103 protein-coding genes, 2 tRNA genes and 1 pseudogene (2 of these 106 running past the window's edge) are annotated in these 114,103 nt (G+C 65.7%); 58 read left to right on the plus strand and 48 right to left on the minus strand.

Features of this window, described 5'->3' with window-relative positions; genetic code table 11:
* The 3 genes from ACXYMN_RS02055 to ACXYMN_RS02065 form a co-directional block, all read right to left on the minus strand.
* Positions 1-851: the 5' portion of a carbohydrate ABC transporter permease gene (locus tag ACXYMN_RS02055; RefSeq protein WP_459011731.1), read on the minus strand. 421 nt of this gene lie to the left of the window's left edge; only the first 851 of its 1,272 coding nucleotides appear in the window; the start codon lies at positions 849-851; its stop codon lies beyond the left edge, outside the window.
* Positions 852-865: 14 nt separating this feature from the next.
* A complete protein-coding gene (locus ACXYMN_RS02060; protein WP_459011732.1) occupies positions 866-1,843 on the minus strand; it encodes a carbohydrate ABC transporter permease in 978 nt (325 codons plus the stop codon).
* Positions 1,844-2,020: 177 nt separating this feature from the next.
* Positions 2,021-3,376: an ABC transporter substrate-binding protein gene (locus tag ACXYMN_RS02065; protein ID WP_459011733.1), complete on the minus strand. Its 1,356-nt coding sequence runs from the start codon at positions 3,374-3,376 to the stop codon at positions 2,021-2,023.
* Between the two features lie 279 nt (positions 3,377-3,655).
* Between ACXYMN_RS02065 and ACXYMN_RS02070 the strand changes: the two genes are divergently transcribed.
* From ACXYMN_RS02070 to gghA, 9 genes are all read left to right on the plus strand, one after another.
* Entirely contained in the window at positions 3,656-4,681 is a 1,026-nt protein-coding gene (locus ACXYMN_RS02070; protein WP_459011734.1) for a LacI family DNA-binding transcriptional regulator, read from the plus strand.
* Positions 4,682-4,819: 138 nt separating this feature from the next.
* Positions 4,820-5,791: a glucokinase gene (locus ACXYMN_RS02075; RefSeq protein ID WP_459011735.1), complete on the plus strand. Its 972-nt coding sequence runs from the start codon at positions 4,820-4,822 to the stop codon at positions 5,789-5,791.
* A gap of 124 nt (positions 5,792-5,915) precedes the next feature.
* Positions 5,916-8,324 carry a glycogen/starch/alpha-glucan phosphorylase gene (locus tag ACXYMN_RS02080; protein ID WP_459011736.1) on the plus strand — a complete coding sequence of 803 codons (2,409 nt, stop codon included), beginning with the start codon at positions 5,916-5,918 and terminating at the stop codon, positions 8,322-8,324.
* 48 nt (positions 8,325-8,372) lie between these two features.
* Complete coding sequence (gene glgB / locus ACXYMN_RS02085; protein WP_459011737.1) at positions 8,373-10,556, plus strand: 1,4-alpha-glucan branching protein GlgB; 2,184 nt, start codon at positions 8,373-8,375, stop codon at positions 10,554-10,556.
* Positions 10,557-10,818: 262 nt separating this feature from the next.
* Positions 10,819-12,084: a glucose-1-phosphate adenylyltransferase gene (glgC, locus tag ACXYMN_RS02090; protein WP_459011739.1), complete on the plus strand. Its 1,266-nt coding sequence runs from the start codon at positions 10,819-10,821 to the stop codon at positions 12,082-12,084.
* A complete protein-coding gene (gene glgA, locus ACXYMN_RS02095; protein ID WP_459011740.1) occupies positions 12,081-13,487 on the plus strand; it encodes a glycogen synthase GlgA in 1,407 nt (468 codons plus the stop codon). The genes glgC and glgA overlap by 4 nt, the downstream gene beginning before the upstream one ends.
* Positions 13,484-15,574: a glycogen debranching protein GlgX gene (gene glgX, locus ACXYMN_RS02100; RefSeq protein ID WP_459011741.1), complete on the plus strand. Its 2,091-nt coding sequence runs from the start codon at positions 13,484-13,486 to the stop codon at positions 15,572-15,574. The genes glgA and glgX overlap by 4 nt, the downstream gene beginning before the upstream one ends.
* A gap of 100 nt (positions 15,575-15,674) precedes the next feature.
* A complete protein-coding gene (locus ACXYMN_RS02105) occupies positions 15,675-17,306 on the plus strand; it encodes an alpha-D-glucose phosphate-specific phosphoglucomutase (RefSeq protein ID WP_459011742.1) in 1,632 nt (543 codons plus the stop codon).
* A 21-nt stretch (positions 17,307-17,327) separates the two neighbouring features.
* The gene (gghA, locus tag ACXYMN_RS02110; protein WP_459011743.1) at positions 17,328-19,697 is read left to right on the plus strand and encodes a glucosylglycerol hydrolase; all 2,370 of its coding nucleotides are present in this window, start codon (positions 17,328-17,330) and stop codon (positions 19,695-19,697) included.
* A gap of 10 nt (positions 19,698-19,707) precedes the next feature.
* Here gghA and ACXYMN_RS02115 read toward each other — a convergent pair whose 3' ends face one another.
* Positions 19,708-20,547, minus strand: a complete 840-nt coding sequence (locus ACXYMN_RS02115; RefSeq protein WP_459011744.1) for an SMP-30/gluconolactonase/LRE family protein — start codon at positions 20,545-20,547, stop codon at positions 19,708-19,710.
* A 142-nt stretch (positions 20,548-20,689) separates the two neighbouring features.
* On the opposite strand from ACXYMN_RS02115, the gene ACXYMN_RS02120 reads away from it, so the two are divergent.
* Together ACXYMN_RS02120 and ACXYMN_RS02125 are read left to right on the plus strand one after the other, a co-directional pair.
* Positions 20,690-22,117, plus strand: a complete 1,428-nt coding sequence (locus tag ACXYMN_RS02120) for a cache domain-containing protein (RefSeq protein ID WP_459011745.1) — start codon at positions 20,690-20,692, stop codon at positions 22,115-22,117.
* On the plus strand, positions 22,114-22,758 hold the full coding sequence (locus ACXYMN_RS02125; protein WP_459011747.1) for a response regulator transcription factor: 645 nt from the start codon (positions 22,114-22,116) through the stop codon (positions 22,756-22,758). The genes ACXYMN_RS02120 and ACXYMN_RS02125 overlap by 4 nt, the downstream gene beginning before the upstream one ends.
* 42 nt (positions 22,759-22,800) lie before the next feature.
* Here ACXYMN_RS02125 and ACXYMN_RS02130 read toward each other — a convergent pair whose 3' ends face one another.
* Positions 22,801-23,010: a hypothetical protein gene (locus ACXYMN_RS02130; protein WP_459011748.1), complete on the minus strand. Its 210-nt coding sequence runs from the start codon at positions 23,008-23,010 to the stop codon at positions 22,801-22,803.
* 171 nt (positions 23,011-23,181) lie between these two features.
* On the opposite strand from ACXYMN_RS02130, the gene ACXYMN_RS02135 reads away from it, so the two are divergent.
* Positions 23,182-23,255, plus strand: a tRNA-Gly gene (locus ACXYMN_RS02135).
* Positions 23,256-23,271: 16 nt separating this feature from the next.
* Here ACXYMN_RS02135 and ACXYMN_RS02140 read toward each other — a convergent pair.
* The 4 genes from ACXYMN_RS02140 to ACXYMN_RS02155 form a co-directional block, all read right to left on the minus strand.
* A complete protein-coding gene (locus ACXYMN_RS02140; protein WP_459011749.1) occupies positions 23,272-24,372 on the minus strand; it encodes an acetoin utilization protein AcuC in 1,101 nt (366 codons plus the stop codon).
* 104 nt (positions 24,373-24,476) lie between these two features.
* The gene (locus tag ACXYMN_RS02145) at positions 24,477-26,291 is read right to left on the minus strand and encodes an ABC-F family ATP-binding cassette domain-containing protein (RefSeq protein ID WP_459011750.1); all 1,815 of its coding nucleotides are present in this window, start codon (positions 26,289-26,291) and stop codon (positions 24,477-24,479) included.
* A 57-nt stretch (positions 26,292-26,348) separates the two neighbouring features.
* Positions 26,349-27,149 (minus strand): GNAT family N-acetyltransferase, encoded by an 801-nt coding sequence (locus ACXYMN_RS02150; RefSeq protein ID WP_459011751.1) that lies wholly within the window; start codon positions 27,147-27,149, stop codon positions 26,349-26,351.
* A gap of 4 nt (positions 27,150-27,153) precedes the next feature.
* Entirely contained in the window at positions 27,154-27,621 is a 468-nt protein-coding gene (locus ACXYMN_RS02155; RefSeq protein ID WP_459011752.1) for an outer membrane protein assembly factor BamE, read from the minus strand.
* A gap of 121 nt (positions 27,622-27,742) precedes the next feature.
* Here ACXYMN_RS02155 and ACXYMN_RS02160 point away from each other — a divergent pair, with 121 nt between their 5' ends.
* From ACXYMN_RS02160 to ACXYMN_RS02190, 7 genes are all read left to right on the plus strand, one after another.
* Positions 27,743-28,315: a YceD family protein gene (locus ACXYMN_RS02160; protein WP_459011753.1), complete on the plus strand. Its 573-nt coding sequence runs from the start codon at positions 27,743-27,745 to the stop codon at positions 28,313-28,315.
* Between the two features lie 166 nt (positions 28,316-28,481).
* Positions 28,482-28,688, plus strand: coding sequence for a 50S ribosomal protein L32 (gene rpmF, locus ACXYMN_RS02165; protein ID WP_459011754.1), 207 nt, complete (start codon positions 28,482-28,484; stop codon positions 28,686-28,688).
* A gap of 28 nt (positions 28,689-28,716) precedes the next feature.
* The gene (gene plsX, locus ACXYMN_RS02170) at positions 28,717-29,823 is read left to right on the plus strand and encodes a phosphate acyltransferase PlsX (protein WP_459011755.1); all 1,107 of its coding nucleotides are present in this window, start codon (positions 28,717-28,719) and stop codon (positions 29,821-29,823) included.
* On the plus strand, positions 29,820-30,791 hold the full coding sequence (locus ACXYMN_RS02175) for a beta-ketoacyl-ACP synthase III (protein WP_459011757.1): 972 nt from the start codon (positions 29,820-29,822) through the stop codon (positions 30,789-30,791). The genes plsX and ACXYMN_RS02175 overlap by 4 nt, the downstream gene beginning before the upstream one ends.
* Positions 30,792-30,886: 95 nt before the next feature.
* Positions 30,887-31,189, plus strand: a complete 303-nt coding sequence (gene ihfA, locus ACXYMN_RS02180) for an integration host factor subunit alpha (protein ID WP_459012345.1) — start codon at positions 30,887-30,889, stop codon at positions 31,187-31,189.
* A 7-nt stretch (positions 31,190-31,196) separates the two neighbouring features.
* Positions 31,197-32,567 (plus strand): MerR family transcriptional regulator, encoded by a 1,371-nt coding sequence (locus ACXYMN_RS02185; RefSeq protein WP_459011758.1) that lies wholly within the window; start codon positions 31,197-31,199, stop codon positions 32,565-32,567.
* Positions 32,568-32,653: 86 nt separating this feature from the next.
* Positions 32,654-32,730 (plus strand) — tRNA-Pro (locus ACXYMN_RS02190).
* Positions 32,731-32,801: 71 nt separating this feature from the next.
* Here the strand turns inward: ACXYMN_RS02190 and ACXYMN_RS02195 are convergent.
* Complete coding sequence (locus tag ACXYMN_RS02195; RefSeq protein ID WP_459011760.1) at positions 32,802-33,641, minus strand: DUF6544 family protein; 840 nt, start codon at positions 33,639-33,641, stop codon at positions 32,802-32,804.
* Positions 33,642-33,834: 193 nt separating this feature from the next.
* Here ACXYMN_RS02195 and ACXYMN_RS02200 point away from each other — a divergent pair, with 193 nt between their 5' ends.
* Entirely contained in the window at positions 33,835-34,914 is a 1,080-nt protein-coding gene (locus ACXYMN_RS02200; RefSeq protein ID WP_459011761.1) for a 2'-deoxycytidine 5'-triphosphate deaminase, read from the plus strand.
* A 181-nt stretch (positions 34,915-35,095) separates the two neighbouring features.
* Positions 35,096-35,446 carry an SH3 domain-containing protein gene (locus ACXYMN_RS02205; protein ID WP_459011762.1) on the plus strand — a complete coding sequence of 117 codons (351 nt, stop codon included), beginning with the start codon at positions 35,096-35,098 and terminating at the stop codon, positions 35,444-35,446.
* A 128-nt stretch (positions 35,447-35,574) separates the two neighbouring features.
* Here the strand turns inward: ACXYMN_RS02205 and ACXYMN_RS02210 are convergent, their stop codons facing one another.
* The 8 genes from ACXYMN_RS02210 to ACXYMN_RS02245 all read right to left on the minus strand — a co-directional run bounded on the left by ACXYMN_RS02210 (position 35,575) and on the right by ACXYMN_RS02245 (position 44,539).
* The gene (locus ACXYMN_RS02210) at positions 35,575-35,883 is read right to left on the minus strand and encodes a hypothetical protein (protein ID WP_459011763.1); all 309 of its coding nucleotides are present in this window, start codon (positions 35,881-35,883) and stop codon (positions 35,575-35,577) included.
* Positions 35,884-35,999: 116 nt separating this feature from the next.
* Positions 36,000-36,695 (minus strand): SMC-Scp complex subunit ScpB, encoded by a 696-nt coding sequence (gene scpB, locus ACXYMN_RS02215; protein WP_459011765.1) that lies wholly within the window; start codon positions 36,693-36,695, stop codon positions 36,000-36,002.
* Positions 36,692-37,489, minus strand: coding sequence for a segregation and condensation protein A (locus ACXYMN_RS02220; RefSeq protein WP_459011766.1), 798 nt, complete (start codon positions 37,487-37,489; stop codon positions 36,692-36,694). Before ACXYMN_RS02220 ends, scpB begins: the two co-directional genes overlap by 4 nt.
* Positions 37,486-38,490: a glycoside hydrolase family 3 N-terminal domain-containing protein gene (locus ACXYMN_RS02225; RefSeq protein WP_459011768.1), complete on the minus strand. Its 1,005-nt coding sequence runs from the start codon at positions 38,488-38,490 to the stop codon at positions 37,486-37,488. Before ACXYMN_RS02225 ends, ACXYMN_RS02220 begins: the two co-directional genes overlap by 4 nt.
* Positions 38,487-39,464: an SPOR domain-containing protein gene (locus ACXYMN_RS02230; RefSeq protein ID WP_459011770.1), complete on the minus strand. Its 978-nt coding sequence runs from the start codon at positions 39,462-39,464 to the stop codon at positions 38,487-38,489. The genes ACXYMN_RS02225 and ACXYMN_RS02230 overlap by 4 nt, the downstream gene beginning before the upstream one ends.
* Before the next feature lie 72 nt (positions 39,465-39,536).
* Positions 39,537-41,282: an arginine--tRNA ligase gene (argS, locus tag ACXYMN_RS02235; RefSeq protein ID WP_459011771.1), complete on the minus strand. Its 1,746-nt coding sequence runs from the start codon at positions 41,280-41,282 to the stop codon at positions 39,537-39,539.
* Positions 41,283-41,468: 186 nt separating this feature from the next.
* Positions 41,469-43,301: a cation:proton antiporter gene (locus ACXYMN_RS02240; protein ID WP_459011772.1), complete on the minus strand. Its 1,833-nt coding sequence runs from the start codon at positions 43,299-43,301 to the stop codon at positions 41,469-41,471.
* A gap of 77 nt (positions 43,302-43,378) precedes the next feature.
* Positions 43,379-44,539 (minus strand): deoxyguanosinetriphosphate triphosphohydrolase, encoded by a 1,161-nt coding sequence (locus tag ACXYMN_RS02245; RefSeq protein WP_459011773.1) that lies wholly within the window; start codon positions 44,537-44,539, stop codon positions 43,379-43,381.
* A 176-nt stretch (positions 44,540-44,715) separates the two neighbouring features.
* Between ACXYMN_RS02245 and ACXYMN_RS02250 the strand changes: the two genes are divergently transcribed.
* On the plus strand, positions 44,716-45,039 hold the full coding sequence (locus tag ACXYMN_RS02250) for a HesB/IscA family protein (protein WP_459012346.1): 324 nt from the start codon (positions 44,716-44,718) through the stop codon (positions 45,037-45,039).
* Between the two features lie 21 nt (positions 45,040-45,060).
* Here the strand turns inward: ACXYMN_RS02250 and ACXYMN_RS02255 are convergent, their stop codons facing one another.
* From ACXYMN_RS02255 to ACXYMN_RS02265, 3 genes are read right to left on the minus strand one after another with little or no spacing between them, the layout of a single operon-like run.
* The gene (locus tag ACXYMN_RS02255; protein ID WP_459011774.1) at positions 45,061-45,957 is read right to left on the minus strand and encodes a DMT family transporter; all 897 of its coding nucleotides are present in this window, start codon (positions 45,955-45,957) and stop codon (positions 45,061-45,063) included.
* Positions 45,954-47,042 (minus strand): DUF6902 family protein, encoded by a 1,089-nt coding sequence (locus tag ACXYMN_RS02260; protein ID WP_459011775.1) that lies wholly within the window; start codon positions 47,040-47,042, stop codon positions 45,954-45,956. Before ACXYMN_RS02260 ends, ACXYMN_RS02255 begins: the two co-directional genes overlap by 4 nt.
* Positions 47,043-47,082: 40 nt before the next feature.
* On the minus strand, positions 47,083-47,580 hold the full coding sequence (locus ACXYMN_RS02265; protein ID WP_459011776.1) for a hypothetical protein: 498 nt from the start codon (positions 47,578-47,580) through the stop codon (positions 47,083-47,085).
* A gap of 334 nt (positions 47,581-47,914) precedes the next feature.
* On the opposite strand from ACXYMN_RS02265, the gene xth reads away from it, so the two are divergent.
* The 4 genes from xth (at position 47,915) to grxD (ending at position 49,543) form a co-directional block, all read left to right on the plus strand.
* Complete coding sequence (gene xth, locus ACXYMN_RS02270; RefSeq protein ID WP_459011777.1) at positions 47,915-48,724, plus strand: exodeoxyribonuclease III; 810 nt, start codon at positions 47,915-47,917, stop codon at positions 48,722-48,724.
* Between the two features lie 70 nt (positions 48,725-48,794).
* Positions 48,795-49,037, plus strand: coding sequence for a BolA/IbaG family iron-sulfur metabolism protein (locus tag ACXYMN_RS02275; RefSeq protein WP_459011779.1), 243 nt, complete (start codon positions 48,795-48,797; stop codon positions 49,035-49,037).
* A gap of 1 nt (position 49,038) precedes the next feature.
* Positions 49,039-49,188, plus strand: a complete 150-nt coding sequence (locus tag ACXYMN_RS02280) for a hypothetical protein (RefSeq protein ID WP_459011780.1) — start codon at positions 49,039-49,041, stop codon at positions 49,186-49,188.
* On the plus strand, positions 49,181-49,543 hold the full coding sequence (gene grxD, locus ACXYMN_RS02285) for a Grx4 family monothiol glutaredoxin (RefSeq protein WP_459011781.1): 363 nt from the start codon (positions 49,181-49,183) through the stop codon (positions 49,541-49,543). Before ACXYMN_RS02280 ends, grxD begins: the two co-directional genes overlap by 8 nt.
* A 55-nt stretch (positions 49,544-49,598) precedes the next feature.
* On the opposite strand, the gene ACXYMN_RS02290 is transcribed toward grxD, so the two are convergent.
* On the minus strand, positions 49,599-49,994 hold the full coding sequence (locus tag ACXYMN_RS02290; protein WP_459011783.1) for a cell division protein ZapA: 396 nt from the start codon (positions 49,992-49,994) through the stop codon (positions 49,599-49,601).
* Entirely contained in the window at positions 49,994-50,515 is a 522-nt protein-coding gene (locus ACXYMN_RS02295; protein ID WP_459011784.1) for a hypothetical protein, read from the minus strand. The genes ACXYMN_RS02290 and ACXYMN_RS02295 overlap by 1 nt, the downstream gene beginning before the upstream one ends.
* A 217-nt stretch (positions 50,516-50,732) precedes the next feature.
* Between ACXYMN_RS02295 and tkt the strand changes: the two genes are divergently transcribed.
* Both tkt and ACXYMN_RS02305 read left to right on the plus strand, forming a co-directional pair.
* On the plus strand, positions 50,733-52,757 hold the full coding sequence (gene tkt / locus ACXYMN_RS02300) for a transketolase (protein WP_459011785.1): 2,025 nt from the start codon (positions 50,733-50,735) through the stop codon (positions 52,755-52,757).
* Between the two features lie 176 nt (positions 52,758-52,933).
* Complete coding sequence (locus tag ACXYMN_RS02305; protein WP_459011786.1) at positions 52,934-54,136, plus strand: PQQ-dependent sugar dehydrogenase; 1,203 nt, start codon at positions 52,934-52,936, stop codon at positions 54,134-54,136.
* Positions 54,137-54,328: 192 nt separating this feature from the next.
* Here the strand turns inward: ACXYMN_RS02305 and ACXYMN_RS02310 are convergent, their stop codons facing one another.
* Together ACXYMN_RS02310 and ACXYMN_RS02315 are read right to left on the minus strand one after the other, a co-directional pair.
* Entirely contained in the window at positions 54,329-55,306 is a 978-nt protein-coding gene (locus ACXYMN_RS02310) for a DUF808 domain-containing protein (RefSeq protein ID WP_459011788.1), read from the minus strand.
* A 48-nt stretch (positions 55,307-55,354) separates the two neighbouring features.
* Positions 55,355-55,723, minus strand: a complete 369-nt coding sequence (locus tag ACXYMN_RS02315; RefSeq protein ID WP_459011789.1) for a DoxX family protein — start codon at positions 55,721-55,723, stop codon at positions 55,355-55,357.
* A 183-nt stretch (positions 55,724-55,906) separates the two neighbouring features.
* Here ACXYMN_RS02315 and gap (ACXYMN_RS02320) point away from each other — a divergent pair, with 183 nt between their 5' ends.
* The 3 genes from gap (ACXYMN_RS02320) to gap (ACXYMN_RS02330) all read left to right on the plus strand — a co-directional run bounded on the left by gap (ACXYMN_RS02320) (position 55,907) and on the right by gap (ACXYMN_RS02330) (position 58,478).
* On the plus strand, positions 55,907-56,911 hold the full coding sequence (gap, locus tag ACXYMN_RS02320; RefSeq protein WP_459011790.1) for a type I glyceraldehyde-3-phosphate dehydrogenase: 1,005 nt from the start codon (positions 55,907-55,909) through the stop codon (positions 56,909-56,911).
* Positions 56,912-57,231: 320 nt separating this feature from the next.
* Positions 57,232-57,375 carry a hypothetical protein gene (locus ACXYMN_RS02325; protein WP_459011791.1) on the plus strand — a complete coding sequence of 48 codons (144 nt, stop codon included), beginning with the start codon at positions 57,232-57,234 and terminating at the stop codon, positions 57,373-57,375.
* 101 nt (positions 57,376-57,476) lie between these two features.
* Positions 57,477-58,478: a type I glyceraldehyde-3-phosphate dehydrogenase gene (gap, locus tag ACXYMN_RS02330; RefSeq protein WP_459011792.1), complete on the plus strand. Its 1,002-nt coding sequence runs from the start codon at positions 57,477-57,479 to the stop codon at positions 58,476-58,478.
* Between the two features lie 516 nt (positions 58,479-58,994).
* Here gap (ACXYMN_RS02330) and ACXYMN_RS02335 read toward each other — a convergent pair.
* Positions 58,995-59,198 carry a hypothetical protein gene (locus ACXYMN_RS02335; RefSeq protein WP_459011793.1) on the minus strand — a complete coding sequence of 68 codons (204 nt, stop codon included), beginning with the start codon at positions 59,196-59,198 and terminating at the stop codon, positions 58,995-58,997.
* Positions 59,199-59,383: 185 nt separating this feature from the next.
* Here ACXYMN_RS02335 and ACXYMN_RS02340 point away from each other — a divergent pair, with 185 nt between their 5' ends.
* Positions 59,384-59,539: a hypothetical protein gene (locus ACXYMN_RS02340; RefSeq protein ID WP_459011794.1), complete on the plus strand. Its 156-nt coding sequence runs from the start codon at positions 59,384-59,386 to the stop codon at positions 59,537-59,539.
* Here the strand turns inward: ACXYMN_RS02340 and coaD are convergent.
* The 3 genes from coaD to ACXYMN_RS02355 form a co-directional block, all read right to left on the minus strand.
* Positions 59,530-60,033, minus strand: coding sequence for a pantetheine-phosphate adenylyltransferase (gene coaD, locus ACXYMN_RS02345; RefSeq protein WP_459012347.1), 504 nt, complete (start codon positions 60,031-60,033; stop codon positions 59,530-59,532). The two genes, ACXYMN_RS02340 and coaD, sit on opposite strands and share 10 nt — an antisense overlap.
* 91 nt (positions 60,034-60,124) lie before the next feature.
* On the minus strand, positions 60,125-60,559 hold the full coding sequence (locus ACXYMN_RS02350) for a CBS domain-containing protein (RefSeq protein WP_459011795.1): 435 nt from the start codon (positions 60,557-60,559) through the stop codon (positions 60,125-60,127).
* A gap of 60 nt (positions 60,560-60,619) precedes the next feature.
* Complete coding sequence (locus tag ACXYMN_RS02355) at positions 60,620-61,513, minus strand: LysR family transcriptional regulator (RefSeq protein WP_459011796.1); 894 nt, start codon at positions 61,511-61,513, stop codon at positions 60,620-60,622.
* A 108-nt stretch (positions 61,514-61,621) separates the two neighbouring features.
* Here ACXYMN_RS02355 and ACXYMN_RS02360 point away from each other — a divergent pair, with 108 nt between their 5' ends.
* The 6 genes and pseudogenes from ACXYMN_RS02360 (at position 61,622) to ACXYMN_RS02385 (ending at position 67,851) form a co-directional block, all read left to right on the plus strand.
* Entirely contained in the window at positions 61,622-63,124 is a 1,503-nt protein-coding gene (locus tag ACXYMN_RS02360) for a CoA-acylating methylmalonate-semialdehyde dehydrogenase (RefSeq protein ID WP_459011797.1), read from the plus strand.
* Between the two features lie 217 nt (positions 63,125-63,341).
* Positions 63,342-64,487, plus strand: a complete 1,146-nt coding sequence (locus ACXYMN_RS02365) for an acyl-CoA dehydrogenase family protein (protein ID WP_459011798.1) — start codon at positions 63,342-63,344, stop codon at positions 64,485-64,487.
* A pseudogene (locus tag ACXYMN_RS02370) lies at positions 64,484-65,458 on the plus strand (enoyl-CoA hydratase/isomerase family protein); the annotation flags it as partial. The gene ACXYMN_RS02365 and the pseudogene ACXYMN_RS02370, both read left to right, overlap by 4 nt.
* 18 nt (positions 65,459-65,476) lie before the next feature.
* Complete coding sequence (gene mmsB / locus ACXYMN_RS02375; RefSeq protein WP_459012349.1) at positions 65,477-66,415, plus strand: 3-hydroxyisobutyrate dehydrogenase; 939 nt, start codon at positions 65,477-65,479, stop codon at positions 66,413-66,415.
* A 93-nt stretch (positions 66,416-66,508) separates the two neighbouring features.
* Positions 66,509-66,961 (plus strand): c-type cytochrome, encoded by a 453-nt coding sequence (locus ACXYMN_RS02380; protein WP_459011799.1) that lies wholly within the window; start codon positions 66,509-66,511, stop codon positions 66,959-66,961.
* On the plus strand, positions 66,961-67,851 hold the full coding sequence (locus ACXYMN_RS02385) for a c-type cytochrome (protein WP_459011801.1): 891 nt from the start codon (positions 66,961-66,963) through the stop codon (positions 67,849-67,851). Before ACXYMN_RS02380 ends, ACXYMN_RS02385 begins: the two co-directional genes overlap by 1 nt.
* Before the next feature lie 208 nt (positions 67,852-68,059).
* Here the strand turns inward: ACXYMN_RS02385 and lipA are convergent, their stop codons facing one another.
* Both lipA and ACXYMN_RS02395 read right to left on the minus strand, forming a co-directional pair.
* Positions 68,060-69,010, minus strand: coding sequence for a lipoyl synthase (lipA, locus tag ACXYMN_RS02390; protein ID WP_459011802.1), 951 nt, complete (start codon positions 69,008-69,010; stop codon positions 68,060-68,062).
* A gap of 137 nt (positions 69,011-69,147) precedes the next feature.
* Positions 69,148-69,966 (minus strand): DUF6456 domain-containing protein, encoded by an 819-nt coding sequence (locus ACXYMN_RS02395; RefSeq protein ID WP_459011803.1) that lies wholly within the window; start codon positions 69,964-69,966, stop codon positions 69,148-69,150.
* 468 nt (positions 69,967-70,434) lie between these two features.
* Between ACXYMN_RS02395 and ACXYMN_RS02400 the strand changes: the two genes are divergently transcribed.
* On the plus strand, positions 70,435-70,953 hold the full coding sequence (locus ACXYMN_RS02400; protein ID WP_459011804.1) for a DUF6477 family protein: 519 nt from the start codon (positions 70,435-70,437) through the stop codon (positions 70,951-70,953).
* On the opposite strand, the gene ACXYMN_RS02405 is transcribed toward ACXYMN_RS02400, so the two are convergent.
* Positions 70,860-72,407, minus strand: coding sequence for a trimethylamine methyltransferase family protein (locus ACXYMN_RS02405; protein ID WP_459011805.1), 1,548 nt, complete (start codon positions 72,405-72,407; stop codon positions 70,860-70,862). The genes ACXYMN_RS02400 and ACXYMN_RS02405 overlap by 94 nt on opposite strands.
* Before the next feature lie 235 nt (positions 72,408-72,642).
* Here ACXYMN_RS02405 and guaA point away from each other — a divergent pair, with 235 nt between their 5' ends.
* The 10 genes from guaA to ACXYMN_RS02455 all read left to right on the plus strand — a co-directional run bounded on the left by guaA (position 72,643) and on the right by ACXYMN_RS02455 (position 82,679).
* Positions 72,643-74,208, plus strand: a complete 1,566-nt coding sequence (gene guaA, locus ACXYMN_RS02410) for a glutamine-hydrolyzing GMP synthase (RefSeq protein WP_459011807.1) — start codon at positions 72,643-72,645, stop codon at positions 74,206-74,208.
* A gap of 6 nt (positions 74,209-74,214) precedes the next feature.
* Entirely contained in the window at positions 74,215-74,862 is a 648-nt protein-coding gene (locus ACXYMN_RS02415; protein WP_459011808.1) for a YrbL family protein, read from the plus strand.
* A 95-nt stretch (positions 74,863-74,957) separates the two neighbouring features.
* Positions 74,958-75,827 (plus strand): DMT family transporter, encoded by an 870-nt coding sequence (locus ACXYMN_RS02420; RefSeq protein ID WP_459011809.1) that lies wholly within the window; start codon positions 74,958-74,960, stop codon positions 75,825-75,827.
* Positions 75,828-75,930: 103 nt separating this feature from the next.
* Positions 75,931-77,115 (plus strand): OmpP1/FadL family transporter, encoded by a 1,185-nt coding sequence (locus ACXYMN_RS02425; RefSeq protein ID WP_459011810.1) that lies wholly within the window; start codon positions 75,931-75,933, stop codon positions 77,113-77,115.
* Between the two features lie 160 nt (positions 77,116-77,275).
* Positions 77,276-78,199 carry a DMT family transporter gene (locus ACXYMN_RS02430; protein ID WP_459011811.1) on the plus strand — a complete coding sequence of 308 codons (924 nt, stop codon included), beginning with the start codon at positions 77,276-77,278 and terminating at the stop codon, positions 78,197-78,199.
* 60 nt (positions 78,200-78,259) lie between these two features.
* A complete protein-coding gene (locus ACXYMN_RS02435) occupies positions 78,260-79,120 on the plus strand; it encodes an ATPase (protein ID WP_459011812.1) in 861 nt (286 codons plus the stop codon).
* A gap of 88 nt (positions 79,121-79,208) precedes the next feature.
* On the plus strand, positions 79,209-80,150 hold the full coding sequence (locus ACXYMN_RS02440; RefSeq protein ID WP_459011813.1) for a homoserine O-succinyltransferase: 942 nt from the start codon (positions 79,209-79,211) through the stop codon (positions 80,148-80,150).
* Between the two features lie 16 nt (positions 80,151-80,166).
* Entirely contained in the window at positions 80,167-81,138 is a 972-nt protein-coding gene (locus tag ACXYMN_RS02445) for an alpha/beta fold hydrolase (RefSeq protein WP_459012350.1), read from the plus strand.
* Positions 81,139-81,199: 61 nt separating this feature from the next.
* Positions 81,200-82,069 carry a polyphosphate kinase 2 gene (gene ppk2, locus ACXYMN_RS02450; protein WP_459011814.1) on the plus strand — a complete coding sequence of 290 codons (870 nt, stop codon included), beginning with the start codon at positions 81,200-81,202 and terminating at the stop codon, positions 82,067-82,069.
* Positions 82,062-82,679 carry a TetR/AcrR family transcriptional regulator gene (locus ACXYMN_RS02455; RefSeq protein ID WP_459011815.1) on the plus strand — a complete coding sequence of 206 codons (618 nt, stop codon included), beginning with the start codon at positions 82,062-82,064 and terminating at the stop codon, positions 82,677-82,679. Before ppk2 ends, ACXYMN_RS02455 begins: the two co-directional genes overlap by 8 nt.
* A gap of 60 nt (positions 82,680-82,739) precedes the next feature.
* Here ACXYMN_RS02455 and der read toward each other — a convergent pair whose 3' ends face one another.
* The 3 genes from der to ACXYMN_RS02470 all read right to left on the minus strand — a co-directional run bounded on the left by der (position 82,740) and on the right by ACXYMN_RS02470 (position 86,420).
* Positions 82,740-84,200 (minus strand): ribosome biogenesis GTPase Der, encoded by a 1,461-nt coding sequence (gene der, locus ACXYMN_RS02460; protein WP_459011816.1) that lies wholly within the window; start codon positions 84,198-84,200, stop codon positions 82,740-82,742.
* Between the two features lie 174 nt (positions 84,201-84,374).
* The gene (locus tag ACXYMN_RS02465) at positions 84,375-85,712 is read right to left on the minus strand and encodes an outer membrane protein assembly factor BamB family protein (RefSeq protein ID WP_459011817.1); all 1,338 of its coding nucleotides are present in this window, start codon (positions 85,710-85,712) and stop codon (positions 84,375-84,377) included.
* A gap of 51 nt (positions 85,713-85,763) precedes the next feature.
* Positions 85,764-86,420, minus strand: coding sequence for a tetratricopeptide repeat protein (locus tag ACXYMN_RS02470; RefSeq protein ID WP_459011818.1), 657 nt, complete (start codon positions 86,418-86,420; stop codon positions 85,764-85,766).
* Between the two features lie 301 nt (positions 86,421-86,721).
* On the opposite strand from ACXYMN_RS02470, the gene ACXYMN_RS02475 reads away from it, so the two are divergent.
* From ACXYMN_RS02475 to ACXYMN_RS02490, 4 genes are all read left to right on the plus strand, one after another.
* Positions 86,722-88,053 carry an efflux RND transporter periplasmic adaptor subunit gene (locus ACXYMN_RS02475; protein WP_459011819.1) on the plus strand — a complete coding sequence of 444 codons (1,332 nt, stop codon included), beginning with the start codon at positions 86,722-86,724 and terminating at the stop codon, positions 88,051-88,053.
* A complete protein-coding gene (locus ACXYMN_RS02480; protein ID WP_459011820.1) occupies positions 88,050-91,778 on the plus strand; it encodes an efflux RND transporter permease subunit in 3,729 nt (1,242 codons plus the stop codon). The genes ACXYMN_RS02475 and ACXYMN_RS02480 overlap by 4 nt, the downstream gene beginning before the upstream one ends.
* 67 nt (positions 91,779-91,845) lie before the next feature.
* On the plus strand, positions 91,846-93,693 hold the full coding sequence (locus ACXYMN_RS02485) for an ABCB family ABC transporter ATP-binding protein/permease (protein WP_459011821.1): 1,848 nt from the start codon (positions 91,846-91,848) through the stop codon (positions 93,691-93,693).
* Positions 93,693-94,031 carry a hypothetical protein gene (locus ACXYMN_RS02490; RefSeq protein ID WP_459011822.1) on the plus strand — a complete coding sequence of 113 codons (339 nt, stop codon included), beginning with the start codon at positions 93,693-93,695 and terminating at the stop codon, positions 94,029-94,031. The genes ACXYMN_RS02485 and ACXYMN_RS02490 overlap by 1 nt, the downstream gene beginning before the upstream one ends.
* 380 nt (positions 94,032-94,411) lie before the next feature.
* On the opposite strand, the gene ACXYMN_RS02495 is transcribed toward ACXYMN_RS02490, so the two are convergent.
* Positions 94,412-95,185: a 3-hydroxybutyrate dehydrogenase gene (locus tag ACXYMN_RS02495; RefSeq protein WP_459011823.1), complete on the minus strand. Its 774-nt coding sequence runs from the start codon at positions 95,183-95,185 to the stop codon at positions 94,412-94,414.
* Between the two features lie 298 nt (positions 95,186-95,483).
* Between ACXYMN_RS02495 and ACXYMN_RS02500 the strand changes: the two genes are divergently transcribed.
* The 4 genes from ACXYMN_RS02500 (at position 95,484) to ACXYMN_RS02515 (ending at position 101,300) form a co-directional block, all read left to right on the plus strand.
* On the plus strand, positions 95,484-97,301 hold the full coding sequence (locus ACXYMN_RS02500) for an extracellular solute-binding protein (protein ID WP_459011824.1): 1,818 nt from the start codon (positions 95,484-95,486) through the stop codon (positions 97,299-97,301).
* Between the two features lie 264 nt (positions 97,302-97,565).
* Entirely contained in the window at positions 97,566-99,113 is a 1,548-nt protein-coding gene (locus ACXYMN_RS02505) for a class I adenylate-forming enzyme family protein (protein WP_459011825.1), read from the plus strand.
* Between the two features lie 45 nt (positions 99,114-99,158).
* Positions 99,159-99,803, plus strand: a complete 645-nt coding sequence (locus tag ACXYMN_RS02510; RefSeq protein WP_459011827.1) for a DsbA family oxidoreductase — start codon at positions 99,159-99,161, stop codon at positions 99,801-99,803.
* 288 nt (positions 99,804-100,091) lie between these two features.
* The gene (locus ACXYMN_RS02515) at positions 100,092-101,300 is read left to right on the plus strand and encodes an NADP-dependent isocitrate dehydrogenase (protein WP_459011828.1); all 1,209 of its coding nucleotides are present in this window, start codon (positions 100,092-100,094) and stop codon (positions 101,298-101,300) included.
* A gap of 32 nt (positions 101,301-101,332) precedes the next feature.
* Here the strand turns inward: ACXYMN_RS02515 and ccoS are convergent, their stop codons facing one another.
* From ccoS to fnrL, 11 genes are all read right to left on the minus strand, one after another.
* Positions 101,333-101,491 (minus strand): cbb3-type cytochrome oxidase assembly protein CcoS, encoded by a 159-nt coding sequence (gene ccoS, locus ACXYMN_RS02520; protein ID WP_459011830.1) that lies wholly within the window; start codon positions 101,489-101,491, stop codon positions 101,333-101,335.
* Entirely contained in the window at positions 101,488-103,623 is a 2,136-nt protein-coding gene (locus ACXYMN_RS02525; protein WP_459011831.1) for a heavy metal translocating P-type ATPase, read from the minus strand. The genes ccoS and ACXYMN_RS02525 overlap by 4 nt, the downstream gene beginning before the upstream one ends.
* Positions 103,620-104,072: a FixH family protein gene (locus ACXYMN_RS02530; protein ID WP_459011832.1), complete on the minus strand. Its 453-nt coding sequence runs from the start codon at positions 104,070-104,072 to the stop codon at positions 103,620-103,622. Before ACXYMN_RS02530 ends, ACXYMN_RS02525 begins: the two co-directional genes overlap by 4 nt.
* Positions 104,069-105,631 (minus strand): cytochrome c oxidase accessory protein CcoG, encoded by a 1,563-nt coding sequence (gene ccoG, locus ACXYMN_RS02535; protein WP_459011833.1) that lies wholly within the window; start codon positions 105,629-105,631, stop codon positions 104,069-104,071. Before ccoG ends, ACXYMN_RS02530 begins: the two co-directional genes overlap by 4 nt.
* Positions 105,632-105,746: 115 nt before the next feature.
* On the minus strand, positions 105,747-106,937 hold the full coding sequence (locus ACXYMN_RS02540) for a glycosyltransferase (protein WP_459011834.1): 1,191 nt from the start codon (positions 106,935-106,937) through the stop codon (positions 105,747-105,749).
* Between the two features lie 311 nt (positions 106,938-107,248).
* Complete coding sequence (gene ccoP, locus ACXYMN_RS02545) at positions 107,249-108,124, minus strand: cytochrome-c oxidase, cbb3-type subunit III (protein WP_459011835.1); 876 nt, start codon at positions 108,122-108,124, stop codon at positions 107,249-107,251.
* Positions 108,121-108,357, minus strand: coding sequence for a cbb3-type cytochrome c oxidase subunit 3 (locus ACXYMN_RS02550; protein WP_459011836.1), 237 nt, complete (start codon positions 108,355-108,357; stop codon positions 108,121-108,123). Before ACXYMN_RS02550 ends, ccoP begins: the two co-directional genes overlap by 4 nt.
* 15 nt (positions 108,358-108,372) lie before the next feature.
* The gene (gene ccoO, locus ACXYMN_RS02555) at positions 108,373-109,194 is read right to left on the minus strand and encodes a cytochrome-c oxidase, cbb3-type subunit II (RefSeq protein WP_459011837.1); all 822 of its coding nucleotides are present in this window, start codon (positions 109,192-109,194) and stop codon (positions 108,373-108,375) included.
* 5 nt (positions 109,195-109,199) lie between these two features.
* Positions 109,200-110,801 (minus strand): cytochrome-c oxidase, cbb3-type subunit I, encoded by a 1,602-nt coding sequence (gene ccoN / locus ACXYMN_RS02560; RefSeq protein ID WP_459011838.1) that lies wholly within the window; start codon positions 110,799-110,801, stop codon positions 109,200-109,202.
* 203 nt (positions 110,802-111,004) lie between these two features.
* Entirely contained in the window at positions 111,005-111,460 is a 456-nt protein-coding gene (locus tag ACXYMN_RS02565; RefSeq protein ID WP_459011839.1) for a hypothetical protein, read from the minus strand.
* 180 nt (positions 111,461-111,640) lie between these two features.
* Positions 111,641-112,381 carry a transcriptional regulator FnrL gene (gene fnrL, locus ACXYMN_RS02570; protein ID WP_459011840.1) on the minus strand — a complete coding sequence of 247 codons (741 nt, stop codon included), beginning with the start codon at positions 112,379-112,381 and terminating at the stop codon, positions 111,641-111,643.
* 70 nt (positions 112,382-112,451) lie between these two features.
* Between fnrL and hemN the strand changes: the two genes are divergently transcribed.
* On the plus strand, positions 112,452-113,798 hold the full coding sequence (hemN, locus tag ACXYMN_RS02575) for an oxygen-independent coproporphyrinogen III oxidase (protein ID WP_459011842.1): 1,347 nt from the start codon (positions 112,452-112,454) through the stop codon (positions 113,796-113,798).
* Between the two features lie 184 nt (positions 113,799-113,982).
* On the opposite strand, the gene ACXYMN_RS02580 is transcribed toward hemN, so the two are convergent.
* Positions 113,983-114,103: the final stretch of a hypothetical protein gene (locus ACXYMN_RS02580; protein ID WP_459011843.1), read on the minus strand. It continues 284 nt past the right edge of the window; only the last 121 of its 405 coding nucleotides appear in the window; its start codon lies off the right edge, out of view — the gene reads right to left on this strand; its stop codon occupies positions 113,983-113,985.

Genomic DNA, 114,103 nt, shown 5'->3' on the forward strand with positions numbered 1-114,103 from the left:
AAGGACTGCCCGATGCCGACCTTGTTGTGCAGCTGCAAAAGCGGCACCAGCGCCAGTTGCAGTGGCACCACCAGCAACCCCACCACCATCGCGATCAGGAACCCCCTGCCCTTGAAGTCCATCCAGGCCAGCGCATAGGCCGCGAAGGCCGCGATCAGGATCGGGATGATGGTCGCCGGGATCGTCACCGTCAGCGTGTTGATGAAGGCCCGGTCCATGTTGTCCGAGGTCAGGATCTGGCGGTAGTTGTCGAGCCCGAAATCTGGTGGTGAGGCGGCGGTGATGTAGATCGTCGGCGCGCGGTCGATCTCTCCGTCGGCCATCCAGGTGAAGTCGCCATTGGCCTGCACGGTCACGGCCCGGTCGATGGTAAAGCCCTGCACCGGGCGACCGTCCTCGTCGGTGTCGGGCGCTTCGGGGGTGCCGCCGGCCTCCCAGGCGGTTTCGTAGTTTTCCGTATCGGTGGTGCCGTCGGGTTCCGTCACGATCAGCTTGAGACGACCGTATGTCTGCCCCGGCTCGGCGGCGCTCGGGTCGCGCCCGGTGATGCCGAAACCCGACACGTCGCCGGACCCTTCCGCCGACACTTCGTCGGATGCGGTAAACAGGTTGCCCGAGAACATGTAGAGACCGCCGTCGCGGATCACGTCCACAGGTTCGGGCGAGACGCGGTAAGCCTGCGAGACCGAGAACATCGAGGCCCACCAGCCGGTCTCCGAGATCTGTTCGCGGTCGCGAAAGCTCGACACCAGAAGCCCGACCGTCGGAATGAGCCAGATCAGCACCAGCAAGATCACCGACACATTGGTGACGATGGAGAGAGAGGTCTTCTGTCCTGCCATTTGATCCATTTGGATGTCCCCTCTCAGTTCATTTCTTTGCGCGCTTGGCGGATGTTCCAGACCATCACCGGCAGCACGATGACCATGATCACGAAGGCCACGGCGGTCGCGCGCCCGTCATCGCGGAACATGTAGTCCATCATGTAACTTGGCAGGATCTCGGTTTTGAAATTGCCGCCCGTCATGGCGTAGACGATGTCGAAGACCTTGAGCACGAGGATGGTAATCGTGGTCCAGACCACGACGATGGTGCCCATGATCTGCGGCACCTTGATCTTGAAGAAGATCTGGAACGGGTTGGCCCCGTCGATGATGGCGGCCTCGATGGTTTCCTCGGGGATGCCGCGCAGGGCCGCCGACAGGATCACCATGGCAAAGCCGGTCTGGATCCACACCAGAATGACCATCAGGAAGAAGTTGTTCCAGAACGGCACCTGCAAGGGGTCGATCGGGGCCGCCCCGAAAAACACGCGCAGCGCGTTGATGATGCCGATATCGGGGTCGTTGGCATAGACGAACTTCCAGATCAGCGACGCACCGACGAACGAGATCGCCATCGGCATGAAGATCAGCGACTTGGCGATATTGCCCCATCTCAGCTTGTCGGTCAGCTGTGCCACCAGCAGGCCCAGGAAGGTCGCGGCGGCGGGCACGAAGATCGCCCAGAGAATGTTGTTGAACACCGCGGTGCGGAAGCCCTCTTCGCCGAACATGGTGGTGTAGTTGCCCAAGCCGATAAATTCTTCGCCAGAGCGATTGAAAAGCGACCGCCAGAAGCTGCCGATCACCGGATAGACAAGGTAAAGCCCCAGCGCGAACATCGCGGGAAACAGGAACAGCCAGGGACGGACCATGGTGGCGCGGTTGATGTTGCGCCCGTGATCGTCCGTCCGGGGCGGAAAGATCACCTTGTCGAGGACCCAGTTGGAGGCGAAGAAATACCCGACGCAGCCGCCGACACCGACGATGATCGTGATCAGACCCTGAAGGATCGGAGACATTGTGGTTCCTCCCGTTTTTCTGACACCGCGGACCGCACGGCCCGGCGTTCAGGCTTGGCCCCGCGTTCGGGCGCGGCCCCGCTTTTGCGGCGGGGTCCGACGTTGCGTACCCGCGCGGCGGCGGGTGCGCCTCCTCCGCCCCGCATGACCGGGACGGAGGTGTCTTGGCTCAGTGCATCACTGGATCGAGTCCCAGCGCGACTGGATGCCCGCCGCCACATCGGCAGCCGACGTGCCGGTGGTGTAGTCGACCATGCCCGACCAGAATGCCCCGGCACCGATTTCCGACGGCATCAGGTCCGACCCGTCGAAGCGGAAGGTGGTGGCGTCGCGCAGGATCTGGCCCTGTGCGCGCAGGCTGTCATCGGCATAGGCATCGAGGTTGACGCCCGCATGCGCGGTCAGAAAGCCGCCCTGCGCCATCCACAGCTCATGCGCGATCGGGGTCTTGAGGAACTCGATCATCGCATTGGTGGCGTCCGACGGCTTGGTGATGGCGAAAAGCGCGCCCGCCCCCAGAACCGGCTTGCCGAGATCCTTGCCCTCGTAGGCCGGGAAGTAGAAGAAATCGACGTCCTCACCGGCCACCACGTCTTCGGGGAAAAAGGCCGGGATGAACGATGCCTGACGGTGCATGTAGCATTCCGCCGGGATCGTGAAGAGGCCCGCCGGGCTGTCCCGGAAGTCCGTCGTCGCCACGTTCGAGGCACCGCCCTGCACGTAGTCGTCGTTCAGCGCGAAGTAGCCGAACTCCTCGATGGCGGCGATCACCGCGGGATCGTCGAACTTGAGCTCGTTGGTGACCCAGGCGTCATAAACCTCGGGCGGCTGGGTGCGCAGCATCATCTCTTCGACCCAGTCGGTCGCGGGCCAGCCGGTCGCGGCGCCCGAGCCAAGGCCGATACACCAAGGCGTGCCGCCATCATCGACGATCTGGTCGGTCAGCTCTTTCAGTTCTTCCATGGTTTCGGGGATGTCGTAGCCCGCCTCGTCGAAGGCGATCGGGTTGTACCAGACCAGCGATTTCACATCGACGCGGTAGAACAGCCCGTAGAGGTCGTCGGTGCCGTCCTTGCCCGCATAGGTGCCCAGATCGACCCAGGATTGCCCGGCGGCATAGTTTTCGGCGACCCATTCGGCGGTCCCGTCCGCCAGCGGCGTCAGCAGTCCCTGGCTGGCAAGATCCGCCGCCAGACCCGGCTGCGGAAACGCGGCGAGGTTCGGGGCAGAGCCCGCGCGGGTCGAGATCACGATATCCTGCTCGAAACTGTCCGAGCCGGAATAGTTGACCGAGGCGCCGGTGGCTTCCTCGAAGTAGTCGAAGACCTTGTCGACCTTCTCTTTCTCGTTGCCGGTCCAGGCACCGGTGATCTCGACCGTCTGGCCGCTCAGATCGTATTTTTCGGCAAACGCGGTGTAGCTGTCCCAGGTGAAGGCTCCCTCACCGGGGTTGAATGGCAGATGCCCGGCCGCATGGGCACTTCCGGCAGACAAGGCAAGCGCAGCCGCGCTCGCATAAAGCGACGTTTTCATTTTCACAGTCCTCCCTTGGATCATGTGAGCAATCTCGTTCGGTCCGGCGCAAGGAAAAAATTTTCCAAAGCGCTTTGGCCCGCGCAGGCTTACTGACATGTTAGCGCCTGTCAATCCGGTTTCGGGGCCCATCCCGTCACAAAGACATCATAAAAATGCTGCGCTGCGGCTAGGTCGTGCCGTTTTTTGCAGGCTTCACAGGGCACCCGGAACATGGCTAGAATGGCAAAATCCAAAGCGCTTTGAACGCGCTAATGCCTTCAAATGGCGGATTTGCCGATGAACCTCAGAGAACTGTCCGAGCACCTCAACCTGTCGCAGACCACCGTCAGCCGGGCGCTGAACGGCTATCCCGAAGTGCGCGAGGCCACCCGCCAGCGGGTTTTGCAAGCCGCGCTGAAATTCAACTACAGCCCCAGCGCGCGCGCCAAGGGGTTGGCGACCGGGCGCGCGATGGCCATCGGTCACGTGATTCCCCTGTCAAGCAAGCACGAGATCCTGAACCCTGTCTTCGGCGATTTCATCTCGGGCGCGTCCGAGGCCTACATGGCAGCCGGATACGAGCTTGTGCTGACGCTGGTGCCCGACCGCGAACAGGCCGAGCGCTACAGCGCCATCCGCGCCAAGGGCAACGTCGATGGCATCATCCTGCACGCGCCGCAGCTGCGCGATCCGCGCATCGCGCTGCTGACCGAGATCGGCGTACCGTTCCTGGTCCATGGCCGATCGGATGGGATGCCCGAGGACTACGCCTATGTGGATGTCGACAACCGGCATGCCTTTGCGCGCGCCACGCGGCACCTGATCGGGCTGGGTCACCGCCGCATTGCCCTGATCAACGGCATCGAGTCGATGGATTTCGCCCATCGTCGGCGGCAGGGCTATGCGGATGCGCTGCGCGAGGCGGGGCTGGGCGTCGACAGGTCGCTGATCGAAAGCGGCAGCATGACCGAAAGCCTCGGATTGTGCAGCGCGACCGACATGCTGGCCAGGCCCAATCCGCCGACGGCTTTCCTGTGCGCATCGATCCTGATCGCGCTCGGAGTGGAGCGGGCGATCTTCAGCCGAGGCCTCGCGATGGGCCGCGACGTGTCGGTCATCACCCATGACGACGTGCTGAGCTACCTGCCCAATGGCGCGGACGAGCCGCTGTTCACCGCGACGCGCGCGCCGATCGGCGCGGCGGGGCGATTGTGCGCAGAGCGGCTGCTGGCGATGATCGCCGCCCCCGACGCGCCAAGACCGCAGGACCTTCTGGCGGCGGATCTCATCCTCGGCCGGTCGACCGGTCCTGCCCCCGCATGATGCCCGCCGCACCCCGCCTGCGCAGGCGCGATCGCAGGCCCGACAGCCCGCCCCTTGCCCGCAGCGCGGCGCGGCCCGGCCTTGATTGCAGCGGCAAAGCCTCCTACCACCCGCACCGAACCGAACCGAGGTAAGTCCATGGCAGCGCTTTCCCCCCAACTGGCCGTCGTGGCCGACATCGGCGGCACCAACACCCGCGTCGCGCTGGCCCGCGGCGGCACCGTGGCGGCAGACAGCATCCGCCGGTATCGCAACGCCGAGAATGCCAGCCTTGAGGCGGTCTTGAGTCATTACCTCGCCGAGCAGCAGGCGCGCCCCGATGCGGCCTGCGTCGCCATGGCAGGCCCGGTCCGCGACGGCGTCGGCAAGCTGACCAATCTGGACTGGCAGGTCGACAAGACCTCGGTCGCGGCGGCCACCGGGGCAACCACCGTGGCGGTTCTGAACGATCTGCAGGCCCAGGGCCACGCGCTCGATGCGTTGTCGCCGGACGTGCTGATCCCGGTGCTGCCCGGCAAGCCCGCAAGCCCGCAGGCCGCCAAGCTGGTGATCGGGGTCGGCACCGGGCTGAACGCGGCGCCGGTCTACCGGTTGGGCGGGCAGACCCTGGTCCCCCCCTCCGAGAGCGGGCATGTGTCGCTCAAGGCGCGGTCGGCGGACGAATTGCGGCTGCGCGACTGGGTGGCCCGCAAACACGAGATGCCGGGTTTCGAGGATGTGCTGTCCGGGCGTGGGCTCGAACGCCTGCACGCCTTTCTTTGCGAAGAGGATGGCGCAGGCACGCCACTCTCGGCGGCACAGATCGTGGACGCGGCGGGTCAGGATGACCGCGCCGACCGGACCATCGCGCTTTTTACCCGTCTGCTCGGGGCCTATGTCGGCGATTTGTCGCTGATCACCCTGCCCTTCGGCGGCATCTATCTGTGTGGCGGCGTCACGCAGCACGTCGCGCCGCATTTGACGACCGCGCTCTTTTCGGATGCGTTTTGCGAAAAGGGGCGGTTTTCCAGCTTCATGCGGCAGTTCCCGATGTTCATCGTTACCGATGATTACGCCGCCCTGACCGGATGCGCCTGCCATCTGGCCGAGCTTGGCCAGCTTGGGGCATGACAACTTCCGGTGCTTCCGGGTTGCAACCTTGGGGACACGACTGAACAATCGACGAGTGACGGGCCTTGCCAATCCGGGTTCAACGCGGTTTTACGAATGTGAGCGTTAACAGGATCGTCCAGACATGAACATCGCGCCCCCCTCCGCGACCCAGACTTCGACCAGCACATTGCGCAACGCGATCGTGCAGCACCTCTGCTATTCCTTTGGCCGCGAGCCGGATTTCGCGGGCATCGAGGATTGGCGCATGGCGCTGTCCTTTGCCATCCGCGACCACATCGCCGACAGCTGGTTCAAGGCGGCGGGCGTGACGCGCGACAACGGGGCCAAGCGGGTCTACTACCTGTCGATGGAGTTTCTGATCGGGCGGCTTCTGGAAGACGGCATCGTCAACCTCGGCCTTGTCGAACAGTCGCGCGAGGCGCTGGCGTCGCTCGGTCAGGACTATGACACCGTGCTGGCCGATGAGCCGGACGCGGCGCTTGGCAATGGCGGCCTTGGCCGTCTCGCGGCATGCTTTCTCGAAAGCCTGTCGACGCTGGGCTGTCCGGCCTATGGCTATGGCATCCGCTACGAGCACGGATTGTTCCGGCAAAGCTTTCAGGACGGCAAGCAGGTCGAGTCCCCCGAGACATGGCTGCTGCAGCGCCACGCCTGGGAATTCGAACGCCCCGATGCCCGCTTCCACATCGGGTTCGGTGGCGAGGTCACGGAGGTCGACAACCGCAGCGTCTGGCAACCGGCGGAATTCATCGACGCCGAGGCCTACGACACCCCGATCGTCGGCTGGAAGGGACGCTGGGCCAACACCTTGCGGCTCTGGTCGGCCAAGGCGTCGGATCCGTTCGACCTGCCCGCCTTCAACCGCGGCGATTTCGCCGGGGCCGCCGCCCCCGAGGCGCTGGCCCGCACCATCAGCCGGGTGCTCTATCCCGACGACACCACCGAACAGGGCAAGGAGCTGCGCCTGAAGCAAGAGTTTTTCCTGGTCGCCGCCGCGCTCCGCGACATCCTCGCGCGGTTCGACAAGGAACATTCGGACATCCGCAAACTGCCCGACGCGGTTGCGATCCAGCTCAACGACACGCATCCCGCCGTTGCCGCCCCCGAACTGGTGCGGATCCTGCACGACGAACGCGGCCTGCCCTTCAACGAGGCAACGCAGATCGCGCGCGCCTGCCTGTCCTACACCAATCACACGCTGCTGCCCGAGGCGCTGGAAAGCTGGGACGAGGGCCTGTTCGGCCGCCTGCTGCCGCGTCACCTTCAGATCGTCGACCGCATCGACAACGACCACTACCAAGCCAACCCGTCCCGCACCCAATCCATGCGCGCCGATGGTCAGGTCAAGATGGGACAGCTGTCCTTTGTCATGGCCCACAAGGTCAACGGCGTCTCGGCGCTGCACACCGGGCTGATGAAAGAGACCGTGTTCGAGGAGTTGCACCGCTTGCATCCCGATCGCATCGTCAACCAGACCAATGGCGTGACCCCGCGCCGCTGGCTGTTGTCGTGCAACCCGCGCCTGTCGGGGCTGATCACAGACACCATCGGCGAGGCCTGGGTCGACGACCTGGAGCAGTTGCGCAAGCTTGAACCCGCCATCGAGGATGCCGGCTGGCGCGATCGCTTCGCCGCCGCCAAGCGCGCCAACAAGGCGGAGCTGTCGCAATGGATGGCCGAGACGCAGGGTGCGTCGGTCGATCCCGATGCGATGTTCGACGTCCAGATCAAGCGCCTGCATGAATACAAGCGCCAGCACCTCAACATCCTCGAGACCATCGCCCTCTGGCAGGAGATCAAGGACAACCCGCAGGGCAACTGGACGCCGCGCGTGACGCTGTTTGCCGGAAAGGCCGCGCCGGGATACACGTTCGCCAAGGATATCATCCACCTTATCAACGATGTAGCGGTCGCTCTTAATGCTGACAAGCAGACCCGCGATCTGTTGCAGGTGCATTTCCTCCCCAACTACAACGTCACCCTCGCCGAGCGTCTGGTGCCCGCCGCCGATCTGTCCGAGCAGATCTCGACCGCGGGCAAGGAAGCCTCGGGCACCGGCAACATGAAATTCGCCCTCAACGGCGCGCTGACCGTCGGCACGCTCGACGGGGCCAATGTCGAAATCCGCGAACATGTGGGCGCCGACAACTTCTTCCTGTTCGGCATGACCGCCGCCGAGGTGATGGAGCGTCGCAAGATCGCGGGTCACGCGGCAAAGGCCATCGCCGCCGATCCGCGCCTTGCCCGTGCCCTCGAGGCGGTGCGCTCGGGCGTGTTCTCGCCCGACGAGCCGGACCGCTACGGACATATCGCCGACAACCTGTCGGGGCCGGACTACTTCCTCGTGTCTTCGGATTTCAGCGACTACTGGCGCGCCAGCCGCGAGGCCGACGCAACTTTCGCGGATCAGGCCACATGGCAGCGCAAGGCCGCGCTGAATACCGCGCGGTCCGGCTGGTTTTCGTCCGATCGCACGATCCGCGGCTACATGCAGGATATCTGGGCGACACGGTCCTACCTCGAAGAGTGATCGAACACGCGCATTGAAGCGTTTGCACAGGAAGGTAAGCTACATTTCATGGTCAGTCACACGCATTTGCCCCGCCCCGCCCTCGCCCGTATCCTCGATGCGACCAGCGACGATCCCTTCGCGGTCCTGGGGCCGCATGATGTCGAGGGCACCCGTCACGTCACGGTGTGCGACCCGCATGCCGCTGAAATGGCTGCGGTGATTGGCAAGAAGACCTATCCGCTGGACGCCGTTGCCGACCTTCCGGGCATCTTCTGCGGCCCGGTGCCGGGCGACGACGCCTACGGGCTGCGCGGCAGCGATGGCGCGGGCAAGACCTGGGACATGGAGGACGCCTACCGGTTCGGCCCGGTGCTGGGCGAGATCGACGAATACCTGCTTGGCGAGGGCACGCATCGCGCGCTGTGGAAGGCGCTCGGTGCGCATGTGATGACCCATGATGGTGTCCATGGCACGCATTTCGCGGTCTGGGCCCCGAATGCCCGGCGCGTCTCGATCGTGGCGGATTTCAACGGCTGGGACGGACGGCGCCACCTGATGCGGCGGCGCGGTGCCACCGGCGTGTGGGAACATTTCGTGCCCGGCGTCGGCGAAGGGGCCGCCTACAAGTACGAACTGATCGGCGCGCAGGGCGACATCATGCCGCTGAAGTCCGACCCCTTGGGCTTCGGATCGCAGCACCCGCCCGAGAATGCATCGGTGGTGCGCGACATCGCGGGCTATGGCTGGTCGGATGACACATGGATGACGGACCGTGCCGCGCGCAACAGCCGCGATGCGCCGATCTCGGTCTACGAGGTGCATCTGGGGTCGTGGAAGCGCAAGGCCGACAATCGCCGCATCTCCTATATCGAGGCGGCGACGGAACTGGTCGATTACGTCACCGACATGGGCTTTACCCATATCGAGCTGATGCCGATCTCGGAATATCCCTTTGACGGCTCCTGGGGCTATCAGCCGGTGGGCCTGTTCGCGCCCACGGTGCGCCACGGGCCGCCGCACGAGTTTCGCGATCTGGTCAATGCCGCGCACAAGGCGGGCGTGGGCATCATTCTCGACTGGGTGCCGGGCCATTTTCCGACCGACAAGCACGGGCTGGGCCAGTTCGACGGCACGGCGCTTTATGAACACGCCGACCCGCGCGAGGGCTTTCATCAGGACTGGAACACCCTGATCTACAATTACGGTCGCCGCGAGGTGAAGAACTTCCTGACGTCCAACGCTTTGTATTGGCTTGAGGAATATCACGTCGACGGGCTGCGCGTCGATGCCGTGGCCTCGATGCTCTACCGCGACTATTCCCGCGACGCGGGCGAATGGGTGCCCAACAAGGATGGCGGGCGCGAAAACTACGAAGCCATCGACGTGCTGCGGACGATGAATACCGAAACCTACGGAGCGCATCCCGGCATCATGACCGTGGCCGAGGAATCCACCTCGTTTCCCAAGGTTTCGCAACCGGTCCATGACGGCGGGCTCGGCTTCGGGTTCAAGTGGAACATGGGCTGGATGAACGACACGCTCGACTACATCCAGAAAGACCCGATCTACCGCCAGCATCACCACAGCCAGATGACCTTCGGGCTGGTCTACGCCTTTTCGGAGAACTTCGTGCTGCCGATCAGCCATGACGAGGTGGTGCATGGCAAGGGGTCGATGCTGGGGCGGATGCCCGGCAATGACTGGGAACGGTTCGCCAACCTGCGCGCCTATTACGGCTTCATGTGGGGCCACCCGGGCAAGAAGCTGCTGTTCATGGGTCAGGAATTTGCCCAGCCTTCGGAATGGAACCATGACACGTCGCTGCCCTGGCACCTGCTGGAAACCCCGTCCCACGGCGGAATACAGGCGCTGGTGCGCGATCTGAACGCGCTTTATGCCGCGACACCGGCGCTGCACGTCAAGGATTGCGACCCCGAGGGCTTCCAGTGGATCGAAGAGAACGACGCCTCGCGGTCGGTCTTCGCATGGCGGCGCAAGGGCAATGCAGGCGACGCCGAGGTTGTGGTGCTGTGCAACTTCACCCCGGTCGAACAGAGCCATTACAGGATCGGCTTGCCGTCGGAAGGGCGCTGGCGAGAGGCGCTCAACACCGATGCCGCGCTATACGGCGGTGCGGATCGTGGCAACATGGGCGGCGTGACGGCAACGGATGCCCCGAGCCACGGGCTGCCCGCATCGGCCGAGGTCTACCTGCCGCCGCTGTCGGCGGTGTTCCTGATCAAGGACTGAGCTGCCCGAAACCGGTCGCCCCGCACCCGGTCCCGCCACAAGCCACCGGATGCCACCGGATGCCGCCCCGCGCCGGTCGGCCCGGCGGTTCCGGAGTCGTTTCGGCGGTTCGCGGTCCCGGGATCTTGCCGCGCGGGACAAATAATCCGTTAGCGCAATCACAATTTTTCGCGCGGCCACTAGCCAGACCGGTGTCCAGTCTGCAAAGTGTGTCCTCGTGACGGCGCGACAGACGTCGGACCGGACAGTCAGGGAGGACGACATGGCAGACACTTCAAAGCGACTATCGAGCCGATCGATGGCCTTTGTGCTTGCGGGCGGGCGCGGCTCTCGGCTCAAGGAACTGACCGACAGGCGGGTGAAACCGGCGGTCTATTTCGGCGGCAAGACGCGGATCGTGGATTTCGCCCTGTCGAACGCGCTCAATTCCGGCATCCGGAAAATGGCGATCGCGACGCAGTACAAGGCGCATTCCCTGATCCGCCATTGCCAGCGCGGCTGGAGCTTCTTTCGCGCCGAGCGCAACGAATTTCTCGACATCCTTCCGGCGTCGCAGCGCGTGGCGGAATCGATGTGGTATCGCGGCACCGCCGACGCGGTGGCCCAGAACGTCGATATCGTCGACAGCTATGACGTCGATTACGTGGTGATCCTGGCCGGTGACCACATCTACAAGATGGATTACGAGCTGATGCTGCGCCAGCACGTCGATGCCAAGGCGGACGTGACCATCGGCTGCCTGACGGTGCCGCGCGAAGAGGCCTCGGCCTTCGGGGTCATGGCGATCGACGAAAACGACGTCATCACCTCGTTCCTGGAAAAGCCCGCGGACCCGCCGGGCACGCCGGACGACCCGACCGTGACGCTGGCCTCGATGGGGATCTACGTCTTCAACTGGAAATTCCTGCGCGAGCTGCTGCTCAAGGATGCCGAGGACGAAAACTCCAGCCACGATTTCGGCAACGACCTGATCCCCGAGATCGTCAAGGGCGGCAAGGCGCAGGCGCATCGCTTTACCGACAGCTGCGTGCGCGCCAACGACGACGCCCCGGCCTATTGGCGCGACGTGGGCACGGTGGACGCCTTCTGGAAGGCCAACCTGGACCTCACGACCTTTTCGCCGGACCTCGACCTCTGGGACACGTCCTGGCCGATCTGGACCTATTCGGAATCGGTGCCGCCCGCGAAGTTCATCCATGACGAGGCCGACCGCCGCGGCTTGGCGATCTCGTCGCTGATTTCGGGCGGGTGCATCATCTCGGGGTCCGAGATCCGCGAGTCGCTGCTGCACACGCAGGTGCACACCAATTCCTATTCCTCGCTGGTGCGGGCGGTGGTGCTGCCTTACGTCTATGTGTCGCGCAAGGCACGGCTGAAGAACGTGGTGATCGATCGCGGCGTGCATATTCCCGAAGGGCTGGTGGTCGGCGAGGACCCGGTCGAGGATGCCAAGTGGTTCCGCGTGTCCGACGGCGGCGTGACACTGATCACGCAGGACATGCTGGACGCGCGCGCTGCGGAGTCATGACACGGGTCCTGTCTGTCGCCTCGGAATGCGTACCGCTGGTCAAGACCGGCGGGCTCGCGGATGTCGCCGGCGCCCTGCCCGGGGCGCTGGCCCCGCTTGGCGTCGAGATGCGCACGCTGATCCCGGCCTATCCGGCGGTCAAGGCCGCCCTTTCGGGCGGCAAGACCCATGCGCTGGGCCCTCTCTTCGGCGCTGACGCGCGCCTCATCGAGGGCAGCCTGGGCGAGACGGTTCTTTACGCGCTCGATGCACCGCATCTTTTCGACCGCGACGGCAGCCCGTATCTCGATGCGAACGGCATCGACTGGCCCGACAACCCTGTGCGGTTTGCCGCCCTGTCCTACGCCGCGGCGCTGATCGCGGCCAAGGGGGTCGCGGGCTGGCGGCCGCAGGTGCTGCACCTGCATGACTGGCAGGCCGGGCTCGCACCGGTCTACCTGCGCGACATGACCGGAACCGACGCCGTCGGGACGCTGCTGTCGATCCACAATATCGCGTTCCAGGGCATGGCCCCGGCGGCGATGCTGCCGATGCTGGCGCTGCCACAAAGCGGCTTTACCGAGGACGGGTTCGAATACTGGGGCCAGATCTCGGCGCTCAAGGCCGGTCTGACAACCGCCGATCGCATCGCGACGGTCAGCCCGACCTATGCGCAGGAACTGCTTACGCCCGAGTTCGGCATGGGCATGGAGGGTATCCTGAACGCGCGCCGCGGCGATCTGTCGGGTATTCTCAACGGGGTCGACACCGATGCCTGGACCCCGCCCTACAAGACCGCGCGCGGCAAGGTGCGGCACAAGACGGCGCTGCGCCGTGAGTTCGGCCTGCCCGACTGGTCCGGTCCGCTTTGCGTCGTGATCTCGCGGTTGAGCCAGCAGAAGGGGCTTGACGTGTTGCTCGAGGCATTGCCTGCCCTGTGCGATCATGGCGGGCAACTGGCGCTTCTGGGCTCGGGCGATCCCGGTCTGGAAGCCGCGTTCCGCGACGCCGCCGCGCATGAGGGCATCGGCGTCAGGATCGGCTACGACGAGGCGCTGTCGCGACGCATGATCGCCGGGGCCGACGCGATTCTGGTGCCGTCCCGGTTCGAACCCTGCGGGCTGACCCAGCTTTACGGGCTGCGCCACGGCACCCTGCCGCTGGTCGCGCGCACCGGCGGTCTGAACGATACGGTGATCGATGCCAACCCCGCCGCAGTGGCCGCAGGGGTGGCCACCGGCGTGCAGTTCCATCCCGTTACGTCATCCGCATTGGCAGGGGCCTTTGCGCGCCTACATGACCTGTGGCAGACACAGAAGGTCTGGCAACGCATGATGAAGAATGCGATGGCACAGGATGTGGGTTGGGATGTCTCGGCCCGGGCCTATGCCGCGCTCTATCAGGATATCGTCCAATCCAAATGACACCGACCACTCCGCCCGCTCCGGGCCATGCCGCGCCGCTCGGTGCGCGGTTCGACGGCGATGGCACCAATTTCGCCGTCTTCTCGCAGAACGCGACGGCGATGTATGTCTGCCTGTTTTCCGAGGATGGCAGCGAAGAGATCCAGCGCGTCGCCCTGGCCGAGCGGAACGGCGATGTCTGGCACGGCTACCTGCCCGGCATCCGGCCCGGGCAGCTTTACGGTCTGCGCGCCGATGGCCCCTACGACCCCGAGGAGGGGCACCGCTTCAACGTCAACAAGCTGCTGATGGACCCCTATGCCAAGCGTCTGACCGGCCATCCGGACTGGAACGACTCGCTTTATGGCTTTACCCGCGGGCATGACGATGAAGACCTGTCCTTCGACACCCGCGACAGCGCCCCGCACATGCCGCGCTGCGTCGTCGAGGACCCGAGCTTCGCATGGGGCGACACCTGTGCCCCCGCCACGGCGATGCAGGACACCATCGTCTACGAGGCGCATCTCAAGGGCCTGACGCAGGAATTTCCCGAAGCGACCCCCAAGGGCGGCGCGCTGGCGCTGGCCTCGGGTGCGATGATCAACTACCTGACCGACCTGGGCATCACCGCGGTCGAGCTGTTGCCGGTGCATGCCTTCATCAACGACCGCTTTCTCGTCGACAAGGACCTGACCAACTACTGGGGCTACCAGAGCATCGGGTTTTTCGCCCCCGATCCGCGCTACCTGAGCGATGGCGGTCTGAAGGACCTGCAGCACGCGGTGGCGCGCCTGCACGCGGCGGGAATCGAGGTCTGGCTCGATGTCGTCTACAACCACACCGGCGAGGGCGACCAGCTTGGCCCGACGCTGTGTTTCCGGGGTCTCGACAATGCCGCCTATTACCGGCTGGCCGAGAACCGGCGGCACTACATCAACGACACCGGCACCGGCAACACCATCAATATCGAGCATCCGATGGTGATGCGGATGGTGATGGACAGCCTGCGCTACTGGGTCGAGACCTTCCGGATCGACGGGTTCCGCTTTGACCTCTGCGCCACGCTGGGGCGCACCGCCGACGGTTTCGACCCCAGTGCCGCCTTTTTCGACGCAGTGCGGCAGGACCCGACGCTGGCGCATGTCAAGCTGGTGGCCGAGCCCTGGGATATCGGCCCCGGCGGTTACCAGGTGGGGGCGTTTCCGGCACCCTTCTCGGAATGGAACGACAAGTATCGCGACGGGGTGCGGCGCTTCTGGCGCGGCGATGCGGGCATGGTGGCGGAACTGGCCGCGCGGATCACCGGATCGGCGCTGCAATTCGACCATTCGGGGCGTCCCGCCACCGCCAGCGTCAACCTGATCACCGCCCATGACGGCTACACGCTGGCCGACACAACCGCCTATGTCGAGCGTCACAACGAGGCCAACGGCGAGAACAACCGCGACGGACACGGCGACAACCACTCGGACAACTTCGGCGTCGAGGGTCCTTCCGACGATCCCGACATCACCGCTGCCCGCGCGCTCCGGCAGCGCAACATGCTGGCCACCCTGATGCTGAGCCAGGGCACGCCGATGCTGCTGGCAGGCGACGAGTTCGGCAATTCGCAAGGCGGCAACAACAACGCCTATTGCCAGGACAACGCGACCGGTTGGCTCAACTGGGGGTCGTGCGATCCGGACCTGCACGCCTTCACCAAGCGCCTCATCGCGTTCCGCAAGGCGCGCCCGATCCTGCGTCAGAAGCTGTTCCTGCACGCGCGCGAACGGGTGCTCGACGGCATCCCCGATCTGTTCTGGTGGCGCGAGGACAGCACCGAGATGCAGGATGCCGACTGGGAAGACCCCGACCGGTCCCTGGTCTGCGCCGAAATGCGTATGGCCAGCGGCACACCGCCCTATGCCCAGCGTGAGGACGCGCTGTACCTGGCGTTCAACGCCGGTGGACCGATCACCCTGACCCTGCCCAAGGCCCCCAGGGGCAAGGTCTGGGTGCGCCACATCGACACCACCCGCCCCGAGGCCGCGCCGACGCCGGTCAAGGGCGACCTCGACCTCGTCGGACCGTCGGTTCTGGCCTGCGTTCTCGAGGCGATCGACGCCTAGGGACAGACCGGTTCCGACGGCCCCTTGTCATTCCGCGCCCAGCCTTCATGCTTGGCGCAACGCCATTGACCGAAACATTGAACTCTGAGGAGGAGCCGAGATGGACATCGTTACAGTCGAAACCCGCCCGATCGACGGGCAGAAACCGGGCACTTCGGGGTTGCGCAAGAAAACCCGCACCTTCATGGGCGCGCACTTCCTCGAGAATTTCATCCAGTGCATCTGGGACGGCATCGGCGGCGTCGATGGCAAGACCATCGTGCTGGGCGGCGACGGGCGCTATTTCAACGACCGCGCGGCGCAGGTCGTCCTGCGCATGGCGGCGGCCTCCGGCGCGGCCAAGGTCATCGTCGGCACCGGCGCGATCCTGTCCACGCCGGCCGCGTCGAACCTCATTCGCACGCGCGGTGCCGATGGCGGCATCATCCTGTCCGCATCGCATAACCCCGGCGGCCCCGAGGGCGACTTCGGCGTCAAGTACAACACCGCCAACGGTGGCCCCGCGCCCGAAGGCGTCACCGCCAAGATCCACGCCGCCACGCAAAGCTGCATTCGCTACTTCATCGCCGAGAGCCAGGATATCGACCTGTCCGCGCCGGGCACCACGATGCTGGGCAAGACCGAGATCGAGGTGGTCGACCCGGTCGCCGATTACAGCGCCATGATGGAACGCATCTTCGATTTCGACGCGATCCGCGCGCTTTTCGCAGGCGGCTTCCGGATGCGCTTTGACGCCATGCACGCGGTCACCGGCCCCTATGCGCACGCCATTCTGGAAGACACGCTGGGCGCGGAAAAAGGCACCGTCATCAACGGCGTTCCGCTGCCCGACTTCGGCGAAGGCCACCCCGATCCCAATCCGATCTGGGCGAAGGCGCTGATGGACGAGATGTACGGCGACAATGCCCCCGATTTCGGGGCCGCGTCCGATGGCGACGGCGACCGCAACATGGTCGTGGGGGCCAATGCCTATGTGACACCGTCCGACAGCGTCGCGGTGCTGGCGGCGAATGCCACCCTGGTGCCGGCCTACAAGGACGGGCTCAAGGGCGTCGCACGGTCGATGCCCACGTCCCGCGCGCTGGACCGGGTGGCCGACGCGCTGGGGATCCGGTGCTACGAGACGCCGACCGGCTGGAAGTTCTTCGGCAACCTGCTGGATGCGGGCCGCGTCACCATCTGCGGCGAGGAGAGCGCCGGCACCGGATCGGACCATGTGCGCGAAAAGGACGGGCTTTGGGCGGTGCTGTTCTGGCTCAACATCCTCGCGGTCAAGAAGACCTCGGTCGCCGATCTGATGGCGGCACACTGGAAGCAATACGGGCGCAACTACTATTCGCGCCACGATTACGAAGATGTCGACGCCAAGGCCGCCGAAGGGTTGATGGCGCATCTGCGCGACAATCTGGCCACCCTGCCCGGCACCAGCGCCGGTGATCTGACCGTCGAGGCGGCGGACGAATTTGCCTATGACGATCCGGTGGACAACAGCCGCTCGGAGGGACAGGGAATCCGCATCACCTTGTCGGACGCCGGCCGCATGGTATTCCGCCTGTCGGGCACCGGCACCGAGGGCGCGACCCTGCGGGTCTATCTCGAACGTGCCGAGACCGATCCCGCCAAGCTCGACCTTGCCCCCGAAGAGGCGCTGGCCCCGGTCATCGCCGCCGCGGAGGCCCTGGCCGAGATCAAGTCGCGGACCGGCCGGGACGCCCCCGATGTGACGACCTGATCCTGACCCCACGGAGGCACAATGGCCCTCAACGACCGTATCGTTTTCGACGCCCCGGCCTCGGAAGCCATGGCGCGCGCCTGCGAAGAGACGCTGATGACGGCGCAGACCCGGTTCATGGCCGAGACCGCCATCGCGCGCGATCTCGGGGGGCAGGTAGGTGCGGACGGCGTGGCCAGGTTCGGCTTCTGGGTGCCGGAATTGCAGGATGCCCGCGTGCCCTCGGGGGACATCTTCCTCGAGGTGCTGGCCCCGACCGCACCGCTCGATCTGACCCGCGCGCATCAAGAGGTGGCCTTCGAACGGGTCTACCTGCCGGTGATCCGCACCGAGGCGCATTGTTTTGCGGTTGTGCGCGGAATGAATGCGGGCAGCCGCGACGCTCTGGGCGATTTCTACGCGCTCTGCTGGCGCGATGCCGAGGATACCTGGCACCGCATCCTCGACCCGCTGGCGATGTCCCTGCCCTTCGGCGCGATGGCCCCGGCCGAGCTTTACGACGTAGAGGCGATGCAGGCGGCGCGCACCGACCGGGCCTATTGGGACGCGCTCAGGGGCGACACGCCGCACAAGTTCGGTCCCGTCTCGAACATCCTGCAGATCCATGTGCCCACCGCCACCGCGGGCGGCACCCTTGCCGATCTGACGCGCCAGTTCGAACGGCTGGCCGCAAGGGTCGCGGCGGGTCTGCCGCTTGAGCCTGCGGACCAGCTTTTCATGGGATACGACAGCGTGCAGTTGCTGCCGGTGGAGCCGACCACCGTCTACGAAACCGGGCCGGACTTCTGGCAGGAACGCGCGGGCCCGGACGATCAGGTGACCGTGTCGCTCTTGCGTCCCGACACGACGAACTGGGGATATGACACCGTCATCGCGGGCATGGCGACGGTCAATCCCTGCCTGCTCGAAACCGGACGCCCGGATGAACTGGTCGATCTGGCCTGCGTTCTGCACAGCTTTCCCGACCGCCCCAAGAAGCTGGTGCTTGACGTGGTCTACGGCCATTCCGACAACCAGGGTTTGCGCGTTCTGGGCGGACATTTCTTTGCCGGACCAAACATGTACGGGCAGAACCTCGACTACCAGAACCCCTCTGTCCGGGCCATTCTGCTTGAAATGCAGCGCCGCAAGGTGAACTTCGGCGCCGATGGCGTGCGGGTCGATGGCGCGCAGGATTTCAAGTACTGGGATGCCACATCGCAGGAACTGCGCCACGACGATGACTACCTGCAAAGCATGTCGGACATCGTGCAGACCGTCGCGGGCACCGACTACCGCCCCTGGTTCATCTTCGAGGACGGCCGCCCCTGGCCCGAGGAGGACTGGGAGCTGTCATCGACCTACCGATCCGTGATCGAGCGTCAGCGCGACGATGACGTCTTCCAGTGGGGTCCCTTAACGTTTGCCCATAACACCCCGTTTCTGTACACTTTCTGGCTGGGCAAATACTGGCGCATCAAAGAATGCCTGAGCGTCGGCGCGAACTGGATATCGGGCACCTCGAACCATGACACGCTGCGGCGCGGCACCCAGGTCAGCCCGAAGATGAACATCAATACGCGCCTCGGCCAAACCCGGATGGAGATTCTCGACAAGGCCTATGACAACCCCGCCGTGCATACGATGACCTATGTCACGCTGCCCGGCGTGCCGATGGATTTCCTGAATGCCATGGCGCGGGCATCCTGGGGATTCGTGCGCAACCAGGACGACCGCTACGGTGTTAAGGTTGTGGCTGAAGAAGCCATCTCACTGCGTTGGCAAATCGACGAATATGCCTTTTCGATACCGGGCAATTTCAACCGCTTGAAAGCCCTCGGATACGAGACGCGCGAGGACCTGGCGCGCTTTCTGACCTTCCTGCCCGCACTGGTCGAGGTCACCGATTACGACCTCGAGGATATCGCGCGGCTGCTGAACACCACCGAGCCGAAGCTGGCCGGGCCGGTCTATTCCGTCGAAAGCCTGAAGAAGATCGCACGGGCCTGGATGGATGACATGCACGAATACTGCAACATCACCCATTCGCTGGGCAGTCTCGATCCGGTGCAATGCGCCTACACGCTGGCGCTGCGGGAATTTCGTGCCGCGCGGCCCTGGCTGCGCCAGAACTACGGCCCCGGCGACCACTTTGGCTACCTCGAGCCGCTAAACGGACGCACCGTCTTCACGTCGCTGCGCCATGGCCCGCACGGTGAACAGATCTACGCGGTGATCCACATGGAGGGCAAACCGACGGCAGATCTTGACCCGCTGGAGCTGGGCGTGCCGGGCACCGATGGCGCGGGCTGGACCTGTGCGCTGCGCAGCCCGGGCATCGCCGCGGACTATACATCCGGCCCCATCGCGCTCGGGGATTCCATGGCGCTGGTCTTTACCCGGACGCCATAGGGCCTTGTCGCTACGGCAGGATCACCTGGCTTGCCCGCTGCCCCTTGAACCCGGTCGGCACCGCAAAGGTCACCCCGGTCAGGCGGTCGTTGTCGGGCGCGCCATGCGCCGCCGAGGTGATGTAGAGCGTTGACAGGTCCGCCCCGCCGAAGGCCGGGCAGGTCACCTGCCCCGCCGGAACGCCGATCGCCGTCATGAACGCGCCCTCGGGGCTGTAGCAGGCCACCCGACCGGCCCCCCATTGCGCGTTCCAGAGGTTGCCCTGGCTGTCCACCACCGCGCCGTCGGGGTTCAATTCGTCGTCGCGAAGATCGACGAAGACCGTCGGCTCCTCGGCGGGCCAGCCCGCGTCATCCAGCGCCACGCGCATGATCTGCCGTGCGCGGGTGTCGCAGAAATAGGCATGACCCGCCGGCGCGAAAGAAATCGCGTTGGGGATCGCAAGGCCTTTGTAAAGCTGGCGCAATTCGCCACGGTAAAACCGGTAGATGGCCCCGTCGCTGCCGCCCTCGTCCTTGCGCATGGTGCCGATCCAGAACCCGCCCCAGGGGTCGGTGCGGCCATCGTTCGATCGCATCTCGTCGCGGTCCGCCTCAAGCTCGACCACATCTTCGCGGGTCTCGGCTTCGGTGTCGAAGACGAACAGCGCGCGCTCGTCCGCGATCAGCAAACGGGTGCCGTCGACCCAGCCCGCCGCCGAGACATGGGTGTCGAACCGCCAGTCGCGCTGGCGCTGGCCGTCATGCTCGAACAGTCGCTTGCCGAGAATATCGAACCAGTAAAGCGCCGCTTTCTTCGGGTGCCAGAGCGCGCCCTCGCCCAACGCACAGACCGTATCGCTCAGGATCATGGTGCCTCCATCCCGTGGTGGCATCATCCTGATGGAATGCGTCCCGCTTTGCCACCCCTGCCGCGCCCCATTGCCCGGACCGGGGTCGCGCCTCACGAAGATGCCACTTTTCAAGCCCCCGGCTTCCGCGCTAGGCACGCATATGTCGGCGATCCTCAACCGGTTGAAACTGCGCTACAGCCAGAAGTTCTTTCTTCTGGCTGCCCTGCCGCTCATCCTCGCAGTGTCGGCGATTGCCTATCTCGTGGCGCATCAGGCCCGCGCGCTGGCCGACCGCGAAATCCGCAGCCTCGAGACGCAGTTGATCGAGGCCAAGAAGGCGGAACTCAAGAACTACGTCACCCAGGCGCGCAACGGCTTCTATTTCGTCTATGGCTCTGCCGCCCCCAACGACCAGGCCGCGCGCGAACAGGTCAAGCAGATCCTGGCGGCCATGATCTATGGCGATGAGGGGTTTTTCTTCGTCTACGACTATGACGGCACCAACCTTGTCAGCCCGCGACGCACCGACATGATCAACCGCAACTGGACCGGCCTCACCGACAGCGACGGCACGCCGATCACCGACGAATTGATCCGCATCGCGCGGCAGGGGGCGGGCTATCACGAATACCTCTGGCCCAAATCCGCCACCGGGGAAGAGGCGCGCATGATCAGCTACGTCACCTCGTTCCCGTCCTGGCAATGGGCGGTGGGCACCGGCGTCTTCATCGATGACGTCGTCGAAAGCGTCGCCGCCACCCGCGCCGAGGTCGAACGCAGGGTCGAGCGCACGTTTTTCTACATCGGTCTGATCACGCTGATCGCATTGCTCGGCGTGTTCCTGTCGGGGCTGATCATGAACCTGCGCGAACGGCGGCAGGCCGATGCCCGCCTGCGCGAGTTGACGCAAAGGGTGCTCGACACCCAGGAAGAGGAACGCGGCCGCGTCGCGCGCGAATTGCACGACGGCATCAGCCAGATCCTTGTGGGGGTGAAATACGCCCTCGATATCGCGCGGCGGCGGCTGCAGACCGGCGATGCGCGCGCCGCCGACACGCTGGACCAGGGCGTCGAGCATCTGGCCGGCGCGATCCAGGAGGTGCGCCGGATCAGCCGCGATCTGCGCCCCGGCGTGCTGGACGATCTCGGCCTTGGTCCCGCGCTCAAGGCCCTGTGCGAGGATTTCCGCGCCCGCACCGGCATCGCCGTGCACTTCGAGACCGTGGTCTTCCGCAACCGCCTTGACGACGAGGCCAAGATCGCGCTCTACCGCATCGCCCAGGAGGCGCTGACCAATATCGAGCGCCATTCCGAAGCGACCCGCGTCGAGGTCGACCTGCGCGGCCACAAGCACGGCGCGACCCTGCGGCTGTCGGACAATGGCAAGGGCCTGCGCGACGACACCTTGGCGCGCACCCGTCGGGGCATCGGCCTGCGCAACATGCAGGAACGGATGGACCACCTCGGCGGCACGCTGCGGGTGCTGTCGGCGCGGTCCGGCACCGTGATCGAGGCCGAGGTGCCGCTGACCCACATGCTGCCCCCCGAAGGGACGCAGCCCCAGACCGAACACAGGAAACGCGCATGACCCAGCCAACCCGCGTCGTCGTGGTCGATGATCATCCGATGATCGCCGAGGGCATCACGGCCATCCTCGAGTCCTACGACGACATCTCTGTCATCGCCACGCTGTCGGACGCCCAGCAGATGATCGACCGGCTTGGCGACCTCGGTCCCGATGTGATCCTGATGGATCTGAACATGCCCGGGCTGTCCGGTCTGTCCGCGACCGAGATCATCCTCGAGCAACGCCCGGAAACGCGCATCCTGATCCTGTCGATGCATGACAGTCCGGAATATATCCGCACGGCGCTGGGGCACGGCGCGATGGGCTACGTGCTCAAGGATGTGCCAAGCGACGAGATCAAGATCGCCATCGACCGCGTCCATGCCGGAGAACGTTATCTCTGCGTAGGGGCCGAAGGGGCCATCGCGCCTTCGGAAGGCACCGAGCGCGAGCAACTTACCAACCGCGAACAGACGATCCTTCTGCAACTGGCGCAGGGCAAGACCAACAAGGACGTGGCGGCGGCGCTCGATATCTCGATCCGCACGGTCGAGACGCATCGCAAGAACATCAAGCGCAAGCTTGGCATCAGCTCGACCGCCGGGCTGACACGCTATGCGATGGCCCATGGCGTGCTGCAGGGCACGGGGGTCAATCTGTAACGGGAACCGCCGCTTGCCGAAGCCGCAGGACGCGCCTTCGGCTCAGACCTGGCGGTCGTCCGCAACCGGGGCGATGCTGTCGCATGAGGCCGCGCGCCAGACCGGGCCGTGCCCGTCGTCGCCCGCCTTTACATGCGAGGCCCATTGCCCCAGCGCGATCAGGCCCACCAGAAGTGCGGCCTTGCACAGCGTGAACTCCCGCGTCGACAGGCGCGGAACGGCGCGGTCGGTAAAGCTTGCGATCATCGACATTCTCGGCCTCCTCCGGCCCTTCGCCGGAACTGAACTGTCCTGTTCAGATCATGCGCCAAGGCCGGGTTCCGGGCAAGTCACGAAGCCGCGTCCGTCTGTTACAAAGGCGCACACACGGCGTGCGTTGGCGCTTGAACCCGGCGGGCGGGCGATGCTAGATGGATGGGCCTCGCGGGTGTAGCTCAATGGTAGAGCAGCAGCTTCCCAAGCTGACGACGAGGGTTCGATTCCCTTCACCCGCTCCAGCCCCCTCCCCGCCACTCAGATCCGCGCCTTCAGATGCGCCACCCGCGCCCGCACCGCGTCCGAGACCGGGCCCTCGCGCGGCGCATCGCGCAGGGTGGTCAGCAGTGCCGCGCCCGGACGGGCCTTGCGCGCCCAGTCAAGGTTGCGCAGCGTCTGTTCGGCGGTCCGGGGCAGCTGCGCCGGGATGACCTGCCCCGACAGCGTCGCCCAGACACAGGTCCAGAGCCGCGCCACACTCCAGGGATTGTAGCCGCCGCCACCCGACACGATCAGCCGCGGCGCCATCCCCATCAGGGCCGCCACCGTGCGGATATGGGCGTTGTTCGACAGCGCCAGCCGCGACAGCGGATCCTCGGTCACCGCGTCGGCCCCGCATTGCAGGAAGATCGCGTCCGGCGCGAAGGCCTGCGTCGCGGGCAGCATCACCTCGTCCAGAAACAGCGCAAAATCGCTGTCATTGGCCCCGCGCGGCAGCGGCAGGTTGAACGCCGCGCCCCCGGCGGTGTCCTCGAGCCTGCCGGTGAACGGCCAGCGGTTCTCCTCGTGGCACGAAATCATCCGCACCTTGGTCGATCCCGCGAAGGCAGGCTCGACCCCATCCGAATGATGCGCGTCGATGTCGATATAGACGATGCGCCCGAGGCCCTGGGCCAGCAGCCGCTGGATCGTCAGCACAGGCTCGTTGATGTAGCAAAAGCCGTGGGCGCGGTCGGGATGGCCGTGATGGGTGCCACCGCCCGGGTTGTAGACGATACCGCCCCCGGCCACGAGGTCCGCCGCCAGCATGCCGCCGCCCGCCGCAGTGGCCGGACGGCGGTACATTTCGGGAAAGACCGGGTTCGACAGGGTGCCAAGGCCGTGGCGGTCGCGCACCGACGCATCCACCGCCTGCGCCGCCTCGGCGGCGACCAGCGCATCGATATAGTCTGGCGTGTGAAAGCCCAGCAACGAGGCTGGCTTGGCGCGCGGGCTGGTCCTGTAGCGCGCGGGCGGCAACCATCCGAGGCCGCGCGCGAGGTCGATCACCGTCGGCACCCGCGGGATCGACAGCGGATGCAGCGCCCCGTAGCTCGAGCCGCGATAGATGGTCGATCCGATGAAAAGCGCGGCTGTCATGGCGGCCAAGGTAACCCGGCTTCGCACGCTGCCAACCCCGCGAACGACTGCGGCTGCCGCGGCGGCCGACCGATGGTGCGGATCTGCGCGCCGACCATACGCGCCTAGCCCGCCTCGGCCTTTTCTTCCAGCGCCAGCCATTCCTCTTCGGCGGCGGACAGGCGGTCCTGGCGTTCGGCCAGCGCCTCGGTTGCCTTGCGGAACTTGACCGGCTCGCGGGTGAACAGCTGCGGGTCGGACAGCAGATCGTTCAACTTGCCGATCTCGGCCTCGATCCGGGCGATCACGGCGGGCAATTCCTCAAGGCGATGCTTCTCGGAGAAGCTGAGGCCCGCCGGTTTCGGTTTGGGCTTGGGATTGGCGGCGCGGGCGGCATCGGCCCCCCTGGCACGCTGCACCGCGTCCGCCGAGGGGCCGCGCTGGAACTGGTAGTCCGACCAGCCACCGGCATAGACCACCGCGCGCCCGTCGCCCTCCATCGCGACGGTCGTGGTCGCCACCCGGTCGAGGAAATCGCGGTCGTGGCTGACCAGCAGCACCGTGCCCGCATAATCACCCAGCAGATCCTGCAACAGATCGAGCGTTTCGACATCGAGATCGTTGGTCGGTTCGTCCAGCACCAGCAGATTGGATTCCCGCGCCATGATCTTAGCCAGCAGGAGCCGCGCCTTTTCGCCGCCCGACAGCGACCGCACCGGCGCACGCACCCGGCGTTCATCGAACAGGAACTCCTTGAGGTAGCCGACGACATGCTTGGGCTGGCCGCGCACGAGGATCTGGTCGGCCTTGCCCGAGACGCCCATTTCCGGATCGCCTGTCAGGTTTTCCCACAGCGACATGTCGCCATCGAGCCGCGCGCGGGCCTGGTCGAAGACCGCAGGCACCAGCTTGGTGCCCAGCTTGACGGTGCCCGCATCGGGGGCTTCCTCGCCCATCAGCATGCGGATCAGGGTGGTCTTGCCGACGCCGTTCGGGCCGACAAAGGCCACCCGGTCGCCGCGTTCGATCTTGATCGAGAAATCCTTCAGGATCAGCTTGCCGCCGAAGGTCTTGGACAGGCCCTCGGCCTCGATCACCTTCTTGCCCGAGCTTGGCCCCGCCGCCAGGTCCATCGCCGCGGCCCCCTGCCGGCGGATCATGCCCGAGCGTTCCGCGCGCAGGGCCTGCAACGCCCGCACCCGGCCCTGGTTGCGCGTGCGCCGGGCCGAGATACCCTCGACCGCCCAACGCGCCTCGGCCTTGATCTTGCGGTCCATCTTGTGGCGCTGCATGTCCTCGTCTTCCCAGACCTTGTCGCGCCAGGCCTCGAAGGCGGTAAAGCCCTCCTCGCGGCGGCGCACCGCCCCCCGGTCGATCCACAGCGTGGCGCGCGTCAGCTCGGCCAGGAAGCGGCGGTCGTGGCTGATCAGCACGAAGGCCTTGCGGGTCGATTTCAACTCGGTCTCGAGCCAGCGGATCGCCTCGATATCGAGGTGGTTGGTGGGTTCGTCCAGCAGCAGAAGGTCGGGATCCTCTGCCATCAGCTTGGCCAGTGCCGCGCGCCGACGTTCGCCGCCCGACGCCGTCTCGACCGGGCGCGCGGGGTCGAATTTCAAACCCTCGGATGCCGCCTCGACGCGGTACATCTCGCCCGGTTCCAGCTCGGAGGCGGCGAAATCGCCCAGCGTCGCGAAGCCCGAAAAGTCCGGATCCTGCTCCATGTAGCCGACCGAGGTGCCCGGCGGCACGACACGGGTGCCGGTGTCGGCCTCGACCAGCCCTGCCATGACCTTCATCAGGGTCGACTTGCCCGACCCGTTCCGACCCACCAGCGCCACCCGGTCGCCCGGTTGCACAACGAGGCTCAGATCGGCGAAGACCGGCTCGCCGCCGAAGGTGAGCGAGATATCCGAAAGCTGTAAAAGGGGTGCCTGTGCCATGGCCGGGCATATGGCAGCGGCGGCGCGCGCCCGCAAGTGCGCACGGCGCGGACCGGGTCATCCCGGCTCGGCGATGCGCCGCAGAAGCCGCGCCCGGGCCGGTGGAATGCGCGCGGTCTCGACCCCGGTGAACACGTGCAGGGTCTGCATGTCGCGGTCGATCACCGCGTGATCGCTGACCCAACCGCCAAGCGCGAGGTAGGTCTTGAGTAGCGTCGGCAGCGCCCTCGGTCCGCGCCGGGCATCCGCGCGCCGGGTGGTGTCCGCCGTGTAGCGATAGACCTCGGCCGCCTTCTCGGCGGGTTGCCAGCGCGGCGGGGCCTGATGCCGGTCGCGCAGCCAGGCGAAGGCGTCGCCGTAAGGCGCCGGATCGGTGCCCGCAAAGGATGCGCAGCCAAACAGCAGCGCCACCGCATGACGGTCGACATAGCGCGTCAGAAACCCCCAGGCGATGCGCGGGATATCCGGGTCGATCCGCCCGGGGGCGATACAGAAGCGCCCGATCTCGACCATGTGGCCGGGATAGTCTGCAAGCCGCGCGAGGTCATAGAACTCCGCGGCATAGGATTGACCGAGGCTGGTGCCCCGGTGGACCGCGAGAAGCCGGAAACAGGCGACCATCTCGCCGCTTGTCGCATCCTCGACCAGAACCTGAACGGCGCGCGCGTCGATCGCATCGGCCTCGGCGCGGGCCGCGTCGCCCGGAAAGGCCCGTGCCCGCAAGGTCCGGACCGCCGCCCGGTCGCCGGGGGTATCGGCGATGCGGGCGCGGTATCGTCCCTTCGCAAGCGCAAGGTCGTGCGACGTCGCCGCATCGCAAGCGCCGCCGTCACGTCCCGGCAGGCCCGCGGCGGTCACGTCCCTATTCCCCGATCAGACCGGCTGGGTTCAACGAGCCGATATTGCCGAAGAGCTTGCGGATGAAGCTGATATCGCCGCCTGCGTTGTCGGTGACCCGACGCGAGATCGGCACCACGCGCCCGTCCTGCAAACCGTACCGTTCGATATTCTCGACCACGCCATCGTCGGTAAAGGTGATCGCCACCACCTCGCGGCGGGTGACCTCCGGTTTCTGCCAGGCGAAGTGGCGTATGGTCGAGCCGACCCAGTAATACGCCCCCTCGGAAAGCACGCCCGATGCGGTGGGCACGCCGACCGTTTCCTCGACCGTGGCGCGGGTATCGATGCCGGGCACGATGGATTGCAGGTCCTCGTCCGGCGGCACATAGCCATGATTGCGGAAATCGGCCGTGCAGGCGGCAAGCGACAAGGCGGCTGCAATGATCAGGGCGAAAGATGCGCCTCCGGCCCGTGTTCGACTGCCCGACATTCCAACCCTCTTGCTTTTGGCCGCGTTCGGCTTTTATCCCGCTTACAGAAGGACGCAGCGGCGATCAAGTCGTGGGCGTTCGCCGGTAAATCCGCCGCATGCAACGAAAGGTGCCGATCCCATGTCAGAAGCGCCCCACACGCCCGGTCCGTTCCGGACCGCCGATCTGCCCAATACGCAGCCGACGCGCTTTCGCGTGACGCCCGACGAGGCCACGCGTGCCGAGATTGCCGCGACGCTCGACTTCACCGCGCTGCGCAAGGTGGTGTTTGACGGCGCCATCAAACCCCTGGGCAAGCGCGGCTGGCGGCTTGAGGGGCATCTCGGGGCGACGGTGGTGCAGCCCTGTATCGTCACTCTGGCGCCGGTCACCACCCGGATCGAGACCGACGTGGTGCGCAGCTACCTGCCCGAGGCGCTGCTGGGCGATCCCGAACCCGGCTCCGAAATCGAGATGCCCGAGGACGACACCACCGAACCGCTGGGGTCGGTGATCGACCCCTCGGTGGTCTTGATCGAGGCGCTGTCGCTGGCCGCGCCCGACTATCCCCGCGCCGAGACCGCCGCCGAGATCGCCGCCGAATCCCGACCCCCGGGCGCCGCCCCCATCCGGGACGAGGACACCAAGCCCTTTGCCGGGCTTGCCGGACTGATGCAGGCGCGGGAAAAGGATGACGAAAGCGGTGCCGAATAGACCCAGAATCCGCTTGCGTTCCGGCCTGCCCCCACTATGTTCGCGCCTTCACAGGAATTCAGGGTTGCCAGCGGTGCGCGATAGGGACTATCAGCCCGCCAGATTCCCGACACCGGGCACCGCGACGACGCAAGGCGCGCCCATCACACGAGATTGAGGTTGAGACATGGCCGTCCAACAGAACAAAGTATCCAAATCGCGCCGCAACAATCGTCGCGCGCACGATTCGCTGACTGCGGCGAACCCCAACGAATGCGACAACTGCGGCGAACTGAAGCGCCCGCACCACGTCTGCCCCTCCTGCGGGCACTACGCAACGCGTGAAGTCGTGGCGGTCGCCGACGAGATCGACCTGGACGAAGACGCAGCCTGAATAGCGCATCCCCGCGAGGCCCATCTTCATGACCTCATCGCAGGATCAACAGGAGACGGGCAAGGGCGCGGTCGTGCTGTCCATCGATGCGATGGGCGGCGACCAGGGACCGGCGGCGGTTGTCGCCGGTGTTGCCGTGTTCGCGAAGACCAATTCCGACGTCCGCTTTATCCTTCACGGCCACAAGCCCGAGCTTGAGCGCCTCGTCGCGAGGACGCCCGATCTGGACCCCCGGGTCGAGATCCGGCACGCGGACGACGTCGTCTCGATGGATGACAAGCCCAGCCAGGTGATGCGCAACGGCAAGGGCACCTCGATGTGGTCCACGCTCGAGGCGGTGCGCGCGGGCGAGGCCACCGTGGCGGTGTCCTGCGGCAATACCGGTGCGCTCATGGCGCTGTCGATGGTGCGTCTGCGCAAGCTGCCGGGTATCAGCCGCCCGGCCATCGCGATCCTCTGGCCGTCCCGATCCGAGCGGGGCTTCAACGTCATGCTCGATGTGGGCGCGGATATCCGCGCCGATGCGCGCGACCTGTTGCAATATGCCCTGATGGGGGTGTCCTACGCCCGCAACGGCCTGGCGTTGAAGCGGCCCCGGGTCGGTCTGCTGAACGTGGGCACCGAAGAGCACAAGGGCCGCGCCGAACTGCACGAGGCGCATGAGCTGATCGCCCAATCCGCCGACAGCGCAGAGTTCGACTTCGTGGGCTTCGTCGAGGGCGGCGACATTCCCGGCGATGTGGCCGACGTGATCGTCACCGACGGCTTCACCGGCAACGTCGCGCTCAAGACCGGCGAAGGCACGGCGGGACTGATCCGCGATCTGCTGCAGGATGCCTTTGCCTATTCCTTCATCTCGCGCATTGCCTCCTTGCTGGCCTATCCGTCGCTCAAACGGCTTTCCAGGCGCATCGATCCGCGCCGGGTCAATGGCGGTGTCTTCCTCGGGCTCAACGGCACCGTGGTGAAGTCGCATGGGGCCGCCGACGCGACCGGCGTCGCTGCTGCGGTCAACCTTGCCTGTCGACTGGCCGAATCGGGATTTACCGACAAGCTCAAGGCACGGGTTGCATCCACCGCAGAGCTTGCTCAGGATGCCGCCACTTCAGCAGACGACGGAGAGACCACCACATGACGTTGCGCGCCGTGATTGCTGGATGTGGCCATTACCTTCCTGATCGCATTGTCGAAAACGCCGAATTCGAGGCGTGTATCGACACCACCGATGAATGGATCCGGTCGCGTTCGGGTATCGAGCGACGTCATTTCGCGGCCGAGGGCCAGCCCACCTCCGACCTTGCCAAACGCGCCGCCGACGCGGCGCTTGCGGATGCCGGATTGGCCGTTGACGATATCGACGCCATCATCGTCGCCACCTCGACCGCCGATCTGACCTTTCCGTCGGCGGCCACCATGGTGCAGGCCGCGCTGGGCATGACCCGTGGCTTTGCCTTCGACGTGCAGGCGGTCTGCGCGGGATTCATCTACGCGCTGGCCAATGCCAATGCGCTGATCGTCTCCGGCCAGGCCGAGCGGGTGCTGGTGATCGGTGCCGAAACCTTCAGCCGGATCATGGACTGGACCGACCGGGGCACCTGCGTGCTGTTCGGCGACGGGGCCGGTGCGCTGATCCTCGAAGCGCAGACCGGCACCGGCACGAACGAGGATCGCGGCATCCTGTCTATCGACCTGAATTCCGACGGGCGCTTCAAGGACATCCTCTATGTCGATGGCGGTGTATCGACGCAGTCGACCGGTTTTTTGCGCATGCAGGGCAAGGAAGTGTTCCGCCACGCCGTCGAGAAGCTGGCCTCGACCGCCACCACCGCGCTGCAGAAGATCGGGCTCGAGGGCAAGGACGTGGACTGGGTCGTGCCGCATCAGGCCAATATCCGCATCATCACCGGCACCGCAAAGAAGCTTGGCCTGTCGATGGACAACGTCATCGTGACGGTGCAGGACCACGGCAATACCTCTGCCGCGTCGATCCCGCTGGCGCTCTCGGTGGGCAAGCAGCAGGGCAAGATCAAACGCGGCGATCTGATCGTCACCGAAGCCATCGGCGGCGGCCTTGCCTGGGGTTCTGTCGTCCTGCGCTGGTGACGTTTTTCGGTCAGATCAACGCCCTCCGCCAAGCCCTTGATATTGACTCGGAAATTGCTCCGCGCCTACACTCCGACAAAATCAGGGAGGAAGCGATGGGGGAAAAAACTCTCACGCGCATGGATCTTAGCGAAGCCGTCTTTCGAGAGGTGGGATTGTCGCGCAACGAAAGCGCCGATTTGGTCGAAGCGATATTGCAACACATGTCCGACGCGCTGGTCGCGGGCGAACAGGTCAAGATCTCATCCTTCGGGACGTTTTCGGTCCGCGACAAGGCCGCGCGCGTCGGTCGGAATCCCAAGACCGGCGAAGAGGTTCCGATCCAGCCGCGCCGGGTGCTGACCTTTCGACCGTCGCATCTGATGAAAGACCGCGTGGCGACTGGCAACAAGGGCTGAAACCGACATGAGCAAATCTCCCGATGCGTTCCGCACCATCAGCGAGGTGGCGGACTGGCTTGAGACGCCCGCCCACGTCCTGCGGTTCTGGGAGAGCAAGTTTCCGCAGGTCAAGCCGGTCAAGCGCGCGGGCGGGCGGCGGTATTACCGCCCCTCCGACATGATGCTTCTCGGGGGCATCAAGAAGCTGCTTCACGACGATGGCATGACCATCAAGGGTGTTCAGAAAATTCTTTCCGAACAGGGCGTTAAGTCCGTATCTGACATGGCCCCTCCAATTGACGACAACGACGCGGAGGACGTGCTCGACGCGGTCGAGACCCCCGATCGGGACGTGCCCGCGCGCATCGACGACGAGATCGAGGATGCGCCGTTCATCGAGGCCGAGCCCCCCGCCTCGACGGTCGTTCCCTTCACCGGCGGCACCCTTGCCGAGACGCCTGCACCCCCGGCCAATGCTGAGACCGACAGCGCCGAGGCGCCGGTCGCCCCCTTGCCCGAGGGCACGCCCGACGCGCCTGCGGTAGAGGACGTCGCGCCAGAGCCCGAGCCGGAGGTGCTGCAGGATGCAGCGGCTGCGCAACAGCCCGACCCGCCCGAGGTCGCCGGGGATACCGCCGCCAAACCGGATGACGCGGAAGGCGACAGCGTCGATGCCACCGACCGCGCCGAACCGGTAATCGCGGGCGATGCGCCGGACGCGCCCGATGAGGCGAAACGTCCCGAGGACGCCGAAGCGGCCTCCGCGCCGGATCTTACGCCAGAGGACAGTGCCGCGGACACGCCGTCGGTTGCGACCGATTCTCCGGACGATGCCGATGCGGCGGTGGAAATATCCGCCCGCGCCGCATCCGACGAAGCCGAGGCTCAGCCCAGTCTGTTCGGCCCGACCCCTGAATTCCTGTCCAAGCCTTTCAGTGACCGCGCCGCACGCGACGGGGACGCCGCGCGAACCGCCGACGCCGACCCGGTCGTGACCCCGGTCGACGACGACGACACGCCGCGCGAAGACAACCTGGCAGAGGGCGCGACGGCAGCAGCGGATCGCCCGAAGGCCGCCCCATCCGAGCCCGCGTCCGAGACCGAGATCGCCGAGGCCGCAGACCCGGTCCCCCCCCCGAACACGGACGCCGCGTCGCGCCCCGGTCATCCCGACAACCCGCCCGAGGCCGATCCCGAAGAGGCCGCAGCCGAAGACGCGCCCGCAGTCGCGCCGCCATCGCCCGGCGCGAACGGAACCGATCGGATCGAGTCGCCATCCGCGCCGCCTGAACCGGGTCCGCTGCACCATCTGGCCAAGCTCGACCGCCTGTCGCCCGAAGATGCCGCGCGACTTGCGCCCGTTCTCGAGAAGCTGCGCGCGCATGTCGGCGCATAGCCTCGGGATCGTAGGCGCGCGGGGCTGAAAATTCCCTGTTCAAGGGGTTGCGACGGCGCTTATTTCCAGTATGACACATCCCAAGTCGGGCTATGGCGCAGTCTGGTAGCGCGTCCGTCTGGGGGACGGAAGGTCGCAGGTTCGAGTCCTGCTAGCCCGACCAGCTATCTTTCCTTTTTGAAATTCCCCCTGCGGTGTTGGTGCCCGCGTCCTTTGCGTGCGGCATTGGACCGATCAGTCCCCTGCCCCTTCCGGAAACTTAAAGGTCGTGATTTCAGCGACATAGAACGGATAATACGCGTCTGTGCCGAAAAAGTTGCCCGCCACGGCGCGCATCGGCACGCAAAACCCCTGCACCTTGCGAAACTCCGACAGCTCGGCACCGAACGGCTGAAGCCGGTAGGTCTTGTCCGGGTTGGCATCGCTCCACCTCTGGAACCACACCTTCAGCGGCTGACCGTCTGGCCCGACCGCCAGGTCGACCGCCTGCGTCATCCCGGCATGGCGCACCGTGACCCGCGCTGTGTCGGGATCGACGGCCTCCCAAACCACATCCGGCCCGGGCAAGAGCGCGGCCGGCGTCCAGATCAGGGCTTCGGCGATGCAGCGTCCGAAGGCCGCCCTGCGGTGATCTTCGGTTCCGCCGATCCGCGCCACGGGCAGCAGCCCCGCGACCCAGAACCGCGTCCAGTCCCCCGTATCCGACCCGGACAGGCGCATGCGCCTGGACCTTGCGGACATGGCCCAGACGAACCCTTCCGGGGCGGCCAGCGTCTGGGTCGCGGTCATCTGCAGCACATTCGGGGCCGCCTTGGTCACGAGGTTGAACTGACCCCGCATCGCGAACCGGGCGACCGTGTAAAGCGGCGTGCCCTCGGCGATTGCGTAGGTGAAAAACCGAACCGCGGGCGCTGGCAGCCCGTCAAGCATGGACGCATCGAACCGCGGCGGGGTCCGGGGCTGGCACGTCAGCAGGCGCGCTGCCTCGCGGGCGTCGGCGCGGTGGTCGCGCGCGCGCATCGCAAAAAGGCCCGACAGGGTCAGACCGATGCCGCCACCAAGCAGAAGCGCCACACCCATTGTCACCCGTGTTCCCGTTACTGCAAAAACCACCGCCAGTCTGGCTTGGCACCCTGCACCGCGCCTTGACCGGGATCATGCCGGGCGCGGTTCGATGCATTTTAACCCTCGTCTGCACGCATTGGCGTTCACAAGCGCCGCGTGTCCTTGTTAGACAGGACCTGCGCAGCGGAAGGAAACCGGCGACATGACAGGCGTGCTTGCAAGCCAGCAGATCGAAACGCTGATCGACACGGGTGCCATCGGGCTCGATGCGGCTCTGGTCGCGGGTCAGATCCAGCCGGCCAGCCTCGATCTGCGGCTCGGTCGGCAGGCGATCCGGGTCCGGGCCTCGTTTTTGTCCGGCAAGGGACAAAGCGTCGAACAGCGCCTGGCCGAATTCGAGATGCACCGCGTCGATCTGGAACAGGGTGCCGTGCTCGAGAAAGGCTGCGTCTACCTGATCCCGCTGCTGGAAAGCCTCGCGCTGCCGCAGGACATCACCGCGATCGCCAATGCCAAGAGCTCGACCGGCAGGCTCGATCTGCTGACCCGAACGATCACCGATGACGGCACCGAGTTCGACCGCATCGCGCCGGGCTATACCGGCCCTCTCTACGCCGAGATCTGCCCCCGGTCCTTTTCGGTCCTGGTGCGCACCGGCATGCGGCTCAACCAGATCCGGTTCCGCCGCGGGCAGTCCATCCTTGACGACGCGGCGCTGACGGCGTTGCATGCCTCGGATACGCTGGTCAGCGGCGGCCCGCCGCTGATCCGCGACGGGCTTGGCTTTTCGGTCGATCTTGAGCCTGCCGCGGGCGACGACCTTGTGGGCTATCGGGCCAAGCCGCATACCGGGGTGATCGACCTGGACCGGATCGGCCATTACGACGCGGCGGAATACTGGGAAGAGATCCGCACCCGCGACCGCCGCATCATCCTCGACCCGGACGCCTTTTACATCCTTGTCAGCCGCGAGGCCGTGCATATCCCGCCCGCCTATGCCGCCGAGATGGCGCCCTACCTGGCAATGGTCGGGGAGTTCCGCGTGCATTATGCGGGTTTCTTCGATCCGGGCTTCGGCCACGCGGCGGCGGGCGGCACCGGTTCGCGCGGCGTGCTGGAAGTGCGCTGCCACGAAGCACCCTTCGTGCTGGAGCATGGGCAGATCGTCGGACGGCTGGTCTACGAGCGGATGGATGCGGTCCCAAGACAACTCTACGGCGCTGATATCGCGTCGAATTATCAGGGTCAGGGCCTGAAGCTTTCCAAGCATTTCCGGACCTGAGATCGCGCAGGACGGGGGAATGCACCCGGATTTCGGCCTATTTCCGGTCGTTTCAGCAAGAAACCGCCATGCAGCGCCACATCGCGCCGGTGCGTTGCGCAGGATCGGGAACGAAACGTCGCGCCGGTTGTTGTTATCCCAATGCCCGTCGGGCTTGTATAACAGGAATTGGAGACATCCGATGACACGCAAGATCACATCGCTTTTCGCCGCCACCCTCGTCGCGGGCATCGCGACAATGCCCGCATATGCCATGACCCAGACCGTGGCCCCTGACAGCATGCTGACCGTGCTTGAAGGTCCCGGCCTGAGCAACGACACGATCGCGACGCTGCCCGCCGAGGCGAACTATGAGCTCAAGGGCTGCCTCGAAGACGGCACCTGGTGCGCCATCACCTTTGACGCCACCCAGGGCTGGATCGCGGGTGACGCTGTCGACGTCGATTTCGCCGAAGTGCCCACGATCACCTTCGACTGGACCGATCCGCTGATCATCGAGGTTGACGAGGTCGTCGTGCCCGCGTCCGAATAACGGTCGAACGATTTTACAACGCCACAAGAGGCGCCGGGTCTGGCCCGGCGCCTTTTCCATGTCCGACCGGTCGCTATCCGGCGGACCGGATTGTCACAAAGCCCGGTTAGTCAGAACCGACCGGGGTCTCAGAAGCGACCGGCGCGACGGGCCATGCGCATGGCCTTCTGCGCGTTTCCTGCGTGTTTCTTGGCACCATCGGCGCGCTGACGCTCCTCGGGGGTCATGTCGTCGCGCGCCTTGCCCTTGCCGAAGGCCTTGTCGATTCCGACATTCACGCCCTTGTTGATCACGTTACGCATCACTGTGCGCATGATCATGTTGATAATCTGGTTCGCGTTCATCTCTGCCTCGCTGTGCCTCTTGCTGCCGCACGTCTGGCGGTCTGTGCCGATACGCGGAAAGATAGACATCAATTGTGCCGATTTCAGGGCCAATCTGCCGTCAATTGCACGAATGTGTCGCGTTGCGCGGCACCGGTGCAGCCCGTCGCGATCACAGCCCGCGACACAGCCCCCGCCCCACTGCCGCGTGTCCACTTGTCCGTCCCGCCTCAATCCTCGAACAGCTCGCTCTGCCCTTCCGGGGTTTCTTCCTCGGCATCGACATCGCCTTCGCCCGGTCCCGGCATCGCGCCCAGCGGCGGGCGGTTTTCGAGCAGTCCCGCGGCACGCAATTCCTTCAGCCCCGGCAGATCGCGGGCATTCTCGAGCCCGAAATGATCGAGAAAGCCCTGCGTGACCACGAAAGTCACGGGTCGCCCGGGCGTCATCTTGCGGCGTCCGAAGCGGATCCACTCCATCTCGATCAACTGATCGACAGTGCCCCGGCTGACCGACACGCCCCGGATCTCCTCGATCTCGGCGCGGGTGACCGGCTGGTGGTAGGCGATGATCGCCAGCGTCTCGATCGCGGCACGGCTGAGCTTGCGCGTCTCGACGGTTTCCTTCTGCATCAGGAAGCCCAGATCGGGCGCGGTGCGGATCGCCCAGGCATCGCCGACCCGCATGACCCGGACGCCGCGCCCCTGATAGCGCTTTTCAAGATGCACCAGCGCCTCGGCCGCGTCGCAGCCGAACGGCATCCGGTCGTTCAGGTCCTTGACGGTCTGCGCCTCGGCGGTGGCGAACAGCAGGGCCTCGACCATGCGTTCCTGCTCGCCCATGGGCGGGGCCTCGAACAGGCTCTCGCGGGGGTCGTCTTCCGCGTCGGGCGCACCCGGCGCAGGGTCCACGGCGTCCTCGCTCATGTCTCGCGCCCATCCCTGCGTCGCAATTCGATGGGCGCGAACAGTCCGGACTGGCGCAGCTCGGCGCGGCCTTCCTTGACCAGCTCCAGCGAGGCCGCGAAGGTCGAGGCCGTGGCCGATCGACGCTTGACCGGATCGTCGCTCCAGCCGTCGGGCAGATAGGTGGCGATGTCGGTCCAGGTGCCCGCGAAGCCGATCATGCCGCGCATCCGGTCCAGCGCCATCTCCATGGTGAAGACCCGGTCGCGGTCCATCACGAAAGGCCGGAATTCGTCGCGGGTGCGGATCCGCGCATAGGCCTGCATCAGATCGAGGATCGACGCGGTATAGCGGACATGGCGCACCCGCTCCATCTTTTCGGGCAGGCCGCGGGCAAAGAAATCCCGCCCCTTCTGGTCGCGCGCCATCAGCCGGGCGGCGACGTCGCGCATGGCCTGCAGGCGTTCCAGCTGAAATGCCAGATGCGCCGCCAGCTCTTCGCCCGAGGGGCCGTCTTCGGTGGGGTCTGGCGGCAGCAGAAGCCGGGATTTCAGAAACGCGAGCCAGGCCGCCATCACCAGGTAATCGGCGGCCAGTTCGATCCGCAGTGCGCGGGCCTCTTCCACGAAGGCCAGGTATTGCCGCGCGAGATCCAGCACCGAAATGCGCCGCAGATCGACCTTCTGGGTCCGCGACAGGGTCAGCAGCAGATCGAGCGGACCTTCATAGCCATCCACATCGACGATCAGCGCCTCCGCCTCGAGGCGGTCCGCAACGGAGATCGGCTGGAGGTCGAAATGGCTGTCGTCGGTCATCCTGCGCGCCCGGTTGGAAGCGCCTCCAGCTTGGCCTGCAGCGCGCCGATGTCAACCTCGCCCGGGTCCGTTCGGGCGGTCAGCGCCGCCACGGCCCGCACATAGGCCTCGGGGGTCATGTCGCCCACCGCGTCCATCAGCGCCTGCATCTCGGCCATCTCGCCGTTGCAATGCAGGATCACGTCGCACCCCGCCGCAATGGCCGCCGCCGCGCGGTCCGCCACCGTTCCCGACAGCGCCTCCATCGAGATGTCGTCGGTCATCAACAGGCCGCCAAAGCCGATCTCGTCGCGGATCAGCCGGATCATGCGCGGCGACACGGTCGCGGGCGCGGTGTCGTACTCCGAAAACACCAGATGCGCGGTCATGCCCAGCGGCAGGTCCGCGAACGGCTTGAAGGCGGCGAAATCCGTCTCCATCAGCACCTCCGCGCGCGTCTCGATGCGCGGCAGGTCAAGATGACTGTCAAGCTTCGCCAGACCATGCCCCGGCAGGTGCTTCATCACCGGCAGGACGCCACCGTCGAGATGCGCCCGCGCCACCGCGCGACCAAGATCGAGAACGCGCTTCAAGTCCCTGCCATAACAGCGGTTTTTCAGAAAGGGATGGGTGTCGGGCCGGGCCACGTCCAGCATCGGCGCGCAGTTTCCGTCGATGCCGTAGCCGCGCAACTCGGCCACCGTGATGCGGTAGCGCAGGTACATCGCCTCGGTCGCTCTTGCGCCGTAGAGGTCCGCGAAGTCCAGAGGCGCGGTCCATTCGGTGGCCAGTGGCGGGCGCAGGCGCTGCACGCGGCCGCCCTCCTGATCGATGAAGATCGGCGCGTTGTGCCCGACCGTGTCGCGCAGGGCCGCCGTCAGCGCCCGGATCTGCTCCGCGTCCTCGAGGTTGCGGGCGAACAGGATGAAGCCATAGGGATTCGCCCGGGCAAAGAACCGCCGTTCCGGTTCGGTGAGACGCGTCCCCGAAGGGGCAAGGATCGCCGCACCGAAGCGGTTCACCGCGTCACCACCGGGATACAATCGGCGTTGCCGGCCACCAGCGCTGCGCAGAACCGCCGCGCGTCCGACAGGTCCGCAAAGCCATGCGCGCGCAGGCGGTAGAAGGTCTTGCCACCCGACGCCGCCTGTTCGATCACCCGGTCCTTGCCGGTCAGGTAATCCTCGAACCGGGTTTCGAAGCGGGTCCATTCGGCGCGCGCCGTCTCGGGGCTGTCATAGGCCCCCAATTGCACCAGCCGGGTGCCGGCCGGGATGCTTGCCGGTGCGATTTCCTTGATGCCGGGCGCTGTCGTCGGCGGCGTCGCCCCGACCGATGCGCGCCGAAGCCCCTGCGGGCGCGTCTTCGGGCGCAACGACCGGGCGATGCCGCCATCGGCCTCCAGCGCCATCTCGATGGTGGCGTCGATCGCCGCGCGCACCGGGTCATCGTCCAGCATGCTCGGGGGGGCGGCCATCTCGACGTCCTCGGCTGGCGGTGCCTCCATATCCGCGACCGCGTCGGGACTGACGGGCGCCGGGACGGCGGGGTCCGGCGGGATCGTCTCGGCCAGCGTCGGTGCGGGTGTGCCTTTCGGTGTCGGATCCACCGTCGGCCGCGGCTGTCGTGGCGCGGGGCGGGACGCAAGGCGGCCCAACGGCACATCGTCATCCGTCAGGCTGACCGACTGCGGTGCCAGACGGATCTCCGCGGGCGGCGGCGACGCCATGCCCTGCCCGGCTACATCGTTGACCGCGAGGCCCTGATGATCCGCCGGGCGGCCACCGGGATTGACGGGTTGCACCCGCATCGGCCCTTCGGTCGCCTGCACCACGGGGATGCCCGAGACGTCGCGCATGATCAGCTTGGTGCCCCAGACGCCGATCCCGACGATCAGCGCCAGCGACATCGCCGCCCCTGTCAGATGGGTGAGCGTTGCAATTGTGCCCTGTCCTGCGACCCCGGAATCGGAGCCGGAACGATAGATATCCGCCATGCCTGCCTCATCTTCGGCAGCCGTGGCCACCGGTCATTCTGCTCTGCCTGACCGGTGGGGCGCTTGATTTGGTCAGCGCATTTCCTCGACCGGTGTGACGCCCAAGATACCCAAACCCGCCGCGATGACAACCGACACGGCCCGCGCGAGGGCGATTTTCGCCTGACTTGTGGCCGCATCGCCGTCCTGCAGGAAGCGCAGGCCCGGCACATCGTTGCCCTTGTTCCACAGCGCGTGCAGTTCACTGGCCAGATCATAGAGATAGAAGGCGACCCGATGCGGCTCGTGGGTACGCGCCGCGATCTCGACGAGGCGCGGCCATTCGGCCAGTTTCCGCGCCACCGCCTGTTCGGAAGGATGCGTCAGGCCGGACAGGTCGGCGGCGGCAAGCGCCGTGTCCGAGACGTCGATCCCGGCCTCGACCGCCTTGCGCATCACCGACCGCACCCGGGCATGGGCGTATTGCACGTAAAAGACCGGGTTGTCCTTGGACTGCTCCATCACCTTGGCGAAATCGAAGTCGAGCGGCGCGTCGTTCTTGCGCGTCAGCATGACAAAGCGGGTGACATCCGCGCCGACCTCCTCGACCACGTCGCGCAGGGTCACGAAGGTGCCCGCGCGCTTGGACATCTTGAAAGGTTCGCCGTTCTTGTAAAGCTTCACCAGCTGCGTCAGCTTGATGTCGAGCGGCGTCTTTTCCGCCGACAGCGCCGCCACGGCCGCCTTCATGCGCTTGACGTAACCGCCGTGATCCGCGCCGAAGACGTCGATCAGCGCATCATAGCCGCGCTGCACCTTGTCGTAGTGATAGGCGATATCGGGGGCAAAATAGGTCCAGGACCCGTCCGACTTCATGATCGGACGGTCGACATCGTCGCCATAGCGTGTGGACATGAACAGCGTTTGCTCGCGCGGCTCCCAATCCTCGGGCGTCTTGCCCTTGGGCGGCTCCAGCGTGCCCTTGTAGATCAGCCCCTTGCCGCGCAGATCCTCGATCGCCGCCTCGATCTTTCCGGTGCCATAGAGCGACTTTTCCGAAAAGAAGTGGTCCATCTCGACGCCGAGCTGCTTCAGATCGGCCCGGATGAGGTCCATCATCGCGGCGGTGGCGAAGGTGCGCACTTCGTCCAGCCAGACCGCTTCGGGCTGGTCGATATAGGCGTCGCCCACCTTGCCCTTCAGATCGGCCCCGACCGGCACGAGATAGTCGCCGGGATAGGTGCCGTCCTCGAACTCGACCTTGCGTCCGTGCGCCTCGAGATAGCGCAGGTAGACCGACCGCGCCAGCACGTCGACCTGCGCGCCACCGTCGTTGATGTAATATTCCCGCGTGACCGCGTAGCCCGCGTAATCCAGCAGCGACGCCAGCGCATCGCCGAACACGGCGCCCCGGGTATGGCCCACATGCAACGGCCCGGTGGGGTTGGCCGAGACGTATTCGACATTGACCGAACATCCCTGCCCCAGTCCCGACCGGCCATAGGTTCCGTCAGACGTCAGGATCGCGGCGGGCAAGGCCTGCCAGACGCTGTCGGCCAGCCGCAGGTTGATGAATCCCGGCCCGGCGACAGTGGCCTCGGCGACGCGCGCGTCGGCCGCCAGAAGCGGGACCAGCGCCTCGGCGATGTCGCGCGGTTTCATCCGGGCGGGCTTGGCCAGCACCATCGCGGCATTGGTGGCCATGTCGCCATGGGCGGCATCGCGCGGCGGCTCGACCGCGACGGGGCCGAGGTTGAGGCCCGCAGGCAGCGTGCCCGCGTCGACAAGTGCGCCGATGGCGTCGGTGACCAGCGCGCCGATCTCGGAAAAGAGGTTCATGGGAATTGGGCTCCTCGGGTTTGCCTGTGCTCTACCATGCGGACCGCGCGCGTCAATCAGGGTGGCCCGCAAGAGACCGGACGCCGTGGCGCGCACCCCCTCTGCCCCGGACCTGATGCGGGGCCTCGCCGACGCGCCCGCTGACTGCCCGGGCGGCGGCCCCGCACCCTCCCCCGCAAGTGCGGATCAGCCGGTCGGCACGCGCTCTTCCGACCGTTCTTCGCGCTTGGGGGCCAGCATCAGGATACGCACATCGGCACCGTCGCGCGGCGTGCTGTCGGGACCGAGAAAGCGCAAGCTGCCGTCGGTCGCGAAATCCGCGACGATGATCGCGTCGGGGTTCTTCGCGTACCAATCCTCGAGCGTGAACTCCTCGGACAGCCGCGTGGTGCGAAATTCCCACCCCTCGCGCATCCGCGCTTCGGATTCGTAGAACGTCTCGTCCGATCCGATGGGGCGACCGCCCAGCGTCGCGGGCAGCGCATGGCGCGTCGATCCTTCGCGGGCGCGGCGCAGCTGGAAAACCTTTTCGCGCCCGAACTCGGGGCCGAGGTCGGTAGTCACCAGCGTGTTGTAGGCATCGTTGTCGGTGGCCGCGATCACCTGCTCGTACCGCACCAGGTCCAGCTTGTGCTCCGCATCCTCGGACAGAAGATCGCCGAAATAGGTCTCGATCCCGGCCTCGCGCGCGGCGCGCAGATGCGAATGGTTGGGATCGACGATGATGACCGGCAGATCCAGCGCCTTCAGCGCCTGCGCCAGTGCCAGCGACCAGGTGGAGCCACCGACGATCATCACGCCGGGGCGGTCCGCCGCGGTCAGCCCCAGCATCCGCGCCAGCGGCGACAGGGTAAAGCCGTGCAGCACCACCGTCGCCGCCACCAGCGCAAAGGCCAGGGGGGCCATACGGCTGCCGTCCTCGATGCCGATCCCGGCCAGCCGTTCGCCGAACAGGCCCGCCACCGCGACCAGTACGACGCCGCGCGGCCCGGTGAAGGCAACCAGCAGACGCTCGGCCCTGGGCACGCCGGAAAACGCCAGCGCGATCAGCACCGCAACCGGGCGCGCGACCAGAACGACCACCAGCACGAAGGCCAGCGCGCGCAGGTCCAGCGAGGCCAGCGTCGCCCGGTCCATGTTGGCCGCGAGCAGGATGAACACACCCGACACCAGCATCACCGTCGCCTGTTCCTTGAAGCGGCGGATCTCGGTGTAGGATGGCAATTCGACATTGGCGATCCACAGCCCCATGAGCGTGACCGCCAGCAGCCCGGCCTCGTGCAGGACCCAGTCCGAGACCCCGAAGACGACCAGGACCAGCACGAAAAGTGCGGGCACCTTCATGTATTCCGGCACCCAGCCGCGGGCAAAGGCCCGCGACGTGGCCCAGCCCGCGGCCAGGCCCAGCACCGTCGCCACGGTGATGCCGATCACCAGATCCACGACCGCATCGCCGGGACCGCTGGCGGTCTGCAACACCACGACGACCTCGAAGGCCAGCACAGCCGCCAGCGCCCCGACCGGGTCGTTGACGATGGCTTCCCATCGCAACAGCGCCGCCGGCCGACGCCTCAGCCGCGCCTGACGCAACAGCGGCGCGATCACCGTGGGCCCGGTGACGATCATGATGCCGCCAAACACCGCCGAGGTCTGCCAGCTGAGCCCCGCCACGTAATAAAGCGCCGCCGCCGAGGCCGCCCAGCCCAGCGGCGCACCGATGAAGACCAGCCGTCTGACCCCGACCGCCGCATCCCTGAGCGCCGAGAAATGCAGCGACAGCCCGCCCTCGAACAGGATGATCGCCACCGCAATGGCCACCATCGGTTGCAGGATGCTGCCAAAGTCCCGCGACGGATCGAGCAGGCCAAGCCCCGGCCCGACGATCAGCCCCGCCAGCAGCATCAGCACGATGGCGGGCATGCGCAATCGCCAGGCCAGCCATTGCGACCCGACACCCAATGCGCCCACGAGCGCAAACCCCATCACCGGGTCGAGGCCGGCCTCTGCGGGCGTTGCCATGATTGTCACCTCTTTCTATCGGGCGGTCGGATCGCCATTTGCCTGCATATCGCGTTGATTCGGCGCGCGGCGCAAGGTCAGGTCTGGTCGTTCAGCACATCGACACCGGTCAGGCGCGCATGTTCCTGCAGCGCGAAGCGGTCCGTCATGCCGGCAATATAGTCGGCCACCGATCGCGCGATCGCCGTCTGGTCTTCCTCCGCGGTCATGTCGCTTTGCCAACGTCGGGGCAACTGGCCCGGATCGCCGAGATAGATCGGGAACAGCGCATTGACCGCCTGGGTCACCCGTTCGCGCTGCGCCATGACCGAGGGCGCGCGGTACATGTGGGTAAACAGAAAACCGCGGATGGCCTTCAGATCGGCCCGCAGCGCGTCCGAAAACGCAATCACCGGGCGACCGAGATCGCGAATGTCCTGTGCGCATGTGGCCCCCGACGCCGCGAGCCGCGCCCGCGAGGTGTCGATCAGATCGGCCACCATGGTGCCGAAGACGCGCCGCAGCGCCTCGTGGCGGCGGCGGTACGGCTCAAGCCCGGGATATAGCGCGTCGACCTGCGCATAGGCGTCGCGCACGATGGGCAGCGTGGCGATGTCGTCTTCCGAAAACAGCCCCGCGCGCAGACCGTCGTGCAGGTCGTGGTTGTTGTAGGCCACATCGTCCGAAAGCGCCGCAACCTGCGCTTCGGCGCTGGCATGGGTGTGCAGTTCAAGATCGTGATGCGCATCGTATTCGGCCAGCGCATAGGGCAGCGTGCCGGTCACCGGACCGTTGTGCTTGGCGATGCCTTCCAGCGTGTCCCAGGTCAGGTTCAGCCCGTCGAACTCGGCGTAATGCCGCTCCAGCGTGGTCACGATCCGCAGCGTCTGGGCGTTGTGATCGAAGCCGCCATAGGGCGTCATCAGCGCATCGAGCGCGTCTTCCCCGGTATGGCCGAACGGCGTATGGCCCAGATCATGCGCCAGCGCCACCGCCTCGGTCAGATCGACGTTGAGCCCCAGCGCATTCGAGATCGTGCGCGCCACCTGGGCCACCTCGATGGAGTGGGTCAGCCGGGTGCGGTAGAAGTCGCCCTCGTGTTCGACGAAGACCTGGGTCTTGTGTTTCAGCCGCCGGAACGCCGAGGCGTGGATGATGCGGTCGCGATCCCGCTGAAAACAGGACCGGAACGCGCTTTCCTCTTCCGGGTGACGACGCCCGCGCGAGGCCGCGGGTGTGCAGGCATAGAGGGCTGGCATTGCGGCAGAGGTCCTTGTCGGCTATCCCGTGACTTCATATATTCCTTGCGCGACCGGAAGCAACGCGCCTGCGCATGCAGGGCCGTGCCGGACGCGACCGTTTTTGTCGCCGCGACGATCCCGACCGCGACCCGAGACAGCGACCCATGACCCGCAACGAAAGCCCGAGGTGCCCCATGCAATTGCCCCCGAAAGTGACAGAGCGCGCCTTTGCCCGCCTAGCCGAGATCGGCGCGGGCGATCAGGGCCAGGCGTTGCGGGTGGCGGTCGAGGGCGGCGGCTGCTCGGGATTTCAGTACGAGATCAAGCTCGACGCGCCCGAGGATGACGATCTGATCCTCGAAAGCCAGGGGCAGAAGGTGGTGGTCGATCGCGTGTCGCTGCCGTTTCTCGAAAATGCCGTGATCGACTTTTCGGACGAGTTGATCGGCGCGCGGTTCGTGATCGAGAACCCCAACGCCGCAAGTTCCTGCGGCTGCGGCACCAGCTTCTCGATGTAGCGGGTTGGCGGCGTCCGGGCCTCAGGCGGTCAGCGATGTCCGCCGCCAACCGGGACGTGCGTCGTCGATCACCAGCCACAGGCCCGACCCGATCACCAGGCTGACGCCCAGCATGGTGCCAAGGCTCGGCACCTCGCCAAACGCGAAAAAGCCGATGGCCACCATCCAGACGAATTGCAGATTCATCAGCGGCGTCGCGACATAGGCCGGCAGAAGCCGCATCGCCACCGTCACGATCCAACGCGCGACAAACAGGAACAGCGCATAGGCCGTCACCCAGCCCAGATCGGCGAGGGGCATCGGTTGCCAGACAAAGGGCAGCGCGACCGCCATCACGACGAACAGGGCGAGGTTGGGGTAAAACACCTGCGCCAGCGCATTGTGTTCGCGCCGTCCGATCAGACGCGCCGCGATCAGCGAGCCGGTGCCGGACAGAACCGCCAGCCCCGCCCAGAGATGCCCGATGGTCAGGGCCGAGACCCCGCCGGGCATCAGACAAAGTACGCCCGCAACCCCGAAGATCAGCGCGATCCAGGCACTCGGACGGATGGATTCCCGCAGGATCGGCCCGCTCAGAAGCGCCGCGATGATCGGCACCAGCGCCATGAAAAGAAAGACATCCGCGAAAGGCAGATGGCGGAAGGCGTTGAAGAACGCGATCGAGGCCACAACGGTCAGGATCGATCGGATGACCATCGCGCACCTGCAGCCGGTGACCAGCGCCGCCCGAACGCCGGCCGGCGTCGCCCGCGCGCTCATCAGCAGCGACATGGCCATGGCGATGAGCGCTGCAAGCGCGAAAAGCTGCGGCGCGGCGTACTGCCCCGCGATCAGCTTGGTGATGCCGTCGGCCGCGGCCATGTGCAACGTATAAAGCGCAACGCAGATCGCCCCCAGATGCGCCGGGCGCAGGCTCATTGCGGCACCATCTGCGGGCCGCGTCCCTCGGCGCGGGAAAAACCCGCGAAAAACGCATCGAAATGGTGCGGCACGGCGGCGGCGGCGGCGCGCAGCGCCGATTGTGCGGCGGGTGTGAGCAGATCGCCGACAACGGTCTGCATATGCGTCCAGTCGGAGCTGCGGTTGGCACCGAGCAGGAACAGACATTCCGAAATCTCGCGCAAGGGTGACGCGCCGCGCCGCATCCGGTCAAAGCGCATCGCACCGGGATAAAGCGGTGCCGCAAAGGCTTCTCCGCCAAGGGCCGCGACCCGCCAGTTGGCGACCAGATATTCGTGATAATCGTCAGGCTTGCGCACGTCCGCATCCCCCGTCACCCGCATTGCCCCGAGAGAGGCATCCAGGAACTCTACCCAAGGTTGCGGAATTGATACATCACAATAACGCAAAGCGATAGCGACTTCTGACAGAAGATCCGCGTTCCGGTCGAGAAACGCGATTGTTCCCGCGTAAAGCAGGCTGGTGATCGTATCTGCTGACAGCCCGGGGTCCCTGCGACCGTATCCACTCAGGTAGAAAACCACATGGGTCAGTTCATAGGCCGCTTTCTTGTTGGGGATCGCGAAGGTCGCGCTGCGCCCGATGAAGGCGCGCAGCCGATCCTCCAGGCCTGCGTCCTGCGGCGACGCGCGGAACCCGCGTCGTGCCACCAGCCGCCGCGCCTCCAGCCGTTGCAGGTCGGACAGTTCCGCCTCGGGCAGTTGGTGGTCGAGAACCTGCGCGCAGAGGGCCTCGGCCTTGGTGCCCGGCACGCCCAGATCCTCAAGATCGAGGGCGATCGACAGGATGAAGCGGTAATATTGCGGGAAAAAGGCCAGCCGCGCCTCGACGCCCTCGTAGAAATTGCCAAGCGCGCTCAGCGCCTCCGGTCCGGGGCTGATCGACGAGGTCTCGAACACGTTCAGGATCTCGGCGTTTTCCTTGAGCCAGAAGACATCGTCTTCCGAGCGGCGATGCTGTGCGAAGGTCGCAACGAGGGCGCCGAGGCGCGCCTCCTTGTCGTGTAGTCGGGGCGGAACATTCAGTTGGACGATGTTCGACATTGTACTCTTCCTTATCAGTCCGAAAGTCCGCCCCGAGGGCTCAGGCGTTGGCAGGCGTCGACCACGAGGTGAACATCTCGGTCGCGTCGCCCGTCCGCGTCTCGCTGCCCGAGGGGCCGGACCACGAGGTGAACATCTCGGTCGCGTCGCCCGTCCGCGTCTCGCTGCCCGAGGGGCCGGACCAGGACGTGAACATCTCGGTCGCGTCACCCGTCCGCGTCTCGCTGCCCGAGGGGCCGGACCACGAGGTGAACATCTCGGTCGCGTCACCCGTCCGTGTCTCGCTGCCCGAGGGGCCGGACCAGGACGTGAACATCTCGGTCGCGTCACCCGTCCGCGTCTCGCTGCCCGAGGGGCCGGACCACGAGGTGAACATCTCGGTCGCGTCGCCGCCATGCAGCGCGGTGTCTTCCGGGCCGGACCACGAGGTGAACGCCTCGACCGCATCGCCGGTCAGGGCAGACAGGCTCGTTTCCTGACGCTCGATTGCTGTGACGTCATTAATCTCGTGCGTTTCGAAGCGCTTAAGTGCAGACATGGTGTCCTCCAATTCAGGTTCAATGTCCCAAATCTTGCACGCCATGCTTGTGTTGCGAGTTTTATTTTCCCTTTTAAGATGCGCGTGAAGTGCCCGAACGTGGTTCTCCACAGGTGTGCCTCTGGGTAACACGCGAACGGTTAATCGATTCTTGACGTTATCCACCGAATGCAGATTTTTGTGGATAAGATCCGAACAATGCGTCCCAACGCGCCGGATTGGCCCGAAATTGGAAACAAACCGATTCGAATCGGTGGCGTCACGGCAGGGTTCCGGAGCTTGCATCGCGCCCCCTGCTCGCTCACAAGGACCGGACGTCGCGAAGGAGGCCTGCATGAAGATCGCCACATTCAACATCAACGGCATCAAGGCCCGGCAGGCCGCGCTGGTCGACTGGCTGACCGAGGCCGCGCCGGACGTGGCGCTGCTGCAGGAGATCAAGTCGGTCGATGACGCTTTCCCGCGCGCGGTCTTCGAAGACATGGGCTACAATGTCGAAACCCATGGCCAGAAAAGCTTCAACGGCGTCGCCATCCTGTCGAAACTGCCGCTGGAGGATGTCAGCCGCAGGCTGCCCGGCGACGACAGCGACGATCAGGCCCGCTGGATCGAGGCGACGGTGGTGGGCGACGACCATGCGCTTCGGCTCTGCGGGCTGTATCTGCCCAACGGCAACCCGGTCACCTTCGACGCATCCGGCGCGCCCGAGCGCACGGGCAAATACGGCTACAAGCTCGACTGGATGGACCGGTTGCACGCCCGCGCGGTGGCCCTTCTGGCCGACGAGATGCCCGCGCTGATGGCCGGCGACTACAACATCATTCCGCAGATCGAGGATGCCGCGAAACCGCAGGCCTGGGCCAAGGATGCGCTTTTCCTGCCGACAAGCCGCGCTGCGTACCGGCGCATCCTCAACCTCGGCTTCACCGAGGCTTTCCGCACCCGCCATCCGGAGCCGGGGCACTATTCCTTCTGGGATTATCAGGCCGGCGCCTGGAACCGCAACAACGGCATCCGCATCGACCACGTGCTGATGACACCCGCCTGCGCCGACCTCATGACCGATGTGGGCATCGACCGCGAGGTGCGCGGACGTGACAAACCTTCGGACCATGTGCCGGTCTGGGTCGACCTTGCCGCCTGAGCCCGCTTGCACGGGGGCGCTTCGCCGCCTACATCTGGGCCAACGTGCACAACTCCGGAGCCACACCCCCATGGCAATGCAGGCCCATGAAATCGAAGCCCTGATCCGCGCCACCTTCCCGAAGGCGAAAATCACCATCACCGACCTGGCAGGCGACGGAAACCACTACGCCGCCGAGGTGATCGACGCCAGCTTCGCAGGCAAGAACCGGGTGCAGCAACAACGCGCGGTCTATGCCGCGCTCAAGGGCAAGATGGATGGCGCGCAGGGCGAATTGCACGCGCTGGCGCTGACCACCAAGGCGCCGGATTGAGATGTCCGGGGGACTGATCCGGTTCCTCGCCGAAACCTGGCCGATCCTGGGCGCACTCGCGCTGATGGGCCTGATCACATACGGCGCGCTGATGCCCGCGATCCGGGCCGACAAGCGCCGCCGCGCAGAAATGGAGAAAGACGATGACTGACGCGACAGCCCAGATCGAAGAAACCGTGAAGGCCAATGACGTGGTGCTTTTCATGAAGGGCACCAAGACGATGCCGCAATGTGGCTTCTCGTCCCGCGTGGCGGGCGTGCTGAACTACATGGCGGTCGATTTCGCCGATGTGAACGTGCTGGCCGACGACGCCATCCGTCAGGGCATCAAGGACTACTCGGACTGGCCGACGATCCCGCAGCTTTACGTGAAGGGCGAATTTGTCGGCGGGTGCGACATCATCACCGAAATGACGCTGTCCGGCGAACTGGACAAGCTGTTTGCCGACAATGGCGTCAATTTCGACAAGGATGCCGCCGCGAAGATCCGCGAAGCCAACGGCTAGGCTGAAGACGCCCCGCAAGGGCGGATGAAGGGCGCACCCGGCGGGTGCGCCTTTTTCATGCGCGGGACTTTTCCTCGACCTCATGGGCGACGGCCTCGGCGCGCGCGGCCAGCTCCGCCAGCGTCTCGATCACGCCGTCCGGCAGTACCGGCACCTCGATGCGTTCGGGTGCTGGCGCGGGCTTGGTCGCGGCGTCGCGCACCAAGCCTTCAAGTTCGGCCACCCGCGCGTCGGAAGCGGCCAGCTTTTCCTCAAGCCCGGCGGTCTTGTCCGCCAGCATCAACCCCGCCATCAAAAGCATCCGCGGCTCGGGCATGCGACCGATCTGATCGATCAGCACCTTGGCCTCGGTATCGAGCATCTCTGCCGCGCTGATCAGGTACTGCTCTTCGCCTTCCTGGCAGGCAACCGCGAAGGTCCGCCCGCCGATGGTGATGTCAACCTCGGGCATCAGGTCGCCTCCTGCGCTGTCTGGTGGTCTGCGGCTTCGGCAAGAAGCGGGGACAGCACGCCCAGGATGGCGTTGGCCTCCGAAGTCTCCGACGCGCGCGCGGCGCGCAATGACTCAAGCTCGGCCAGCATCGCCTTGTTGATCAGGTGCGGTTCGCCGACATTTTCCTGCAACGCCTCGCGCATTTCGCGATTGGTCGCGGTCAGCATCTCGTTGGCATGGCGCAGACGCTGAAGGTCATGGTCCAGCGCGGCCAGACCGCGCCGGGCTTCGTCCGCCTCGGCCCGCAAGCTGGCGAACTGGCCTTCCTGCTTGTCGCGGATCGCCTTGACCCGTTCTTCCAGCTGGGCATTTGCCAACCGTTCATCGTCAAGCGCCGCCTGCAGCGCGGCCAGGGCCCCTGCATCCGCCTCGGGCGGTGCCTCCTCGACCGATGCGTCACCGCCGAGACCCTCGACGCCGGTCGCAATCCGGTCAAGCGCAGCCGCGATGCGCCGCTCGAGCTCATCAATATCACTCATGCCTTCTGCCTTCTGCCCGTCCCGCAATGGACCGATCTTGCAATCGCTCGCCACGGCACGCCGTGACCGTCGCGAATCGCTCTGGCCCTCTGTCGCACCAAGTCTATCAAGACCAATGCAAATGTGCGCCCCCTTATCTGTCAAGGCCTTGGCACACGCGCTTGATCTTGCATCGGGGCCTCTTTAGACGCTTACGCGACGCAAGTTGCCCTGAAGGATGAACCCCTTGGATATCGATGCCGTGAAATCGTCCCACCCCGATCACTGGATGCGCGCCACCGCCATTCGTGCGCTGGCCCTCGACGCCGTGGCCGCAGCAAATTCCGGCCATTCCGGCATGCCGATCGGCATGGCTGACGTGGCGACCGTGCTCTACTCCAAGCACCTGAAATTCAACGCGGCAGCACCGGACTGGGCCGATCGCGATCGCTTCATCCTGTCGGCGGGCCATGGCTCCATGTTGCTCTATGCGCTGCTCTATCTGACCGGCGACCCGGAGATCACGCTCGACCAGATCCGCAACTTCCGCCAGCTGGGCGCAAAGACCGCGGGCCACCCCGAGAATTTCCTCGCTCGCGGGATCGAGACGACAACCGGCCCGCTGGGCCAGGGTCTCGCCATGTCGGTGGGCTTCGCCATCGCCGAGGAAGCCCTGCGCGCCCGTTTCGGGGCAAAGATCGTCGATCACCATACCTATGTGATCGCCGGTGACGGCTGCCTGATGGAGGGCGTCAGCCAGGAGGCCATCGCCCTGGCCGGTCGCCAGCAGCTTGGCCATCTCGTGGTGTTCTGGGACAACAACAACATCACCATCGACGGCAAGGTCGACCTGTCGGACCGCACCGATCAGCCCGCGCGTTTTGCCGCTTCGGGCTGGCACGTGCAGGAAATCGACGGTCACGACCCCGACGCCATCGACGCCGCCATCAAGGCCGCCAAGTCCGATCCGCGTCCCTCGATGATCGCCTGCAAGACCCATATTGCCCTGGGTCACGCGGCACAGGACACCTCCAAGGGCCATGGCGCGCTGACCGACGACGACCAGAACGCCGCCGCCAAACGGGCCTGGGGCTGGCAAGAGGCGCCGTTCCAGATCCCCGACGAAATCGCGTCCTGGTGGCAAGAGGTCGGCGCGCGCGGTGCGTCCGCCCAGGCCGATTGGGATGCCCGCGTGGCGGCCTTGTCGGGGGCGAAACAGACCGAATTCGCCCGCACCATGGCCGGCGAGGCGCCGAAGAAGCTGTCGGCGACCATCAAGGCGCTGAAAAAGCAACTGACCGAGACGATGCCCAAGGTCGCGACGCGGAAATCGTCTGAAATGGTGCTCGAGGTGATCAACCCGATCATGCCCGAGACCATCGGCGGTTCGGCGGACCTGACCGGGTCGAACAACACCAAGACCGCCGATCTGGGCACCTTCGACATCGACAGCCGCGATGGCCGCTACATCTATTACGGCATCCGCGAACACGGCATGGCCGCCGCGATGAACGGCATGGCGCTGCATGGCGGCGTGCGCCCCTATGGCGGCACGTTCTTCTGCTTCACCGACTACGCACGTCCCGCCATGCGCCTCGCGGCGTTGCAGAAAGTCCCGACGGTGTTCGTGATGACCCACGATTCCATCGGTCTGGGCGAAGACGGCCCCACCCACCAGCCGGTCGAGCATCTGGCGATCTGCCGCGCGACGCCCAACACGCTGGTGTTCCGGCCCGCCGACACCACCGAAACCGCCGAGGCCTGGGAAATCGCGCTGACGCAAGACAAGACCCCGTCGGTCCTGACCCTGTCGCGCCAGAACCTGCCCGCGGTGCGCAGCGAGATGAAGACCAAGAACCTCGTGGCGCAGGGCGGCTATGTGCTGGCCGATGCCGAGGGCAAGCGCCAGGCGATCCTGATGGCCACCGGCTCCGAGGTCGCCATCGCCATGGAAGCGCGCGATCTGTTGCACGCGGACGGGATCGGCACGCGCGTCGTCTCGATGCCCTGCTGGGAGCTGTTCGAGGACCAGGAAGAAAGCTATCGCAAGCGCGTCCTGCCCGGTGGCCCGGTGCGCGTCGCGGTCGAGGCGGGCGTCCGCTTTGGCTGGGATCGCTGGCTCTTCGGCGAGCGTGGAAAGCGTGACAAGTCGGGCTTCGTCGGCATGCACGGGTTCGGGGCATCGGCCCCGGCGGAAGAGCTGTACGCGCATTTCGGCATCACCGCAGAGGCGGTGGCGGACAAGGTCAGATCGCTGCTCTGAGCCACCTGCGCACGCCGCAAGACCGACGCCCCGATGTGCATCACCCGCATCGGGGCGTTTTTTTGCCCCGCGGGCAAGGTCCGCGCGCCCCCGATCACCGCTGAGTGACCGCCTCCCCTTCCGGCGAATTACGCTCTATATCCTGTAGCGAGCCCGATGATCGAAAGGACTGCCGGATGCGCCTCACCTTCACCGCCCTCGTGTCACTCGCTGCTTGCGGCGTTGCCCTGCCCGGCAACGTCAACGGGTTCGAGCGAGGCGACCGAAACACCGATTTTCCACCCGCCTTCGCGGAACAGTTCCGCGCGCCGCTGGTCGAAAGCGACGTTCGCCTTGCCGACAGCACCATCGCCTCGGGGCTCGAGCGGCCCTGGGCCATCGCGGTGCTGCCCGGCAATGCCGGGTATCTGGTGACCGAACGCCCCGGAAGCCTGCGTCACGTGGCCCGCGACGGCACCGTGTCGGCACCGCTGGCCGGGGTCCCAAAGGTGGTGAACAAGGGTCAGGGCGGGTTGCTGGACGTCGCCATCGCCGACGATTTCGCCCAGACGCGGCGGGTTTATCTGACCTATGCCAAACCGCTGTCGCGGGGCCGCAACGCCACCGCCGCGGCCTTCGGCACGCTGTCGGACGATGCCACCCGGCTGACCGGTGTCACCGAGTTCTTCGTCCAGGAGCCGGGATCCTTCTCGCCGATGCATTTCGGCAGCCGGGTGGCCTTTGACGGACGGGGCCATGTCTTCGTGACCGCGGGCGAACATTTCGGCCAGGGCGAACGCGAGCTGGCGCAGGACCTCACGACGACCTATGGCAAGACCGTGCGTTTCACCGTGGACGGCGCGATCCCCGGCGACAATCCCTTTGCCGGCACCCCCAGCAAGAAGGCCGAGATCTGGTCGCTGGGCCACCGCAATCCGCAAGGGGCGCTGGTCATCGACGGCACGCTCTGGACGATAGAGCACGGGCCCGCGGGCGGCGATGAGCTCAACCGAATCGAGCGCGGCAAGAATTATGGCTGGCCGGTCATTTCATATGGCGAGAATTACAACGGCACGCCGGTCGGCACCAACGCATCCCAACGCGACGGGATGGAGCAGCCGGTCTATTTCTGGGACCCGGTCATCGCCCCGTCGGGCATGGTCCAGTATGACGGCGCAGCCTTGCCCGACTGGCAGGACGACATCTTCATCGCGTCGCTCAATCCCGGCGGCATCGTGCGGCTGTCGCTGTCGGGCGATCGTGTGCGGGAAGAGGAACGGCTGCGCATGGACCTGGGCCGTGTGCGGGACGTGGCCATCGACCATGACGGCGCGATCCTGGCTGTGACCGACGCGGAAAACGGACGCCTGCTGCGGTTGATGCCGGATGGCAGCCGCTGAGCGGTCACGGCTTCGCAGGCTTCCCGCGCCGGACCTGACACGCCCACTACCCCCGGCGCTGATCCAGGCGCCGGGGGTAGTGCGTGCCATACCGTCCCCGGTATGCGCTATGGTCCTGTCGGTCCCTCGCGGTCCTCGCGGTCCTCGCGGTCCTCGCGCAGAAAACCGCGCCCTGCCCGTTACGCCACCTTTTTACGCCGCGGATTTCTTCGGCATCATGCGGGCCCAGAGCGGTGCCACGAAGCGCGTGCCGATCGGGATCAGGATCAGCCCCCAGACCACCCCGATCACGCCATCGCAGGCCGCGGTCGCAATCCACTCGACCGCGCCGCGTGCGTTTTCGGGCGCGTAGGCTCCGGCAGCGACGGCGATCTGGTGAATGATATCTTCAGGCGCATGCCAGCCCATCTCGGCCAGCCCGTGCACGATGATCGACCCGCCGACCCAGAGCATTGCCGCCGTGCCCACGACCGACAGCGTTTTCAGCAACCCCGGCATCATCTTGACGATGCCGCGCCCCAGCGCCCGCGTCGCACCGAGCCTGCCCACCTGCGTCAGCCACAACCCGATATCGTCCATTTTCACGATCAGCGCGACCGAGCCGTAAACCGCCACCGTGATCATCAACGCCACCGTGGCCAGCGTCGCGGCCTCCATCCAGATGTTCAACGGCGGGATCGCGGCCAGCGAAATGGTCATGATCTCGGCCGACAGGATAAAATCTGTCTTGATGGCACCTTCGACCTTGGTTTCTTCCAGATGCGCCGGATCACCCACATCGTGGCTGCCATCCGGGCCCGGCGTATGCTCGTCATGCGGCATCACCGCGTGGACCAGCTTCTCCGCGCCTTCGAAACACAGGTAGGACCCGCCCAGCATCAAGAGCGGCGGGATCAACCACGGCGCGAAGTTGGTCAGCAAAAGGCCGGCGGGCAACAGGAACACGAGCTTGTTGAAGATCGAACCGCGCGCGATCTTCCAGATCATCGGCAATTCCCGCGCAGGCGCGAAGCCCTGGACATATTTCGGCGTCACCGCGGCATCGTCGATAACAGCACCCGCGGCCTTGGACCCCGCCTTGACCGCCTGTGCCGCGATATCGTCCACCGATGCCGCCGCCACCTTGGCAATGCCCGCCACGTCATCGAGAAGTGCCAGAAGTCCGCTCATGCCATGCCCTTTCCAGAAACCGACGCCATAGCCTAGTGCGGCAGGGCGTCAGTGCAAGGGGCGGACCGCAAACCGACCCGGCCCATGCGCCGCCAGCACCAGACACCCGCCCGCAATGGCCCAGTTCTTGATGAAGATCGACATTTGCCAAGGATCCTCGGGGAGAAAATGGAAAACGCTGGTGATCATGCAATAGAGCGCCAGGCTCGCCGCCACGGGTCGCGTCCAGACCCCGAGGATCAGCGCGATGGCCGCCGCACCGTTATAGGCCGTCGCGGGCCAGACCAGAAACCCGGGCAAACCCCTGTCGACCAGCAGCGCCATGGCGGGGTCCGGATCCACCAGTTTCTGCACAAACCCCGCAACAAACAAAAGCGCGACAAGGCTGCGGCCGCACAGGGTTGCAAGATCGGACATGACACGGTGATTCCCAAGGTGTCGCAGATGTTAGCGCGACCACCCGTCAGAGGTTAGCGCAACCACATCCCCGGCACCACGGTTTATCGCTAACACGCTGTCAAAAAAAGCCTTTTTCCATTGCACCCGCGCAGCTCAGGTCGGTATACGTTTGTTCACAAACGGGATGCAGGAGCAGATCTGATGACAGTGACTTTGGGGATCAACGGCTTCGGGCGGATCGGTCGGTCGACCCTGGCGCATATCGCCGAAAGCGCGCGCAACGATGTGCAGGTGGTCAAGATCAACGCCACCGGCCCGCTGGAAACCTCGGCGCACCTCTTGCGCTATGACAGCGTGCATGGCCGCTTTCCGGGCGAGGTGCGCATCTCGGGCGACACGATGGACCTGGGTCGCGGGCCGATGCAGATGTTCTCGACCTATGACCCGTCAGAGCTTGATTGGGACGGCTGCGATGTTGTGCTAGAATGCACCGGCGCGTTCAACGATGGACGCAAGGCCGCCATCCACCGCGACCGCGGCGCGAAATCGGTGCTGATCTCGGCCCCTGCCGGCAACGTGGACCGCACGGTTGTCTACGGCGTCAATCACCGCGATCTGCAAAGCGGCGAGCGGATGATCTCGAACGGGTCGTGCACCACCAACTGCCTTGCCCCGCTGGCCAAGGTGCTGGACGACGCCATCGGCATCGAGTCGGGCATCATGACGACGATCCATTCCTATACCGGCGATCAGCCGACGCTCGACCGTCGCCACAAGGATCTGTACCGCGCGCGCGCCGCCGCGATGGCGATGATCCCGACCTCGACCGGGGCGGCCAAGGCACTGGGCGAGGTGCTGCCGAATCTCAGGGGTCGGCTCGACGGGTCCGCCATTCGGGTGCCGACGCCGAACGTCTCGGCGGTGGATCTGACTTTCGTGGCGCGCAAGGATGTGACCGCGGCCGACGTCAACGAGGTTGTCGCCGAGGCCGCCGCCGGGCGCATGGGCAGCGTGTTGTCCTATGACCCCGAACCCAAGGTCTCGATCGACTTCAACCACACCACCCACAGCTCGATCTTCGCCCCCGACCAGACCAAGGTGATCGGCGCGCGGCTTGTGCGGGTGCTGGCATGGTACGACAACGAATGGGGTTTTTCGGCACGCATGGCGGACGTCGCCGCCGAGATGGGGCGCAAGCTGCACTGATCCTGTCGCCCTCTTGAAGACTGACAAGCCCGAGGTTCCCGCGCCTCGGGCTTTTTCGTCGCGCTCTGCATCGTAACCCATCGCAAGCCATTCCGTGCGATTGACGCCGACAACCCTGCCCCTGTTGCGCCTTCAGGCCGCGGTGCTGAACCGCGCCCCGGGCGCTGCATTGAGAATGTCACAACCCGCGCTCTGGCCGCGCCGCCCACGGTCTTGGATATGGGCAACCGCAAAGGCCCGGTGTTAGACTGACGCAAACGATACGGCGGCGGCACGCTTTGGCGGTCCAAGGCGTCGTCACCGAACGAGGCAGGCACGGCATGACAAACGGATTGGCGCTTTCTCTGGGCGTTTTGATCGTCGGAGCGATCATTCTTGATCTGGCGTTTTTCGGCACAACGCATATGTTTTTCCTGGGCCAGAAGTTCTATGCGCTGCTCGACTGGGTCGCCTTCTGGCGGTGAAACCACCGCGTCCAGGCACGGCTGAGCTTGACTTGACCGGTCCACTTTGCTTGTTAGCGGTAACGTAATTTCTACTCGTGATTACCGGAAGGAGATTCTCCATGACCACCAAAGTCGCGATCAATGGCTTCGGACGTATCGGACGCAACATCTTGCGCGCTGTCATCGAAGGCAACCGCACCGACATCGAGGTCGTCGCGATCAACGATCTGGGCCCGGTCGAAACCAACGCGCACCTGCTGCAATACGACAGCGTGCATGGCCGGTTCCCCGCCGAGGTGACCGTTGGCGACGACTGGATCGACGTGGGCCGCGGCAAGATCCGCGTGACCGCCATCCGCGATCCGAAGGACCTGCCCTGGTCCGATGTGGACGTGGCCATGGAATGCACCGGCATCTTCACGTCGCGCGAAAAGGCGGGCCTGCACCTTGAGAACGGCTCGAAGCGGGTACTGGTCTCGGCCCCCTGCTCGGAGGCGCACAAGACCATCGTCTATGGTGTCAACCACGACACCCTCACCGCCGAAGATCTGGTGGTATCGAACGCGTCCTGCACCACCAACTGCCTGTCACCGGTGGTCAAGGTACTGAACGACGAGGTCGGCATCGTGCGCGGCTTCATGACGACGATCCATTCCTATACCGGCGACCAGCCGACGCTCGACACGATGCACAAGGATCTTTACCGCGCGCGCGCCGCGGCGCTGAACATGATCCCGACCTCGACCGGGGCTGCCAAGGCCGTCGGTCTGGTTCTGCCCGAGTTGAACGGCAAGCTTGACGGCGTCGCGATCCGGGTGCCGACGCCCAACGTGTCGGTCGTCGATCTGACCTTCGAGGCCGGTCGCGACACCACCGTCGACGAGATCAACGCCGCGATGAAGGCGGCGGCAAACGGTCCGCTGAAGGGCATCCTGGGGGTGACCGACCACAAGCTCGTCAGCATGGATTTCAACCACGACCCGCATTCGTCGATCTTTGCCACGGACCAGACCAAGGTCATGGACGGCAATTTCGTCCGGGTGCTGAGCTGGTATGACAACGAGTGGGGTTTTTCGACCCGCATGCTGGACACCGCAAAGGCGCTCGGCGCGTTCATCTGACGAACCATCCGCGCAGTATCGAAAAGGCCGGGCAGCAGCGATGCGCCCGGCCTTTTTTCCTGGGCGGTGCGCGGCGGCAGGGCGGGGCGCAGCGGCAGGGCGGGGCGCAGCGGCAGGGCGGGGCGCAGTAGCGGGGCGCACGCGGTAGCAAAGCGAGACAGAGAAGCAGGGCGACGCAGCAGCAAAGTGCAACGTCGTAGCAAGACGCGACGCAGCGGCGGGGCGCAATCCAGAAGCGGGACGCCACGCTGTAACAGGACGCGACGCAGCGGCAAAGCGCACCGCAGCCGCAGTAAAGCGCACCGCAGCCGCAGGGCGGATCAGCCGGGCGGCGTTGGCCAACGCGCCGCGGGCATCCGCGCCATGCCCGGGGTCAGGTCCGTTCCCGCCGCCGCCTGCACGCCACCGCGGACCGCAGCCAGAAAGTACCCTGCACATCGCCCTGCCCCGACAAACGCGCGTCTGACCATAGTCGCGGCACCGCAGGCGCGCCGGTCATGCAAGACCCGTGCAGCGCTATTTCGGGCCGGTCGCCACCGCCGCGGCCTCGTAGCCTTGGGTCGCCCGGGGCAACAGCGCCACCTCGACCGGCGGCGGGGGCATCATCGGCGCGGCAAGCGTGGTGCCGCCCGCGCCATCCGATTGCGGTGGCGACACCGGTGCCGGTCGTCCCGGTATCAACGGCGACATCCGGGGCGCGGTAACAGGCAGAATATCCATATGGATTCTCCATGATCGTGGTGACCCGAACCCTAGCGTCAAACCGGTAAATACATCCTGAACAGAGCCCCGTCCGCCATGCAATCCGTGCATATCGGCACGAACAAAGACGACGTTGTGCTGCGCTGCAGCAAGCATATGTAGGCGTCAACGGAAACAGACACGACCACAAACGGAGGCCTCAAATGGCATTCTTCGATACACTGAATACCCGCCTGCGCAACCACGCACGCTACAACCGCACGCTTCGTCAACTCGAAGCCCTGCCCTTCGGCATGAAGGTTGACCTCGACATCAACGGCCGCGAAGAGAAAGTCGCGCGTAACGCCGTCTACGGCTGAGCCGTCCCGAAGCGGGCCAACAAGGCATTGCGCACATCGGGGGTGACGAACTTCGTGACGTCGCCTCCAAGCCGCGCGATTTCCTTGACCAGCTTCGATGCAATTGCCTGATGGCGGGCCTCCGCCATCAGGAACACCGTCTCGATACTGCAATCGAGCGCCCGGTTCATACCGACCATCTGGTACTCGTATTCGAAATCCGCCACCGCGCGCAGACCGCGCACGATCAGCCCGGCACCGACATCGCGGGCGCAGTCGATCAGCAGGTTTTCGAACGGATGCACCACAAGATCGGTGCCGGTCTCGTCCTCCACGACGCGGCATTGCGCCTCGAGCATCGCAACCCGTTCATCCAGCGAGAACAGCGGCCCCTTGTCGCGGTTGATCGCAACACCGATCACCAAGCGGTCACAAAGCCGCGCCGCGCGCCGCATGATATCGATATGACCCAAGGTGATCGGATCGAACGTGCCGGGATAGAGAGCGGTCCGCACTGGCTTGGGCATGATGGGTTCTCGCGTGATTTCGCTGCCCGCCACGCAACATTATTACCGACAGAATTGCAAGCGGATCCGAATTCGGCCCCTAGTGGCCCATGATCATGCCTTCGAGGGCATCCTTCTCCATCTCAAGCTCGCTCAGCTGTGCCTTGACCACATCGCCCAGCGTGACGATGCCGATCATCTTTCCGTCCTCGACCACGGGCATGTGCCGGAAGCGGCCCTCGGTCATGCGGCCCAGGATGTCCTTGGCGATGTCGCTGCGCTTGCAGGTCTCGATCTTGGTGGTCATCAGATCGTCGACCGTATCGCCCATGCAACTGACCCCCTTGACGCCGAGAACGCGCACGATGTCGCGCTCGGACAGGATGCCCTCGATGGCGCTGCCGTCGCTTGAAATCACGATCGTGCCGATGCGTTTTTCCGACAGGATCTTGGCGGCTTCGTCGATGCCGGTGCCCGGCGGTACGGTGACGACGCCTTGATCGGCTTTCAGTTTCAGGATCTGCTGGACCTGCATGGGTTTATTTCCTTCGGCAACACACGGCTGTCTCAGGTTCGGAGTTTGGTGGCCGTCATGTCAAGTAAGACCTTCCAATCGGGCCACTTCTTCGCGCATTCCGTCGCAAAGGGCGCGCGCAAAGCGGTTCAGACGCTCCAACCGGCGGTCATCGGCGTGGCGCACAAGGTAAAAGGTGCGCTCGAGTGACAACGCGTCGGTCAGAAGCCGGACCATGCGCCCCGCCGCGGGCAGGGCAAAATCGTGCACGATGCCGATTCCCGCGCCCCCCGCGACCCAGCGCAGCTGCACAGAGGCCGAATTCGAGGCCAGGCGCACCCGCTCGACCCCGAGATTGTCGAGGTAGTCCAGTTCCTTGTCGAAGATCATGTCGGGAATGTAGCCGACGATCTTGTGCCCGCCGAGGTCTTCCAGACGCTCCACCCGGCCATTGACGCGGACGTATCGCCGCGAGGCCGCGAGGTGCAGCTTGTAGTCGCAGATCTTCTGCACCGTCAGGCGACCCGCCGTCGGGGCCGAGACCGCGATGGCCATATCGACTTCGCGTTTCGACAGGTTCACCACCCGCGGCAGCGCCACGATCTGCACGTCGAGATCGGGATTTTCCTCGGCGATGCGGGCGCAGACCTGCGGCAGCAGGTAATTGGCGCAGCCATCCGGCGCGCCGATGCGGATCTGGCCCGCGATACCTTCGGTCCGGCCCGCCACCGTCTCGGCGGCGGCCTGCATCGCCTGTTCGGCCTCTTCCGCGTGGGCCAGCAGCCGCGTACCCGATTCGGTCAGCGCGTAGCCTTGCGGGCTCTTGGCGAACAGCGGCGTGCCGAAATCCTCTTCGAGCCGCGCGATCCGCCGCCCCACCGTGGCCGGGTCCATCTTCAACTGCCGTCCCGCCGAGGACAGGCTTTCACCCCGTGCCGTGGCGAGGAAAATCCGCATATCGTCCCAGCTTTTCATGCGTCCGTCACTTCCTTGCGTTTTTGCAAATCCCTTTTGGCAAGCTGCCTCTTTTTGCCCCAAATTTGCAAGGCTATGTTAGACAGGACCGCGTATTGGAGGACGAACATGACCAAAGAATTGACGCATTACATCGACGGCGCGCACGTCAAGGGCGGCTCTGGCCGGTTCTCGGACGTCATGAACCCCGCCACCGGCGAAGTGCAGGCCCGCGTGCCGCTGGCCACCAAGCAAGAGGTGGACGATGCCGTCGCCCGCGCCGCAGAGGCACAGGTCGCATGGGGGGCCACCAACCCGCAGCGTCGGGCCCGGGTGATGATGAAGTTTGGCGCGCTCATCAACGAACATATGGACGAGCTGGCAGAGCTGGTCAGCCGCGAACACGGCAAGACCCTCCCCGACGGGCGCGGCGACGTGCAGCGCGGGCTCGAGGTGGTCGAGGTCTGCATGGGCGCACCGCACCTGCTGAAGGGCGAGTTCACCGACGACGGCGGCCCCGGCATCGACCTTTATTCGATGCGCCAGCCGCTGGGCGTCGTGGCGGGCATCACGCCGTTCAACTTCCCCGCGATGATCCCGCTGTGGAAGATGGCCCCGGCCCTGACCGCCGGCAACGCGATGATCCTGAAGCCGTCCGAACGCTGCCCCTCGACCTCGCTGCGGCTGGCCGAACTGCTGCAGGAGGCGGGGCTGCCGGATGGCGTGCTGCAGGTCGTCAACGGCGACAAGGACGCGGTCGACGCGATCCTCGACAATGACACCATCCAGGCCGTGGGCTTTGTCGGCTCGACGCCGATCGCGCAGTATATCTATGGCCGCGCCGCCAATAACGGCAAGCGCGCGCAATGCTTCGGCGGCGCCAAGAACCATATGATCATCATGCCCGATGCCGATCTCGACAAGGCCGCCGATGCGCTGGTCGGGGCCGGATTTGGTGCTGCGGGCGAACGCTGCATGGCGATCTCGGTGGCGGTGCCGGTGGGCGAAGAGACCGCCGACAGGCTGCGCGACAAGCTGGTCCCCCGGATCGAGAAGCTGCGCGTCGGTCCCTACACCTCCGAGGACGAGGTCGATTACGGCCCGGTCATCACCGCAGCGGCGAAAGAGCGGATCGAACGGCTGATCGCCTCCGGCGTCGATCAGGGTGCCGATCTGCTGATCGATGGGCGCGGCTTCTCGCTGCAAGGCTACGAGAACGGCTATTTCGTCGGTCCGTCCTATTTCGACAACGTCACCCCCGACATGGAGATCTACCGCGAAGAGATCTTCGGCCCGGTGCTGAGCCAGGTCCGCGCGGGCACCTATGAGGAAGCGCTCAAGCTGACCATGGACAACCCCTATGGCAACGGTACGGCGATCTACACGGCAGATGGCGACACCGCGCGCGACTTCGCGCATCGGGTCAATGTCGGCATGGTCGGCATCAACTTCCCGATCCCGGTACCGCTGAGCTACTTCTCCTTCGGTGGCTGGAAGAAGTCGGCGTTCGGCGATCTCAACCAGTACGGCTCGGACGCGTTCCGCTTCTACACCAAGACCAAGACCGTCACGGCGCGCTGGTTCTCGGGCATCAAGGAAGGCGGCGAATTCAACTTCAAGGCGATGGACTGACCGCCACGGCGGCGCCCGGCATCGCCCGGAGGCCGTCCCCGCCACGCCCCGGCCCCGGACCTGATCCGGGGCCTCGGATCACGCCGCCACAACAGATGCTGCCACAGATGCTGGCACACAGGCACGCTCTGGCGGCGCGCGACAACGGACTTGCACCGTGCGGACCGCGGTGCCACAATAATTGCACACACGTTCATTTACCGGAGGGGAGACCGCGATGGACTTTGCACTCAACGAAGAGCAACAGGCGATCTTCGACATGGCGCAGGCGTTCGGCGCGGATCGGATCGCCCCCAACGCACAGGCCTGGGAAAAGGCCGGCGACATCCCCAAAGAGCTGTGGCCCGAAGTCGGCGCTTTGGGCTTCGGCGGTCTTTACGTCTCCGAGGAACAGGGCGGCGCGGGGCTGACCCGGCTCGATGCGACGCTGGTCTTCGAGGCGCTGTCGATGTCCTGCGCCTCGGTCGCGGCCTTCCTGTCGATCCACAACATGTGCGCCGCAATGATCGACAAGTTCGGCTCGGACGAGATGAAGGCCCGGGTGTTCCCCAAGGCCCTGCCGCTCGAGACGGTGCTGTCCTACTGCCTGACGGAACCGGGCTCCGGTTCGGACGCCGCGGCGCTCAAGACCCGGGCCACCCGCAGCAACGAAGGCTACACCCTGAACGGCACCAAGGCGTTCATTTCGGGCGGCGGCTATTCGGACGCCTATGTGGTGATGGCCCGAACCGGCGACGACGGGCCGGGCGGCATCTCGGCGATGTACGTCGAGGCCGGCGCGCCGGGGCTGTCCTTCGGCGGTCTCGAGGACAAGATGGGCTGGCGGTCGCAGCCCACCCGGCAGGTCCAGTTCGACGACTGCAGGATCGGTGCCGAAAACCTGCTCGGCGACGAGGGTCAGGGCTTCAAATACGCCATGGCCGGTCTCGATGGCGGGCGGCTCAACATCTCCGCCTGTTCGCTCGGCGCGGCGCAGTCCGCCCTCGACAAGACGATGGACTACATGCACGAGCGCAAGGCCTTCGGCAAATCCATCGACCAGTTCCAGGCGCTGCAGTTCCGCCTCGCGGACATGGAGATCGAGTTGCAGGCCGCCCGCACCTTCCTGCGCCAGGCGGCGTGGAAGCTCGATACCGGCGCGCCCGATGCCACCAAGTTCTGCGCCATGGCCAAGAAGTTCGTCACCGAGGCAGGCAGCCGCATCGCCGATCAATGCCTGCAACTGCATGGCGGCTACGGCTACCTTGCCGATTACGGCATCGAGAAGATCGTGCGCGACCTGCGCGTGCACCAGATCCTGGAAGGCACCAACGAGATCATGCGCGTCATCGTCGCCCGCAAGATGCTGGACGCACGCGCATGAGCGATGTTCACATCCGCCGCGACGGGCGCGCGGGCCGGATCACCCTGAACCGACCCAAGGCGCTGAACGCGCTGTCCCACCAGATGTGCCTCGATGTCGAGGCCGCCTTGCTCGACTGGCTCGACGATCCGGACGTCACCATCGTGCTGATCGATGCCGAGGGCGACCGCGCCTTCTGCGCCGGTGGCGATATCGCGGCGATGTATGACGCGGGCATGCGCGGCGAATATGACGGCGCACGCCAGTTCTGGCGCGACGAATACCGCATGAACGCGCTTTTGGCGGAATATCCCAAGCCGGTCGTGTCCTTCCAGCAAGGCTTCGTGATGGGCGGCGGCGTCGGTCTGGGCGGTCACGCATCGCACCGGATCGTCGGCGACAGCACCCTGATCGCCATGCCCGAATGCGGCATCGGCCTGGTGCCCGATGTGGGCGGTTCGCTGCTGCTGGCCCGCGCGCCGGGACGCATGGGCGAATATCTCGGGCTGACCGCCGCGCGCATGGGGCCGGGCGACGCGCGCCATGCGGGGTTCGCCGATCACTACATACCCGAGGCCGAATGGGAGGCGCTGAAGTCCGCCCTGGTTGACACCGGCGACCCCGCCCCCGTTCTGGCCGCGGCCCGCCCCGCACCAGACAGCCCCATGGCCGCGCAGCAGCCGCGCATCGACGCGCTTTTCGGCGGCGAACGCCTGATCGACATCGTCAATGCGCTGCGGTCCGACGCCAGCGACTTCGCCGCGCAGGCCCTCCGGGCGATCGGTCGCAACGCGCCCCTGTCCATGGCGGTCACCCTCGAGATGATCCATCGCCACCGGCAGGGCAGCCCCGATATCCGCCGCGCCCTCGCTCTGGAGTACCGCTTTACCCATCGCGCCATGGCCGAGGGCGACTTCCTCGAAGGGGTGCGCGCCCAGGTCATCGACAAGGACCGCGCGCCGAAGTGGCGGCACGCGCTCGATGCTGTGCCGATGGCGGATGCGGCCCGGATGCTGCAACCCCTGCGCGACGTGCGCCTCAATTTCCATGACCTGACCGCGAAGGAGACCCGGACAATGAAGATCGGATTTATCGGATTGGGCAACATGGGCGGTCCCATGGCCCGCAATCTCGCCCGCGCGGGCCATCACGTCACCGGTTACGACACCGCCACCATGACCATCGACGGCATCGACACCGCCACCAGTGCCTCGGAGGCGGCGAAGGATGCCGACGTGGTCATCACCATGCTGCCCAATGGCGACATCCTGAGGTCCGTCGCGGCCGAGGTGATCCCCGCCATGACAAAAGGCGCGGTGTTCCTCGATTGCTCGACCGTCGATGTCGACAGCGCCCGGGCCGTGGCGGACGACGCCACGAAGGCCGGTCTGCTGCCGCTCGACGCGCCGGTTTCGGGCGGCATCGGCGGGGCCTCGGGCGGCACGCTGACCTTCATGGTCGGCGGCGACGCCAAGGGCTTCGAAAAGGCCAGGCCGCTCTTTGACATCATGGGCCAGAAGGCGGTGCATTGCGGTGCGTCCGGCAACGGCCAGGCCGCGAAGATCTGCAACAACATGATCCTCGGCGTCACCATGATCGCCACCTGCGAAGCCTTCGCGCTGGCCGACAAGCTGGGCCTCGACCGCCAGGCGATGTTCGACGTGGTCTCGACCTCATCGGGCTCGAGCTGGTCGATGAACACCTATTGCCCGGCCCCGGGTGTGGGCCCCGCCTCGCCTGCCGACAACGACTACAAGCCGGGCTTCGCCGCCGAGCTGATGCTGAAGGACCTGCGGCTTGCCCAGGCCGCCGCGGAAGGCGCGGATGCCGACACGCCGCTTGGCCAGCAGGCCATGGCGCTCTATGCCCGCTTCGTCGAGGAGGAAGACGGCAAGGGGCGCGACTTCTCGGCGATGCTGCCGCGCTTCGAGGCGCGGGGCCGGTCGTGACCCGCCCCGGCGCGCCGCTCACGCATTTGTCTTTTTGACGCAGGCGCAATCGGCGCTAACGTGATCGGGTTTCACGTCATTCCGGAGAATCAGATGAAAGTCATTGCCCTCGCTTCCCTTTGCACCGCCCTCGCCCTGCCCGCCGTGGCACAGGATTTCAGCGGTCACCTCAAGGCCCGCCAGGGACAGTTCCGCATCATGGCGATCAACCTCGGCATCATCGGCGACATGGCCAAGGGTGAGGCCGATTACGACGCCGACGCGGCACAGGCGGCTGCCGATTCGATCCACGCGATTTCGATGGTCAACCAGCCCCCGCTCTGGCCCGAAGGCACCAGCGAGATGGACCTCGATGGCACCCGCGCCAAGACCGAAATCTGGGACAACCTCGACGATTTCGCCTCGAAATGGCAGGCGCTGGGCACCCAGGCGGCCAAACTGCAAAGCGTCGCGGGCACCGGACAAGAGGCGCTTGGCCCCGCGCTCGGGACCCTGGGCGGGGCCTGCAAGGCCTGCCATGACGAGTATCGCGCGCCGCAAGGGTGATGCGCCGGACAATACTCGGCCTCGTCGGCCTGGCGATCCTCGCCGGGGCGGCGGGCCTCTGGATCACGCGCCCGAAAACCGTCGCGGCTGCCGACTATGACGGGCTGGTCGCGGATGCGGATCGCGGCGCATCGGTCTTTGTCGCCGCGGGCTGCGCCTCTTGCCACGCCGCGCCCGACGCCAAGGGCGACGCCAAACGCGTGCTGTCCGGCGGGCAGGCTTTCGCGACGGACTTCGGCACGTTCTACGCGCCCAACATCTCGCCGCATCCCGAATCGGGGATCGGCACATGGACCCTGACGGATATCGCCAGCGCGGTCACCCGGGGCACGTCTCCGGAGGGGCAGCACTATTACCCGGCCTTTCCCTACAGCGCCTATATCCGCATGGCCCCGCAGGACGTCGCCGACCTCTGGGCCCACATGTTGACGCTGCCTGCCAGCGACATCGCCTCAAAGCCCCATGACGTCGGCTTCCCGTTCTCGATCCGCGCCAGTCTTGGCGGCTGGAAACTGCTTTTCCTCGACGCGGCATGGATCACGCCAGAGCCCGCGGACGACACCATCGCCCGCGGGCGCGTCCTGGTCGAGGCTCTGGCCCATTGCGGCGAATGTCACACGCCCCGCAACGCCCTGGGCGGGCTCGACCTCGATCGCTGGCTTGCCGGTGCGCCGAACCCCTCGGGCAAGGGTCGGATCCCCGACATCACCCCCGCCGGGCTCGACTGGTCGGCAACCGACATCGCCTATTACCTCGAAACCGGCTTCACCCCGGATTTCGACAGCGTTGGTGGCCACATGGTCGCCGTGGTCGAAAACTTCGCCAAGCTTCCCGCGTCGGATCGCGAAGCCGTCGCGGCCTATCTCAAGGCGTTGCCCGACGGGTCCTGACCGGCCTGCCCGACGCCGCAGCACGCGCATCCCCCTTTGCCCGACACCGTCGTCAGCACAGGCGCGCCCCGAAGCGCTTCATCTTTCCCGAAAACCGCCGGGGTGAATTGGCCGCGCCCCGCGGCCAAGAGGGGCTGGCCCCTCGCACCGCCCCTGGTTCCCCCGGGATCAGGGGCACAACCTGCGCAGCGCAGGCTGCACCACCGGATCACGCAGAGGCGAGCTTGGCCGCGCGGGCGTCGCGCAGACGGGCGAAATCGTCGCCCGCGTGGTAGGACGACCGCGTCAGTGGCGTCGCCGACACCATCAGGAACCCCTTGCCCCAGGCCGCCTTTTCATAGCCCTCGAATTCCTCGGGCGTCACGAAACGGTCGACGACGTGGTGCTTGGGCGTCGGCTGCAGGTACTGCCCGACCGTCAGGAAATCGACCCCCGCGGCGCGCATGTCGTCCATCACCTGGTGCACCTCGACCTTGTTCTCGCCCAGTCCGGCCATGATGCCCGACTTGGTGAACACGCTCGGATCGAGCTCTTTCACCCGCTGCAACAGGCGCAGCGAATGGAAGTACCGCGCTCCCGGACGCACCGTCGGGTACAGCGCCGGTACCGTCTCGAGGTTGTGGTTGAAGACGTCGGGGCGTGCTGCGACCACGGTTTCCAGCGCCTCTGGTCCGCAGCGCAGGAAATCCGGCGTCAGGATCTCGATCGTGGTGCCCGGCGCGCGGTGGCGGATGGCGCGGATGGTCTGGGCGAAATGCTCGGCGCCGCCATCCTCCAGATCGTCGCGGTCGACCGAGGTGATGACCACGTGGTTCAGCCCCAGCTTCTGCACCGCATCGGCGACCCGGCCCGGCTCGAAGGTATCGAGCGCATCGGGCCGACCGGTGGCGACGTTGCAGAAGGTACAGCCACGGGTGCAGATCTCGCCCATGATCATCATCGTGGCGTGGCCGAGGCTCCAGCATTCGCCGACATTGGGGCAGCCCGCCTCTTCGCAGACCGTGGTCAGCTTGTTGTCGCGCATGATCCGCCGGGTCTCGGCGTAGCCCGCGCCACCCGGTGCCTTGACGCGAATCCACGCGGGCTTCTTTGGCTGGGGGTTGTCGGGGCGATGCGCCTTTTCGGGGTGACGCTCGCCAGGCAGTTTCAGATCGCGCATGCGCGGGCTCCCGCAGTTCCTAGAGGTTGCCCGCATCCTATGCCGCGCGTGCGGGCATGGCCAGAGCATGCCGCGAATAGCGGGCATGCATTCTGTCGCGCCCCCCCTGTCTCCGTTTCCCGCCGCAGCCCCCCGTCTCAGCCGATCATGCCCGAGCCGCGGCCCTGGTCGCTGGCATAGAACCACGACAACCGCTCAAGCGCGATGCGCAGCACGATCTTGCCCGAGCGTGCCGACCAGCCCATGCGCCGTTCAGTGGTCTCGAGCCCTTCGAGCAGGCAACAGCATTGCACCGCCACATCGCCAAGACCCGGCCCCAACGCCTCGAGTGCCGCCAGAAAGCGGGCCCGTGGACCGGTTGCCTGTGCATCCGGCGCGGGCACCGCCGCGATCAGCGCGGGCAGCGCGCCTGAATCGATCTCGGACAGCTCGAAATCCTCGCGCAGGCGTTCGCCGGCCGACACATGCGCCTCGCGCAGAAACGACGACCCGTCGGGATTCTTGCGCCGGGCCAGTACCGCGAGCGGGCTGTCGCTGACCGAAAACCGCCGCTTGGCGCGTCCGGGCAGGCCTTCGCTGGCCCGCATCTGGGCGTCGATCTCCGCACCGGATCCATAGCCCGCCTGGCTTTCGGCAAACCCGCGCAGGCGGCTTTCGCGCCCCGCCATCATCTGGTTCAGCGCCTGACGTCCGAGCGCCGTGATGCGGTAGCGCGATACCCGCGCCGGGGCGTCGCAGGTGATCCATTCGCGCAGCGCGATGGCCTCGGCGATATCGGCATTCACGACGGCGGTGCGCACGCTGCCGCCCTCGCCCTTATCGCGCACGACCACGGCCTTTTCCATGCCTTCCGCGACGGCGAGCACCGCGCCGCTTTCGCACAGTCGTTGCAGGATGCGCTGGGTTTCGCGCTGAAAATCCGCCGAATCGTCCGCCATCGCCACATCCCCGCTCATTGGCACGCCCCGACCGCAAAACTGACCGAGCCGCTGCAGGGCCGCATCGACAAGCGGGTCGTCGCGCCGGGTCTCGAACTTGCGCACCTGGCGCAAGACGGTCGATGGATGGCATCCCGAAGCCCGGGCCAACGCCCGGAGAGACGTCCCCGTCTCCGTATGTTCGAGATAGTGAATGGCAGCTTGCGGCACCCAGCCTGGCAGAGCGATGGAGCAATCATGATCTGTCCCTTGCATCGTTTTCTTCCCCTTCGACACACCGAATTTCTTGGTTCTTCCCCAATACGAACGCTCAACCTGAGCGTGCATTTGTTACCGGATCGTTAATTATTATGGCTGGGGATGAGGATTGTTTCCGATATGTAAACAATTGGAAACAGGGCGTTCGCAGGATACAGGGCGACCGCAACACCCGCTGAGGTTGTGCATGACTGTCGTGACGTTGCACTCACGAGAAGGTCCAAGCCCATGTCCCAGACGATCCACACGCTGTCCTGCCTGCGCCGCCCCCGCCTGCTGATCCGCGCCGCCCGGATCGGGGCGGACGAGTACCGGCGCACGACCCATCTCGGTCGCCTGCTGGGCGGCAATCCGCCCCGGCGCCATGCGGATGCGCTGGATCGCCTGATGTCGCTCGAGGCCGAACAGGAGGAACTGCGCTGCACGGGATCGGCCAGCTATGGCGTCGCCCTGCACGTCGAGATCCTGTCTGCGATGATGGCCGAAGCGCGGCTGGTCAACCAGACATCCGCGACGCCGCAGGCCCGCGACACCGAGGCGTCCGGCCTGACCGACTTGACCGGCCCTACAGGTTCGACCGGCCCGACCGAACCCACCGCCCCGCGTCGGCCCGACGAAATCGCCGGAACCGACTGGCGCGCGTCACGGCCGCGTCAGATGAAGGCGTCCGCCATGGCACCCTTGCGCTCCAGAACGAACGCGTCCAGCGCCTCGCGGGTGGCCGGGTCCATCTCGGGGGCGACATAGGTGTCGAGCTTGCGCTGGACCAGCGCCGCCGCCATTGACGCGGTATCGCGGCTGCCCTCTTCGCTCCAGGTCTCGTAGGGTTTGTAATCGAGCACTTCCGAGCGCCAGAACGCGGTCTTGAAATTGCGCTGGGTGTGGGCGCATCCAAGGTAGTGCCCCCCCGGACCGACCTCGCGGATGGCGTCCATCGCCTGGTGCTCTTCGTCGTTCTGCACGCCGCGCGCCAGCTGGTGCAATGCGCCCAGTTGATCGGCATCCATCACGAACTTCTCGAAACTGGATACCAGCCCGCCTTCCATCCAGCCGCAGGCGTGCAGCATGAAGTTCACGCCCGACAGCAGCCCCACGTTGAGCGAATTGGCCGATTCGTACCCCGCCTGTGCATCCGGCAGCTTGGACCCATTGAAGGCGCCCGATGACCGGTAGGGCAGGCCCAGCCGCCGCGCCAGTTGCCCTGCGCCATAGGTGATCTGGGCCGCCTCGGGCGTGCCGAACGTGGGGGCGCCGGAATTCATGTCGATCGAGGTCACGAAGGCCCCGAAGATCACCGGCGCGCCCTTGCGGACAAGCTGCGCATAGGCCACGCCCGCCAGCACCTCGGCCAGCACCTGCGTCAGCGTGCCCGCGACCGAAACCGGTGCCATGGCGCCGCCGACGATGAACGGAGAGATGATGCAGGCCTGATTCGCCGCCGCATAGATCTCGAGCGATCCCATCATCACGTCGTCGAAGGTCAGCGGCGAGTTGATGTTGATCAGGCTGGTCAGCACCGTGTTCCGATCGACGAAATCGTCTCCGAACAGCACCTTGCACATGGCCACCGAATCCGCCGCCCGCGACGGCTCGGTCACCGACCCCATGAAGGGCTTGTCGGTCAGCGTCATATGCGCGTGCAGCATGTCGAGATGGCGTTTGTTGACCGGCACATCCGTCGGCTCGCAGACCGTGCCGCCCGAATGGTGCAGCCAGCGCGACATGTGGCCAAGCTTCACGAATTTCTGAAAATCGGCAATCGTCGCATAGCGCCGACCGGTCTCGATGTCGTGCACGAAGGGCGGGCCGTAGACCGGTGCCAGCACCAGCGACTTGCCGCCGATCTCGACATTGCGGTCCGTATTGCGCGCGTGTTGGGTGAACCGGCTGGGCGCGGTCTGGCACAGCTGCCGCGCAAGCCCGCGCGGAATGCGGACCCGTTCGCCCTGCACATCGGCCCCCGCCTCGCGCCACCGCGCCAGCGCCTTGGGGTTGTTGACGAAATTCACACCGATTTCCTGCAGGACGGTCTCGGCGTTGGCTTCGATGATCGCCAGGGTTTCCTCGGTCAGAATCTCGAAATTGGGGATGTTGCGCTCGATGAAATGCGCCGTGTCGAACGACACCGCCGTGCGTTCAGCGCGCCGTGCGGCACCGCCGCCTCCACTCCGCCCGCGTCTGCGCGCGCCTGCGTCGGTCATGGCCTGTCCTTTTCATCCCCGCGCGGCACACGTCCGGGCCGCCTCTGCTCGGGCCAGTATCGCAAGCCGCGGCCCTTGCCCTGTCCCGAAACCGTCCCATCCGGGGCGAAAGCGACATGCGGCAAAAGATTGGCGGCAGCGCCTGCGTCTGAACGGACCTTGCATCCCGAGATCGCACCCCGGGCGGCGCGGCGCCCTCTTGCGCCAAATCGCGCCACGCCCTACGAGACGGCGCATGGAAAACACCGTGCACGAAACCCTGCTCATCGTCGATTTCGGCAGCCAGGTCACCCAGCTTATCGCGCGTCGCCTGCGCGAGCTGAATGTCTATTGCGAAATCCATCCCTACCAGAAGGTGACCGACGCGCTGCTGGCCGAGATCAAGCCAAAGGCGGTGATCTTCTCGGGCGGGCCGGACTCGGTGATGCGCCCGGGCAGCCCGCGCCCGCCGCGCGCGATCTACGATCTGGGCGTGCCGATCCTCGGCATCTGCTATGGCCAGCAGGTCATGATGCAGGATCTTGGCGGCACCGTCGAAGCCGGCGCGCATGCCACCGCCGAGTTCGGCCGCGCCTATGTGGCCCCTTCCGACACCAAGTCCGACCTGCTGACCGGCTGGTTCCTCGGGGAACGCGAGCAGGTCTGGATGAGCCATGGCGACCATGTCAGCAAGATCGCGCCGGGCTTCGAGGTCCTCGGCACTTCGCCCGGCGCGCCCTTTGCGATCATCGCCGACCGCGATCGCGGCTTTTTCGCCGTGCAGTTCCACCCCGAGGTGCATCACACCCCCAACGGCAAGACGCTCTATGAGAATTTTGTCCGTCTCGCAGGGTTTTCGGGCGACTGGACGATGGATGCCTACCGCGATCAGGCCGTTGCCGAGATCCGCGCGCAGGTCGGCGAAAAGCAGGTGATTTGCGCGCTTTCGGGCGGCGTCGATTCATCCGTCGCCGCCGCCCTGATCCACGAAGCGGTGGGCGACCAGCTGACCTGCGTCTTTGTCGATCACGGCCTGCTGCGCCTCGACGAGGCGACCGAGGTCGTCCAGATGTTCCGCGACCACATGAACCTCAAGGTCATCCACGCGCAGGAGCAGGAGCTGTTTCTGGGCGCGCTGGACGGCGTCTCGGACCCCGAGACCAAGCGCAAGATCATCGGCGGGCTGTTCATCGACGTGTTCCAGAAATACGCCAACGATATCGAGGGCGCCGAATTTCTGGCGCAGGGCACGCTTTACCCGGACGTGATCGAATCGGTTAGCTTCTCGGGCGGGCCGTCTGTGACGATCAAGTCGCACCACAATGTCGGCGGCCTGCCGGAAAAGATGGGCCTCAAGCTGATCGAGCCGCTGCGCGAACTGTTCAAGGACGAGGTTCGCGCGCTTGGCCGCGAGGTTGGCCTGCCCGCCAGTTTCATCGGTCGCCACCCCTTTCCGGGGCCGGGTCTTGCCATCCGTTGCCCGGGCGAGATCACGCGCGAAAAGTTGGAAATCCTGCGCAAGGCCGACGCCGTCTATATCGACCAGATCCGCAAGCACGGCCTGTACGACGATATCTGGCAGGCTTTTGTCGCGATCCTGCCCGTGCGCACGGTTGGCGTGATGGGCGACGGGCGCACCTATGATTACGCCTGTGCGCTGCGCGCCGTGACCTCGGTCGATGGCATGACGGCGGATTATTTTCCGTTCACGCACGAATTCCTCGGCGAAACCGCGACCCGCATCATCAACGAGGTCAAGGGCATCAACCGCGTGACCTATGACATCACGTCAAAGCCCCCCGGAACGATCGAGTGGGAATGATCCGCCATGACCGCGCCCGACATCCTTTCGCTTGCGACCGCGACGCGCTTGGCCAGGGGGTCGGAGCGCGCCGTGTACCGCATGCCGGGCGCGGCGGATCAACTGATCAAGGTGATGCTGCCGAAGTACCGCCGCGGGTTTGACGGGCTGGACCCGGACAGCCGGGCGGGCCGTCGCAAACATGCCGAGGCCTATGCGCTTTTCGCCCGCGAAGACGCCGCCCTGCGCGCCGCGCGACAACGGAGCGAGACGCCCCCTCTGGCCGCGATCATCGGCTACCGCGAGACCGATCAGGGCCGGGGCCAGGTGGTCGAGATGATCCGTGGCCCCGACGGCGGCTTGGCCCCGAGCCTGGCCGAACAAGCCGCGACCGGCGCGCTCGACGACCGCCAGATGCAGGCCCTCGCGACCTTCGTCGATGCCGTCTACCGATGCCATATCGTGGTGCATGACGCCGGGCCCGCGAACATCGTCTGGGATGCGACCGCCGCGCGCTACGTTCTGGTCGACGGCTTCGGCGACCGCTCTGCCGTGCCGCTCAAGTCATGGTTTCGGGCGCTCAACGACCGCAGGCTCGACCGCGCCTTCGCCATCTGCGGGCAAAAGGCCGGACTGCGCTGGGATCGCGCAACCCGCCGCCTTTCGCGCCCCTAGACTTGCTGCGTCTTGCACCCGGCCCGACTTTCGCAGCAGATGCCCGGTATGACGAAGCAACGCCCCTTTGCACCGGCCCAGGGCAGGACCCGGCCATGAGCGACACGATCCGCGCCGCGCTGTGGATGATCGGGGCGATCCTGTCCTTCATCTCGATGGCAATCGCGGGCCGCGCCGTTTCGCTTGAACTCGACACCTTCGAAATCATGCTGTTCCGCAGCCTGATCGGCATTGTCATCGTCTCCGTGGTGGCGACGCTGGCGGGGCGTCGCAGACAGATCCGGGTCCGTCAGTTGCGATTGCACTTCATCCGCAACAGCTTTCACTTCGCCGGGCAGAACCTGTGGTTCTACGCCATCACGGTGATCCCCCTCGCGCAGGTCTTCGCACTGGAATTCACCTCTCCGATCTGGGTCATGCTGCTGTCGCCCCTGATCCTCGGAGAGCGGCTGACCCGCAGCCGTGGCATCGCCGCCATCGCGGGTTTCGTGGGTGTGCTGGTGGTCACCCGCCCCTCGCCCGAGACATTCGAATGGGGCCTCGTCTTCGCCGCCTGCGCCGCCATCGGCTTTGCCGGATCGGCGGTCTTCACCCGCAAGCTTACGCGGACCGAAAGCATCGTCTCGATCCTGTTCTGGCTGACGGTCATGCAGGCCGGGCTGGGGCTGGTCTTTGCGGGAATCGATGGCGATATCTCGCTGCCGTCCTCGACCAGCCTGCCCTGGGTCGCGCTGATCGCGCTCGCGGGACTGGTGGCGCATTACTGCCTGACCACGGCGCTCAGCCTTGCGCCCGCTACGGTTGTGATGCCTATCGACTTCACCCGCCTGCCGATAATCGCACTCGTCGGAGTCGCGCTCTATTCCGAAGCCCTTGATCCGTTTGTCTTTCTGGGTGCGGCGATCATTTTTGCCGCGAATTACTTCAACATCTGGGCCGAAACACGAGGTGTGACGCAAAAGTGACGTTGCGCCGCACAGAATGAACTGACGCCGGGTCAAAATTGCCGCAAAAATCACACCGGATATACCGATCCCAGGAGAGAGCACTCTCAAGGGATGGAAAAACATGAAATACGCAGTTCTCGGCGCGTCCGCGCTGGCAATGGCCGCAGCGTCTGCCAACGCGGGTGGTATCGATCGCTCGGGTCAGTCGATCGACATGATCTTCAAGGACGGCACCTATGCCGAATTCAGCTTCGGTTCGGTGTCGCCGGAAGTGTCCGGCAAGACCAATTCGGACCCGACGCTGGGTGTCGGCGCAGGCATCGCCTCGGGCGACATGGCCGCCGGTTACCTGAGCTACGGTGCCGCCGTGAAGCATGACTACAACGACCGCATGTCGGTCGCGCTGATCTTTGACCAGCCGTTCGGCGCAAATGTCGAATACGACACCGGAACCGGTTACTACGCCCAGGGGTCCACCGCGGATCTGCGTGCCAACGCCTTCACCGCCCTTGCCCGCTACAAATTCACCCCCCGCATGAGCGTACATGGCGGCGTCCGGTACCAGACGCTCGAGGGACAGGCCCAGGTCAACAACTTCCAGGACCTCTCCACGGTGTCGCCGCTGCCGCTGCCGCCGGGCTTCACCCAGCAGATCCTGAATTACGACGGTGAATTGAAGAAGGCCGCCGGTTGGGGCTATGTCCTCGGCGCCGCCTACGAGATCCCCGATATCGCGTTGCGTCTGGCGCTGACCTACAACTCCAAGATCACCACCGATCACGACAGCACCGAGACCGGCAACTTCGACTTCCCCGCCACCGCATTTTCGAGCACGTCGACCACCACGATCGAGACGCCGCAGTCGGTCAACCTGACCTTCCAGTCCGGCGTCGCCAAGGACACGCTGGTCTTCGGCGGTGTGCGTTGGGTCAACTGGAGCGATTTCGACATCACCCCGACCCAGTACGAGGCCATCACCGGCGGCTCGCTGGTGTCCTATGACGACGATACCTTCAGCTACTCGCTGGGTGTCGGTCGCCGGTTCACCGACGAACTCGCGGGCTCCATCTCGATCGGCTTTGAGCCTCAGTCCGGCGGGATCTCGTCGAACCTCGGACCGACCGACGGCAACTGGTCGCTCGGCATCGGCGGCAGCTACACCATGAACAACGTCGAAGTGTCGCTCGGCGCGCGTTATATCTGGGTCGGCGACGCCGAAACCCAGAACGCGTTCGCGTCGCCCGCGGCCTCTTTTGAGGGTAACGACGCGCTCGGTGTGGGCATGAAGATCGGTCTGACCTTCTGATCTTGCGCACCGTCCCTTGATCAAGGCCCGGCCCCCGACAACGGGCCGGGCTTTTTCGTTGAACAGACCGGCTAGGGGTCTGGCCCCCTTTCCCCGATGGTGCACGATATTGCGCACGCTTCGGGTCGCCCGGCGGCGCGGGTTTGGCTAGACCGGTGCCATGAACACGCAAACCGACATATCCCCGCGCGCCTGGACCGAGTTGCTGCTGCTTGCGGTGATCTGGGGCGGATCATTTCTGGCGATCCGCACCGCTCTGGACGAGATCGGGCCGCTGACCTCGGTCTTCTTTCGCGTCCTGCCCGCGGCGGGTGCGCTCTGGCTCTGGGTGCTGCTGCGCGGCGTTGCGATCCCCCGCGACCCCCGGCTCTGGGCGGCGGGGCTGATCATGGGCGGGCTCAACAATGTGATCCCGTTTTCGCTCATGGCCTGGGGGCAGTTGCATATCCCGACCGGCCTGACCTCGATCCTCAACGCCACCACGGCGATCTGGGGCGCGGTTCTGGCCGCGCTGGTCTTTGCCGACGAACGCATGACACCGCGCAAGTCCCTGGGCATCCTGCTGGGGTTTTCCGATGTCGCACTGGCCATCGGCCCCGGTGTGCTGACGTCGCTTGACCTGGAAAGCCTGGGCCAGCTGGCGGTGGTCGCGGGCACCCTGTCCTACGCGGTCGCCAGCATCTTCGCGCGCCGCTTTCTGCGCGGGCTGGCCCCCGAGATGGCCGCCGCCCTGATGCTGACCGGCGCCAGCGTGCTGATCGCGCCGCTGATGCTTTGGGCCGAGGGCACGCCCAGCCTGCGCCTGGCCCCCGTGACCTGGGGCGCGATCCTGTATTACGCGCTGGTCGCCACGGCGTTCGCCTACCTGCTGTATTACCGCATCCTTGCCATGGCCGGCGCATCCAATCTCATGCTGGTAACGCTGCTGATCCCACCCGTGGCCATCGTGCTGGGTGCGACGGTGCGCGGTGAGGCGCTCGGCACGGCGGCGTTTGCAGGTTTCGGGCTTCTGGCGCTGGGGCTGGTTGTGCTCGACGGGCGTCTTTGGGCGCGCATCCGGGGCCGGACGGCGCGAAGGGTTTGACGCAGGCAGCCCGGCTGGCTACGCCTTGCCCCGACAGGACTTTCGGGCAAGGACGGGCGGATGCAGCGGCTTTACAATTCCGGCGCGGAGTGGCGCGCGGCTGATCAGAAGCGCGTGCTGCTCTTTGCCATGTCCGGGCTTGGCAAGACCCATGTGTCGGCCATGCTGCGCGGGGCGGGCAACTGGTTCCACTATTCCATCGATTACCGCATCGGCACCCGGTACATGGGCGAATACATCGCCGATAACGCCAAGCGCGAGGCGATGAAGAACCCGTTTCTGCGGCAATTGCTCCTGTCGGACTCGATCTATCTCGGCTCGAACCTGACGTTCGACAACCTCGCCCCGGTCTCGACCTATCTCGGCAAACCCGGCGCCCCGGATCTGGGCGGCATGGACATCGCCACCTATCGCCAGCGCCAGGAACAGTTTCGCCGCGCCGAGATGCAGGCGCTGCTCGACACCGGCTATTTCATCGACCGCGCGCAGGACCTTTACGGATATCCGCATTTCGTCTGCGATACCGGCGGGTCGATCTGCGAATGGGTCGACCCCGACGATCCGCACGATCCAATCCTGAAAGAACTGGCATCGCATTGTCTGATGGTCTGGATCGAAGGCACTGACGCCCACACCGCAGAGCTGGTGCGCCGCTTTGACCGTGCCCCGAAACCGATGGCCTATCAGCCCGATTTCCTGACCCGGGCCTGGGATACCTACCTGGCGGAGGTGAACGTCGCCCCCGACAAGGTCGATCCCGACGCCTTTATCCGCTGGACCTATGCCAAGGCCATGGCGCATCGCCAGCCGCTCTATCGCGCGATGGCGGCAAACTGGGGCGTGACCGTCACCGCCGAGGCGATGGCCGACGTGAACACCGAGGCCGGCTTTCACGACGTGATCGCCGACGCGCTGGGCTGATCCCGCCCGCGCCTTGAGACCCCGCCCGCAAGAGACTATCTGTCGCCCCCGCACCCCGCCAGACCGCACTCCAGACCGGATCCAGCCCATGCCCATCAAACTGCCCAGCGACCTGCCCGCCTATGCCATCCTGAACCGGGAAGGCGTCATGGTCATGGACGAGGATGCCGCCGACAAGCAGGATATCCGGCCGCTGCGGATCGGGCTTCTCAACCTGATGCCGAAGAAGATCCAGACCGAGACGCAGTTCGCCCGCCTGATCGGGGCCACGCCCTTGCAGATCGAGCTGTCGCTGATCCGCATGTCCAGCCACGAGACCCGCAACACCGCCGCCGACCATATGGAAAGCTTCTATCGCCCCTTCGAGGAGGTCGAAGCCACCGGCGAGAAGTTCGACGGGCTGATCATCACCGGCGCGCCGATCGAGCATCTCGATTTCGATGCGGTAACCTACTGGGATGAATTGACCCGCGTCTTCGACTGGACCCAGACCCATGTGCATTCGACCTTCGGCGTCTGCTGGGGCGGCATGGCGATGATCAATCACTTCCACGGCGTGCCCAAGCATATCCTGCCGCACAAGGCCTTCGGCTGCATCCGGCACAGCAATTGCGCGCCCGCGTCGCCCTATCTGCGCGGCTTCTCGGACGATATGGTCATTCCGGTATCGCGGTGGACCGAACTCAGGCGCGACGAGATCACCGCCGCCGGGCTGGAAATCTTGATCGATTCCACCGAAACCGGGCCCTGCATGGTCGAGGATACCGGCCATCGCGCGCTCTATGTCTTCAACCATTTCGAATATGATTCCGGCACGCTCAAGGAAGAATACGACCGCGACGTTGCCGCGGGTACGCCGATCAACGTGCCAGCCAACTACTACCCCGGCGATGACCCCAGCCAGCCGCCGCAGAACCGCTGGCGCAGCCACGCGCATCTTCTCTATGGAAACTGGATTTCGGAACTCTACCTCACGACCCCGTATGATATCGGTCTCATCGGACAGGCCCGGACCGATCTAAGGAAGTGAAAACACATTGACTTTGCTGGCCAAGGCGCTGATCGGACTTGCAATTCTGGCTCTTTCGGGATGCGCGGCGGTGGCCGGAAAATCCGCCAGGGGCAAACCGGCGGTTTCCGAGGCCTGGCCCCCCGTCGGGCAGTTCGTGACCCTCGATGACGGGCGCCGGGTTCACGCTTTCGTCACTGGCGACGGCCCGGATCTGGTGTTGATCCACGGGGCCAGCGGCAACGTTCGCGACTTCACATTCGATTTTGTCGACCGCGTCAAGGACCGCTACCGCGTCATCGTTTTCGACCGGCCCGGCCTCGGCTACACCGACCGCGCCAGCGACGACGTCGCACGGCTGTTCACCAGCGACGCGGAAACGCCCTATGAACAGGCCGCGATGCTGCACGCGGCGGCGGGCAAGCTGGGCGTCTCGCGGCCCATCGTGCTTGGCCATTCCTACGGCGGCGCGGTGGCGATGGCCTGGGGCCTGAACCACGACCCCGCGGCGCTTGTGGTGGTTTCGGGTGCGACGATCCCCTGGAGCGGCGGTCTGGGCGCGCAATACGAGATCCTTGGCTCCTCTCTCGGTGGCGCTCTGATCCCCTCGATTGCGACGCCTTTTGCCACCGAAACCCGCATTCGCACCGTCACCGAAGAGATCTTCAAGCCGCAGCCGGTGCCACCCGGCTACCTCGACTACATCGGTCCCGGCCTGACACTTCGCAACGACGCGATCCGCGCAAACGCCCGTCAGGTCAACACCTTGCACGCCGCGGTGTCGGAAATGGCGCCGCGCTACGGGACCGTGAAGATCCCCGTTGAAATCGTGCATGGCGCGGACGACACGGTGGTGCCGCCGCATGTCCATGCCCAGCCGCTCGACACCCTGTTAAGCAACAGCACCCTGACCCTGCTGGAGGATATCGGCCACATGCCGCATCACTGGGCACCCGCCGCCGTGACCGCCGCCATCGACCGTGCCGCGCGGTCCGCCGGGGTGCGCTAGGCGTTTGCGTTAATCCCCTTAACATCCCATAGTCGCCCGGCGTCAACATGCCCGAGGTCCAATGTCCCTGCCCTTTGACGGTGCGATCAGCGCCTTTTACGACACCGACGTGCCCGACGCCGTTCGCGATGCCATTGCGCACGCGGGCAAGAACGACGTGATCGACCCGTCCTATCCCTACAAGAAGCGCATGAAGCGGTCGGACTATGAGGACCGGATGGGCGCGCTGCAGGTCGAACTGGTGAAGATGCAATCCTGGGCCAAGGCCACCGGCCAGCGCATCGCCATCGTCTTCGAAGGGCGCGACGCCGCCGGAAAAGGCGGCACGATCAAGCGCTTCCGCGAGAATCTCAATCCGCGTGGCGCGCGTGTGACCGCCTTGTCCAAGCCGTCTGACACCGAGCAGACACAATGGTATTTCCAGCGCTACATCCAGCATCTGCCTGCCGCGGGCGAGGTCGTGTTCTTCGACCGGTCCTGGTACAACCGCGGCGTGGTCGAGCATGTCTTCGGCTTCTGCACCCCAGATGAACGGGCGCTGTTCTTTTCCCAGGTACCGGATTTCGAAAGGATGCTTGTCAGCGACGGCGTCCATCTGTTCAAGCTTTGGCTCAATGTCGGGCAGGCCGAACAGCTCCGCCGCTTTCTCGCACGTGAGAAAGACCCGCTAAAGCAATGGAAACTCTCGTGGATCGACGTTGAGGGCCTCAAGAAATGGGATGCGTATACCGCCGCGATCGGCGAGACGCTGACCCGCTCCGACAGCCCGCACGCGCCCTGGACGGTGATCCGCTCGGACGACAAGCGCCGCGCGCGGATCGCAGCCATCTCATGCGTGCTCGGAGCGCTCGATTACACCGGCAAGAGCGCCGAGGCCGTGGGCACGCCCGACCCCAGGATCTGCGGCAGCCGCGACATCTGGAATGTCTAAGCGCGGCTACCATCACGGCAACCTCAAGCAGGCGCTGGTCGAGGCCGCGCTCACGTTGATCGAGGAAAAAGGTCCGACCGGCTTCACCCTCTCCGAGGCCGCGAAAAGCGCGGGTGTCACGCCGGCCGCGGTCTACCGCCATTTCGATGGGCGCGAGGAACTGATCGCCGAAGCCGCGCGGCAGGGTTACGAAATCTTCATCGACGTGATGGAGCATGCCTATCGGTCGGGCCAGCCTTCGGCGCTGGCCGCGTTCGAGGCGACGGGACGCGCCTACCTGGCCTTCGCCCGCAACCATCCCGGCCACTATATCGCAATGTTCGAATCGGGCGTGTCCGTCAATCATTCGCCCGCGTTGGCGCAGGTTGCCAATCGCGCGTGGTCGGTGCTGGAACGCGCCGCGGCGGACCTCTCCCAGCATATTCCCGCGAACAGGCGTCCTCCGGCGCAGATGTTCTCGGCGCATATCTGGGCAATGTGTCATGGCGTGGTCGAACTGTTCGCGCGCAATTCCCCCGGCAACAAGTCGCCCTTTCCGGCGGATGATCTTCTGGAGTCGGGCATCGGCGTCTATCTACGCGGCCTCGGCCTGATCCCGCCCGACACCTGACGCAAAACATCAACACCCCGCGCCAAGACATTATTATCTAATAATGTTCTGGCGCGAAGATCAGCCCTTGTTCTTGCCCAGATGTTTTTTCAGCGCACCTGCGTTGCGGACTTTCCGGCCCTTGTAGGGGTTGCGGTCGCCCTGGCCGCGCATGACCAGCCGGATCGGCGTTCCCGGCATGTCGAAGTCCACCCTCAGACCGTTGACCAGATAGCGCGAATAGCTTTCGGGTATCTTGTCGGGATGCGAGCACATGACCACGAAATGCGGCGGCCGCGTCTTCGCCTGGGTCATGTAGCGCAGCTTGATCCGGCGGCCCTGCGGCGCGGGCGGCGGGTGCGCCTCGACCATCGCCCCGAGCCAGCGGTTGAGCCGCGCCGTCGAGATGCGCCTGTTCCAGACCTCATGCGCCTTGACCACCGCCGCGTGCAAACGGTCGAGCCCGCGACCGGTCTTGGCAGACACCGTCACCAGCGGGGCTCCGCGCAGCTGTGGCAGCAAGCGCTCGAAGGACTCCTTGAGCGCGGCGAGCTTTTCGTTCTTTTCGTCCTCGAGATCCCACTTGTTGACCGCAACCACCACGGCGCGGCCTTCGCGTTCGGCCAGGTCGGCGATCCGCAGATCCTGCTGTTCGAACGGGATCGCGGCATCCAGCAGGACCACGACCACCTCGGCGAACTTGACCGCGCGCAACCCGTCGGACACGGACAGCTTCTCAAGCTTTTCCTGCACCTTGGCCTTCTTGCGCATGCCGGCGGTGTCGAAAATCCGGGTCGGGGTCCCGTTCCAGTTCAGCTTCAGCGAAATCGCATCGCGGGTAATGCCGGCCTCGGGCCCGGTGAGCAGACGATCTTCGCCCAATATCTTGTTGATAAGCGTCGATTTTCCCGCATTCGGCCGCCCCACGACTGCGACCTGCAGGGGGCGTTCGTCGGTTGGCACGCGCATCGCCTCGTCGGCTTCTTCCGAAACCGGCAATTCGGTTTCGGGCATTGCTTCATCGGCCTCGCGCGCCGCGTCGGCAAAGCGGTCGGCGATCGGCATCAGCCTGGTATAGAGTTCGGGCATGCCTTCGCCATGTTCGCCAGACAGCGCCAGAGGTTCGCCCAGTCCAAGGTTCCAGGCTTCAAGTATGCCTGCCTCCGCTGCGCGGCCCTCGGCCTTGTTGGCGGCCAGGATCACGATATCCGCGCGCTTGCGCAGGATCTCGGCGAACACCTCGTCGACCGGAGTGACGCCGACCCGGGCGTCGATCATGAACAGGCAGACGTCCACGTCATCGACCGCGCGCTCGGTCAGCCGCCGCATCCTGCCCTGCAGCGAATCGTCGGTGGCGTCCTCAAGCCCCGCGGTATCGACCACGGTGAAAGAGATGTCCCCCAGTTGCGCCTGCCCCTCGCGCAGATCGCGCGTGACACCTGGCTGGTCATCCACAAGCGCCAGGCGCTTGCCGACCAACCGGTTGAACAGCGTGGATTTGCCCACATTCGGGCGGCCAACGATGGCGAGTTTGAACGACATTTGGGCGACGGGCCTCGGCAGATGTAAAGATCCGCGACCTATTCCATTTGCCCTGCCAAGGAAAGGGGCACCGCGCAGCCGCAACGCCTTGCCCCGCATATCCCCGTAAAGACGGGGCGCGGCACACGGCGCCCGCTGCCCGGCATGGTCCGCGCGACCGCTGCGTGCCGCCGCTTACCGATAGGCCAGCAGCGTGCCCTTACGCGACACGACATAAAGCGTGCCGTTGGCCACGATGGGCCGCGTGGTGGCCCCGTTCGGCACCGCGGTCTGCGCCACGAGCGCGCCGTTCTCGGGGTTGAAGGCACGCAGGAAACCGTCCGAAGAGGCCACGATCAGATGCCCCCCCGCAAGGATCGGACCGTGGTTGGCATAGGCCCGGTCGCGCCGTTTTTCGGGGCGGCGCGTCGGCACCCAACCGGGCAGTTGCACCGCCCAGACGCGCGCGCCGGTTTCCGCATCGACGCGGATCAACTCGTTGATATCCGAAACGAAATAGACCGACCCGCCCGCGATCCAGGGCATGTCGTTGGCACCCTCGTTGATCGTCCAGCGGCGCACGCCGGAAAACAGATCGAAGGCCGCGACCCGGCCCGAATGGTTGCCCGCGTAGACCGTGCCGTCGGCAATCGCGGGATCGCCCGAGATGTCGTCGACATTCGACAGGGCCCGCCCGGTGCGTCCGCCCGCAAGATCGGCAGACCAGAGCGACAGGCCGCCCTGCTGGAACGTCGATTGCATCGCGCCCGATCCGAACGAAAACACCACCCGGTCCGCGCCGATCGCCGGGGCCGGGGCGCCCGCGATGTTGTTCAAGTCCCCTGACAGGCCCTCGAACTGCCAGCGTTCGCGGCCATTCTCGGCCTCGATGGCCCAGCCCGTGCTGTCGCCCGAGGTGATGTAGACCAGCCCGTTCGCCACCGTCGGTGCGCCGGTCGCGGTCGCATCCAGATCCTGACGCCAGCGCTCGGTGCCGCTGGCGGCGTCGAACGCCGTCACCAGCCCGAAGCCGGACGAGACATAAAGCACGCCCCCCGCCACCGCCAGACCGCCGCCCTGTGCCTGGGTGTCGCTGTCGCGGTCGGGCACGACAGACCGGCTCCAGACCTGAGCGCCATTGCTGGCGGTCGCGGTGACGATGAAATCCGACGACATGGTGTAGATGCGGCTGCCATCGGTGACCGGGTCGACGTTGAGGCGCACCTTGCGGCCATCGCCCGCGCCGATATCGGCCGACCAGATCGGTGCCAGAGGCAGGCTCAGGGCCGCATGCGTGGTGCGAAACGCCGGGGAAACGGCGCTTTGCGCCCAGGCCCCGTTCGACACCGCCGCCGGAAGGTTGGCCGCCTCGGACCGGTTCTCGGCGGGGGTGTAGCCGTAGGGCTCAGCCGCGTCGGTGCTCAGCACTTCGCGCAGGCCAAGACGTTCGCCCGGCAGGATCAGTTCCTGCTCGCTGCAGCCCGCCAGCACCGCGAGACCTGCAATTCCTGCCAGTATCGTCCCGTTCCGCACGCCTCTGCCCTCGCCTAGTCATTCTTTTCCGGCTTGTCCGACCGGATCTTGTCAGCCCGCGCTCAGGTCTCCGCCAAGCGCAACAATCAACTGAGATGCCCGGCGGCGCAAGCCCTGCGTCGCCTCGGAATCGCCCAGGATCGCCTGCAATGCCGCAAGCGCCGCGTCCCGGTTGCCGGTCTCGATCTCGATCAGTGCAAGCTGTTCGCTGGCCAGCAGCCGCAGCGGGTTGCCGGGCTGGGACAGGGCTTCGAAGCCCTGGCGCCGTTCCTCGGCGGTCATCGTGCCCGACGCTGCGGTCAATGCCTTGAAGCTGGCGATGTTGCGATAGATCTCGGCCACGTCGCCATTTGTCGCCACCGCCTCGAGTGCCGCGACGGCGGCCTCGGTATCGCCGGCCTCGGCGCTCTGGCCCGCCTTCAGCATGTTGAGAATGGCCCCCGCACCGTCGGCGGGTGCGTCGATCGCCGCCAGCGCCGCCATGCGGTCATCGGCCTGCTCTGCCTCGAGCGCGTTGAGCACCGCGGTGCCGAATGCCTGGGACGCCGCGCGCGTCTGCGCAGCGCTGTATTCGCGCCACGCGGCACCGCCGACCAGCACCAGAACCAGAAGCACCGCGATCCAGCCGTAGCGGCGCAGGTAGCCGAAAAGTTTGTCGCGACGGACCTCTTCGGTCACCTCATCGATGAAGCTGTCGGGGTTGCTCACGGGGGGTGCCTCTTTGTCGAACTGCCGGTTTCGCCCCTCTTATCCGAGCCGCCGCGCCCTCACAAGGCGGCGCAACTGCGTCTTTCTGCATCGTTTTGCGCGCGGATATGTGCTTTTCAGGCGACAGGCGGGCACAGACTTGCAGCAAAAGCGTGATTTGACGAAAGTGAACGATTTGGTTCACCTTGCGGGCCTCTATTCAGCAAATTAATCTGTGCCGATCGATTTATCGTATTGTGTTTACCAAGTCTGCCTTGCGGCCCGCTGCCCGGCCCCGCTGCCAATTCAGGACACGACCACCATGCGCCTCATTCCCGTTCTCACCGCGCTTGTGGTCGCCGTCGTGCTGTATTTCGCCATCATCGAACGCGACCGACTGCTGCAGTTTGCCCGCGACGTGGCCCCTGCGACTGCGCAAGAGCAGGACAACGCGGGCGCGACCGCTGACCCGGACGAGACCGCGGCACCGGATACCGCGGAAATCAGCGGCATCGACGCCGAAAGCGGCGCGATCCGCGTGATGGCCCGCCGGTCGGTGGCGCAAGAGGTCGATGCCCGCGTGCTTCTGCGCGGCGAGACCGAGGCCGCGCGCCTTGTCGAGGTGATGGTCGAAACCACCGGGCGCATCATCTCGGAGCCGTTGCGCAAGGGGGCCTTTGTCGAGGCGGGCGAGCTGCTGTGCGAACTGGATCCCGGCACCCGCGAAGTGTCCCTTGTCGAAGCCCGCGCGGCGCTGGCCGATGCCCAGGGCCGGATGCCCGAAGTCGAGGCCCGCATCCCCGAAGCCGAAGCCCGGGTCGCGCAGGCGGAAGCCGCGCTTGCCGAAGCCCGGATCAACGCCAATGCCGCATCGCGCCTGTCCGAAAGCGGCTTTGCCTCTGACATCCGCGTCGCCGCGACCACCTCGGGCGTGCGCACCGCCGAGACCGCTGTCGCATCGGCCAAGGCGGGCGTCGAGGCGGCGCGTGCGGGTGTCGCAACCAGCCGGGCGGCCATCCAGAGCGCCGAGGCCGCGCTGGCCCGCGCCGAGGACGAACTGTCCAAGACCCAGGTCGTCGCGCCGTTTTCCGGCCTGCTCGAAACCGACACCGCCGAGCTTGGTGCGCTGATGCAGGCGGGCGGCATGGGCGGCGCGCCCTGCGCCACGATCCTGCAGCTCGACCCGATCAAGCTGGTGGGCTTCGTGCCCGAAACCAACGTCGCCCGCGTCGAGGTCGGCGCCCGCGCCGGGGCCCGCCTGACCGAGGGCGGCGAGGTGACGGGGCGCGTGACCTTCGTGTCGCGCTCTGCCGATCCGTTGACCCGCACCTTCCGGGTCGAGGTCGCGGTGCCGAACCGGGGCCTTGCGATATCCGCCGGGCAGACCGCCGAGATCGCCATCGAGGCAGAAGGCGAACTGGCGCATCTGCTGCCGCAATCGGCCCTCACGCTGAACGATCAGGGCCAGATCGGCGTGCGCACCGTCACCCCCGAGGGAACCGCGCTGTTCATGCCTGTCGAAACGCTGCGCGACACCGCCCGCGGCATCTACGTTGTCGGTCTGCCGGACGCGGTCGACGTGATCCTGCTGGGTCAGGAATACGTCACCGACGGCGTGCCCGTGGCCGCCACCTACGAGGAAGTGATCCAATGACCGGCATCGTCGACTGGGCAGCGGGCCGGGCGCGGATGGTGCTGGCCTTCATCGTGCTGTCGCTGGTCGTCGGCACCTTCTGCTACGTCACCCTGCCGAAAGAGGGCGAGCCTGACATCGAGATCCCGGCGCTGTTCGTCTCGGTGCCCTTCCCCGGCATCTCGGCCGAGGATTCCGAGACGCTGCTGGTCAAGCCCATGGAGAACGAGCTGGTCGATCTCGACGGGCTGGACCGGATGTCCTCGACCGCCGCCGAAAACTACGCGGGCGTCGTGCTCGAGTTCGAGTTCGGCTGGGACAAGACCAAGATCATGGCCGATGTCCGCGACGCCATGTCCAACGCCGAGGCGCGGTTTCCGACCGGGGCCGAGCAATACACCATTAACGAGATCAACTTTTCCGAATTTCCCATCGTCATCGTCAACCTGACCGGCCCGGTGCCCGAGCGTACCATGGTGCAGGTCGCCCGCGACCTTCAGGACCGGCTCGAGGGGCTGGATGCGATCCTCGAGGCCGCCATCGCGGGCAATCGCGACGAGATGCTGGAAGTGGTGATCGACCCTTTGCGGCTGGAAAGCTACAACGTCACCGCCGGTGAGCTGATCAACGTCGTGCAGAACAACAACCAGCTGATTGCCGCCGGCGAGGTCGAGACCGAGAACGGGGCGTTTGCCGTCAAGATCCCGTCGTCCTTCGACGATGCCCGCGATGTCTATGCGCTGCCGGTCAAGGTCAACGGCGACCGGGTGGTGACGCTGGGCGATCTGGCGACCATCAACCTGACCTTCGAGGACCGCACCTCGACCGCGCGGTTCAACGGCGCGGATTCGATCGCGATCCAGGTGGTCAAGCGCAAGGGGTTCAACATCATCGACACCGTGGCCGAGGTGAAGGCCGAGGTCGCCGCCGCCGAGGCTGCCTGGCCGCCCGAGTTGCGCGCCGCCGTGAGCCTGGGCACCTCGAACGACCAGTCGCGGCAGGTGGCCTCGATGGTGAGCCAGCTTGAAGGGTCGGTTCTGACCGCCATCGCGCTGGTGATGATCGTGGTGCTGGCTGCACTTGGCACAAGGCCCGCGTTGCTGGTGGGGTTCGCGATCCCGACCTCGTTCCTGTTGTGCTTTGCGTTTCTGGCGCTGATGGGCGTGACCGTGTCGAATATCGTGATGTTCGGCCTGATCCTCGCGGTCGGCATGCTGGTCGACGGGGCCATCGTCGTGGTCGAATACGCCGACAAGCGGATCTCGGAAGGGTCGGGTCCGATGTCGGCCTATGTGGAGGCCGCCAAGCGCATGTTCTGGCCAGTGGTGTCCTCGACCGCCACGACGCTCTGCGCCTTCCTACCGATGCTGTTCTGGCCCGGCGTGCCGGGGCAGTTCATGGGCATGCTGCCGGTGACGCTGATCTTCGTGCTGTCCGCCAGCCTCGTCGTGGCGCTGGTCTATCTGCCGGTGATGGGCGGGGTGACGGGCCGCTTTTCTCGGATCCTGGACCATGCCTCGGACGGTCTGCGCGCCGCCCTGCCCTGGGTTATACGCGCCGCTCTGGTGCCGGTGGCGCTATTGGGCCTCTTTGTAGGCGCGATGATGGTGCTGAACCCCGCCTACCTGTTCGCGCCCGTGGCCGAGGGCTGGATGGGACGCCTGCCAGGCATCGTCGTGTTCCTGGGCTTCGCGGTCGTGACCTCGATCGTGATGGGCGCCGCCGCGATCCGCCGCCAGAAGACGCGCATCCGCGCGGGCTATCGCCGTTCGCCTTTCGGCTGGTTCATCACCGCCATCGTCGGCAATCCCATCGGCCCGCTGGTGTCTGTCGGACTTGTCATCGCCTTCGTGATCAGCGTCTTCGGCTATTTCGGCGAGAACAACAACGGCGTCGAGTTCTTCGTCGAAAGCGAGCCGGAACAGGCGCTGCTCTACGTGCGGGCGCGCGGCAACCTCAGCCTCGCCGAGAAGGACGCGCTGGTGCGCCGCGCCGAGGCCATCGTCATCGCCCATCCCGGCACCCGCAATGCCTTTGCCTTCGCCGGCGACGGCGGGCTCGACAGCAACACCGGCGGCGCGCAGGCCCCGAAGGACACCATCGGCCAGATCCAGTTCGAGACGATCCCCTGGGACGACCGCAAGGACGACCCGACGCTGGATGGCGACCGCGTGATCGCCGAGCTGGCCGATCAGCTGAAGGTCATCCCCGGCATCCAGACCGAGGTGCTGAACCTGGCCATGGGCCCGGCCTCGGCCAAGCCAGTGCACCTGCGCATCCGGGGCGACAATTGGACCGACCTGCTGGACGCCGCCGCCACCATGCGTGCGCAATTCGACGCCACCCCCGGCCTGCGTCTGATCGAGGATACGCGCCCCCTGCCCGGCATCGACTGGCAGATTGACGTCGATGTGGAAAAGGCCGGCCGCTACGGCGCGGACGTGGCCACCGTGGGTGCGATGGTTCAGCTTGTGACGCGTGGCCTGCTGCTCGACACCATGCGCGTTGACACATCGGACGAAGAAATCGACATCCGCGTGCGGCTGCCCGAAGACGACCGCATCCTGTCCACGCTCGATACGCTGAAAGTGCGCACCGGCGACGGGCTGGTGCCGTTGTCGAACTTCATCACCCGAAAGCCCGTGGAAAAACTGGCGGAAATCAACCGCGTCGGCCAGAAACGGTTCTTCGACGTCAAGGCCGATGTCGCCCCGAACCTCTTCAAGGCGGTGTCGGGCACCGGCCCCGAGGCCGAAACGCGGGCGACGTTACGCGCGCTGGACGATGGCGCGGCCCCGGACGGCGCGCGGGTGATCGCGGATGCGCTTGGCGCGCGGCATGCGGTGGTGTCGCTGTCGCCGGGCGTCGCTGCCGATGACGTCGCAGACGGCCTCGCTGCGGGCGATCTGACGCTGATCGCAATCAATCCCAACGAACGCATCGCGACCCTCACCGCATGGCTCGAGACCAATCCACTGGCCCCGGGCCTGTTGTGGGAATGGACCGGCGATCAAGAAGACCAGGCCGAAAGCCAGGCCTTCCTTGGCAATGCCTTCGCCGCCGCACTGGGCCTGATGTTCATCATCCTGCTGGCGCAGTTCAACTCGTTCTACAATGCCACGCTGGTGCTGCTGGCGGTGGTGCTGTCGACCACCGGCGTGCTGATCGGCATGCTGGTGATGGGCCAGACCTTCTCGATCATCATGACCGGCACCGGCATCGTGGCGCTGGCCGGGATCGTGGTGAACAACAACATCGTGCTGATCGACACCTACCAGGAATATGAGCGCTACATGCCCCGGATCGAGGCAATCATCCGCACTGCACAGGACCGCATCCGCCCGGTGCTGCTGACCACGATCACCACCATGGCAGGCCTCGCGCCGATGATGTTCGGCCTCAGCCTGGATTTCTTCGCGGGCGGCTATTCCATCGACAGCCCGACCGCGCTCTGGTGGAAGCAGCTGGCGACGGCGGTGGTCTTCGGCCTTGGTATCGCGACGGTGCTGACGCTTCTGTTCACACCCTCGATGCTGGCGATCCGGGTCTGGGTCACCACCTATGCGCACTGGATCGCACGGCTGCTGGCGCGGCTGTCGATGGGCCGGTCCAGCCAGGCCGCGCGGGACTGGGCGCTCAACCGCGAGGCGCGGCAGATCAAGTCCCCGACCCTCATCTGGGAAGAGATGCCGTTGCCGCGCGCTGTCGAGGACGCACCGGAACTGCCGCTGCGCGCCGCCGAGTGACGCGCGCGCTGGCCCTCGCCGGTCAGCCGCGATAAGGCACCCCCGAACCCCACCGACAGGAGCGGCGATGCCCCCCGACGCCACAGATGCGCAGACCCAGGACACAGCGAACCTCGCCCGCGAGGAACGCGCCTCGGGCCTGCGCACGATCCGCAAGGTGACGCCCTATCTCTGGCCCCCCGGCCAGACATGGGTGAAGCGCCGCGTGGTGATCGCGATGTCGCTTCTGGTGCTGGCCAAGCTGATCGCGGTGATCACGCCGTTCTTCTACAAGGCCGCGGTCGACACGCTGTCGGGCGAAGGCACCGATCCGGCATGGGCGCTGGGTGCGGGGGCCATCGGCCTGACCGTGGCCTACGGCGTCACGCGCCTGATGAACGTGGGTTTCCAGCAGTTGCGCGATGCGGTCTTTTCCCGAGTCGGCCAGCGCGCCCTGCGCCGTCTGGCGCTGCAGACCTTCCGCCACATCCACGCGCTGTCTCTGCGCTATCACCTGACCCGCCGCACCGGCGGTCTTTCCCGGATCATCGAGCGTGGGGTGAAGGGCGTCGATTTCCTGCTGCGCTTCCTGATCTTCTCGATCGGGCCGCTGATCCTCGAACTCAGCCTTGTCGGGATCATCCTGTTTGTGCTGTTCGATGTCTGGTACCTGGTGGTCGTGGCCGTCACCATCGCGATCTACGTCTGGTTCACCTTCAAGGTCACCGAGTGGCGCGTGAAACTGCGCCGCGACATGAACGCGCAGGACACCGACGCCAACCAGAAGGCCATCGATTCGCTGCTCAACTACGAGACGGTGAAATACTTCGGGGCCGAGGACCGCGAGGCCCGCCGCTACGATCACGCCATGCAGGGCTACGAGACGGCGGCGGTAAAGACCGCGACGTCGCTGGCCTTTTTGAACTTCGGGCAATCGGCGCTGATCACCTGCGGGCTGGTCATCGTCATGGTGATGGCGGCGCAGGGTGTCGCGGCAGGCGAGATGACCGTCGGCGATTTTGTCATGGTCAACGCCTACATGATCCAGATCATCACGCCGCTCAATTTCCTCGGCACCGTCTACCGCGAGATCCGGCAGGCGCTGGTGGACATGGGCGAAATGTTCGAACTTCTGGAACAACCCTCCGAGGTGCAGGAACGCGTCGACGCGAAACCCATCGCGGTCACCGGCGGCGCGGTCATCTTCGACGATATCCGCTTCGGCTACGATGACGGTCGCGACATCCTCAAGGGCGTCACGATCATGGTCGGGGCGGGCGAAAGCGTGGCCCTTGTCGGCCCCTCGGGGTCGGGCAAATCCACCATCGGGCGGCTGTTATTCCGGTTCTACGATGTCTCTGGCGGGGCGATCCGCATCGACGGGCAGGACATCCGCGACGTGACGCTGGAGAGCCTGCACCAGGCCATCGGCGTGGTGCCGCAGGATACCGTCCTGTTCAACGACACGATCCGCTACAACATCGCCTATGGGCGCGACGGGGCCACCCAGGACGAGATCGTCGCCGCCGCCCGCGCCGCCCAGATCCACGATTTCATCGAAACCCTGCCGGAGGGCTATGACACGGCGGTCGGCGAACGCGGTCTCAAGCTGTCGGGCGGCGAGAAGCAGCGCGTCGGCATTGCCCGGACCCTGCTGAAGAACCCGCCGATCCTGCTGCTGGACGAGGCCACGTCTGCGCTCGACACCGATACCGAGGCGGGCATCCAGTCCGCGCTGGCCCGCGCCGGTGAGGGCCGAACGGTGGTCACCATCGCGCATCGCCTCTCGACCATCGCGGATGCCGACCGGATCGTCGTACTGCAGGCGGGCGAGGTGATCGAGGAAGGCACCCATCTCGACCTTCTGGACCGCAATGGCCGCTACGCCCAGCTCTGGCTGCGCCAGCAGGCCGAGGAAGAAGACGACGCCGCCTGATGGCCCGCAAGAGCTACCCCGAAACGCCCGACGGACGCTATTTCGTGGCCAAGGGGCGGCTTTGGCGGAAGACCGATCCGGCGCTTGACGACAGCACCCGCCGCGCCGCGGTCAAACGGCTGATGCAGGCCCGGCGGGCGGTCGGACTGGCCAAGAACGATGCCGAGACACGCAGCGCCCGTGACGCCGTCGATGCGGCCAAACGCGATCTTGGCGAGCGCGGAGAGGTCTGGTGGGACGACGGCGCGCCCGATGAGGGCGGCAGGCATCCGAAGAACACGTCCTACGCCGAATGGTGGGCGGGGCTGAGCGAAGAGAGCCGCGCGAAGGGCGCGTGACATTCGCCCTGGCTTCCGCGACACCGGTTTCGCAATCGTGCCAAGCCTCTGCTCAAACGAAGCAAGCCGGACCAGTTCAGGCACCGCTTCGAAACAATGCCCTGGAACGACGCACCCGGCCCGAACAGCATCGAAGGTGCCGGGACAGCGCCCGTCCGGCCCCACCGGACTGGCGCTTTGGTGCTGGTGGAGCGCCGCTCTGGTGACGCGATGATGCGACGAGATAAAGCGCATAGCTCAGTCGTGGTAGCGCCCGTCCGCCGGACCGGCGCTGTCCCGCCACTCGAGCTGGCCGCCAGAGACCGCACAACAACCGGAATTCAGAAAGGCCCCGGACATGATCCGGGGCCTCGTGGTGCATCTCACACAGGGACCGCGCGCTACATCGCCGTCCAGCCACCATCGACCGAGATGGTCGTGCCGGTGATCTGCGCTGCCGCATCCGAGCACAGGAACACCGCCGTGCCACCGATCTGTTCGGTGGTGGCGAATTGCCGCGAGGGCTGGCGTTCCAGGATCACCTTCTCGATCACCTCTTCCTCGGTCATGTCGTATTTTTTCGCCGTGTCGGGGATCTGCGCCTCGACCAGCGGCGTCTTGACGTAGCCCGGGCAGATCGCGTTGGCGGTGATGTCCTCTTTCGCGGTCTCCAGCGCCACGGTCTTGGTCATGCCGACGACCCCATGCTTGGCGGTCACATAGGCCGATTTGAAGGGCGACGCGGTCAGACCGTGCGCCGAGGCGATGTTCACGATGCGGCCCCAGCCTGCCTTGCGCATCATCGGCAAAGCCGCCGCGGTGCAGTGAAAGGCCGAGGACATGTTAATCGCGATGATCGCATCCCACTTGTCGACCGGAAAATCCTCGATCGGAGCGACGTGCTGGATACCTGCGTTGTTGACCAGGATATCGCAGACACCGGCCGTCTCGATCAGGCGACGGCAGGCATCGCCCTTGGACATGTCCGCCTGGATATAGCGCGCGGTGACGCCGAATTCCTTGCCGATCTCTTCGGCCAGGGCGTGATCCGCGTCGGTGTCCGTGAAGGAATTCAGCACGACGTCCGCGCCTGCGCCCGCCAGCGCGCGCGCCACGCCCAGTCCGATGCCGGAATTCGAGCCGGTGATGATCGCGGTTTTACCTGAAAGCTGCATGGGGGGTCCTCTCGGGGATGTCTGTCGGAAATCGGCGGTGCCGTGCTGCACCTGCGCGGATATGACCCGAGCGTCGCGGGACGTGCCACCCCAAGCAGACCCAAAGCCAAAAAAAACGCCGGCGCGAAGCCGGCGTTAAGTTATTGAGGCAGGTTTCATACAGGCAAGAAACCTATCGAGCAGTACCTCATAGATAAGCGAGAATACCCCCTTTGCCAAGCTAAAAGTTTGATAAGCCCCGAACTCCCCTTTACCCTCAGCCCCAACAGAACAACGAAAAAGAGGGATTGTCCCCGATATGGGCACACACTTGTTCCAAACCATCGCATTCGTCGCCGCAACCGTGTCCGGTGGCCTTGCCGCCCTGCCCCTCGGCGCCGAACCGCAGCACGGCGTGGCCATGTATGGCGCTCCGGAGTTGCCGCCGGATTTCCGCGCGCTGCCCTATGCCAATCCCGACGCGCCCACCGGCGGACGCATCGTCACCGGCGAGGTCGGCGGCTTCGACAGCCTGAACCCCCATATTCTCAAGGGCACGACCCCCTGGCAACTGCGATTTCTCGCCTATGAAAGCCTGATGGGCCGGAATTACGACGAACCCTTCACGCTCTATGGTCTGCTCGCCGAATCGATCGAACTGCCGGAAGACCGGTCCTGGGTTGCCTTCACCCTGCGCGAGGAAGCCCGGTTTTCAGACGGCACCCCGGTCACGGTCGAGGACGTGATCTGGTCTTACGAGACGCTTGGAACCCAGGGCCATCCGCGCTACCGGGGCGGCTGGCAGAAGGTCGAGACCATCGCGCAGACCGGCCCGCGCAGCCTGCGCCTGACCTTCAACGTCGAAGACCGCGAATTGCCGCTGATCATGGGCATGCGCCCGATTCTGAAAAAAGCCCAGTGGGCCGACCGGGATTTCGGTGATTCGGGACTCGAGACGATCCCGATCGGCACGGCGCCCTACGTGGTCGACGATTTCGAGGCCGGGCGCTATGTCACGCTGCGGCGCAACCCGGACTACTGGGGGGCCGACCTGCCGCTGATGGCCGGTCAGGCCAATCTCGATGAGATCCGGCTCGAGTTCTTCGGTGACGGCCAGGCCATGTTCGAGGCGGTGAAAGGCGGCCTGATCAATTCGCATCGCGAAAGCAACGCCGAGAAATGGGAAACGCAGTATGATTTTCCGGCGGTGCGCAACGGCGACCTGGTGAAATCGGAAATTCCCCATGGCCGCCCCTCGGGGATGATCGGATTCGTGATGAACACCCGCAAGCCCGCCTTCGCGGACTGGCGCGTGCGCTCGGCGATGCTGCACGCCTTCAACTACGAATACATCAACGACGCCATGACCGGTGGACGGCAGTCCCGCATCACCTCCTACTTCTCGAACTCGTTCCTCGGGATGTCGCCCGGCCCCGCGGAAGGCCGCGTGCGCGAGATGCTGGAGCCCTACCGCGCCGAATTGCTGCCCGGCGCGCTCGAGGGCTATGCCCTGCCGGTGTCTGACGGCACGGTGCGCAACCGCGCCAATCTGCGCCGCGCCATCGCGCTGATGGAGGAAGCGGGCTACGTGGTCCGCGACGGCGTGATGACCCGGCCCGACGGTCAGCCCTTCACCTTCGAGGTGCTGCTGGCCCAGGGCTCTGCCGAGGCGCAGTCGATCATGGACCTCTTTGCCCAGGCGCTGGACCGGATGGGCATCGATGCGACCATCACGGTCATCGATCCCGCGCAATACACCGAACGGTCCAACAATTTCGACTTCGACATGGCCTATTACCAGCGCGGCCTGTCGCTGTCGCCCGGCAATGAACAAAAGCTCTATTTCGGGGCCGCCGCCGCCGATCAGCCCGGTTCGCGCAACTGGATGGGTGTGAAAAGCGCCGCGGTGGACGGTCTGATCGATACGATGCTCAACGCCGACGACAAGGACGATTTCGTCGCGGCGACCAGAGCGCTGGACCGGGTGCTGACGACGGGCCGCTACGTGATCCCGATCTATCAGTGGAACGTCAGCCGCATCGCCCACGCCAGGGAACTGAAGTTTCCCGACACGCTGCCGATCTATGGCGACTGGCTGGGTTGGCAGCCTGATGTCTGGTGGTGGGAAGACCAGTGAAACAGGCGTGACGCGGCGCTGCGTTGCGGCGTCGGATATGCGTATTTGGAAAATGGAAAGGCGGGGGGTAAAACGGCGCGCGCGCGCGGAATTCCGAAGGGGTGCGCGTGCGCCCGGATTGCTGACGTCCCCCGAGACGCGGGGGCCGGACTGCCGCGGGCACCGATTTGCGGTGCGGCGGTCACGGGTCCGGGTCCGGCTGCGCGCGGAGGGGGGCGCGCGGTGCGGCTTGCGTGCGGCAAAGAGCATGGCATAACCGTCCGCATGAGCGCAGTTTTCAATGTCGGTCCACCCGCCCCGTGCCCGGATCCGTTCAACCTGGCGGAACACGTGCTGACCCGTGGCGCGGCTTCACGCGACAAGGTCGCGCTGGCGGTGCTGGGTCTGACCGGGGCCGAACGGTGGTCCTACGGGCGGCTCGAGGCGGCGGTGCGCGGCGTCGGCACCGGCCTGTTGCGCCGGGGCCTCGTGCCGGGCGACCTGGTGCTGATGCGGATCGGCAATACCACCGCCTTCCCCATCGCCTATCTGGGGGCGATCGCCGCGGGGCTGGTGCCGGTGCCCACGGCGGCACAGCTGACCGCACCCGAGGTGGCCAGGATGGTGGCCGAGCTTTCCCCCGCTGCGATCCTGCGCGCGGACGGGGTGGCCTGCCCGGACGCGGAATGTCCGGTCCTCTCGACGCAGGAGATGGCGAACTGGTACGATCAGGACCCCTGCCACTGGGACCGGGGCGACCCCGAACGGCTGGCCTACATCGTCTATACGTCCGGCACATCCGGCGTGCCGCGCGCGGTCTGTCACGCGCACCGGGCGGTCTGGGCACGCCAGATGATGATGCAGGGCTGGTACGGGCTGTCCCCGGACGACCGGCTGTTGCACGCGGGCGCGTTCAACTGGACCTTTACCCTGGGCACCGGCTTGCTGGACCCCTGGGCCATGGGCGCCACCGCGCTGATCCCTGAAGATGGCATCGATCAGGCCCAGATCCCGCTGTTGATGCGGCGTCACGATGCGACGATATTTGCCGCGGCACCGGGGGTTTACAGGAATATCCTCAAGCATCACGCGAGGATGGATCTGCCGCGGTTGCGGCACGGGCTGGCCGCCGGTGAGAAATTGGCGCCGCCGATCCGGGCCGCGTGGGAGGCCGCCACCGGCTGTCCCGTCTTCGAGGCCTACGGCATGTCGGAATGTTCGACCTTCATCTCGGGGGCGCCGTCGCGACCTGCGGCCAGCGGCGCGCTGGGATCGCCGCAGCCGGGACGCCATGTGGCGATCATGGGCGCGGACGGGCCGGTCGCCCACGACACCCCGGGCGAGATCGCGGTACATCGGACGGATCCGGGGCTCATGCTGGGCTATCGCGGTGCCGAGGCGGAAACCCAAGCGCGGTTCCGGGGGGACTGGTTCATGACCGGGGACAAGGGCAGCATGGCCGTCGACGGCCAGATCACCTATCTCGGACGCGCCGATGACATGATGAATGCCGGCGGGTTCCGCGTCTCGCCGATCGAGGTCGAGTCGGCTTTCATCGCGCATCCCGGGATCGAGGAATGCGGCGCCGTCGATATCGAGATCAAGCCCGGCGTCACCATCATCGTGCTGTTCTGGACCGGCCCCGCCCCGTTGGAGGAAGCCGTGCTGAGCGACTGGGCGTCGACGCGGCTGGCCCGCTACAAGCAGCCCCGCGCGATCCGGCGGATCGACACCATGCCGAAGAACCCCAACGGAAAGCTTGTCCGCAAGGCGCTTCGGGCCCGGTTCGACCCGCAAGCGCGCAGCCCGCGTGCATTCCCGGACGGCGGCTGATAGAGCCGCGAAAACACTGCCGCACGTCAAGCCAGGAGGACGCCCATGGCCAAGCTCGACATTTTTTCCGATCCGATCTGTCCCTGGTGCTATATCGGCAAGACCTATCTTGATCGTGCCTTGGCGGCGCACCCGGATCACCCCTTCGAGATCACCTGGCACCCCTTCCAGCTCAACCCCGACATGCCGAAAGCCGGCATGGATCGGCGCGCTTATCTGGAAGGCAAGTTCGGCGGCAAGCAGGGCGCGGCAAGAGCCTATGCGCCGGTGGTCGAACGGGCCCGCGATGCCGGTCTCGAGATCGATTTCGGCGCGATCGCGCGCACGCCCAACACCCGCGATGCACATCGGCTGATCCTCTGGGCGGGGATCGAGGAACGGCAGACCGCCGCCATCTCGGCGTTGTTTGCCGCCTATTTCACCGAAGGCCGCGACATCGGCGATATGGACGTGCTGTCCGACATCGCTGACGCCATCGGGATGGATGCATCGGTGGTGCGGCGGCTGCTCGACTCCGATGCCGACATCGAGGAAATCGGCAATCGCGACGCTGCTGCGCGCCAGATGGGCATCTCCTCGGTGCCGACGTTTATCGTTGCGGGGCGACATGCGGTGCCGGGCGCGCAGCCGCCCGAGCTTTGGGCGAAAGTGATCGAGGAGATTGCATCGGGCGCGCTTGGCACCGACTGAAGGCCTGCCAGGGGGCAGTCCGCGGCCGATGCGACAGGGGGCCGGGGGCGCGGACGTCCGAGATGCAAGTGCTGCATGCGGATCATTGCGACCGGCAGCGGTTGAGAACGCGCGACCGGCGGGGGGCCGCGCGCGTGCCGTGGGGGGCCAGGTGCAGCGGGGGCGCGCGGCCTCCGCGATGCCGCGCAATTTTCCGCAAACGTCGGCATAGGGTTGCACACGCCTTTTCATTAACCGTCCGATCTGCCCTAATCGAGGTTGAACATTTACCCGCGAGGCCCCCTCCCCATGTCGAAAATCAAGGTAGCGAATCCCATCGTCGAGATGGACGGAGACGAGATGACCCGGATCATCTGGGATTTCATCAAGCAGAAGCTGATTCTGCCCTATCTCGACGTCGATCTGCTGTATTACGACCTCGGCATCGAGGAACGGGACCGCACGGAAGACCAGATCACCATCGACGCCGCCGAGAAGACGCTCGAGGTGGGCTGCGCCGTCAAATGCGCCACGATCACCCCCGACGAGGCGCGGGTCGAGGAATTCGGGCTGAAGAAAATGTGGCGCAGCCCCAACGGCACGATCCGCAACATCCTGGGCGGCGTGGTGTTCCGCGCGCCGATCATCTGCCGCAACGTGCCGCGCCTGGTGCCGGGCTGGACCCAGCCCATCGTGATCGGGCGGCACGCTTTTGGCGACCAGTACAAGGCGACCGACATGAAATTCCCCGGGCCGGGCCAACTGACGATGAAGTTCGTCGGCGAGGACGGCACCGAGATCGAGCATGTGGTCTATGACGCGCCCTCGGCGGGGGTCTACATGGGGATGTATAACCTTGATGCGTCGATCTACGACTTCGCCCGCGCGTCGCTGAACTATGGCTTGCAGCTGGGCTGGCCGGTGTACCTTTCGACCAAGAATACCATTCTGAAACAATACGATGGCCGCTTCATGGAGATCTTCCAGGAGGTGTACGATACCGAATTCCGCGAGGCCTTCGAGGCCAAGGGCATCGGCTATCAGCACCGCCTGATCGACGACATGGTGGCTTGCGCGATGAAATGGAACGGCGGCTTCGTCTGGGCCTGCAAAAACTATGACGGCGACGTGCAATCGGACACCGTGGCGCAGGGGTTCGGGTCGCTCGGGCTGATGACGTCGCAACTGATGACGCCCGATGGCAAGATCGTCGAGGCCGAGGCCGCGCATGGCACCGTGACGCGGCATTACCGTCAGCACCAGAAGGGCGAGGCGACGTCGACCAACTCGATCGCGTCGATCTATGCCTGGACCGGGGCGCTCAAGCATCGCGCCAAGCTTGACGACAATGCCGAACTGGCGCGCTTTGCCGAAACGCTTGAACGGGTTGTGGTGGAGACGGTGGAAGCCGGATTCATGACCAAGGATCTGGCGTTGCTGGTCGGCCCTGACCAGAAGTGGCTGACGACGATGGGTTTTCTCGAAACCATCGACGAACGGCTGTCAGCCGCGCTCTAGGCGGTGCAGCGGCCGGGGCAATCCCCCCGGCCCTAGCGTTTGGGGGCGTCGTCAAAGCGGTCGTCAAGCGGGCGCTGACGGGATCCTTCCGGGTCGTCGTACTGCCCGCGCGCAATGGTCCAGACAAATGCGGCGAGGCCCAGAAGGCCAAGCCCCACCGAAACCGGGATCAGAAAGACCAGAACGTTCATCGTTGCCCCCGTGCCGCGTTCAGCGTGACCGTCAGGGACGAAGATGACATCGCGATGGCGGCAAGAAAAGGGGTCGCGAGCCCGGCCATGGCGATGGGCACCGACACCAGGTTGTATCCCACCGCCAGCGCGATGTTCTGAAGCATCCGCGACCTGGCGGTGCGCGCCGACCCCAGTGCGTCGGCCACCGGCATCAGCCGATCGGACAGCAGCACCAGGTCCGCGGCATTGCGCGCCGCATCCAGTGCGGAAGACGGCGCGATCGAGGCATGCGCCACGGCCAGGCCGCCGGTATCGTTCAGCCCGTCGCCAACCATCAGCGGCTTGCGGCCCGCCTCGGTCAGCGCGGTCAGCCAATCGGCCTTGTCCTCGGGCGACATGCGGGCATGGGCGTCGGTCAGGCCCAGCCTGCCGGCCATGCGGGCCACGGCCTCGGGCGCATCGCCGGACAGAAGCGCCACGTCGAGGCCGCGCGCCCGGATCGCCGCGATGGTGTCGGCAGCGTCGGGGCGCAATTCCTCGGTAAAGGCCAGCGGCACGACGGACCCATCCGCCCGGCGTAGCGCCGTTGCACCGGTGTCGGCCCCGGCCCAGTCGGCACGGCCCAGTCGCACCTGCCCGCCCTCATGGGCGGCGGAAACGCCGCGCCCGGGGGTTTCGCGCAGCTCGCCAAGGCTCCAGGGCGCAAGGTCGCGCGTCGCCGCCGCCTGAGTGATGGCCCTGGACACCGGATGCGACGAGCCTTGGGCCAGCCCCGCGGCCAGCGCGAGATCGGCGTCGGAAAGATCGCTTGTTAGTTGCATCCGGCCCGTGGTCAGCGTGCCGGTCTTGTCGAAAACGACCATGTCGACTTCAGCCAACCGTTCCAGCGCGGTGCGGGACTTGACCAGCAGACCCTTGCGGAAAAGCCGCGCGGTGGTGACCGTCGAGACCGCCGGAATGGCCAGCCCGAGGGCGCAGGGACAGGTGATGACCAGAACCGAGATCGCCACATCCAGCGCGCGCCAGCCATCGCCGCTCCCGTAGAACCATGTGACAAACGCCACCGCGCCTAGGATATGCACCAGCGGCGCATAGATCCGCGCGGCCCGGTCGGCGAGCCCCGCATAGCGGCTTTTCTGCGTTTCGGCGGCAGCGACCAGATCGGCCAGACGGCGCAGGCCGGTATCGGCGCCGGCGCGCAGCGTGCGCACCAGCAGCGGGCCGGTCAGCGTGACCTCGCCCGCCGAGACCGCATCGCCCACCCCGACCGCGTCGGGCTGGCTTTCGCCGGTCAGGGCGGCGCGATCGAGGTCGGTTTCGCCCTCGACGATCACCCCGTCCACCGGCAGCCGGTCGCCGGGGCGCACCCGGATCATGTCGCCCGCGACAATGTCGGCAGCGCGCACGATCTCTTCGCGACCGTCGACAACGCGCACCGCTTGCGGCGCTTCGAGGGCGGCAAGCTCTGCCGCGGCGGACCGCGCTGCAGAGCGCCCGCGATGGTCGAGATACCGCCCGATCAGCAGAAAGAAGGTCAGCGCAAGTGCCGCGTCGAACCACCCTGCCCGGTCATGGCCCAACAGCGCCCCCATCAGCGACACGCCCATGGCCAGCACGATGGCCAGCGAGATCGGCACATCCATGTTGAGCCGCCCCGCCGACAGCGCCCCCAGCGCCGAGCCGAAGAAGGGCCGCGCGGAATAGGTAACGGCGGGCAGCGCGATCAGCGCCGCGATCAGATGGAACAGTTGCGCCGTGCTTTGCCCCGCGCCGGACCAGACCGCGACCGACAGCAGCATCACGTTCATCATCGCAAAGCCCGCAACGCCGATCCGCAGCAGCAGGTCGCGCCCGGAACTGTCCTGCCCGCCCAAGAGCCCCGGATCGAAGACCTGCGCGCGATGCCCGACCCGGGCCAGCGCCGCGATCAGCGTTTCCGGTGCCACGCCGCCCGAAGCCACGAAGGCGCGCTTCAGCGTCAGGTTCACCCGTGCCTCGCCGATGCCGGGCACGTCGTTCAGCGCGTCCTCGACGCCCGCGATGCAGGCGGCGCAATGGATGTCCGGCAGGTGCAGCACTAGATCGGGCGCGGCAACGGCGCCGCGCTCGGGGTCGGGCAACGCCACGCATGCGGGACAGGCTGCCGTCACGACTTCACCCAGAGCAGGATGCGTTTTTCGACCTCGGTGCCGTCGGGTGCGGTGGCGCCGACATCGATGCGCCAGCGACCCGGGGACAGGTCGAGCAGCATGTCATGGCCCAACGCGGCCCGCCCGTCGACGTCCTGGGCCTCCATCGTCGGGCGACCGACACGGACCGTCAGGTCATCGGGATAGACCGGGTTGCCGACCCGGTCGGCCATGTCGATGCGCAACGCGCCGTCGTCATATACTGCCGAGATCGTCCAGCCGAGGGCCTCCTGCGCATCGCGCCGGTCATCGAAGACCTGGCTTGCAACGTAGGAATTGGCAACCTCGAGGCCCGGAAACGTGCGCACCGCGCTGACCGCGAGGGCGATGTTGACGCCGATGATGATCGAGAAGCCCGTCGCGAAGATGGCAAAGACCTTGCGGCCCGTAAGCGGTGAGGACAGCATCATTCGCCCTTTCCGTTGAAGGTGGTGTCTGCATGGACGCGGTCGCCCGACAGGGTGTCCTCGATCCAGATGCGGATCTCGGTCCGGTCGGTGCTTGCCGCGACCGCATCAGGAGGCGCCATCACATAGACCCGCGTCAAGCCCTGCGTGTCGGCGGGTATGGTGACGCTGTTGCCGCTGTCGCCCTCGACCCCGAGCACCAGACCGGTCGCGCCGCCTGTCGAGATCACGAAATCCCGCTCTTCGCCATGCTTGTTGCGGATGCGCACGTCATAGGCGTTGCGTATGGTGCCGTCGGACAGGGTGACGAAGGTCGGGTTGCGCACCGGCGCGACGGTAATCTCGATATCCGAGCGAATGAACAGCAGGAATATCAGGCCCAGCCCGATCCCGGCCCAAAGCGCGGTATAAAGCAGGTTGCGCGGGCGCAGGATGTGCACCCAGAGCGACCGCGGCGGTTTGCCCGCCCGTTCGCGGGGGGCATCCGACAGGGCGATGTAGTCGATCAGGCCACGCTCCTTGCCGACCTTCTCCATGACCTCGTCACAGGCATCGATGCACAGCGCGCAGGTGATGCAGGCCATCTGCTGCCCGTCGCGAATGTCGATGCCCATGGGGCAGACGTTGACGCAGGCGTTGCAATCGATGCAGTCGCCCGGCCCTTCGAGAGGCAGCGTCGCGCTGGCGGTATCGGGCACGCCCGGCATCTTCAACGCCGGAGAGCGACCTCCGATCTGCGGGCCCGCGGCCCGGGTCACGGTGGTATCGGCGTGCGTGCCCGCGGCGCTGGCCTCGGCCTCCTTGCGGCGGCGCAGACCCTTGCCGCGCGGCTCGCCGCGCCATTCGCGATAGGCCACGGTCAGCGTGTCCTCATCCATCATCGCGCCCTGGATGCGCGGCCAGGGGCACATGTAGATGCAGACCTGTTCGCGCATGAAGCCGCCGAAGATCACCGTCAGCACCGCGAGAATGGCAATCGAGGTATAGGCGACGGGATGCGCCGACAGGGTCACCAGATCGCGCGCCAGCGTCGGCGCATCGGTGAAATAAAACACCCAGGCCCCGCCGGTCGCCAGCCCGATCAGAACCCAGACCGCCCACTTGGTCAGCCGCAGCCGCCATTTGCGCGCCGACCACGGGGCCTTGTGCAGGCGCAGGCGGGCGTTGCGGTCGCCCTCGATCCAGCGTTCGACCAGCAGGAAGAGGTCGGTCCAGACGGTCTGCGGGCAGGTATAGCCGCACCAGACGCGGCCCAGGGCGGCGGTAAACAGAAACAACCCCAGCCCCGCCATGACCAGAAGGCCCGCGACGAAGTAGAATTCATGCGGCCAGATCTCGATCCAGAGGAAATAGAAGCGCCGGTTGGCCAGATCGACGAGCACCGCCTGATCGGGCAGGTTCGGACCGCGATCCCAACGCAGCCAGGGGGTCAGGTAATAGATCGCGAGCGTGGCGCCCATGATCCACCATTTAAGGCGTCGGAAGGTGCCCGAGACACGGCGCGGAAAGATCGGCACGCGCGCGGCATAGAGCGACGGGTTCGGAGAGCCCTGGTCTGACATGTTCTGGTATCCTTGGCCGGGATTTCGGGCCGGTATTGCATTTGATGTGAACACCTTCTTTGACCCAGATCAAAGCCCTGAAATGATGCGGGATTGTCGCACCTGCCGGGGCTGTTCAGGTCCCGCGCGCCGCTTCGGCGATCCGGCGCAGGTGGTCCATGCGGCGGGCGAACTCGGTCTCGAAATCATGCGCGCGCGCAAATTGCAGGCTTCGGTCCGAGCATGCGGCAAGGCCCGCGCGGTCGGGCTCTATCGCTGCGATCTGTCGGGCAAGGGCATCTGTATCGCCCAGCGGCGTGGTCCAGCCTGCCTGCGATGCTTCTGCCAGCGCCAGCCACATGGCGTTGCCATAGCCCGCCACCGCAAGCCCGCACCCCATGTTCTCGACATAGGTGCAGGACGGGTCGGACTGGCGATGGCAACACAGGTAGAGATCGGCGTTGCGGCGCAGCCACGGCACCAGCTCGGTTTCGAAATCGACCGGGGCATGAAGCTGGACCTGGCCGGCCAGACCCTGCGCGGCGATGGCGCGAGCGATGGTGTCTTCCAGCGGCCCGGTGCCGAATATGTCAAGCCGGAAGGGCACCGCGAGGTCGCGCAGGCGGGCAGCCACGGGCACGAGGTCCTGCGCGCCCTTCATGGGCTCCAGTCGCCCCGAATAGACCAGCCTCAGCGGCGCGCCCGACAAGAGCCGCGCCCGGCGGTCGGACTGGTCTGCGGCGTCGGCAAAGAGCGGCCCGGTCATGCGGTTGTCGAGGTAAAGAAGGGCGTGCGGATCATACGCCCTGCAAGTGGCATGGGCCGGGTAGCCATTGGCCTGAAGACCCGCCGCATGACGCAGAAGCCTGCGTCGCGTGACCTCGCGCAGGCGCATCCGCACCGCCGAGGCCAGCCGCCGCAGCGCGCCGCGGTTCCGGTCGAGCCTTAGGATCTGCAGCCGCGTCTCGAGCGTGTATTCCAGCGTCGCCACCAGCGGCACCCCCGCCGCCCTGGCGATCCGGTCCAGCGTCAGGTTGCGGTCGTCATCGGCGCTGCAAAGGATCAGATCGTAGCCGTCGAGATGAGCGGGCGTGATGGTCTCGTCGCGCGCCACCACGGTCAGCCCGAAGGGCTCTCGCGCCGGGTCGACGGCGCGCGCGCCGAAAGGGATCTCTGTCGTCCCTGCGCGCAGCAGGCAATCGCACGTTCCGGGCCAGAGCGCGGCCTGCAGGCGCATGCCGGTGACGAACTTGGCATCCAGCGTCACCTGCGCCCCGGTCTGGATGACCGGGGCCGGGGCAATCATCAGCAGGCGAAGGTCGGTCATATCAGGCACACACCCGGTCGGTCAGGTCGCATCATGCAAAACGGTCCCGTGTCCGGACCCGCCGTCTGGCCCGAGACTGCCATGTCCGCGGCGCGTCGAACAGGGCAGTGCCGATCCGACATCGCCATTTGACTTCCGCTGCGGATGCAAAGCCCACGCGCGCGCCCCCCGGGCGACGCGCAAACGCGCGGCGCAAAAAAAAGGAAAGGGGCCCCGGCCAGAGCCCCTCCCCCATCCCTGCGCTCCTTCCTTCCCTGTCAGAAGCGCAAGGCCCGAAGCCCGACCGCCCTTCACGGCCGGGCCCGGGTTTCCTATTCGGTCGTCGCCGGATCCTCGCCGCCGCCCAACTGGTGCACATAGGCCGCGACCGCGCGCACCTCGTCTTCGCGCAGGAATGCGCCCCATGCGGGCATCACGCCGTAGCGGGCATTGACGATGGTCTCGGTCAGGTCGGCATCGCTGTCGCCGTAAAGCCAGATCGCGTCGGTCAGGTTCGGCGCGCCCAGTTCGCGCATCCCCATGGCGTCCTCGCCGTGGCAGGCGCTGCAATTGTCGATGAACAACGCCCCCCCCGGTCCGGCCGCCGGATCGCCGCCCTCGTCGAGGGTCTGGACATGGGCCACCAGGGTCGCGATTTCTTCATCGCTCAGGATGTCGCCGAAGGCGGGCATCTCGGAGAAGCGCGCGTCGGGGTCGTCCTCGTTGCGGATGCCGTGGCGTACGGTGTAGGCGATGTCCTCCATGGTGCCGCCCCACAGCCAGGCGTCGTCCAGCAGGTTCGGATAGCCTTTGGCCCCGGCGGCCCCCTGCCCGTGGCATTGCGAGCAGTTGGTCAGAAACACCGAAGCGCCCGCCTGCGTGGCATAGTTCTGCAGGGCCACGTCATCGGCGATGGCGGCGAATTCGGTGCTGGCAAGCTGCGCCCGCAGATCGGCATTGGCGGCCTCGGCGGCCTCGATCTCGGCGGCCACCTGGCCCCGGGTCGACCAGCCGAGCACCCCCGCCGATGCCGACGAGACCATCGGCCACGCCGGATAGAGGATGGTGTAGATCACCGCCCAGACGATGGTCGCATAGAGCGTCCAGAGCCACCAGCGGGGCAGCGGCGTGTTCAGTTCGGTTATGCCGTCCCAGTTGTGGCCCGTCGTTTCGGTGCCGGTGACGTCATCGCGTTTCTTTTCGGTCATTTCGGCTCTCCGATCTGCGTGTCGGCCTTGTCGGTGTTGGTCTCCGCGATCCTGCCTGCGCCCATGTCGGCGCGCGGCGCATCGTCGCGATGGAAGATGGAATGCGCGGCCTCGTCATGCAGGTCGCGCGATCCGGGACGAAAGGCCCAGACGATGACGCCCAGGAAGACCCCGAACAGCATCAGCAGCACCCAGCTGTCCGCCAATTGCCGCAGGAGGGAATAGGTGTCCATGATATGCCCCCTCCCCTAGCGGTTCGCGTCGGCGGTGAAGGTCGAGAAGTCGACCAGCGTGCCGAGCATCTGGAGATAGGCGATCAGCGCATCCATTTCGGTCAGCTCCGGGCGCCCGTCGAAATTGCGGACCTGAGCCCCGGGATACCGCTCGAGCAGGCCATCGTAGTCGCCGAACGGGTCGGTCTGGACCCGGAAGTCCGTCACCGACGCCTCGATCATCTCGTCCGTGTAGGGCACGCCGACCATGCGGTGGGTGACCAGCAGATCGCGGATATGCTCGGGGTCGAGCTTGGCGCGGGCCAAATAGTCGTATTTCGGCATCACGCTTTCCGGCACCACCGATTGCGGATTGGCGAAGTGGTCCACGTGCCAGGCGTCCGAATACCGCCCGCCAACCCGGGCCAGATCCGGCCCGGTGCGTTTCGATCCCCATTGGAACGGATGGTCATACATCGATTCCGCCGCGAGGCTGTAATGACCGTACCGCTCGACCTCGTCGCGCATGGGCCGGATCATCTGGCTGTGGCAGACATAGCAGCCTTCGCGCACATAGATGTCGCGCCCGGTCAGCTCCAGCGGGGAGTAGGGGCGCATGCCCTCCACATCCTCGATGGTGTTCTCCAGCCAGAACAGCGGTGCGATCTCGACGATGCCACCGACGGTGACCACCAGAAACGAGGCAACCAGAAGCAGCGTCGCGTTCTTTTCGAGGATCGCGTGCTTGTCGAGGAACTTCGACTGATGCGGCAACTCGTTCGGAATGCCCCCATCGCCGGGCTGAACGACCTTGGGGTCGTTCTCGGGCGCGGGGATCTTGTCGTTTTGCTTGCTCATGTCATTCACTCCGCAGGCATGGCTTGGGTCTGGGCGCGGCCCGCTTCGGGGACCGCACGCACCGTCATGATCAGGTTCCAGCACATGATCAGCGCACCGGTCAGGAACAGCAGCCCGCCCGACATCCGCACCACATACATCGGGTACTTGGCCGACACGGTGTCCGCGAAGGAGTTCACGAGGAAGCCCTGGTCGTCCACTTCACGCCACATCAGGCCTTCCATGATCCCGGTCACCCACATCGATGCGGCGTAGAGAACGATGCCGATCGTCGCCAGCCAGAAGTGCCAGTTGACCGCCCGCAGCGAATAGAGATTTGCGCGGTTCCACAGCTTCGGCGTCAGGTAGTAGAGGCACCCGAAGGTGATCAGCCCGTTCCAGCCAAGCGCGCCGGAATGCACGTGGCCAATGGTCCAATCGGTGTAATGCGACAGCGAGTTCACCGCGCGGATCGACATCATCGGGCCTTCGAAGGTCGACATGCCGTAGAAGGCAAGGCTGGCCACGAACATCCGGATGATCGGGTCGGTTCGGATCTTGTCCCACGCGCCTTCCAGCGTCATCAGACCGTTGATCATGCCGCCCCAGCTGGGCATCCACAGCACGATCGAGAACACCATGCCCAGCGTCGCGGCCCAGTCGGGCAATGCGGTGTAGTGCAGGTGGTGCGGACCGGCCCAGATATAGAGGAAGATCAGTGCCCAGAAGTGGATGATCGACAGCTTGTAGCTATAGACCGGACGGCCCGCCTGCTTCGGCACGAAGTAATACATCATGCCCAGAAAGCCCGCCGTCAGGAAAAAGCCCACGGCATTGTGGCCATACCACCACTGCGTCATCGCATCCTGCACGCCCGAAAAGACCTGGACCGACTTCGAGCCCCAGATCGACACCGGGATCGACAGGTTGTTGACTACGTGCAGCATCGCGACGGTCACGATGAACGCCAGGAAGAACCAGTTGGCGACGTAGATATGCGGTTCCTTGCGCTTGAAGATCGTGCCGAGGAACACCGCGAGGTAGCCCAGCCAGACAATCGTCAGCCAGATATCGACATACCATTCAGGCTCTGCATATTCCTTGGACTGGGTCGACCCCAGCAGATAGCCGGTGGCCGCCAGCACGATGAAAAGCTGATATCCCCAGAACACGAACCATGCGAGGTTGCCGCCCCAGAGCCGCGCGGCGCTCGTGCGCTGCACGACATACAGCGATGTCGCGATCAGTGCGTTGCCGCCAAAGGCGAAGATCACCGCCGAGGTGTGCAAGGGACGCAGACGACCGAAATTGGCATAGCCTTCCGACCAGTCGAAGTTCAGCGACGGCCAGGCCAGCTGCGCGGCGATGAAGACGCCGACCAGAAAGCCCGTGACCCCCCAGAACGACGTCGCGATGACACCGGCGCGAATGGGGCCGTCCATGTAGGCCCCCTCGTCCGCCGCCAGCCGAGGCTCGTCGACGCGACGCAATTCCCAAAGAAAAAGTCCGCCCGCAACGACCATGATGATCGCGGCATGGACGGAATATGCGAGGTCGCGGCCCCAACTCGCGGCGATTGCCGCAATGAGTGCCACAAGGCCCAGAAGGGCAAGCCTTGTATAAACCATGTCTGTAGATCCCTTGACGTTATCGTCCGGCCACAAGCCGCAGCCGGAGCATCATGGATCGGGGGTGCCACGGATCGGCGGATCGCCGCTTTGACATGGATCAAGATTGCTGCGTTGCAGCACCACATCGCCGGATTTTGCGGGATCTTTCGACCGAACCCGGTGCATCACCGGTGTTTTCAGGGCCAAAGCGCCCGGGCGCGTTACCGGGGCGCCGCTGCGCCCGCGTCGACCAACCGCATCGATGCCCTGGCAAGGTCCGCGCCCAGCGGCCTGCCCGGCAGGCCGAGAAAGGCAAGTCCTTCGTCGATATCGGAAAAGACGCCGATCTGCAGGTCGCGCTTGCCCCTCACGTCGTCCACATAAAATCGCGCGGCGTCGAGAATGTCCTGCGAGGTAGCGATGACAGCCTTGCGTGACGGCTGACGCTGCCGACGGTCCATGCCGGTGATCAGGTCGGCGAACTTCTTCACGTCGGCCCGGGGAATGGCCATCTCGGTCACAAGGCGCAGATCGGCCAGTTCCATCATGCCTTCAACGTAGCTGAGGTCTTGCTCAACCCGGTCAAGAAGATCCAGAACGCACCGCGTCGTGATACGCCCGCGAAAGCGTTTGACGATGATGTTGTCGTCTGGATACGTCTGATACTCGCAAGGCAACCACGCGCCCTCCCGTCATCCCTGTGTCGGGCCAAATCCCTGTATCGGGCCAAATCCCTGTGTCGGGCCGAGAGACGGATAGTTCGGCACCACCACAAGACCTGCAACCGGGATACATCAATTGGCGCATTCGGCGCAGGCTTTTCTTCGACCGGGTTTCGACCCGCGAAGCGCAAGGGATCAGACGATCATGCCGCCGTCGTCATCCTCACCGGACTCCACCACCAGACGTTCGAAATCCGTGATCTTCAGTTCCCGGTTCGAGATCATCTCGAACATGCCGTCCTTGCGCAGCGCGGTGAACTGGCGGCTCGTCGTCTCGATCGTCAGGCCAAGGTAATCGGCCAACTCCACCCGTGACAGCGGGACCTGCAAGGTGAACGTCCCGTCCGGCGCAGCCTTGCCATGCTGCCGGGCCGACCGGCGCGCCAGGCTGACCAGAAAGGCCAGCACCCGTTCGCGCGCCGTCATCCGCCCGAGCACCACCGCCCATTCGCGCGACGCGTCCAGTTCGTCCAGCGCCATCGTCATCAGCCGGGACGCAAGATGCGGCGTGTTCTGCACAAGGTCCTCGAAGGTGCGCCGCTCAAACCGGCACAGTGTGACCTCGCTCACAGCCTCCACATCATAGGGTGAGGTCGCGCGACCGGGGCGGCCGATGAAGTCCGACGGCAACAGCAGACCCACGGTCTGACGCCGCCCGTCCTCGAGCGTGCGCGACATCGTGGCGCAGCCCACGACAATCGACGACAGATGCTCCAGCGTCTGGCCCGCTTCGGCAAGGTGGGCACCGGGTGGCAGGGTGACGTAGGACTTCACCTGTTCGAGAATCGCCATTTCGCCGGGATCGCACTCTGCACAGACTGCATTGTGGCGAATGGGGCAATCTAGACAGGCGGTGATGGGCTTTAGTTGGATCATGGAGAAAAGCTATCAAGTCGGTTGATCTGTATCAATGCAAGATCGGCAGCACTGCGCCGAGATCGGCGGAATGACACAGGACATTCTGCACAGAGCCCTGCTTGAGGCGAAGGTGCCCCGCTACACCTCGTATCCGCCAGCGACACGGTTTTCCGCCGAAGTCGGACCGGATCTGCACGGCCAATGGCTGGCCGCCCTGCCCGCTGCCGAGGCCATATCGCTTTACGTGCACATCCCGTTCTGTCGCAGGCTCTGCTGGTTTTGCGCCTGCCGGACGCAAGGCACCGCGACCGCGGCACCGTTGTCTCGGTTTCTCCAGACGCTCGACGCCGAGGCCGCGTTGGTCCACGCCCGGATCGGGCGCAGGCAACCGGTCGCCGCGCTGCATCTCGGCGGCGGCACACCGACCTTGATGACGCCCGACCAGATCGCCGTGCTTGGACGGACGATGCGGGCGCGTTTCGACATGGATGCCCGGCCCGATATCTCGGTCGAGATCGATCCCTGCGAACTGGACGCCGCGCGACTCGATGCGCTCATGGCGTTCGGGCTGACCCGTGCGTCGATCGGCGTGCAGGATTTCGACCCGCTGGTGCAGAACGCGATCGGGCGGCATCAAAGCCCCGAGGTCACCGCCGAGGCGGTCGACGGCCTGCGGGCCCGGGGCGTCGGGTCGGTCAATTTCGATCTGCTTTACGGTTTGCCGCACCAGACCGAAGCGCGCCTGGCCGCCACGATTGACGCGGTATTGCGGCACCGCCCCGACCGTATCGCGCTTTACGGCTATGCCCATGTCCCTTGGATGGCGCGGCGTCAGAAGCTCATTTCCGAAGACGCCCTGCCCGGCCCCGAGGCGCGCATCGCGCTTGCGGCGCTGTCCCGTGAGATTCTGATCGCCGCGGGCTATGAACCGGTCGGGATCGATCACTACGCGTTGCCGTCGGATACGATGGCCCGTGCCAGCCGTGACGGCACCCTGCGCCGGAATTTCCAGGGCTACACGACCGACGGCGCGGATACGCTTGTGGCGCTTGGTCCGTCGGCGATTTCGCGGCTCGGGCTCGGCTATGCGCAGAACCTCGCATCGACGCGGCACTGGACATCCGCGGTCGAGGCCGGTCGCCTGCCCACGTCGCGCGGGTATGCCATGACGCCCGAAGATCTTCTGTCGGCTGATGCCATCGAGCAGGTGATGTGCGCCGGCAAGGTCGATTTCGCAGCGCTGTCCCGACGTCACGGCCTGTCCTGTACCGCGATGGTGGCCCGGGCCGCGGCTGCGATCCGCGACCTGCCGGGCATCGCCACCCTGACCAACGATGTGCTGGCGCTGTCGGACATGTGTTACGCGCGCCTGCTGGCCGCCCGCATCGACCCGGGTATGGCCGAAGATGTCAGCCAGTTCAGCCTGGCAAGCTGACACGTCTGGTCCCGGCACCGCAGGGCGGTGTTCCCGGTAACGGGCCGCCTGGCTTTCCCCGTGACGGGCCCAGTGACGAATCCCGTGATGTGCCCAATGCTTGCGGCCAGCGATCCGACATCGATTGCAACGGTTCAACGGGCGACCTCCGGTTATTCCGTTTTTTCAGCATGAGACCGGCCGCTCAGAACATGTCGACAGTGCCGTCATTCGGTACGTCGTCATGGCGCCGTCCCATGAGGTTGCTTGACAGTTTCCGCAGTTTGACCGCCGATGCCGCGGCATCAAGGTCGACCAGAACGCCT

It is taken from the genome of Roseivivax sp. CAU 1753, assembly GCF_054482575.1.

Coding starts and splice junctions, on each gene's coding strand:
- gghA (WP_459011743.1), top strand. CDS start 17,328: ATGGCCCTCAACGACCGTATCGTTTTCGACGCCCCGGCCTCGGAAGCC.
- ACXYMN_RS02125 (WP_459011747.1), top strand. CDS start 22,114: ATGACCCAGCCAACCCGCGTCGTCGTGGTCGATGATCATCCGATGATC.
- ACXYMN_RS02275 (WP_459011779.1), top strand. CDS start 48,795: ATGGCAATGCAGGCCCATGAAATCGAAGCCCTGATCCGCGCCACCTTC.
- ACXYMN_RS02280 (WP_459011780.1), top strand. CDS start 49,039: ATGTCCGGGGGACTGATCCGGTTCCTCGCCGAAACCTGGCCGATCCTG.
- ACXYMN_RS02425 (WP_459011810.1), top strand. CDS start 75,931: ATGAAATACGCAGTTCTCGGCGCGTCCGCGCTGGCAATGGCCGCAGCG.
- ACXYMN_RS02340 (WP_459011794.1), top strand. CDS start 59,384: ATGGCATTCTTCGATACACTGAATACCCGCCTGCGCAACCACGCACGC.
- der (WP_459011816.1), bottom strand. CDS start 84,200: ATGTCGTTCAAACTCGCCATCGTTGGCCGCCCGAATGTGGGCAAATCC.
- ACXYMN_RS02155 (WP_459011752.1), bottom strand. CDS start 27,621: ATGTCGGGCAGTCGAACACGGGCCGGAGGCGCATCTTTCGCCCTGATC.
- ACXYMN_RS02415 (WP_459011808.1), top strand. CDS start 74,215: ATGACCGCGCCCGACATCCTTTCGCTTGCGACCGCGACGCGCTTGGCC.
- glgB (WP_459011737.1), top strand. CDS start 8,373: ATGGTCAGTCACACGCATTTGCCCCGCCCCGCCCTCGCCCGTATCCTC.
- ACXYMN_RS02295 (WP_459011784.1), bottom strand. CDS start 50,515: ATGAGTGATATTGATGAGCTCGAGCGGCGCATCGCGGCTGCGCTTGAC.
- ACXYMN_RS02335 (WP_459011793.1), bottom strand. CDS start 59,198: ATGGATATTCTGCCTGTTACCGCGCCCCGGATGTCGCCGTTGATACCG.
- ACXYMN_RS02115 (WP_459011744.1), bottom strand. CDS start 20,547: ATGATCCTGAGCGATACGGTCTGTGCGTTGGGCGAGGGCGCGCTCTGG.
- glgC (WP_459011739.1), top strand. CDS start 10,819: ATGGCAGACACTTCAAAGCGACTATCGAGCCGATCGATGGCCTTTGTG.
- argS (WP_459011771.1), bottom strand. CDS start 41,282: ATGAACCTCTTTTCCGAGATCGGCGCGCTGGTCACCGACGCCATCGGC.
- ACXYMN_RS02430 (WP_459011811.1), top strand. CDS start 77,276: ATGAACACGCAAACCGACATATCCCCGCGCGCCTGGACCGAGTTGCTG.
- lipA (WP_459011802.1), bottom strand. CDS start 69,010: ATGCGCGATCTGAAACTGCCTGGCGAGCGTCACCCCGAAAAGGCGCAT.
- ACXYMN_RS02420 (WP_459011809.1), top strand. CDS start 74,958: ATGAGCGACACGATCCGCGCCGCGCTGTGGATGATCGGGGCGATCCTG.
- ACXYMN_RS02250 (WP_459012346.1), top strand. CDS start 44,716: ATGCAATTGCCCCCGAAAGTGACAGAGCGCGCCTTTGCCCGCCTAGCC.
- ACXYMN_RS02360 (WP_459011797.1), top strand. CDS start 61,622: ATGACCAAAGAATTGACGCATTACATCGACGGCGCGCACGTCAAGGGC.
- ACXYMN_RS02260 (WP_459011775.1), bottom strand. CDS start 47,042: ATGTCGAACATCGTCCAACTGAATGTTCCGCCCCGACTACACGACAAG.
- ACXYMN_RS02515 (WP_459011828.1), top strand. CDS start 100,092: ATGTCGAAAATCAAGGTAGCGAATCCCATCGTCGAGATGGACGGAGAC.
- ACXYMN_RS02440 (WP_459011813.1), top strand. CDS start 79,209: ATGCCCATCAAACTGCCCAGCGACCTGCCCGCCTATGCCATCCTGAAC.
- rpmF (WP_459011754.1), top strand. CDS start 28,482: ATGGCCGTCCAACAGAACAAAGTATCCAAATCGCGCCGCAACAATCGT.
- gap (WP_459011792.1), top strand. CDS start 57,477: ATGACCACCAAAGTCGCGATCAATGGCTTCGGACGTATCGGACGCAAC.
- ACXYMN_RS02070 (WP_459011734.1), top strand. CDS start 3,656: ATGAACCTCAGAGAACTGTCCGAGCACCTCAACCTGTCGCAGACCACC.
- ACXYMN_RS02080 (WP_459011736.1), top strand. CDS start 5,916: ATGAACATCGCGCCCCCCTCCGCGACCCAGACTTCGACCAGCACATTG.
- ACXYMN_RS02385 (WP_459011801.1), top strand. CDS start 66,961: ATGCGCCGGACAATACTCGGCCTCGTCGGCCTGGCGATCCTCGCCGGG.
- ACXYMN_RS02480 (WP_459011820.1), top strand. CDS start 88,050: ATGACCGGCATCGTCGACTGGGCAGCGGGCCGGGCGCGGATGGTGCTG.
- ACXYMN_RS02540 (WP_459011834.1), bottom strand. CDS start 106,937: ATGACCGACCTTCGCCTGCTGATGATTGCCCCGGCCCCGGTCATCCAG.
- ACXYMN_RS02255 (WP_459011774.1), bottom strand. CDS start 45,957: ATGAGCCTGCGCCCGGCGCATCTGGGGGCGATCTGCGTTGCGCTTTAT.
- ACXYMN_RS02325 (WP_459011791.1), top strand. CDS start 57,232: ATGACAAACGGATTGGCGCTTTCTCTGGGCGTTTTGATCGTCGGAGCG.
- ACXYMN_RS02355 (WP_459011796.1), bottom strand. CDS start 61,513: ATGAAAAGCTGGGACGATATGCGGATTTTCCTCGCCACGGCACGGGGT.
- ccoO (WP_459011837.1), bottom strand. CDS start 109,194: ATGAGCAAGCAAAACGACAAGATCCCCGCGCCCGAGAACGACCCCAAG.
- gap (WP_459011790.1), top strand. CDS start 55,907: ATGACAGTGACTTTGGGGATCAACGGCTTCGGGCGGATCGGTCGGTCG.
- ccoN (WP_459011838.1), bottom strand. CDS start 110,801: ATGGTTTATACAAGGCTTGCCCTTCTGGGCCTTGTGGCACTCATTGCG.
- ACXYMN_RS02365 (WP_459011798.1), top strand. CDS start 63,342: ATGGACTTTGCACTCAACGAAGAGCAACAGGCGATCTTCGACATGGCG.
- ACXYMN_RS02130 (WP_459011748.1), bottom strand. CDS start 23,010: ATGTCGATGATCGCAAGCTTTACCGACCGCGCCGTTCCGCGCCTGTCG.
- ACXYMN_RS02245 (WP_459011773.1), bottom strand. CDS start 44,539: ATGCCAGCCCTCTATGCCTGCACACCCGCGGCCTCGCGCGGGCGTCGT.
- ACXYMN_RS02240 (WP_459011772.1), bottom strand. CDS start 43,301: ATGGCAACGCCCGCAGAGGCCGGCCTCGACCCGGTGATGGGGTTTGCG.
- ACXYMN_RS02510 (WP_459011827.1), top strand. CDS start 99,159: ATGGCCAAGCTCGACATTTTTTCCGATCCGATCTGTCCCTGGTGCTAT.
- ACXYMN_RS02550 (WP_459011836.1), bottom strand. CDS start 108,357: ATGGACACCTATTCCCTCCTGCGGCAATTGGCGGACAGCTGGGTGCTG.
- ACXYMN_RS02380 (WP_459011799.1), top strand. CDS start 66,509: ATGAAAGTCATTGCCCTCGCTTCCCTTTGCACCGCCCTCGCCCTGCCC.
- ACXYMN_RS02145 (WP_459011750.1), bottom strand. CDS start 26,291: ATGGCACAGGCACCCCTTTTACAGCTTTCGGATATCTCGCTCACCTTC.
- ACXYMN_RS02455 (WP_459011815.1), top strand. CDS start 82,062: ATGTCTAAGCGCGGCTACCATCACGGCAACCTCAAGCAGGCGCTGGTC.
- ACXYMN_RS02305 (WP_459011786.1), top strand. CDS start 52,934: ATGCGCCTCACCTTCACCGCCCTCGTGTCACTCGCTGCTTGCGGCGTT.
- ACXYMN_RS02495 (WP_459011823.1), bottom strand. CDS start 95,185: ATGCAGCTTTCAGGTAAAACCGCGATCATCACCGGCTCGAATTCCGGC.
- ACXYMN_RS02405 (WP_459011805.1), bottom strand. CDS start 72,407: ATGACCGACGCAGGCGCGCGCAGACGCGGGCGGAGTGGAGGCGGCGGT.
- ACXYMN_RS02490 (WP_459011822.1), top strand. CDS start 93,693: ATGGCCCGCAAGAGCTACCCCGAAACGCCCGACGGACGCTATTTCGTG.
- fnrL (WP_459011840.1), bottom strand. CDS start 112,381: ATGATCCAACTAAAGCCCATCACCGCCTGTCTAGATTGCCCCATTCGC.
- xth (WP_459011777.1), top strand. CDS start 47,915: ATGAAGATCGCCACATTCAACATCAACGGCATCAAGGCCCGGCAGGCC.
- ACXYMN_RS02475 (WP_459011819.1), top strand. CDS start 86,722: ATGCGCCTCATTCCCGTTCTCACCGCGCTTGTGGTCGCCGTCGTGCTG.
- ACXYMN_RS02395 (WP_459011803.1), bottom strand. CDS start 69,966: ATGAGCGGGGATGTGGCGATGGCGGACGATTCGGCGGATTTTCAGCGC.
- ACXYMN_RS02065 (WP_459011733.1), bottom strand. CDS start 3,376: ATGAAAACGTCGCTTTATGCGAGCGCGGCTGCGCTTGCCTTGTCTGCC.
- scpB (WP_459011765.1), bottom strand. CDS start 36,695: ATGAGCGAGGACGCCGTGGACCCTGCGCCGGGTGCGCCCGACGCGGAA.
- ACXYMN_RS02200 (WP_459011761.1), top strand. CDS start 33,835: ATGACAGGCGTGCTTGCAAGCCAGCAGATCGAAACGCTGATCGACACG.
- ACXYMN_RS02485 (WP_459011821.1), top strand. CDS start 91,846: ATGCCCCCCGACGCCACAGATGCGCAGACCCAGGACACAGCGAACCTC.
- plsX (WP_459011755.1), top strand. CDS start 28,717: ATGACCTCATCGCAGGATCAACAGGAGACGGGCAAGGGCGCGGTCGTG.
- ACXYMN_RS02315 (WP_459011789.1), bottom strand. CDS start 55,723: ATGTCCGATCTTGCAACCCTGTGCGGCCGCAGCCTTGTCGCGCTTTTG.
- glgX (WP_459011741.1), top strand. CDS start 13,484: ATGACACCGACCACTCCGCCCGCTCCGGGCCATGCCGCGCCGCTCGGT.
- guaA (WP_459011807.1), top strand. CDS start 72,643: ATGGAAAACACCGTGCACGAAACCCTGCTCATCGTCGATTTCGGCAGC.
- ACXYMN_RS02105 (WP_459011742.1), top strand. CDS start 15,675: ATGGACATCGTTACAGTCGAAACCCGCCCGATCGACGGGCAGAAACCG.
- ACXYMN_RS02075 (WP_459011735.1), top strand. CDS start 4,820: ATGGCAGCGCTTTCCCCCCAACTGGCCGTCGTGGCCGACATCGGCGGC.
- ACXYMN_RS02505 (WP_459011825.1), top strand. CDS start 97,566: ATGAGCGCAGTTTTCAATGTCGGTCCACCCGCCCCGTGCCCGGATCCG.
- ccoS (WP_459011830.1), bottom strand. CDS start 101,491: ATGAACGTTCTGGTCTTTCTGATCCCGGTTTCGGTGGGGCTTGGCCTT.
- grxD (WP_459011781.1), top strand. CDS start 49,181: ATGACTGACGCGACAGCCCAGATCGAAGAAACCGTGAAGGCCAATGAC.
- tkt (WP_459011785.1), top strand. CDS start 50,733: ATGAACCCCTTGGATATCGATGCCGTGAAATCGTCCCACCCCGATCAC.
- ACXYMN_RS02400 (WP_459011804.1), top strand. CDS start 70,435: ATGTCCCAGACGATCCACACGCTGTCCTGCCTGCGCCGCCCCCGCCTG.
- ACXYMN_RS02530 (WP_459011832.1), bottom strand. CDS start 104,072: ATGATGCTGTCCTCACCGCTTACGGGCCGCAAGGTCTTTGCCATCTTC.
- ACXYMN_RS02160 (WP_459011753.1), top strand. CDS start 27,743: ATGTCAGAAGCGCCCCACACGCCCGGTCCGTTCCGGACCGCCGATCTG.
- ACXYMN_RS02060 (WP_459011732.1), bottom strand. CDS start 1,843: ATGTCTCCGATCCTTCAGGGTCTGATCACGATCATCGTCGGTGTCGGC.
- ACXYMN_RS02205 (WP_459011762.1), top strand. CDS start 35,096: ATGACACGCAAGATCACATCGCTTTTCGCCGCCACCCTCGTCGCGGGC.
- ACXYMN_RS02350 (WP_459011795.1), bottom strand. CDS start 60,559: ATGCAGGTCCAGCAGATCCTGAAACTGAAAGCCGATCAAGGCGTCGTC.
- mmsB (WP_459012349.1), top strand. CDS start 65,477: ATGCTGCAACCCCTGCGCGACGTGCGCCTCAATTTCCATGACCTGACC.
- hemN (WP_459011842.1), top strand. CDS start 112,452: ATGACACAGGACATTCTGCACAGAGCCCTGCTTGAGGCGAAGGTGCCC.
- ccoG (WP_459011833.1), bottom strand. CDS start 105,631: ATGTCAGACCAGGGCTCTCCGAACCCGTCGCTCTATGCCGCGCGCGTG.
- ACXYMN_RS02435 (WP_459011812.1), top strand. CDS start 78,260: ATGCAGCGGCTTTACAATTCCGGCGCGGAGTGGCGCGCGGCTGATCAG.
- ACXYMN_RS02290 (WP_459011783.1), bottom strand. CDS start 49,994: ATGCCCGAGGTTGACATCACCATCGGCGGGCGGACCTTCGCGGTTGCC.
- ppk2 (WP_459011814.1), top strand. CDS start 81,200: ATGTCCCTGCCCTTTGACGGTGCGATCAGCGCCTTTTACGACACCGAC.
- ACXYMN_RS02175 (WP_459011757.1), top strand. CDS start 29,820: ATGACGTTGCGCGCCGTGATTGCTGGATGTGGCCATTACCTTCCTGAT.
- ACXYMN_RS02120 (WP_459011745.1), top strand. CDS start 20,690: ATGTCGGCGATCCTCAACCGGTTGAAACTGCGCTACAGCCAGAAGTTC.
- ACXYMN_RS02230 (WP_459011770.1), bottom strand. CDS start 39,464: ATGGCGGATATCTATCGTTCCGGCTCCGATTCCGGGGTCGCAGGACAG.
- ihfA (WP_459012345.1), top strand. CDS start 30,887: ATGGGGGAAAAAACTCTCACGCGCATGGATCTTAGCGAAGCCGTCTTT.
- glgA (WP_459011740.1), top strand. CDS start 12,081: ATGACACGGGTCCTGTCTGTCGCCTCGGAATGCGTACCGCTGGTCAAG.
- ACXYMN_RS02500 (WP_459011824.1), top strand. CDS start 95,484: ATGGGCACACACTTGTTCCAAACCATCGCATTCGTCGCCGCAACCGTG.
- ccoP (WP_459011835.1), bottom strand. CDS start 108,124: ATGACCGAAAAGAAACGCGATGACGTCACCGGCACCGAAACGACGGGC.
- ACXYMN_RS02140 (WP_459011749.1), bottom strand. CDS start 24,372: ATGACAGCCGCGCTTTTCATCGGATCGACCATCTATCGCGGCTCGAGC.
- ACXYMN_RS02185 (WP_459011758.1), top strand. CDS start 31,197: ATGAGCAAATCTCCCGATGCGTTCCGCACCATCAGCGAGGTGGCGGAC.
- ACXYMN_RS02310 (WP_459011788.1), bottom strand. CDS start 55,306: ATGAGCGGACTTCTGGCACTTCTCGATGACGTGGCGGGCATTGCCAAG.
- ACXYMN_RS02265 (WP_459011776.1), bottom strand. CDS start 47,580: ATGTCTGCACTTAAGCGCTTCGAAACGCACGAGATTAATGACGTCACA.
- ACXYMN_RS02220 (WP_459011766.1), bottom strand. CDS start 37,489: ATGACCGACGACAGCCATTTCGACCTCCAGCCGATCTCCGTTGCGGAC.